The organism is Burkholderia arboris (assembly GCF_038723655.1).
Classification (GTDB): domain Bacteria; phylum Pseudomonadota; class Gammaproteobacteria; order Burkholderiales; family Burkholderiaceae; genus Burkholderia; species Burkholderia arboris.
In genome coordinates, this window is record NZ_CP109823.1 from 976,234 (window position 1) to 1,090,839 (window position 114,606).

Below are 114,606 nucleotides of genomic sequence, written 5' to 3' on the forward strand. Positions count from 1 at the left end.
TCCGGACCGTCGAGGTGCCAGCGATCGCGCGGGAACACCGGCGTGACCATCTGCAGGCACGCATGTCCTTCGAGTTCGCGCACCGTGCGCGGCGTACCGTGCGCCTTCAGATAGTCAGGCGCTGCGCACAGCACGCTGTGCACTTCGCCGAGCCGCTGCGACACCAGCCCGGAATCGGGCAGCTCCGTCGTACTCAACTGCAGCGACACGTCATAGCCTTCGTCGATGATGTCAGGCACGTGCTGCGACAGCGTCAGCTCGACTGCAACCGACGGATAACGCTCGCGATAGCGCACGACGGCGGGCACCACATAGGCCTGGCCGAAACTCGTCGTCGCGTGGACATGCAGCCGCCCGGACGGCTTCGCCTGTGCGTCGGCCGCCTCGGCTTCCGCTTCGTCGATATAGCCGAGGATGCGCTGGCAGCGGTCGAGATAGCGCTGCCCGGCGTCGGTCAGCGCAATGCGGCGCGTGCTGCGGTTGAGCAGACGCGTGCGCAGATGCGTTTCGAGCTGCGCGACCGAGCGCGACGCGTAGGCCGTCGTGATGTCCAGGCGCTGGGCCGCGCTCGTGAAGCTGCCCTCCTCCGCGACCCGGACGAAAATGCGCATCATCTGTAACGTGTCCATCGACCTGTCCCCGGGATTGAGATCACGTCGCGCCGCCGTGCGGCCAGGGTGCCGGCGGCGCCGGCACGGGCCGGTCTGGCGCGAATTGTGCGGAACAGTACCGCAGCGTTGCAGGCGTGTCCAGTTCGCCGTACACGATGTGATCCGGATGCCGAAACGTGCCGTGAAACCGCGCGGCGCGCGGCGTCGCGGCAGGCATGGATGCGGCCGGACGGGCCGACCGGCAAACGGCATCGGGTCGGCAAAAACTACCCGCCGGCCACGATGCCGCGCCGTCATTTACGTCCGTCCTGACTCGCGCGTCATGCAGTGACCGCCGCATCGAACGGATTGCGCAGCACGATCGTGTCGTCGCGTTCCGCGCCGGTCGTGATCATCGACACCGGTGTGCCCGCGACGGCTTCGATGCGCGCGATGAAATCCTGCGCGGCGCGCGGCAGTGCCGCACGCTCGCGCACGCCCTTCACGGTGCCTTGCCAGCCGTCGAACCGTTCGTAAACCGGCGTCGCACGCGACTGAGCCTCGAGGCTCGCGGGCAGATGGTCGACCCGAGCACCGTCGAGTTCGTAGCCGACGCACAGCGCGATCGACTCGAAACCGTCGAGCACGTCGAGCTTGGTAAGCGCCAGTGAATCGATGCCCGAGATCCTGACGGCCTGGCGCAGTTGCGCGGCATCGAGCCAGCCGCAGCGGCGCGGCCGGCCCGTGTTGACACCGAACTCCTGTCCGCGCGCACGCAGCGTTTCGCCGGTGGCGTCGGTCAGCTCGGTAAGGAACGGGCCGCCGCCGACACGCGTCGCATAGGCTTTGGTCACACCCAGCACGTGGCCGAGCTTCGACGCACCGAGGCCCGTGCCGGCCGCCGCGGCCGATGCCACGGTGCCCGACGACGTCACGAACGGATACGTGCCCCAGTCGATATCCAGCATCACGGCCTGCGAGCCCTCGAACAGGATGCGCTCGCCGCGATCGGTTGCATCGTTGAGGTCGGCCCAGACGGGGCGCACGAACGGCAGGATCTTCGGTGCAAGCGCGACCAGCGTCGCCAGCATCGCGTCGCGGTCTTGCTCGTCGAGACCCAGGCCGCGGAACCACGCGTTGTGGTGATCGACGAGCCCGTCGAGCTTCGCGGCCAGCCGGCCCGGCTCCGCGAGATCGCCGACGCGCAGCCCGCGACGCCCGACCTTGTCTTCGTAGGCCGGCCCGATCCCGCGCAGCGTGGTGCCGATGGGCTCGCGGCGCAAGCGCTCCTGCGCCTGGTCGATCGCACGGTGAATCGGCAGTACCAGCGTCGCGTTCTCGGCGATCGACAGGTTGTCCGGCGTCACCGACAGCCCGAGCTCGGCCATCCGCGCGATTTCCGCGAGCAGCGCTTCCGGATCGAGCGCGACGCCGTTGCCGATCACGCCGCGCTTGCCGCGCACGACGCCGCTCGGCAGCAGCGCGAGCTTGTACGTCTTGCCACCGACGACCAGCGTGTGGCCCGCGTTGTGGCCGCCGTTGTATCGTGCGACGAGATCGGCCTGGGCCGCCAGCCAGTCCACGACGCGCCCCTTGCCTTCGTCGCCCCATTGGGCACCCACTACCACCACGTTCGGCATGCTCCGCACTCCATGTGAGAAATTCAGACACTTGTTCGGCCGATCCGGCCGTTTGTGTGCCATATTGGCGGAGCTGGATCGCCCGATCAAACGATTAAACCTGAACCTTCGTGTGAATAAAAATCACACGAAACGATGCAATGGCCCGACGACTTCCTCCGTTGAATTCGCTGCGCGCGTTCGAAGCCGCCGCGCGGCTCGGCAGCTTCACGCTGGCCGCCGACGAGCTGTGCGTCACGCACGGCGCGATCAGCCGGCACGTGCAGCAACTGGAAGCGTGGCTCGGGCGGTCGCTGTTCGAACGCCACAACCGGCGCGTCGAGCTGACCGACAGCGGCCGTGCGTACCTCGCCGAAGTCGGCGCATCGTTCGACCGGATCGCGCTCGCCACCGCGCAGCACTTCGGCCACGCGCAGCAGCGCGTGCTGCGCGTCAGCGCGCCCGCGACGTTCTCGCTGCGCTGGCTCGTGCCGAAGCTGTCGTCGTTCCAGGTCGCCCATCCGGCGATCGAGGTGCGATTGTCGACGTCGAACGAACCGATCGATAAATTGCGCGACAAGGTCGACCTGATCGTTCGCGGCGGCCCTCAGGCCATCGACGGGTACGTCGCGGAGGAATTCCTGTCCGAAGTGCGGCTGCCGGTGTGTGCACCGAAATTGCTGGAGAGCCGCCGGCTGGATACGCCCACCGATCTCGCCGGCTTCACGCTGCTGCACGCGGCAACCTATCCCGGCATGTGGCCGGAGTGGCTCGCGGCAGCCGGGCATCCGAATCTCGTGCCGCGCCACTCGCTCACGCTCGAGCATTTCTACCTGACGCTGCAAGGTGCGCTCGACGGGCTGGGTGTCGCGATGGGGCCGATCGCGCTCGTCGCGGACGACATCGCCGAAGGCCGGCTCGTGCAGCCGTTCAGCGAACCGGCGCTGCCGCCGTGGCGCTACTTCACGTATGTGGCCTCCGCACGCGCGGATGACGACACCGTGCGTGCCTTCAAGGACTGGCTGAAAGTAGCGGGAAATTCAACTGCGCCGGGCGGACGGCACTGACCGCATCTGGATGCCGGCTTTACACGCCCACAATATGCAGGATACCGAATCAAATGAGGCGGATGTACGACACGTGTCTGGCTTCGTGCCTCGCGTGATCGCGACACACGCGGCAAGCCGCGGATCGAACCGTGGCTTGCCGCCGGACGACGCTTACTGGCTTGCTGCAGCGCCGGCTTTCTTCTCTGCGTTCTGCAGGTTCTGCGGGTAGTTCGGATCGTTGGCGGCCGGCTTGTAACCGGCGTCTTCGAGTTTCTTCAATTCGGCAGTGTTCTTCGCACGCGCGGCCTTGTGCTCGGCCTTGCGTTTGGCCCTGGCCGCCTTGCGCGCTTCGCTCTTCGCTGCCTTGGCGTCCTGCGCAGCAGGTGCGCTGGCGGCGTCGGTCTGTGCAAACGCAGGAACGGCCGAGCCGAACAGGAAAGCGACTGCGGTAGCAGCCAGCGCGAGTTTTCTGATCTGAATTTGCATCGCTGAACTCTCTTTTTTGATGACTATCACGGATTGAAAAACCATCGAGATACCGCCCCTGTCCCGATCGGCCGTCGTGTCGCGATCAGGACCTGTGCATCATAACCGTGTCTCAAAAAATATGGCGCCAACGTGATGACGGAATTGGGGATACACGTATGGGAGGCAAAGCGGCTTCTACGCCGCCGGCGCGTCACACAGACCGCAACCATGCATCGCACGCGTTGGCGACGAGAACCGTCACGCGCAGGGCGATGTAACGCGTCGATGGCTGTTTCACAGGTGGCGATGTCAACGCGCACATGGGTGACGTGAGCGTTACCGCGCATACGCGATCACCGCTGCAGCAATCAACCTGTGCGCAACGCTATCGATCGATGTGGCTCGAGCGACCGTTTCTCCCATAAACGGTCACGATTCGGTTCGTCAGGTTACCGCGACAGTGACGTCGTGTTGCAGCGGCGTGCCGGAATTCATCGTCAACCGATTGCAGCGCTGCGATACGGATGGCTACCTGTGGAGGAACGGCTCGCCGTGGGCAGGTATGTCTGATGAAAATGAACGCGCTGCCCGTGAGGTGAAGATCCCGACCGTCAACTCTTCACGAAGGCGTCAATGCCTTGCACGAACGCGCGATGCTCTTGACGGTGACCTCCGCACGGCAGTGAAGCCACGACAAGACTCGCCCGTCCGTGCGGCCGTGCTTGCCATCCGCATCGCATGCGACACGCCCATGCCACAGGCTTTTCATTTGATCCCGTCGACGATCACGTATCCGGACGCCGCCGCGCTCGTCACAGCTTGCCGATTCCTTGGGCTTCGACTGATCGGTGAGATCTTACGGGATCCGGCTTCTTCGGAAGGTGAGCATGTTCGGGATCGTCGCCGGATTCGATCATGGTGAGCTTCGTCACCCACGGCATCTTCACGTCTGCGCGCAACGACCTCGAGATCGGCCAGGGAGCCTCGCGATCTGTGCGGCGGCATCTCGACACCCGATTCGTTTCCGGACGGTCTCGTGAGTCTCTCGTGGCGCCTCAGCGTCACAGCTTCGCTCCTCGATTGATCCAAAGGTAGAAAACCTGACGGCCGTGGGGTGGCAAAGCAGGTCGAGGCGATTTCCTTTGTGCACAGTCCACAGGCTAAATTTGGCGAGAAGCGTCGACGGGTGATCGACAAAAAACTTGTCTACAGATGCGGCAGCGCGAGTACAAAAATCCATTCGCGGGCAGTCCGGGATGATTTCGAACTGCCGTGGGGGAGCCTGACGTGATCCGCTCGTCCGGTTGCAGATCTGTTCCTGCGGTCGATCACAGCATCCGGGGTACGTGCGGCGCCCGTTTTTCGGTCCCATAAACGGGAACCTGTACGTCGAATTGGGGGATTTCCTCCCATAAGTTTCTACGTTTGGCTGTTTGTGAGTGGGTACTCACCTCCTCTGAGCACCCTGTCGGGCCTGATTCCTTGATGGATCAAGGCGCCAAGCCGGTGTTCACCAGGCCTGAATCGCAGGATCGGGGGGCTTGCCGGACCACAAACGTCCCACATGGGTAGCGGTTTATGGGGTTCGTCTTTCTGTGGAAGCACACGTGTGTTTACATCTTTGGTAAACCACGTTTACTTCTTTAACTACTTTTAGACGGCTCACAGCCTTGCCTGACAAGGCTTTGAGGGGTGTTCGGTACCCATTTATGGGAGCACAGGTGGAAGGGTTTGGGGTTTCAGGTCTGTGGATTTGGGGATTCGGGTACCGCGTTGTGGGGAATCAGGGTTGTGGATATGGGGTGAGCGTAGCCGGTTATGGGAAATCAGCCGTGAATCGCATTGGGTAGTCATCTATGGGAGCGCATGAAGGTAGCCTTTTATGGGGGGCTTTTCTTGATCCGTAAGTGCCTGCCCGCACAGGGATTTTTTTCAGGGAGCCGTGTATGGGGAATATCAAAGGTACCAGTTTATGGGTGGCGATTCGGGGCCTACTATGGTGTTTCGGTGGAATGTCCGAAGGACGGTTCCCCATGGACAGGATCGATGCCACAGAAAGGTAGCCTGTTGTGGGGACACGGAATGGTTGTCGCTTATGGGAGTGATTTCTACCTCCCAGGTGGAAAATCACACCGCTGACGAAGCCGAAACGTGTCGACAGGTACCCTCTTATGGGAATCGTTGAAGGTAGCAAGTTATGGGAGCGAAATGGGGCTGTGCTGCAAGGCACCATAAATCCTGCCGACGATCGCAATTTCACTCGTTTGCTTCCCATGGATGGTTACCTTCGCGGGGCAATTCCCGTGCCGGGTTTCCAAGGCCCGGCTTGAAAGGTAGCGGCTTGTGGGAGGTATTTTTGGCAAAAGGTAGACGGATATGGGGTTCCGCACCGGTCGATCAATTGTCAATTTCCTTTTTACATCTGATAGTTAGCGTCGATAGTGCAAGTAATGCTGGAGCAGGGGCGTTGCTCCGTAGCGCGAAAAGGTATAAAGTCCGCTATCAATAAGGCAACCTTACCCGGACACCACGATGCCGCGCAAGCCAGCAAGCAAAGGCTCAGACAAGCAGGTTTCGCTGTTTCAGACACCCGAGCCTCCCGACTTGCTGCGCAAGGCGGTCCAGGCGATTCATATCGCGCCCAAGTCGGGAAAGATCGGCCTGCAGCAGCGCAAGATGTTCAGTTCGCTGATCAAGAATGCGCTTCGGCAGGAGGCGTTCGAGCCGGGCCGGACGAGCTTCTCGATCTCGATTGCGTCGCTGTCGCACGAGAGCGGGTTGAACAGCAACAACACGAAGTACGTGAAGGACACGGTCAACTCGCTGATCAGTACCGTCGTCAACTGGGACTACCTGGCCGCGGACCGCTCGACGGTCTGGAAGGCGTCAGGCCTGCTCGCCGGCGCGGAGCTCGAGCAATCGGTGCTGAAGTACAGCTTCTCCGACCAGATTCGCAGCGAACTGCTCAATCCCGAAATCTACGCGCTGATCGATATGCGGATCGCCCGCGAGTTCCGGCGGTCGCACTCGCTCGCGCTGTGGGAAAACACGGTGCGCTACGAAGGGATCGGCATCACCGCGAAGATTCCGCTGCCGAAATTCCGTGACCTCATCCTCGGCCAGGACAAGGCGTCGCAGTCGTACAAGGAATACAAGCTGTTCAAGAGCAAGGTCCTGGTGCCGTGTATCCAGGAGGTGAACGAAGTATCGGACCACACGCTCGAGTTGATCGAACACAAATCCGGCCGCAGCGTGGAAGCCGTTCAGTTCAAGGTGACGCGCAAGCAGAGCGCCGATACGGTCGAAGACGGCGACGTCAAGAATGAAGCGCTGGTCGAGGAAGTCGCCAAGTTCGGCATTCCGCGTTCGGAAGCGCGCCGGCTGATCACGCAATACGGCGTGCAGCGGATCAAGGCGGCGATCGCCTACACGCTCAATCGGACTACGAAGAAGAATGCGGCGCCGGTCGACAATGTAGCCGCGTATTTCCGCAAGGCGCTGACGCACGGCTACACGCTGGCCGACGGACAGGGTACCGAAGCGGCCGCACCGGCGAAGGAATCCGCGCAAAGCAAGCAGGAGCAGATTCGCGACAAGTATCTGGCGGCGAAGGTCGAGGAAGCCGGCGCGTATTTCCGCGAGTTGGAGATCGACGACCAGACCAAGCTGATCGAGCGTTACAACGAGACGGTCGCGGGTTCGAAGGACCTGACGCTGTCGCCGAAGAAGAAGGCAAGCAAGCTTGCGCAGACCAGCTTCTTCCGATGGCTCGCGCTCGATACCTGGGGCGAACCGACCTCGGACGACCTGCTGGAATTCCTGCTCAAGAGCAGTCTCGCAGGCAACTGAACAAGGCCTCGCAGCCGGGGGCGTCGTTTGCCGGACTTGATGGTGGTCCGGCTTCGCGGCGCAACACGGAGGCGAGGCCTTTTGTTTGCGGTGCTTACTTGGGCGTGGCCGCCGCGAGATCCGCGACGTACGCATCGATGACGGTCTTGAGCTTGTCGGCGAGCGCTTCCTGGTGGGAGGCGTCGACGCCCTTGAGCTGCAGATCCAGACGTCCGTCCGGATAAGTCTTCAACTGACCGATCGCCCGCGATTCGAGCGCAAAGTCGTGACGAACGCTGTAGCGCGTGCGTCCCGCCTTCTTGTTGCCGTCGCTCTGCGCACGCAGGAAATTCTCAAGGTCGCGGACCGATTTTTTCCGGTCGATCACGGCCGTCAACAGCCGGTCGGCCGTCGGCTCGCCCAGGCGCTCGAAGATCAGCTTCAGGAAGTACGCTGCCTGCAGGCCAACCACGTCGTTCGCGCTGGCCATCCGCTCCAGCAGCGTGTTCGGCAGCGCGTTGAGCGACAGCGTCTTGCTGATCGATGCCTTGTCCTTGCCGATTTTTTCCGCCAGCGTGTTCTGGTCGGAAAAGACCTTCTCGTCGAGGAGGCGCTTCCACGCTACCGCATCGTCGAAGATCGTCTGGCGTTCGTGGTCGTGGTTCGCCCGATACGCGATCGTGTAGAGCTGCTCGGGGGTGTGGTCCGTACGGAACGTGGCGTTGATCGTCTCGTCGCCGTTGATGCTCGTTGCGCGCAGCCGGCGTTGCCCGTCGATCACGACGAGCTTGCCGGGAAACTCCGGGAGCCGCGTGACCTTGATCGGCTCGATCTGCCCTTCCCGTTTCAACGTCAGTGCGAGCTCGTGCAGGCTCGACTCCGAGTAGAACACGCGCGGGTTGAACGGGTTCGGGATGCAGTCCTTGACCAGAACCTTCTGCGGCGCGCCAAGATCGGCCGCACCGGCGGGCGCGGCTGCAGCAGTCGTGCCGGCGGGCGCCGCTTCGACGGCGGCAGCCGGTGCGACCGCCGGCTCGGGCAGCCGCGTTTCGAGTGCTGCATTTTCCTGCGCAAGTCCGCGCAACAGGCCGGCCGCGAGATGCAGGTTGCCCGTCGGCTTCTTGTCTTTCGATGTGTCCTTAGCCATGGGCGGCTCCGGTAGCGCGCGTCGACGCGATGTATTGGGCCATTTCCGTGACCAGCTTCTCGATTTCTGCACGGGCTTCCTTCAAGCCCTTCAGGTATCGATTGTGGTGGTGGATCGTGGTGCCGAGCGCGAACGTCTGACGGTAGACCTCGCGTTGCGCGATCTGGCTGTCGAGCAGATGCTCCCCTATTTCTTCAGCTCTTAGAATTTTTAAAATTTCTTCACGCATTTTAGTTTTTCCATTAACACTATTCAGCATCAATGCGGAAGAAAGATTTGGGTTTCGAACGGTGCGCATCGACTCGATCATGCGGATCATCGCGACGGTGCTGTACAGGTCGGCCGGCGAAGGCGACAGCGGCACCAGGCAGAAGTCCGCCACTTCGAGGACGGATGCGATACGCGGATCTTCGAGGTTGCCGGGACAGTCCACGACGATCACGTCGAAGTTCGCGTCCTGCTTCTTGATCTCGCCGCCGATGCCGCGGCCGGCGGGCGCCAGCGAAAGGACCGTCATCGGCAGCGTATTTTCACCGCTCGTGACCCAACGAACGGACGTGCCTTGAGGGTCGGCATCGATCAGCGCGACCTTGTTGCCGCCGGCTTCGAACGCAGCAGCGATGTTGACGGAGATGGTTGTCTTTCCAGTCCCACCTTTTTGATTACTGACGGCGATCTTGAAAGCCATTAAATTCCTCCACGGAGTTTTGCGTAATATATGCAGTTATTGGCGAAATGTCCAGAAAGGTCTTCGACATGATGGAAGTTTTGATGATCGGCGTGGTTGTCACGTGACAAGTAAGCCGAATGGCTAACGCGCTAGTCGAAATTAACGGTCTAGAAAAATAAAATTCCATCTGTGTCTCTGGGAAAAATAGACCGTCAGCTAAAGAAAAGTCGACTGACTTAAACGTCAATGACGAATCTGCCTCATTGAGGCTGATGAACTCATCATGTCTTTGTCTCCCTGATCCTTGCCTTAACCCGATTCGCTGATGTTGTAGGCGTCCTCGAAGCGAGCGGTTGTTACGTGACAATCGCTAGAAAGCGATTCCGGCTTGTGATTTCCGTTGAGGGAAAAGTTTTTAATCGGGGCGAGAGCTGAGTTGCGGGCGCATTACTTCGACGGCGGATATATGGTCGACGACCAAACGCGTACCGAGAAGAGTTGTCACGTGACAAACGGCTCGGAACACGGCTCGACGGTAACAACGCTATGGGTCTCAAGATCTGTCGCGGTTGAGCAATCCTGAGTGCGCTTCGGTTGATATGTTCGGATGCAAGTTGGCGTAGACGATTTGCTGTTCAACGCCGTTTGTTGTGCGAGTCGTTCAGTCAGTTGTCACGTGACAACAGGAGTGTGGGATCTCTGAAGGTCAAGCCATGAGGCGATATGAAACATCCGCTCTGCCAATGTAGAAGTGCGCCTGGACGGAGATGACGCGGGATGGTTGTTCTGTTTGTCTGGGCCTCTGCCGCTGCGCGCTCACGCTTTTGTGCCGGGACGCGGCTGCAAGTCGCTTGGCGCCATCCAGAAAGGACAAGCCACGATCTGACATGATGTGACCCCATTTAAAGAGATGTCAAGAACCTGCATTGCCAATCGTGGCGGCCCGTAGGGGAGGGGGCGATTGAGCGTATCGGGACGGGTAGATGGACAACCCGGCAACCGCCAGCGCTGCCAAGGCGTACATGAGCCACGATGGAGGCAAATTCACGCGTCGAGTGTCGTGTGACAACTCAAACGGGTCAGGTCGTGAAACATTTGCGAGAAATGGCGCATTCTCGGAAATCCTTGTCCGGCAATGGCTTGCGCCATATTCTTCAAGTTGTTTCACGCAAAATGGGCAAGATCGCTCGCGGAATTGGGGGCGCATGATTTTTCGTGTGTCGCCAGCTGCAATTGAGTCACGAATAGTGAGATTTGTCGTGTTTGATACGTAATTCGTGGTTTTCGAAACGATTTGAGGCCGGTGGTAAGACGGAGGTGCCGATCAGTTTGCTAATCAGTACATCGTCGGTTCTGATCTAGCCTCATATCCGGCACCTAAAGTATCGATATTCAGCGCCAGTTGTCACGTGACAACGCACGTGCGAGTCGCCTGATTCGTTGAACTGCGGAGTGTCGAGGGAACCTGACCGTCTGGGGGATCTGCGCCAGGGAAGCAGCAGGGCAACTGGATCGGTGTGATCTTTGGAGAGGTGTGACGCCGCTGGCTACTCCGAGAGCATCGGGATCAGGCGATCTATCTGTAGCAGCTCGAGGCACACAAGCTCGAGTGCTCGCCTCGAACTCGACGCGCATCCGGCGCCATTCAACATTCAACCGGGATAGCCCCGGCAGACGCGGCCCCATCCCTCCCGGGCCGGCAACAAGTATGCATCTGATGGCGTCAATTAGACCGGATCGGACCGATCACGCATGTGACAAGGCCAACTTCGCCTCGCTGCGGATCCCGGCAAAGCCGGCATTTCACCCCTCCACTGCCGTTCCGCGATCAATAGCTGGCTGCGATCGACAGAACGACGTCCGTTCCCCCTCGCAGGCTATCGATATCCCTCCGAGGTGAATTGCCGAACAACCGACTGTATTCGCGGTTGAACTGGGTCGGGCTTGCATACCCGACCCGGAACGACGCCGACGCGGCATCGAGCCGTTCGGACAGCATCAGTCGACGCGCCTCGTTGAGCCGTATCCATTTCTGATACTGCAGCGGACTCATGCCGGTGAGCTGGCGGAAGTGGTGATGGAAGGTCGAACTGCTCATCTGAACCTGCGCCGCGAGATCATCGACCCGCAAGGACTCGTCATAGTGAGCACGCAACCACTGGATCGCGCGTGACACGCGGTTGCACTGGCTGCCGGTGGATGCGATCTGACGCAGGCGGGCGCCCTGGTCGCTTGTCAGCAGGCGATAGTAGATTTCGCGCTCGACATACGGTGCGAGAACGGCAATGGCATTCGGGTCGTCGAGCAATGCCAGCAACCGGTTCAGCGCGTCGTACAGCGGTTCGGTCATGTCGCCGACGACGAGGCCGCGGCCGACCGGTGCATCGTCGTGATCCGGCGCGACCTGCATCATCAGTTCGGCCATGACACGAAAATCGAGCTTGAGGCCGAGCCCGAGGAACGGTTTTTCGCGGCTGGCTTCGATGACCTGCGTCGAACCCGGCAGATCGAGTGACGTGATCAGAAAGCGGTTGGTGTCGTAGATATAGGCATCGCCGCTCTGGATGACGCGCTTCGTGCCCTGTACGACGAGGCCGAAGCTCGGCTCGACCATGCAGTCCATCGGTTGCGTCGGTGCTTCCCGTCGATGAAAGCTCAGATTGGGAATGGCCGTGACGAGGTGGTCGACACCCTCCGTCCATTTTGCGACGCGCTCGGCGAGTGTCTGCCGCAGCTCGCCTTCGCGACTGACGCGGGGCGGCCGGTAGCCTGCCTGGTTGATTGCAGCGATGGCGACGTCGTCGTCTCGTTGCCCGGGGGTGTATCGGACGTGTGCCGGATGCATGACTTTTCTACTCGGGTAATCGGGTCGACGGGCTGGCCGTCGACGTGTTGGGGCTCAGGCAACGAAAACGCCTTCCGGAACCGCGGCATCGCCACACTTCCGGAAGGCGCGTGCAGCGGTTGGCGAATCTACTTCGTTGCCTGCGACGCGCAAAGCTGCCAGCGGCGCGATTTCGCTGCCGGGGTTGCCGCGCGCTCGTCGACCGTGCGCCACCACCGCTCGCCGCGATGCGGTTCGTCGAGATCGACGCGTTCGCCTATCCTGGGTGTCGACAATTCGACGCCGCGCACGATCGCCAGCGCCGTGACGCGCTCGAACGGCTCCTGCCAGCGATGCATCGCGAGATCGAACGTGCCGTTGTGAATCGGGATCAGCCAGCGTCCGCGCAAATCGATGTGTGCCTGTACGGTTTCTTCCGGCTGCATGTGCACATACGGCCATTGCGCATCATAGGCGCCTGATTCGATCAGCGTGATGTCGAACGGCCCCAGGCGCTCGCCGATCTCCCGGAATCCGTCGAAGTAACCCGTGTCGCCGCTGAAGAATATGCGCCGGTCGTCGTCGACGATCACCCACGACGCCCACAGCGTGCTGTTACCGTCGAACAGGCTGCGCCCGGAGAAGTGCTGGGCGGGCGTCGCGGTCAGCGTCAGGCCGGCGACGTCAATGCTCTGCCACCAGTCGAGCTGGCGAATTTTGCTTGCGTCGATACCCCATTCGATCAGTCGATCGCCGACGCCGAGCGTGGTCACGAATACGTCGGTGGTGGCGGCAAGCGCGAGCACCGTGTCGCGGTCGAGGTGATCGTAGTGATCGTGCGACAGGATCACGCCGCGCAGCGGCGGAAGATCCTCCAGCGCGATCGGCGGCGCATGGAAGCGCTTGGGGCCGACTCGCCGAAACGGCGATGCACGCTCGGCAAACACGGGATCCGTCAGCCAGAATCCGCCGCGCAGCTTGAGCAGCAGCGTCGAATGGCCGAGCCGGTACAGGCTGCGGTCGGGGGCCGCGTCGAGTTCCGCGCGAGTCAGCGAATCGACGGGCAGCGCCCCGGTGGGCACGGTATTGCGCGGCTTGTTAACCAGCATGTTCCAGGCGATCCCCAGCGTCTTGCCGAATCCTTCGGCGGGACGCGGTGCGACATTGGCGAAGCGCTCGCCATTGTGCTGTGGCGAACTGCCGGACAGCGTGCGGCCGCGCCGGGCGGCCGCAAAACCCAGAATGCGGTGAATCAAAACGAGAGGCGATGCCATGTCGGTTCATCCGGAGAATAAAGTACACTAAACAGTGTAGTTTATTTTTTGGATAAGTAAACTGCCCGGTGTAATATTTCCATATGGATACCAGCACTCCCCCTCAGCGTCTGACCGATCGAAAGCGCGCGGCCATCGTCGACGCGGCGATCGAGGAATTTCTCGCAGCGGGCTACGATGCGACCAGCATGGATCGTATCGCGGCGCGCGCGGACGTGTCGAAGCGCACGGTCTATAACCACTTTCCGGGCAAGGAGACGCTGTTCGCCGCGATCCTGAACAAGCTGTGGGATGCGACCCGGACCGGCAGTTCGCCGAGCTTTCGCGCCGACGTGTCGCTGCGCGAACAGCTGCTCGGGCTGCTGGACCGGAAATTGCGATTGCTGAACGACGAGGCATTTCTAGCGCTCGCGCGCGTCGCGATCGGCGCAGCCATTCATTCCCCGGAACGGGCGCGCGACATGGTCGAGCGTCTCGGCGAGCGCGAGGAAGACGTCACGGTCTGGGTACGTACGGCCGCGGCGGCCGGCCGTCTGTCGGTCACCGATCCGGTGTTCGCCGCGCATCAGTTGCATGGCGTCGTGAAGGCATTCGCGTTCTGGCCGCAAATCACGATGGGCCAACCGCCGCTCACCGCGCAGGAGCAGCAGAAAATTGCGGAATCGGCTGCGGACATGTTCCTCGCGTACTACGCGCGACCGGGCGACGACCGCGACGCATCGCATTGCACGCAGGATTAACCGCGTACCCGGACACATCCGGACGCATGCGCCAATCGACGTCGCTGCGATGCGCGCGCAGCATCGACAGACGGGCAACCGAGCGCCAAATGACCCTCACACGTGACGACCGGCCATCGGGTGGAAACCGGCGATGCCGCCGGCGCACCTGAAGCCGAACGCGAGCGACTACCGATGAAAACGTTGTTGATCGTCTATCACACGATGACCGGCGGCACGCAACAGATGGCCGAAGCGGCTGCCGGCGCGGCTCGCGAGCAGCCTGGCGTCGACGTCAGGCTGCAGCGTGCGGACGCGACGAGCGCAGACGACGTGCTGACCGCCGATGCCTACCTGTTTGCGACGCCGGAAAATCTCGCGGCAATGTCCGGGTTGATGAAGGACTTCTTCGATCGCTGCTACTACGCGGCGCTCGATCGCGTGAGCGGCCGCCCGTATGCGGCGATGATCTGTGCGGGAAGCGACGGGCAGAACGCGTTGCGCCAGATCGACCGGATCGCGACGGGATGGCGGCTGAAGAACGTGGCACCTGGCCTGATCGTCTGCACGCATGCGCAGACGCCCGAGCGGATCCTCGCGGCCAAGACGATCGACAGCGACGCGCTTGCGCGCTGCGCCGAACTGGGTGCCGGCCTGGCAGCGGGCCTCGCGCTGGGCGTTTTCTGACGGCCGGCGCGGCGGCCAGTCGAAGCGATGCAGGTGGATCTGCGGTTGTTCGCGCCGTACCGGTCTGCGAGCGCGGAACCGGCCGGACGCCGGAGCCCTAGCTGCCTTTCGCCGTTGCCGACGGTCGGTGGTATTCGGGCCAAAGGCGTTTCACGAGATCGCGCGACGCGCCGTATGCGTAGCAGCTGTCGATCTTGAGCGGTTTTCCTTCGCTGTCGCGGTAGTCGAGCGACGATCGCCGCATGCCGACCATCGTCTGATAGGCGGTGGTGGCGATCGGGCCGAGCAATTCCTTCAGGTGCGTGCACGTATCGCAGGACGGCAGGCGCTTGCGAACCTCGCTGTTCCAGCCGGCGCCGATGCTCAGCCCGACGAGCGCCTGCAGCGAATCGCCGCCGCCCGGGCACTGAGCATACGGATGCGAGCGGATGAACGTGGAGACGGTGCGGACGACCATGTCGGCGTCGAAGACCAGTGTCACGCCGAGATCGTGGATTGGCGACAGCGCCACGACCGTCCGCGTGCCACCCGGGGGGGTGAAATCGCTGGTCTTGCGGTCCGCGAGGCAGGCAGTCACTTCGAACAGGCCGTCGCTGCGGCGATAGCCGCGCATGTCGATCTGCCGATGGTGAATTTCCTCGCGCGTGATGCCGCCGTGCGGGGTGTTGTCGTGGGAATCCATGCATCCGCTCCGTTTCGTGTAACCGGTTCTTTTCGCTGGCAAACGTGAAATCGCGGGCTGACCGGGCGTGCAGTAAAACAGGCGAGATACGCTGCCGACGATGTCGATCCGGCCATACTACGCACTTTCCGGTATCTTCGTCCGCCACGCGATCGATGCGAACGCAACGAGTCGTGCAGCGGCGCCGGTGCAATTGAAGGGCGGGCAGGCTTGTCGCGCGACGTTGCGTCGATTCGGCGCGATGCGCGTGCTGCGACGGTGCCCGACGTCCGTCGCGCCGAAGATCCCCCGTCGGGCGTCGGGCGGACCGGCGCCGGGCCTGGCCCGATTTCCGGCGGCAGCAGCGAACGGCGTGACATCCGGAAGCGGATCCCTATAATGCGCAACACGACCGCACGGACGCATTTCCGGCATGCAGAATCCGGCCAATGCAGACCGGCGAGTCAACCGGCCGTCGCGCGTACCGGTATACTTCCACTCCTGCCTTGTCCGGCATCGTGGCCGGGTGCCTGAAAACAGAGTGGCGTACGCGATGCGGCCCCGTAGCGCGCCGCATCGGCGGCAGACGGGCCGCATGCATGGCGGCGAAGCTTTTTTGCCGCGCGGCATGGCCGCACGAACCACACCTTATATTCCTGGTGGATTGAATTTATGGGTTTTGAACAACTTGCCGAATTGCGGGCGCAGCTCGCAGCGAAGGCCAAACAGGAGCGCAACGCGAAGCGGCCGGCAGCACCGACGGATGTCGGCACGAAGCCGAAGTCCGGCGACCAGCCGCTTCGCGGCGCCAAGCCGGGTGCTGGCGCCAAAGCGGGCGCCGGTGCCAAGGCACCGCATCGCGCGAAGCCCGCTTCGGCGAAGCCGTCGGCGCCGGTCGATCCGGTTATCGTCGCGATCGGCAAACTGCAGCGGAAGTTTCCGCGCGCATTCCCGAAGAATCCGGCCCCGAAAGTGCCGCTCAAGGTCGGCATCTGGGACGATCTCGCACGCGAAGCGCAGGCTGTCGGCCTTAACGAAGCCGAACTGCGCGAAGCGATGTCGACGTGGTGCCGCGGTAACCGCTACTGGTCGTGCCTCGTCGAAGACGCGGTGCGTGTCGACCTGCAGGGCAACGAAGCAGGGCGCGTGACGCATGACGATGCAGCGCGCGCGCGCCGCCTGAAGGCTCGCCGTCCGGGCAAGGGCGCGGCACAGGCAGCCAAGGGTGCGCCGCAGCAGCCGAAGGCCGAGCAGCAGGCCGAGCAGCAGGCCGAGCAGCAGGCCGAGCAGCAGGCCGAGCAGCAGGCCGAGCAGCAGGCCGAGCAGCAGGCCGAGCAGCAGGCCGAGCAGCAGGCCGAGCAGCAGGCCGAGCAGCAGGCCGAGCAGCAGGCCGAGGCCGCGCCGCAACCGGCGGAAGCCGAAGCGAAAGCGAAGGTGCAAACCGACATCGCACCGCAGGTCGAACAGCAGACGGCCGGCAACGAGTAATCCGTACCGCGCTGCGGTCAACCGCGCGGCACGTACATGCAGCGCATGGCACGACAAACCGACCTGCCTCGACAGAGGCGGGTCGGGACCGCCTCCACCGGCGCCTGACTTGCCGGTACCCCCTTCCCACGTCAAACAGACCACGCGACCGGACAACGAACGTTCGTCGAACGTCGCTGCACGCACGATGTTTCGATTCTTCCGCGTCCGCATGAACGATTCGCATACCTGAATACAGCGTGGCTTCAGCAATATGTTTCGGTTTCCGAAATTATTGAGCGGAAATCATCGATTGCCGTGCGAGCGATCCCGCCCGACCATCGTGACATGATGGCGCGCGATAATCTCGACTGGGTCGTCCGGCCACCAGCAGGTCGGCATGACGCATGCAGCTTGCATTCCGAAAGGTAAGGGCGGCCGGCCCCGGCACACCCCGAAGCCCCGCCCAGTTCTTCAACGTCAATTCAAACCGGATCATGAATTCGAGACATTCCGCGATTCTCGTCGCGCTCGCCGCCGCCGCGCTGTTCGGTGCCGCGACTCCGCTCGCCAAGGCGCTGATCGGCGCGATGTCACCGTTCATGGTCGCAGGCCTCTTCTATCTCGGCAGCGGCGTCGGGCTCGGCATCGGGATCCTGCTTCGCGGATGGCGTAACCGTCGCGCACCGGCCGCGGATGCCGCGCCGCTGCAGCGCGCCGATCTGCCGTGGCTGGCCGGCGCGATCGCGGCGGGGGGCGTGGCCGGCCCTGCCTTGCTGATGCTCGGGCTGTCGAGCACGCCGGCGGCGACGAGTGCGTTGCTGCTCAATCTCGAAGGCGTGCTGACGGCGGTGATCGCATGGGTCGTGTTTCGCGAAAACGTGGATACGCAGATATTCCTCGGCATGGTTGCGATCGTCGCCGGCGGCACGCTGTTGTCGCGGACACCGGGCGGGGCCGGCGTGCCGGCCGGTGCGCTGCTGATCGTCGGTGCATGCCTGTGCTGGGCGATCGACAACAACCTGACCCGCAAGGTTGCCGCGAACGACGCGATGGTCATCGCTTGCCTGAAAGGGCTGATCGCGGGGCCCGTGAATATCGGCATCGCGCTGGCGACCGGTGCAACGCTGCCCGCGATACCGGTCACCGCAGCGGCGATGCTGACGGGGCTCGGCGGCTACGGGATCAGCCTCGTGCTGTTCGTCGTCGCGCTGCGTCATCTCGGCAGCGCACGCACCGGCGCGTATTTCTCGATCGCGCCGCTGTTCGGCGTCGTGTTGTCGCTGCTGATCTGGCCTGCAGTGCCGCCCGCGACGTTCTGGATCGCCGCCGCGCTGATGGCGCTCGGCATCTGGCTGCACGTGCGCGAACGGCACGAACACACGCATGCGCACGAGCAGCTAGAGCATACGCATCGGCATCGGCACGACGAACATCACCAGCACGCGCACGACTTCCCGTATGACGGCGACGAACCGCACACGCATCCGCACGTGCATCTGCCGATCACGCACAGCCATGCGCATTTCCCGGACATCCATCACCGGCATCGGCACTGACGGCGCCATGCGGAGCGGATGATGCGCATCGCAGGGTAGCCGTTTATGGGGTGTGCGGCCGGCCCCTGAATGCCGTTCAAGGTCAGGTGTCTGGCTGGCGATGCGATGAAACAGGCGTGCCGCACGGGCCGCCGCCGTGGCTATCGCGCTTGAGGAAAGCAGAAGCCGAAATCCTCGCAGCCCGGACATCCGGGTGCGGGCCCGGGTGGCACGCCGAGCGATGCCGCCACTTCCTGTGCGAGGAATTTCTTCCAGCGCAAGTGGGTGACGTTGCGCGCGGCGAGCGCAGGGAAAAAGCGGTCGAGCATCGCCGATACCGCATCGCGCCCGTCGAGCCCGAGATCGCGCCACAGATGGTCGGGGCGCAGGCACGCATGCGCGATGATCGAGGCGAGGCAGTCGGCATCGTCGCCGGCGACGGCGGGATTCGCGTCGTTCATCAGCCGCGCATGCAGCGTCGCGACGAATGCCGAGTGGCTGGCGGGCAACAGCGCCAGCGCGACCGTCGGCATGAATGCGGCGGAGTCGGTGGAGGGCAGGTGTGGAAATTGCCGGGCGAGCAGGCCGGCGAATCGGGCGGGAGACAGGCCCAGCAGCGAGAGTTCGTTGCGGCACGCGCGTGCCGCAACGAGTGCGCCGAACAGGCGTGCATCGGCGGTGCCGGCGCCAGCCGCTGCCGCCAGCAGCGACTGCAACGCCTGTTCATGCGCGCGACCGGACGGGGCCGTCATCGCGCGCATCCGGACGACGACCCGGCCGCATGCCTGCGCGGCGCACGACGGTCCGCCATCGCGATCGTCACGCGATCACTCGACGCCGACGATCACGCTCGACGCCTTGAAGATTGCGGATGCCGCCGTGCCGCTCGCGAGGCCGAGACGATCGACGCTGTCGTTGGTGACGATCGCGACGATCTCGGCGCCGCCTGCCGCCTTGATCACGACCTCCGCATTGATCGCGCCCTTCGTGACCGACGCGACGGTGCCTGCGACGCAGTTGCGCGCCGATACCTTGCTACTGTCGACGTCGACCATCACGATGACCGACGACGCCTTGACGAGCGCGAACGCCTTCGTGCCGGCCGCGAGGCCCAGCGACGCTGCGCTGCCGTGGGTGATCACGGCGACGATGTCGAGGCCGTCCTGCGTGCGGAGCGTGATTTCGTCGTTGACGGCACCGGGCTTGACGGCGCCGACCTGGCCGGCGAAATGGTTGCGGGCGCTGGTTCGCATGATGACTCTCCGAGTGGATGCGGCTGCCGGATCGGCAACTGCAGATGAATGGAAATGCATCGGTCAGTTTACCGTCAACGCAGGTGTTCGTCGCCTTCCGGATGCTATGGTGCGAATCAGGAAACCCTGCCGCTGCAGGGCATTTTGCCGCACATGCGCTATGTACTTAAGGTGATAACGCTATCGTGACGACTCGCTGCCGTTGGGCGTCGCGGCGGCACGCGCTGTGGCGGGGGCGCGATCCTGTGCGGCCGTTGTGCCGTCGCCATCCCACCCGCCACCGAGTGCGAGGAAGAGCCGCACCTGATCGGCCGCGACCTGGCCTTCGGCAGCCGCGACCTGCGAACGCACGCCCGTGAGGGTGCGCGTCGCGTCGAGATCGGAGATGAACGATTCGCGGCCCGCCGCATAGAGACGATGCGTTTCGTCGGCGGAATTGCGTGCCGATTCATACGCCGTGCGCAACGCATCCGTGCGCTGCACGTCTGCCGCGTAGGTCGCGAGGCTCGACTGCGTTTCGCGCAGCGCAGTCAGCACGACGCCGTCGAAGTGCGCGAGCGCGCCGCCCGTCGCGGCCTCGGCCTCGCGTACGCGCGCACGCTGGCCGTTCACGGGGAACGACCAGCTGATCAGCGGGCCGAACGACCAGCGGTTCGTGTTGGACGAGAACAGGTCGGCGGCGACGCCGACCGAGCCGGCCGACGCACCGATGCTGATCGACGGGTACAGCGCGGCGGTCGCCACGCCGATGCGCGCGGTCGAGGCGGCAAGCTGCCGCTCGGCTTCGCGCACGTCGGGTCGGCGGCGCAGCAGCGCCGCGCCGTCGCCGATCGGAATCGGCTGGCGCAGCGTCGGCAGCCGTTCGCATTCGGCGACGGCCTTCGGCAAATCAGCCGGCGCGCGCGCGAGCAGCGCGGCGAGCTGGTATTGCGCGACCTTGCGGCGGCCTTCGAAGCGCGGGATGTCGGCGGCGAGCGTGCGGACCTGCGTCACGCCGCGCGTCACGTCGGTCTGGTTGCCGCGCCCGGCGTCGCGCAACCGCTGCGACAGCGCGACGCGCTGCTTCTGCAGCGCGAGCGACTGCTTCGCGATGGCGAGTTCATCGCCGGCCGAGCACGATTCGACGTACGCGCGCACGACGTCGGCGACAACCGTGATGCGCGCGAGGTCGCCGGCCGCCTTTACGGCGTCGCTGTCGGCGCGTGCGGCTTCGACGCCGCGCCGCAGCTTGCCGAACAGGTCGATTTCGTACGACACGTTGATGCCGACCGAGCCTTCGTTGACGACGGGCAGCTTGTTTTCGAGCAGGTATTGCTCGGCCGATTCCTGCGCGCGCTGCACGGCGGCTTCGGCGCCCCCCGAGAACCCGCCCTGCTGGCTCGCGACGTCCAGCGCCGCGCGCGAGCGGGCGAGGTTGGCCGCGGCGACGCGCAGGTCGGTGTTCGACTTCAGCGCATCGCGCACGAGCGCGTCGAGCACGGGGTCGTCATACAGTTGCCACCAGTTGCCGGGCACCGCGTCGCGCGACACCAGCGTACCGTTCGCGTCGTCGAGCGCATGGTTCGCGAGCGGCGCATTCACGTACGCCTGCTGTGGCAGCGTGTAGTCGGGGCCGACGGATTTGCACGCGCCGAGTGCGAGCGCAAGCGGCGCGAACGCTGCCGCGAGGCGCAGACCGTGCTTGTTCATTGCGACGCTCCCGCCGCGCCGGCGGCCGCACCGGAGGCCGCCGATGCCGAACCGGCAGCAGCCGGCTTCGCGTTGTCGTTCTGGCGCGTGTCGGCGCCGCGCATCGACACGGTTGCGGTGCGGCCCGCGATCATCCGGAAATCGTCGGGTACTTCATCGAGCACGACGCGCACCGGCACGCGCTGCGCGAGACGCACCCAGCTGAACGCCGGGTTCACGTTCGGCAGCAGGTTCGCGCCCTGCGTGCGGTCGCGATCCTCGATCGCGGCGACGATGCTCTGCACGTGGCCGCGCAGCGTATGCGGCTCGCCCATCACGATGATGTCCACCGGCTGCCCGATATGGATGCCGCGCAGCTTGGTTTCCTCGAAGTAGCCGTCGACGCGGAACGAGTTGCGGTCGACCACCGACAGCACTGCGCGGCCGGCCGGCACGTATTCGCCGACGCGTGGCGCGCGGTCGTTCAGGTAGCCGTCTACGGGACTCACGATCGTCGTGCGCTGCAGGTTCAGCTTCGCGGTGTCGAGCGACACCTGCGCATCGGCGACACTGGCCTCGCCCTGTTCGACGCGCGTGCGGCTTTCCTCGACCTGTTCGCTCGCGACCAGGTTGCCGAGCTGCAGGTTGCGCGCGTATTCGCGCTTCGCCTGGGCCAGCGTCGCGCGGCGCTGCGCGAGCGTCGCTTCGGCGAGGCGTTCCGCGAGCGCGTAGCGCGCCTGGTCGATCACGAACAGCACCTGGCCGCGCTTGACCTCCTGGTTGTCGGCGATCTGTACCGACGTGATGAGGCCCGACACGTCCGGTGCGACCTGGATCACGTCGGCGCGCACGTGTCCGTCGCGCGTCCACGGCGAGAACATGTAGTAATTGATGATCCGCCACAGCACGAGGCCGGCTACGACGACGACGATCAGGGTGAGCAGGATTTGCCCTGCCGAGAGCCAGTTTTTTTTCACGTTAGGTAGCCACGAGATGGTGGGAAGCGATCACGACGGCGGCAAGTACGAACACGTAGATGCCGAGGTCGAAGATCGAACGGTGCCAGACGAGGCGGTAGAAGCCGACGCGTTCGAGCACCGCGCGCACGACGATGTTGATCAGGTAGGCGATCAGCATCAGCACGAGCGGAGCCGGCACGAACACGCCGAAGATGTCGATTTCGCCGATCATGGTCGCGTTGGGAAGGACAGGGTGGAAAGCGGGATCATGCGTGCGCTCCGTCCGGCGCCTGCGGCGCTTGCCCGGCTGCAGCCGGATACAGCGACAGGCGCAGGCCGACGAGCGCGTGCAGCGTGTCGCGCAGCCGGCGGTGCGTCGCGGGCGTGGCCGGTGCAGCGGGCGTGGCAGGCGCGGCCGCGCCGTCGGCCGGCGCGGCGCCCGGCAGATTGCGGCCGGCCACGCGGTGCAGCGCGTCGTCGATCGTCGCGAGCAGCGCGGGCGGCGCCGGCTGGCGCGCGTTCGCGGCCGCGCAGCGCGTGTAGTGATCGGTGACGCCGGCCAGCACGCGGTCGATCGCGTCGGGCACGTCGCCCGACAGCCGGCGGCGCGAGCGGCGCAGGTCGAGCGCATTCAGCGCGATGCGCAGGTCACGGAAGCTTTCGATCGACGGGTGGCGGTGGTCGTCGGACGCGCCGAGGCGTGGCAGCAGCTGGGTGACGCGGTCGAGCATCCGCGATGCGTGGTTGCGCTGGTCGTCGAGCGGCTGCGTCGACGCGGAGCGTGCGACGTCCTCCCAGCCCGAGCGCAGCAGGCGCCGCACGGCGAGCTCCGCGCCGAACGGCCGGGTCGCCCGGGTCCAGACGTATGCGAACAGCAGTCCGGCGACACCCGCGAGATTGCTGTTCAGGAACACGAAGAAATCTGCCTCGTACGCGCTCTGGATGCTGATGAAGGTCGCCGTGTTCACCGCGACGAGCATCGTCACCATGTTGAACTGCGGGCGCGGCAGCAGCGTGCCGATCAGGATGAACGGACCGGCGAATATCAGCACGAGCATCGCGAAATCGTGCACGTGCGGCAGCACGACGAACAGGTAGAGCCCGGCGAACACGACGCTCGCGGCGGTCGACAGGAAAAACTTGAACACCAGCGGCGCGGGCTCGTCGAGCGCGGCGAAGAAGCTGCACGACACGGCGACGAGCGTGACGGCCGCCGCGCCGTCGTGCCAGCCGGACGAGATCCACAGCCAGCACGCGAACACGATCGCGAGCACGACGGTCAGCGTCGAGAACAGCATCATCCCGCGATCGAAGAAGCGCTCGGTGCCGCCGAGCCGCCAGTGCCGGTAGCGCGGCTGCCACACGCCCGCTTCGTTCGCGATCAGTGCGCGCAACGAGCGGCAGTCCTGCCAGATGTCGATGACCTGGCGCAGTCGCCACAGCGCGTTCGACATCAGCGCGCCATCCCAGCTCGCGAGCGCACTGTCGGGCGGCTGCAGCGCGGCGATGCGTGCGCGCAGGTTGTCCGCGACCGGATCGTGGGCCATGTCGCCGTCGGTGCCGGCTTTCACGGCCGGCAGCGGCGCGTCGAACCACTTCGCGGCGTCGGCCAGCAGGGCGTCGAGCGCGGGTGGGCGCACGTGCAGGTCGCGCATCAGCGCGATCAGCGGATCGGCGAGCGACGACATCAGCGGCAGGAACAGCTGCATCCGGCCCGCGAGCGCCTGTGCGCGTGCGAGGATGCGCGGGTGCGCATGGTCGTAGCTCAACTGGCTCAGCAGGAACTCGAGGCCGGTGATCGTCGCCGCGAGCCGCTGCCGGCACGCGGACAGCGCCTTGCCGGCGAGGTGCCCGGACAGCGTCTCGCGGCCGTAGAACGCGGCGTCCTTGAACCATGCATCGGTGCGCTCGATCAGCGTCGGCGCAAGCCGGTTCGGGAATACCGCGCTGCCGACCACGCTCGCGCACACGATGCCGAGCACGATTTCCTCGGTCCGCGCGATCGCGACGTCGAACACGGTGGATGGATCGGTCACGGTCGGCAGCGCGATCAGGGGCATCGTGTAGCCGGCGAGCATGAACACGTAGCTGCGCGCGGTGCGGTCGGAGATCGCGAGGTAGAGCAGCGTGCCGCACCAGGTCGCGACGATGATGCTGAACAGGAGCGGTGTCTCGACGAACGGCGGCACGAAGAAGATCGCGGCGGCCGCGCCGAGCGCGGTGCCGAGCGCGCGGTACAGCGCCTTCGAACGCGTCGCGCCGACGAACGGGTTCGACACGATGTAGACGCTCGCCATCGCCCAGTACGGGCGCGGCAGCTGGAAATACAGGCCGAGGTACAGCGCCAGCATCGACGCGGCGAACGTCTTGCCGGAGAACAGCCAGTCGCGAAGGCTCGGATAAGTCATGACGCGGTGTCGTCGGCGTGGGAGGGACGCGCGGCGGGCGAGTGCGACTCGGATGCATTGAACGCATCGAGCACGCGCAGCGTCGTTTCGAGATCGGCGCGCGAGACGCCCTTGAGGACCTGGGCGCGCAGCGCGCGCAGGTCTTCCTCCATCTTCGCGGTGACCGCGCGGCCGGCGGCCGTCAGCGAGATCGTCTTCGCGCGGCGGTCGTGCGGATCCTCGTCGCGGCGCGCGAGGCCGGCCGCGCACAGCTGGTCGAGCAGGCGCACGAGCGACGGCCCTTCGATGCCGACGTGTTCGGCGAGCGTGCCTTGCCGCACGCCTTCGCCGAGACGCCCGGCGATCAGGAGCGGCGTCGCGCAGGCTTCGGACACGTTGTACGCGTTCAGCACGCCGTCACTGGTGCGGCGCCACTTGCGCGCGGACATCACGAGCAGGCTGCTGACGGCGAGGCGGAGATCGTGCAGATTGGTCATGGGCGAGATGATAGGGGCAAAAATATTCGATAGCAAACTATCGTTTTTTGTCACCCGGATGACATGTCGCTCGGGGCGCGGCCGGTCCGTCTGAAGCAATTTAGGCGGCGTGCCGGCGGTGGTCAAGCTGTAAGGTTGGCGGCCCGGAGCAGCGCGCAGCGGCCGCGGCGATTAGACTGAATAGTCAGACGAGAACCGTCCCGCAGGACGGAGCAGGGCCGCGCGTTAACCAAATCAGAAGCCCCGGTTCGCGAAAGCCGACTTTTCGAACCGGCGCGCGGCGTGCATATTAGGGTCATTGCAAGCGCACCGGAGACGCCGCCCATGTCGACCTCATCCCCGCAGCCTGCCGCCCCCGCGTCGCTCGACGCGTGGCTCGGCAAGACCGAAACGCTCGGCGACGACATCACTGCGTTCCCGCTGAACGCGCTGGCCGCTACGCTCGACCGCCCGCCACCCGGCGACGTCGTGCCGCCGATGTGGCACTGGCTCTACTTCCTGCCGGTCGCGCCGCTGGCCGAAGTCGGCCCCGACGGCCACCCGAAGCGCGGCGGCTTCCTGCCGCCCGTGCCGTTGCCGCGCCGCATGTGGGCCGGCGGGCGCCTGACGTTCCATGCGCCGTTGCGCGCGGGGCAGCGCGCAACGCGCGAATCGACGATCGCGAACCTCGAGGACAAGACGGGCCGCAGCGGCCGGCTCGTGTTCGTGACGGTGCAGCACCGGATCGAATCCGGCGGTGCGCTGTGCGTCGAGGAAGAGCACGACATCGTCTATCGCGACGCGCCGCAGCCGGGCGTGCCCGCACCGAAGCCGGTCGCGGCGCCCACGGGCGAGACGTGGGCGCGCACCGTCACGGCCGACGCCGTGATGCTGTTCCGCTATTCGGCGCTGACCTTCAACGGCCACCGCATCCACTACGACCGCAGCTACGTGACGCAGGAAGAAGGCTATCCGGGGCTCGTCGTGCACGGCCCGCTGATCGCGACGCTGCTGGCCGATCTCGTGCACCGCGAACGGCCCGACGCGACGCTCGCGAGCTTCGCGTTCCGCGCGGTGCGTCCGACCTTCGACTCGGAGCCGTTCACGCTGTGCGGCAAGCCGTCGGACGACGGTTGCACGATCGAGCTGTGGGCGAAGGATCGCGACGGCTGGCTGACGATGCAGGCCACCGCAACCCTCGCGTAACGCGCTTCCGTTCACTCATCGACGACGACGGACAGGCAGACGACGTGGCACGACCCGTATCAGGGCGTTCGCAAAGCGGTGCGTGACCTGTGCTGCCATTGTTCCGGCGAGTATTTCCGCAAGATCGACGGCGCGCGCAGTTATCCCGATGCGTTCGTCGATGGCACTGACGAACGCCGGCTGGCTGGCCGCGCTGATTCCGCAGGAATACGGCGGTTTGGGCATCCGGCTCACCGAGGCTTCGATCATCATGGAGGAGATCAATCGCTCGGGCGGTAATTCCGGCGCGTGCCATGCGTGGATGCCCACGTGCTCGTGCAGAACCTCGCGCCGGTGCGGCCGAGCGTCTCGGGCTCGGCGACGACGCGCTGAAGGACACGCATCCGCACCTGATCGCCTGCGATCTCTCAGGCTATGGCGACGAAGGTCCGTATCGCGACCGCAAGGCCTACGACCTGCTGATCCAGAGCGAGGCCGGCTGCCTGTCGATCACGGGTTCGCCGGGACAACCGGCGAAGGCCGGCTGCTCGATCGCGGACATCGCGGCCGGCATGTACGTGCATACGAACATCCCGAGCGCGCTGCCGATGCGCGGCCGCACCGGTACAGGATGCCGGATCGACATGTCGATGCCGGAGAGCATGGTCGCGTGGATGGGTTATCGGCTCTACTACGCGATCGACGGGCAAAGCGCGCCTGCGCCGTCGGGCGCATCGCACGCGACGATCTGCCCGTACGGACCGTTCCCGGCCGGCGGCGGCAAGACCGTGATGCTCGGGCTGCAGAACGAGCGTGAACGGAAGTTGTTCTGCGAACAGGTGTTGCGGCAACCCGCGCTCGCCGACGATCCGTGCTTCGACGCGAATTCGAAACGCCACGCGGCGCACGCGCGCGCCGGCGTGCCTGTTTGCCGTGGGGGCAGTCCGTTGCCGGCGTTCAGCCCGGCAACGACGCCACGGCGAGCACGGCCTTCACGGCTTCGTCTTCCATGCCCTTGATATCGGACGGGAAGCGGTTGCGCTGCGGGATCAAGACACTCAGCCCTTCGATCTGCGCGGTGATCAGCGCCGACCGGCGCGCGAGTTGCTGCGGCGTCAAAGCGGGGTTCACCGCCGTCACGAAGCCGGCAATCATCTGGCGCTGGAACAGGTACGCGTCTTCCATGGCCTGCCGCGCGAACTCGTGCGCATGTGCAAGCGCCCAGATGTTCACGAACAGGCTTTGCGTGCGCGGCAGCTTCGCATCCTCGATCAGCATCCGGACCACCTTCTCCAGCCGTGCGGCGGGCGACAGCGTTTCGTCGGTCCGTACGCTGTCGTAGTTCCGCGAATACTCGGAGATGGTTTCGCTGATGATCGCCGCGTAGAGATCCTCGCGCGAAGGAAAGTAATGCTGCAGGTTCGACAGCGCGAGCCCCGCACCGGTCGCGACCTTGCGCATCGTCAGGCCGCCGTAGCCGTCGACGACGAAGATCTCGATTGCGCTCTCGAGAATGCGGCCGACCGTATGGCGGCCGCGCTGGGTCAACGCACGTGGGCTGTCGCTTGCCCTGGCGTCCGACGCGGGTTCCGATCGACGGGGCGACGCAGGTTCTGCGCGAATGTCGTCAGGGCTCGTCGCTTTCGGTTCCATCGAAGTTTCTCCTCCTGCGGGCAACACATGCCCGGGCTTGCAGATGTGTAAGGTGGATTGTAGGTTATTCGACCTAGTGTCTCAAGCCGGGCAAGCTTTTCCCGTCTGCCGGCCGACGTGACGAACGCCGGCTGCGGCCCCTTGTGCCGGTCCGGTCCAGATACCGGTGTGCGAGATTCTACGCGTGTTCGCGGCCTTATCAGGTTGGCGCGCCACGCGTTGCTTCCCCCGCTGCGGCACCGTCGCCGCAACTTGACTTTACGCGACGTCCAAAAACAGGTCGATCAACCTATCTTCCGATGCCTGGCGGGTAACGACCCGAACCCTTCGCGCGTGCCGAAGGCGAGTGCCGACTTGTCGAGGCGCGACACATGACCGCAAAAATACTTGATAAGTACGCAGAAAGCGCATGAATCGTCTTGCCTGAACAACGCGATACAGTCCCGTCGCATGCGAGGGTTTCACCCGACTTGTGACCGAAAATTGCCATGCGTATAACGCTAACTAGGTCATATGACATAGTTACGGGGTGGCGAAGATGCCGAGATCGCAAACCCCGGACGTGACCCGTTGCACCTTCCGGCGCGGGGCCGGCGCATCGATCGCGCGCCGACGATCTGCCGCCTGAACGTGTGCGCCGACATTCGACACGCGGGCCGCCGCCGGCCCTCACAGGACGCGCCATCGAGCCGATGGTGGAGACAGCTTCGCGTTGCCCGGCGGCTGCCGGCAAACGGAGCGGGATTTGGAGCGAGAACCATGAACAGGAAGCATGCAATCGGAACGTTGAGCGCCGTCGCGGCGGCGCTGTTGCTGGCCACCGGCAGTGCGGCGGCCGAGGACCTCACGGCGACCGGCGCGGAGCGCGGGCCGAGCAAGGACGGACTCGTGCCGGCGTTTGCCGGCCGGCAGGCGCCGCAAGCGGGCTGGGAGTACGGGAAAGTCCGCGGCGATTTCTGGAAGCACCGCAACGAGCAGCCGCTGTACTCGATCGACGCAGCGAACCTCGACAAATACGCGGACAAGCTGTCGCCCGGCCAGATACAGCTGATCAGGCAACTGAAGGGCTATCGGATGGACGTCTATCCGTCGCACCGCGAATGCCAGTTGCCCGACGTGGCCGAGCAGAACTCGAAAGCGAACCTGACGGCAGCGAAGCCGGCCGCGAACGGCCAGTCGCTGCAGTCGGCCGCGCTGCCCGGCGTACCGTTCCCGCAGCCGAAGAATGGCGCCGAGGCGATGCTGAACTACGAGACGCGGTATCGCGGCGAAGGGATCGAATGGTCGCCGATCGCGACCGTCATCTCGCCGCGCCCGGGCAGCAGCGACTGGATCGACGGGATCGGCCCGCAGGCCGAGTACCTGCCGGCCGGCCGGCTCGGCAAGACATCGCCGCAGGACGTCGACCAGATGAACATGGCCGTCTACTTCTCGATCAATTCGCCGGCCGCGCTCGCCGGACAGTCGTTCGTGCAGCGCCAGTACTACGACAAGGATTCGGAGACGTACTACTACTTCCCGGGCCAGCGCCGCGTGCGACGCATGCCGGCCTATACGCACGATGCGCCGCTGATCGGCTTCGAGAATCAGTATCTGATCGACGACTCGAACATGTTCAACGGGTCGCTCGACCGCTTCGACTGGAAGCTGGTCGGCAAGAAGGAAATGATCGTGCCGTACAACGCGTTCGGCCTGTACACGTACAAGAGCAAGCTGCATGACGTCGCGACCCCGAACGGCATTTCCGCCGACCACCGCCGCTATGAAGTGCACCGCGTGTGGGTCGTCGAGGCGACGCTCAAGCCGAGCGCGCGGCACGTCGCGTCGAAGAAGACCTTCTATCTCGACGAGGACAGCTGGCTTGCGCTGACTGCCGAGGACTACGACGCACAGGGCAAGCTCTGGAAAGTGCGCGAGAGCTATCCGATCCCGGTGTTCGAACTGGGCGGCGCGTGCGACAACCAGCCGTTCGTCCAGTACGACCTGAACAACGGCCGCTACGTGTTCGACGGCTCGTCGATCGGGCAGGGCAAGGACATCCGCTACTACGAACGCGCGAACGATCCGCGTTTCAAGCCGGACTTCTACACGGCGGAATCGCTGCGCTCGGTCAGCGAACGGTGACGCGCACCGCGTAGCGTGAAGAACCGGCGCGCGTGCGACGCGCGCCGGCGTCGACAAGGGGAGGAGGCAGGTCATGAAACCAAGAATAATGATTAGGCGTACTGCAATTTCGCTCGCCGTGATGAGCGCGACGGCCACGAGTGCATTCGGCTACCAGTTCACGTCCGCGGGTGGCGACCTGCAAGGTTCGTGGGTCACGAACCTGACGGCCGGCGCCGGTATCCGGACCAAGAACCCGAGCTGTTCGCTCACCGGTGATCCGAACGCGTTCGGCTGCGGCGCGGGCGCGAATACGAATCAATGGGGCTTTGGCGACAACGGTGACCTGAACTACCGCAAGGGCCAGCCGTTCAGCACCTATGTCAGCGCGACCAGCGAGCTGCTGCTGAAGATGCCGAGTGAAGGGCTGAAGTTCATGGTGCGCGGCACTGGCATGTACGATTTCCTTGCCGGCAATACGAACCGCACACCGTTGTCGAGCACGGCGGCCGCACAGGTCGTGTACAACGCGCAACTGCTCGATCTGTGGGGCGAGAAGGATTTCACGATCGGCGGGCGCAATGCGCACGTGCGGGTCGGCAATCAGGTGATCAACTGGGGCGAGAGCATGTTCGCGCAGAGCGGCATCAACGCGACCAACTCGATCGACGTGCAGAAGCTGCTGATCCCCGGCTCGCAACTCAAGCAGGCGCTGTTGCCCGCGCCGATGGCAAGCTTCGCGGCCGACCTGTCGCACGGGTTCAGCACCGAGGCGTACTACCAGTTCCAGTGGAACGGCAACCGCTACCCGCCGGTCGGCTCGTACTGGTCGACGTCGAATATCGTCGGGCGCGGCGCCGAACCGTACACGGTCAACACGACCAACCCGAACGTCGCGGGCCCGAGCGCGGGCACGATCGCGAATGCGATCGGCGGCGCGAACGCCGCGGGCAATCAGGACACGCTGAACGCGATCAAGAACGGGCTCGTGAACGGCACGTACGCGGGGCCACCGTTCAACGACGTCGGCTTGCCGCTCACGACCACGCTGCCGGCGAAGTACCGGCCGCAGTTCGGCGTGAAGTTCAACTTCTCGCCGCGCTCGTTCGATGCGAACTTCGCGCTCTACTACGAAAACTATACGGACAAGTCGCCGGTGCTGACCGCGCTCGCGAACGGCGGCATTCAGGCGTCCTATCTCGGCAGCCGGCAGCTGTTCGGCGCGAGCGCGAACTTCGGCGTCGGCCCGTGGGCGATCGGCACCGAGCTGTCGTACCGGCCGCGCGATGCGGTCGCGCTGTCGGGCTGCTACGGGCCCGGCGGCCCGCTCGATGCGATCACGAACGGCGTGGCGGGCATCGACTGCCAGCAATGGGTCGACAAGAAGAAATTCCAGTACGACCTCAACGGGCTGCTGGCGCTCACGCGCAGCGAATACCCGTTCCTGAAGCTGCTCGGCGCCGATTCCGCCGCGCTGACCTGGGAACTCACGTGGATCTACTACCCGGGGCTGAGTTCCAGCGGCGTCACGCGGACCGTCGGCGGGCAGACCGTCACGCAGGCGCCGCAGGCCGGCTATGCGCCGTGGCTGAACAACGGCTCGGGGCTCGGCTATCCGATCGCGATGGCGCAGGGCACCGCGAGCTCGGTGGGCGCGACGATCGATTTCAACTGGACCTACGACGGCTCGCTGATCCACGGCTGGCAGGTCACGCCCGGCGTGACGTTCTCCGATGGCCTGTACGGCTACACGCCGACCTTCACCGCGAATTACCTGCAGGGCGCGAAGTCGGTGAACGTCTACGTGCTGTTCAACCAGAATCCGCCGACCTGGCAGGCCGGCATCAACTTCACCGCGTTCTGGGGCGGCCACAACACGGTGGGTCAGCCGTACGCGGACCGCAATTTCGTCGGGATGTTCGTCACGCGGAATTTCTGACGGTGACGGGTGGCAGGCGGCGCGCATCGTGCGCCGTCGCAATACATGAAGGGGTAAGGTCGTGCTCAATCGTCTGGTCAGTCGCCTGGAAAGGCTTTTCTTCGGTCATCGCGCGCTCGTGCTCGCGGCGATCGCGTTGTTCACCGTTGCGATGGCCGTGTTCGCCGTGCAGTTGCGCATGGATGCCGGCTTCGAAAAGCAGATGCCGATCGGGCATGAATACATCCGCACGTTCCAGCAGTACCGCAACGACCTGCTCGGCGCGAACCGCATCACCGTGGTCGTGCGCGCGAAGCACGGCTCGATCTGGTCGAAGGAAGGTTTGACGCGGCTGTACGACGTCACGCAGGCCGTTACGTATCTGCCGAACGTCGACCGGATCGGCGTGCGCTCGTTGTGGACGCCGAACGCGTTCGTGAATGAAGTGACCGACGAAGGGTTTCGCGCGGAGCCGATCATTCCCGGCACGGTCACGCCCGGCCAGTTGACGCCGGAGCGCGTGCAGGGCATTCGCCGCGCGACGACGCTCGGCGGCTACGTCGGCACGCTCGTGTCGCACGGCGAGGACAGCGCAATGATCACGGCCGAGCTGAACGAGCGCGACAGCGCCGGCAAGGTGCTCGACTACGTCGCATTCAATCACCTGCTCGAAAGCAGGATCCGCAAGCCGTTCGAGGACGCCGGCTACGACATCCAGATCATCGGCTTCGCGAAGCAGATCGGCGATATCGCCGACGGCGCGACGGCCGTGCTCGGCTTCTGCGCGGTCGCGCTGCTGCTGACCACGCTCGCGGTGTACTGGTACTGCCATTCGGTGCGCTTCACGGTGCTGCTGATCGCGTGCTCGCTGACGTCGCTCGTGTGGCAGTTCGGCACGCTGAAGCTGCTCGGCTTCGGGCTCGATCCGCTGGCGGTGCTGGTGCCGTTCCTCGTGTTCGCGATCGGCGTGTCGCACGGCGTGCAGCAGGTGAACTTCATCGTGCGCGAAATCGCGCACGGGCAGAGTTCGTTCGATGCGGCGCGCCACAGCTTCAGCGGCCTGCTGATCCCGGGTGTGCTCGCGCTCATTACCGCGTTCGTATCGTTCATCACGCTGCTGCTGATCCCGATCCCGATGGTGCGCGAGCTGGCGATCACCGCGTCGCTCGGCGTCGCGTACAAGATCGTCACGAACCTGATCCTGCTGCCGGTCGCGGCGTCCTGCTTCAACTTCACGAAAGCCTACGCGGACAACTCGCTGAAGCGCGCGCAGCAGCGTGCGAAGCCGCTGCGCGTGCTGGCCCGCGTGGCCGAGCCGAAGTATGCGAGCGTCACGGTCGCGCTGACGGTGGCGATCTTCGCGCTCGCCGCGTGGCAAAGCCGCGACCGCGTGATCGGCACACTGCAGCCGGGCGCGCCGGAATTGCGCGCGGATGCGCGTTTCAACCGTGACGCGACGTCGATCGCCGGCAACTACGACATGGGGCTCGACTGGCTGACGGTTGCAATCGAGTCGAACGGCAAGGCTTGCGACAACGCGGCGGCCGGCCTGTACGAAGACGACTTCTCGGCCGCAATGCGCACCGAACCGGGCGTCGTATCGGTGCAGTCGTACTCGTCGATGCTGCGCGCGTACAACCAGGGCTACAACGAGGATTTCCCGAAGATGAAGGTCGTGCCGATCGATGCCGAGAACTACGGCGCGGTGTCGGTCGACGTCGGGCGCGCGAAGGGGTTCATGAAGGCCGATTGCAGCATGACGGCCGTTCACCTGTTCCTGACCGATCACAAGGCGACGACGATCAACCGGATTCTCGACGACGTGAAGCAATACCGCGCGTCGCATCCGTTCCCGGGCATGACGGTGCGGCTGGCCGCGGGTAACGCGGGCGTGCTCGCCGCGACCAACGACGAAGTCGAGAAGAGCGAACTGCCGATGATGCTCTACGTGTACGCGGCGATCCTGATCCTCGTGTTCCTCGCATACCGCGACTGGCGCGCGATGCTCGCGTGCTGCGTGCCGCTGTCGGTCGCGACCTTCATCGGCTACTGGTTCATGAAGGCGCTGCAGATCGGGCTGACGGTTGCGACGTTGCCGGTGATGGTGCTGGCCGTGGGTATCGGCGTCGACTACGCGTTCTACATCTACAACCGGCTGCAGGTGCATCTGGCGGGCGGGCAGGACATCGTGAAGGCCGTGCAGCACGCGATGCTCGAAGTGGGCGTGGCGACGATCTTTACGGCCATCACGCTGGCGATCGGTGTCGCGACATGGAGCTTCTCGGCGCTCAAGTTCCAGGCCGACATGGGCAAGCTGCTCGCGTTCATGTTCGTGGTGAACCTCGTGATGGCGATGACGGCGTTGCCTGCGCTCGCGTCGCTGCTGGAACGCGGGTTCCCGCGCCGCAAGCCGGCCCGCGCGCCGGGCCTGTTCAGCCACTGATGCCCGCGCATACCACTACAGAGGTCAATCGATGATCAAGACGCTCGTTGCCTGTACCGCGCTCTGCGCTGCCGCGACGGCCTTCGCGCAACCGCCGGACGGAACGGTTGCGGCCTGGGCCGCGAAGCCCGCACACGCGTGGACCGCGCCGACGCACATGATGCTGATGGACGCCACCCGCGCCGGCTCGCGGATCGTCGCGGTCGGCGAGCACGGCATCGTGCTGCTGTCCGACGACGACGGCAAGACCTGGCGGCAGGCGCGGCGCGTGCCGGTGTCGGCGACGCTGTCGGCCGTGTCGTTCGCGGACGCGCAGCACGGCTGGGCCGTCGGCCAGTGGGGCGCAATTCTCGCGACCGACGACGGCGGCGATACATGGGTCACGCAGCGGCTCGATACGTCGGTCGACCAGCCGCTGTTCTCGGTGCTGTTCACGAATGCGCAGGACGGCATTGCGGTCGGCCTGTGGTCGCTGATGCTGCAGACGCACGACGGCGGCAAGACGTGGGCGCGTACGACGCTGCCGAAGCCGCCGGGCGGCGGCAAGGCCGACCGCAATCTCTATCACGTGTTCGCAGACTCTACGCACGCGCTCTACATCGTGTCCGAACAGGGGATGGTGCTCAAGTCGGCCGACGGCGGCGCGAACTGGACCTATCTGCCGACGGGCGGCAAGGGCACGTTGTGGTCGGGCGTCGCAATGCCCGATGGCCGGATCGTGGTCGGCGGGCTGCTCGGCAGCCTGTTCGAAAGCCGCGACGGCGGCACGACGTGGGCCGCGCTGAACACCGGCACGCGCAGCTCGATCACCGATCTCGTCGCCACCGGCGGCGGGCTGGTCGGCGTCGGCCTCGATGGGCTGACGTTCGCGCAGCGCGTGGCAGGCGGCACGCTCGGCGTCGCGCAGCGCGCGGATCGCGCGACGCTTACCGCTGCGCTGATCGATGCGCGTGGCAAGCCGGTGTTGTTTTCGCAGGCAGGCGTGCTCGACACGCCGTGACACGCGTTTCGCCAACGCGTGACTGCACGCCGGGATTCCAAGAGGATGCCCGGCGCCGCGTGCTGCTGGCGCACGCGCGTCCGGCGTCTCGATCGTTCCCGTTGCTCGACGACGTCGACACAAGTCTGCATTCGCACTGCACAGCCGGTGCGATGCGGCGCTGAACCGCGCCGGACTCGCTGGGGCTGCGGTTGCGGGCCGCAAGGCAACCGTTGCCGGGTTGGCGCGGGGCAACGGCCATACCCGGCAGGTACGCCGCGCGCACGCGATCGCGCCGGCCGGCGGTGTGTTCAGGCGCGCGGATCGGCCGACGGCAGCAGCGCGGCGAAGCGGTCCGCGAGCGTGGGGCGCGACCGTGCGGGCCAGATCGCGCTCAGTTCGAAATTCGGCAGCGCGGCGCCGTCGCGGATCGGGCTGTAGGCAACCCCGTCGAACGCGAACGCGTGGATCGAGCGCGGCAGCAGCGACACGCCGCACCCGGCGGCGACGCATGCGACGACGGTCAGCGTGCGGTTCACGTCGAGCACGATGTCCACCGGATGCCCGGCCTGGCGGAACGCGCTGAGGATACCGGCGCGGATCAGCGGCAGCTGATCGTGCGGAAACCACACGAGGCCGGCCGCGGCGAGATCGGCCAGCGTGACCGTGCCGTCGGGCAGGCGCGGGAACTCCTTCGGCAGCACCGCGACGAGCGGGTCGCGCCGGATCAGCTTTTCGCGCATCCGGCCGTTGACCGCGACCGGCGTATGCAGCAGCCCGATGTCGATCTCGCCGCGTTCGAGTGCGATCGCCTGCTCGGCATTGCTCATCTCGCTCATCACGAGCTCGACGTCGGGCGCACTCTCGCGCAGCGCACGGATCGCGCGCGGCAGCGTGTCGAACAGCGCCGCGCTGACGAAGCCGATGGTCAGGCGCCCGGCGCGCTGCGCACCGATCTCGCCCGCCCGGTGCGCGGCCGCATCGAGCCGCGCGACGCTCAGGCGCAGGTCGTCGACCATCGCGAGCCCGGCCGGCGTGAGCGTCGCGCCGCGCCGCGACCGGTCGAACAGCCGGACTCCCAGCTCCTTTTCCATCCGGTTCAGCGCCTGGCTGAGCGCCGGCTGCGCAATACCCAGTTCGCTGGCGGCGCGCGTGAAGCTGCCGGAATCCGCGATCGCGAGAAAGTAGCGGACGTGCCTGATTTCCATAAGCGTGTGTTATGAATAATTATTCGAAGCATAGTAGCGAATTATCCAAATGATTCATAGGATGCACTTCGGGCGTCGTCGATACCGGCTGCGCCTCCGATAGCGGCGCGATCAGGCGGCGCACGGCGACGACACGAGGAGACCTCCGTTGACCTGGATGCGCGAACTCTCGACGACCGAACGGCGCACGTTGCGCGGCTGCTTTGCCGGCTGGGCGCTCGACGGCCTCGACACCCAGATGTTCAGCCTCGTGATCCCGGCATTGCTCGCGACCTGGAGCATCGGCAAGGGGCAGGCCGGCCTGATCGGCGGCGCGACGCTCGTGTCGGGCGCCCTCGGCGGCCTGCTGGCCGGCGTGATCGCCGATCGTTACGGGCGCGTGCGGGCCCTGCAGATCACCGTGTGCTGGTTCTCCGCATTCACGTTCCTGAGCGCGTTCGCGCAGAACTTCGAACAGCTGCTGGTGCTGAAGGCGCTGCAGGGGCTCGGCTTCGGCGGCGAATGGACGGCGGGCGCGGTGCTGCTCGCGGAAACGGTCGGCGCGCGCCATCGCGGCAAGGCGATGGGCGTCGTGCAGAGCGCGTGGGGGTTCGGCTGGGGCGCGGCGGTGCTGCTGTACATGATCGTGTTCGCGTGGCTGCCGGCCGAATGGGCGTGGCGCGTGCTGTTCGCGATCGGCGCGTTGCCCGCGCTGCTGGTGCTGTATATCCGTCGCGCGATTGTCGAGCCGCCGCGCGCGCAGCCAGCGTCTGTGCGGGCGGACGATACGCCGACGGTCGGCATCTTCGACCGGTCGGTGCTGCGCACGACGGTGGTCGGCGGCCTGATCGGCGTCGGCGCGCATGGCGGCTATCACGCGATCACGATCTGGCTGCCGACCTACCTGAAGACCGAGCGGCACCTGTCGGTGCTCGGCACCGGCGCGTATCTCGCGGTCGTGATCGTCGCGTTCATCTGCGGCTGTTTCCTGAGTGCGTACCTGCAGGACCGGATCGGCCGGCGCCGCAACGTGATGCTGTTCGCCGCGTGCTGCGCGGTGATGGTGAACCTGTACGTGTTCCTGCCGCTGAACGACGTCGCGATGCTGTTGCTCGGGTTTCCGCTCGGGCTGTGTTCGGCCGGCATTCCGGCGACGCTCGGCACGCTGTTCAACGAGCTGTATCCGCAGAACGTGCGCGGACGCGGCGTCGGCTTCTGCTACAACTTCGGCCGCATCGTGTCGGCGGCCTTTCCGGTGCTGGTCGGGCGCATGGGTGAATCGTTGCCGCTCGGCACGGCGCTCGGCATCGATGCCGGCATCGCGTACGGGCTGGTCGTGATCGCGGTGTGGTTCCTGCCGGAAACGCGCGGTCGCCGCCTGCCCGACGCGGCCGCCGGGCCGGGCGCCGACGGCGACGCGCGCGCCGGTGCCTCGCTGTAGGTTTCGTCTTTCGTTCATTCCGTCGCCTGTCGCCCGTTGCCGGGCCGGGCATCTCTTGCAGGCAAGTCGTCATGGATCGAGCAGTGAATCCGCCGGTCGAACCGGTTTCAGCGGCGCCGGACACGGCCGCGTGGTACGCATCGCCGGCGGCCGTCGCGGCCGTCGACGCACATGCGCACGTGTTTGCGCGCGGCCTGCCGCTCGCGCCGGTCGTGCGCCACGCGCCCGATTACGATGCGTCGCTCGACGCGTACGTCGCGCATCTCGCCGCGCACGGCATCACGCACGCGGTGCTGGTGCAGCCGAGCTTTCTCGGCACCGACAACGCGTTCTTCGTCGACGTGCTGCGGCGCTACCCGCACCGCTTTCGCGGCGTCGCGGTGGTCGATCCGGTGATCGACGACGATGCGCTCGCCGCGCTGGATCGCGCGGGCGTCGTGGGCATGCGGCTCAACCTGGTCGGCCTGCCGATTCCGGATTTCGGCACGCGGGTGTGGCGCGCACTGTTCGCACGCATCAACGCGCTCGGCTGGCATGTCGAGATTCATCGCGATGCAGCCGACCTGCATGCGATCGCCGCGAGCCTGCTCGCGCAATCGTGCACGCTCGTGATCGACCATTTCGGCCGCCCGTCGCCGACGCTCGGCGAGCGCGATCCCGGCTTCCGTCACCTGCTGTCGCTCGCCGATACAGGCCGCGTGTGGGTCAAGCTGTCGGCCGCATACCGCAACAGCCTGGCCGGCGACGGCACCGATACCGCGCTCGGCGCCGCGCAGGCGCTGCGCGCCGCGTTCACGGCCGAGCGGCTCGTGTGGGGCAGCGACTGGCCGCATACGCAGCATCGCGAGCGGGTCGATTTCGGCGCGACCTGTGCGGCGCTCGAACGCTGGCTGCCCGACCCCGGCGAGCGCACGCGCGTGCTGCGCGACTCGCCGCGAACCCTGTTCCGTTTCGACCAATGAGGCCCTGCATGACCGATCAAACCGCCCTTCGTCGCGCCGCGTTCCGGCGCAGCATCGCCGCCCGCCAGGGGCTGCTCGTCGCCGGCACGTTCAATGCGCTGAGCGCGCGGATCGCCGCCGATCTCGGCTTCGGCGCGCTGTACCTGAGCGGCGCCGGCGTCACCAACATGTCGCTCGGCCTGCCGGATCTCGGCTTCGTCGGGCTCGGCGAGCTGGCCGAGCACACCGCGCGCGTGCGCGGCGCCGTCGACCTGCCGCTGATGGTCGATGCCGATACCGGTTTCGGCAATGCGCTGAACGTGCTGCATACGGTTCGCACGCTCGAGCGCAGCGGCGCCGATGCGATCCAGCTCGAGGACCAGGTGCTGCCGAAGAAGTGCGGTCACTTCGCGGGCAAGGAAGTGATTCCGGCCGCGGAAATGGTCGGCAAGCTGAAGGCGGCCGTCGACGCGCGCGTCGATCCGAACCTGCTGATCGTCGCACGCACCGATGCGGCCGCCGTGCACGGCATCGACGACGCGATCGAGCGCGCGCACCGCTATGCGGCGGCCGGCGCCGACGTGCTGTTCATCGAGGCGATGGACACGCCGGAGGACGTCGAACGGCTGCCCGCGCTGTTCGACACGCCGCAGCTCATCAACATCGTGATCGGCGGCAAGACGCCGACGCGCTCGCGCGACGAACTGGCGCGCCTCGGCTACGGCGTCGTGCTGTACGCGAATGCGGCGCTGCAGGGGGCCGTGCACGGGATGCAGGCCGCGCTGACCGAATTGCGCGACACGGGCCGGCTCGATGAAAACCCCGCGCTCGTCGCGCCGTTCGCCGAACGGCAGCGGCTCGTCGACAAGGCGCGCTTCGACGCGCTCGACGCGCGCTACGCGGCCGGGCAGCCGTAAGGCCGGCACGCAGCACGGGCGGCGCATGCCGGCCGCCCGCTACCGAACAGACAGGAGACACCCGTGGCAACTTCCCCAACCGGGGCGGCCGACGCGCCGCCACGCATCGGCTCGATCGTCGGCGGGCTGGCCGGCAACCTGATCGAGTGGTACGACTTCCTCGCGTACAGCATCTTCTCGATCTACTTCGCGCCGTCGTTCTTTCCCGCCGACCGGCCGACCGTGCAACTGATGAACACCGCGGCGATCGCGGCGGTCGGCTACGTCGCGCGACCGGCGGGCAGCTGGCTCGTCGGCTTGTACGCGGACCGGCACGGGCGCAAGGCCGCGCTGACGAAGTCGGTGCTCGCGATGTGCGCGGGCTCGATGCTGATCGCCGTCACGCCCGGCTACGCGACGATCGGCATGCTCGCGCCGGCACTGCTCGTGGCCGCGCGCCTGCTGCAGGGCCTCAGCATGGGCGGCGAATACGGCACCAGCGCGACCTACCTGAGCGAGATCGCGCCGCCGAACCGGCGCGGCTTCTACGTCGGCTTCCTGCAGGTGAGCGTGGTGGCTGGCCAGCTCGTCGCGCTCGGTCTGATGCTGGCGATGCAGCGGATCTTCGCCGGCACGCACGACATCGAGCGCTGGGGCTGGCGGATTCCGTTCTTCGTCGGCGGCGTGCTCGCGCTGTTCGCGCTGTACATGCGCCGCAACGTCGTCGAGAGCGACGCGTTCGTCGCGAGCCGCGCACGTGCGGCGAAGACGCGCGTGACGGCCGATCTCGCGGCCCACTGGCGCGAACTGCTGCTCGCGATCGGCATCACGATCGGCGGCACCGTCGCGTTCTATACGTACACCGTCTACATGCAGAAATACCTGGTCAATTCCGTCGGCCTGCACAAGGAAACGGCGACCTGGATCTGCACGCTCGCGCTGCTGCTGTACATGCCGCTGCAGCCGCTGTTCGGCCTCGTGTCGGATCGCGTCGGGCGCCGGCCGGTGCTGCTGTGGTTCGGGCTCGGCGGCACGCTGCTGTCGGTGCCGATCTTCACGGCGCTCGCGCACGTGCACGAGCCGCTCGCCGCGTTCGCGCTGGTGTTCGCCGGGCTCGTGGTGCTGAGCGGATTCACGTCGGTGCACATGCTGGTCAAGGCCGAGCTGTTCCCGCCGCAGATCCGCGCGCTGGCGGTCGGGCTGCCTTATGCGCTGACGACGGCGATCCTCGGCGGCACGACCGAATTCGTCGCGCTGCGGCTGAAGGCGGTTGGCAACGAATCGATGTTCTTCTGGTACGTGGCGGCGTGCGCAGCGATTTCGCTGGTCGTGTACTGGCGGATGCCGGAAACCAATCCGGCCAGGCGCGCGCGGCCGGCTCGGCCGGCGGTGGGCGCCGCCGCACCCCGCTGAATTGGTGCGAAGCCGCATGCGAAACGCTTATGGATAAATAACACGGACGTAATGCTTCGCCGCGGCGATTGCTTCTAGTATCTGCAGAACGCCGACGGGCTGCCTGGCCGTCGGCGGCGAGCAGACGAGACACACGACATACATTAGTACATCTAAAAAAATGGAGTCGAGTCAATGATCGAACTATCCGAGGGCCAACGGATATCCACGCGCGATGGCGCGCCGGGCGGTGCGCCGCCACGGCCGTCGATCGCGGTCCATCCCGTGTTCAAGGCGTACAACCGGTCGAAGCTGGACGACATCCCGCAGCTCGCGGTATTGCCGCCGTCGATGCGCGAGCAGATCGGGCTGGTCGCACGCGTGCTGCCGTTCAAGGTCAACCGTTATGTCGTCGAGCAACTGATCGACTGGACGAACGTACCGGACGATCCGCTGTTCCGGCTGACGTTTCCGCAGCCCGACATGCTTGCGCCCGACGAGCTCGGGGAGCTGGCCGAGCTGTCGCGCGACGCGGCGCGCCAGGCGGACCTGGACGCGCTGGTCGGACGCCTGCGCGCCCGGATGAACCCGCATCCGGCGGACCAGCGGCTCAACGAGCCGGAGCTGGACGGCGAGCCCTGCCCGGGCATCCAGCACAAGTATGCGCAGACGGTGCTGTACTTCCCGAGCCACGGGCAGACCTGCCATGCGTACTGCACGTTCTGCTTCCGCTGGCCGCAGTTCGTCGGCGACGCGTCGCTGAAATTCGCGTCGAGCGAAGCCGGGCGGCTGCACGCGTACCTGCGTGCGCACGGCGAAGTGACCGATCTGCTGATGACGGGCGGCGATCCGATGGTGATGAGCGCGGCGCGCCTGCGCGAATACCTGATGCCGCTGCTGGAGCCGGGGCTCGAGCATGTCGGCAACATCCGGATCGGCACGAAGGCGCTGACCTACTGGCCGTACCGTTTCGTCAGCGATCCGGATACGCCCGAGCTGCTCGCGCTGCTGCGCACGCTGATCGATGCCGGGCGCAACGTGACGGTCATGGCGCACCTGAACCACTGGCGCGAACTGTCGACGGAGATCGCCGAGCAGGCCGTGACGAACCTGCGCCGCATCGGCGTCGTGATTCGCTCGCAGGGGCCGGTGCTGCGCCATATCAACGACGACGCTGAAGTCTGGCGGCGCAACTGGGTCGGGCAGGTGCGGCTCGGCATCGTGCCGTACTACATGTTCGTCGAGCGCGATACGGGGCCGCGCGGTTATTTCGAGCTGCCGCTCGCGCGGGCGCTCGACATCTACAACACCGCGATCGCGTCGGTGTCGGGGCTCGCGCGCAGCGCACGCGGCCCGTCGATGAGCGCAGGCCCGGGCAAGGTCGAAGTCGCGGGCACGCTCGAGTTGCAAGGACAGCGCTACTTTCTGCTGAATTTCCTGCAGGCGCGCGATCCGCGCTGGCTGCGCCGGCCGTTTCTCGCGAAGTATTCGGCGACGGCCTGCTGGCTCGACCAGCTCGAACCGCCGGACGGCGAACCCGCGTTCTTCTTCGATGCGGCGTATCGCGCATTCGTCGACGCGCATCAACACCAGCCGGAGCATGCATGAGAACGCCCGGCACACGAACCGCCGACGTCGCGATCGTCGGCGGCGGCTACACGGGGCTGTCCGCCGCGATCCACCTGGCGGAGCAGGGCGCGACGGTTGAGGTCTGCGACGCCGATCCGCCCGGCGACGTGCCGAGCGCATTCAACTTCGGTTCGGTCGCGAGCGCCGCGCCGGCGCTGCCGCGCGGCCCGGTTTCGGCCGCGCAGGCGCAGGCCGCCGAGCGCACGGCCGCGCAGGCCATCGCGTACCTGAAGCGCTTCGTCGACAGCCGCAACCTCGCGTGCGGCTGGGCGCATCCCGGCCACATCACGCTCGCGTGCGACGACGCGTCGGCGGTGCAGCTGGCGCACCGCTTCGAGTACTACGCGGCGCAGCAGGATGCGTGCGTCGCGTGGCTCGACGCGCAGGCGGTCACGCAGGAAACCGGCGCGGCGCATGCGATCGCGGGGCTGCTGAACCTGAGGTTCGCGCTGATCCGGCCGCGCGCGCTCCGCGATGCGATGCGGATGCGGGCGGTCACGCTCGGCGTGCGGATCCGGCGCGGCGCGCGCGTGAACGCCGTGCGGCTCGTGCCCGATGCGGCCGTGCTCGACCTCGGCGACGCGACGCTCGACGCGGGCACCGCGCTGGTGTGCGCGGAGGACGCGTGGCCGCTGCTGCCGGCCGACCTGCGCCCGCCGCTCGAACGCTACGGCACGCACCTGCTGGCTACCCGCATCCTCGACGACGCGACGCAGCGCCGCATTTCGCGGCAGCCGCGCGTGTACGGCACGTTGTCCGCCGACAAGGATTATTTCCGGCTCGACGACAGCGGGCGGCTGTTGTTCGGCAGCCGGCTCGGCCTCGCGGCCGACGGGCCGCCCGCGGGTGTCGAGGCCGCGTTGCGTGCGCGGCTGGGCGCGTATTTCCCGGCGCTCGAGCACGTGGGCGTCGAGCACGTGTGGTCCGCGCCGCTCGGCTTCACCGCGCTCGGCGTGCCGCATGTCGGCACGGCCGGGCGGCTGGGCTGGTGCGGCGGCTATTGCGGCAGCGGGATCGCCACGGCCGTTCACGGCGGCGCGGCGCTGGCCGCGCGCGTGCTCGGCCAGGCCGACGACGGTGCCTTTCACGATTCGATCACCGGTGCCGGGGAGGCGCGATGAACACTTTCGAATTCCAGACGCTCGACGGCGCGAAGCCGCGGGCCTTTGCCGGAGAAGAAGTCGACGTGCTCGGTATCGGCGTCGGTCCGTTCAACCTGAGCCTGGCGGCGCTGCTGGCGCCGCTGGACGGGCTGCGTTCGCTGTTCGTCGAGCGCCGGCCCGGGTTCCGCTGGCATCCGGGGCTGATGCTTGCCGATTCGTCGTTGACGACCAGCTTCCTGAAGGACCTCGTGACGCTGGCCGATCCGTGCAGCCGCTACTCGTTCATTGCGTTCCTGCAACGCACCGAACGGCTGTACGCGTTCGCGAACGCACGCTTTCCGACCGTGCGCCGCCGCGAGTTCGAACAGTACATGCAGTGGGTGTGCGCGTCGCTCGACAACCTGCGGTTCGACTGCGAAGTCGAAAGCGTCGTGCGCGACGGGCGCGCACTGCGCGTCACGACCTCGCACGGCGTCGTGCGCACCCGGAACCTCGTGGTCGGCGTCGGCCTGCGCCCGAGCGTGCCCGCGTGCGCGCGGCCGCACCTCGGGGCCGACGTACTGCATTCGTCGCAGTTCTGCACCGTGCGGCCGGCGCTTGCCGGCCGGCGCGTCGCGATCGTCGGTGGCGGCCAGAGCGGCGCCGAGCTGGCGCTGCATCTGCTCGGGTTGACGGGCGATGCGGCGCCCGCGCACATCGCCTGGCTGACGCGGCGCGAGAACTTCCTGCCGATGGACGACTCGCCGTTCGTCAACGAATGGTTCGTGCCGCAATACAACGCGCATTTCTCGCGGCTGTCGCCGGAGCGCAAGCGCGACGCGCTGGAGACGCAGCGCCTCGCGAGCGACGGCGTCACGTTGCCGCTGCTGACGGCGATCTACCAGCGGCTCTACGAGATCACGCACATCGAGGGGCGCACCGGCCATTGCGCGCTGATGCCCGGCCGCAGCATGGCGAACCTGCACCGCGCGGACGGCGGCTACGTGCTGAGCGTCGACGACGGCACCGGCGTGCATGCGCCGCTGCATGCGGACGTCGTGCTGCTCGCGACGGGCAGCGAATTCCAGATGCCCGGCGCGCTCGAATCGCTGCGCTTCGAGATGCACACGCGCAACGGCGTACCGGAGCTCGACGACGACTATGCGGTGCGCTGGAACCGGCCGAGCGCCGCGCGGATTTTCTTCCAGAACGCCGCGCGCACGACGCGCGGCATCGCCGACCCGAACCTGAGCCTGGCCGCGTGGCGCAGCGGCCGGATCGCGAACGCGATCGCGGGCGCGTCCATCTACGAGGTCGGCACGCCGCCGGGATTCGTCGACTGGCCGCACGGCGACGCGCCGCAGGCCGCCACCCAACAACTCGTGAACTGACAGGAGCACCCCGCCATGACCCATGCACCGGCCATGCTGTATCTCGACACGCGCGCGCTTCCGGGCGAGCGGATCGCCGAAATCGACGCGGCGCGCAGCCTCGGGCTCGATCTTTATGTGGCGACGCCGACGCCGGACGCGTTCCGCTCGTTCGGCTGCGCCGGCATCATTCCGACCCGGCTCGGCGATTACGACGCAGCCGAGCGGACGATTCTCGACTACCTGCGCGAACATCGCGTCGAGCTGTCCGGCGTCGTCGCGTGGAAGGATCTCGAAGTGGTGCTCGCGAGCCGGCTGTCGCATCGTCTCGGCCTGCGCGGCACGGCGCCGGACGCCGCGCTCAACGTGCGCGACAAGGCCGCGACCCGCCGCGTGCTCGACGCGGTGCCGAACGCGAACCCGCGCTATGCGGTCGTCAGCAGCGAAGCCGAATTCACCGCCGCGCTGCAACGGATCGGCGCACCCGCGCTGCTCAAGCCGGCCGGCAACTCCGGCAGCCGCGGCATCTTTCCGGTCGATGCGCACGCCGACCCCGTCGACGTCTATCGCGCGTTTCGTGCGTACAACTCGCCGGAGAAGGGCGAGATGTTCAGCCTGTACGGCGATCACGCGCTGCTCGAGGAACAACTGACGGGCAGCGAGCATTCGGTGTCCGGCGTCGTCGCGCACGGGCGCGTCGCGATCAACGCGATCATCGACAAGACCTTCGACCGGTCGATCCCGATCCAGTACGAGAACGTGACGCCGTCGCTGCTGCCGGCCGACACGCAGGCGGCGATCCGCGACATGGTGCGCGCGGGCGTCGCGGCGACCGGCATCGACTGGTGCGGCTTCCACGCGGACGTGATGGTGACGCGCGACGGCCCGAAGATTCTCGAGATCGGCGGGCGGCTCGGCGGCGAGTTCATCAACTCGCATCTGATCCCGTACAGCGTCGCGGGCTTCTCGCCGTACCGCACCGTGCTCGATCTCGCGCGCGGCGCGATCGACGGCCCGCTCGACGACCGGCTCGGCACCGCGTCGACGCGCGCCGGACAGCGCATCGTGATGCCGCCGGGGCTCGGCCGCATCGCCCGTGTCGAGGGCTTCGAGCGGCTGTGGCGGCGGCCGGAGCTGCGGTTCCTGCAGGTCGTCGCCGGCAAGGGCGCGCAGATGGCGCTGCCGAAGGACGTGTTCAAGGCGTACGAGATCGCGTACCTGATCGCGCAGTGCGAACTCGACCGCGACATCGTGGCGCTGCTGCGCGAACTCGCGGCCGACGTGACCGTCACGCTGGACTGACCCGGAGGCCATCATGCCGATCGACACGATCCGCGACCCGCGCCACTACCTGCTCGTGCCCGCGATGCCGGCGCCGAACGGGCGCCTGCACCTCGGTCATATCGCCGGCCCGTACCTGCGGCTCGACATGCTTGCGCGCCACCTGCGCAGCCGCGGCGAGGTCGCGCGCATCGCATGCGCGAGCGACCCGTACGATTCCTACATCCCGCTGCGCGCCGGGCAGGCCGGCATCGACGCGGCGGCGCTCGCGCGGCAGAGCTGCGCGGGCATCGTCGACGATCTCGCCGCGATGAACATCGACGTCGACCTGTTCGTCGATCCGCTCGGCGATGCGCATCACGACGCGTACCTCGCCGCGCACGACGGACTCGTCGCGCGGCTGGCCGCGCAGCGGCGCGTGTCGACGGTGCGCGAGCGCCTGCCGTATTCGGCCACGCGCGATGCTTACGTGACCGGCAGTTTCCTGCTCGGCCGCTGCCCGCAGTGCGCGCGCGACGTGTCGGGATTCTTCTGCGAGGACTGCGGCGCGCATTTCCAGCCGGAGGACGTGCGCGAACCGTCGGCGCGTTGGGGCGAGACGCTCGCGATGCGCGAGCAGGACAACCTGTTCTTCGACATCGCGGATCCCGCCGCGCTGGTCGCGCAGCTGGCCGGCACCGAGACCGCACCCGAGTTCGTCGATATCGCGCGCCGCCATCTCGCGCGCGACGGCGCGCGTTTCCGCCTGACGAGCCATGCCGGCTGGGGGCTGCCGTATGCGCTCGACGGCGCGCCGCGCACGCTGTTCGGGCACGGGCTGCTGTTCGGCGCGATCCGCTTCGTCGGCGATCTCTATGCCCGCCAGCACGGGCTGCGCGCGAACCCGTTCGATCGCGAGTCGGACGTGATCACCGTCAACGGATTCGGGATCGACAACTGCGTGTCGCATCTGGTCGGCATTCAGGCGATGGCAATGGCCGACGGCGTGTCGAAACCGTTCGACCGCTTCGTGATCAATCACTTCTACACGCTGGAAGGGCGCAAGTTCTCGACGAGCCTGCGCTGGGCGATCTGGGTCGAGGATCTCGCGGCGCGCACGCGCGTGCCGGCCGACGCGGTGCGCTTCTTCGTCGCGTCGACCAATCCGGTCGACGCACGCACCGACTTCGATCGCGATGCATTCTGCCGCTTCGTGAACGGGCCGTACGCGACAGTGCGGCGGCACGTGGCCGAGTCGATCGGCGGGCCGCTTGCGGCGCGCGTGCCGGCCGACAAGACGGCGCGGGCAGCCGAGGCGGCGTGGCGCGACGCGCAGCGCGCGATGGATTTCGCGACCTTCGACCCGACGGCGCTGGCCGGCATCGTCGAGCGCTGGAGCGCGCACTTCGACGGCGCGCGCGCGGCCGGCGACCTGTACGGCTGGACCAAGGGCTTCGCGCTGCTCGCATGGCCGTTGATGCCGGCGCTCGCGCAGACCGCGTGGCGCGCGCTCGGGTTGCGCGGCGAGCCGAACGCGGGCGACTTCGCGCGGCTGTCGGTGCCGGTCGTCACGCCGCTGGCGAACTTCGACCCGGTCACGCCGGGAGACCTGGCGGCGGTCCTGCCGCCCGGCATGCGGGAGGTTGCATGATGGAAGGCGCACTCGAAGGGCTCGTGATCGTCGACCTGACGCGCGTGCTGGCCGGGCCGTTCTGCACGATGCTGCTGGCCGATCACGGCGCGCGCGTGATCAAGGTCGAGCGGCCGTCGACCGGCGACGACGCACGCGCGTACGGCCCGTGGTACGGCGGCAAGTCCGCGTATTTCGCGTCGCTCAACCGCGGCAAGGAGAGCATCGCGCTCGACCTGAAGGACCCGTCCGACCGCCGCGTGCTCGACGCGCTGCTCGAGAAGGCCGACGTCGTCACCGAGAACTTCCGGCCCGGCACGATGGCGCGCATCGGCTACGACTGGGACACGCTGCATGCGCGTTTCCCGCGCCTGATCTACGGCAGCGCATCGGGGTTCGGCCACACCGGGCCGTATCGCGACCACCGCGCATACGACATGATCGTCCAGGGGCTCGGCGGGATCATGAGCGTGACGGGCGAGCCCGGGCGCATGCCCGTGCGGGTCGGGCCGTCGATCGGCGATCTCGCGGCCGGCCTGTTCCTGACGACCGGGCTGCTGATGGCGCTCGTGCGGCGCGGCCGCACCGGGCAGGGTTCGAAGGTCGATATCGGCATGTTCGACTGCCAGCTTGCGCTGATGGAGTATTTCATCGGCCGTTACTTCGCGACCGGCGAAGTCACGGGGCCGGTCGGCAGTTATCGGCCGGCGATCGCGCCGCCGTTCGGTGTCTACCGCGCGGCGGACGGCCCGCTCATCATCGCGGCCGGCAACGACAAGCTGTTCCGGCTGCTGTGCGACGCGCTCGGCGTGCCGGCGCTCGCGGCCGATCCGCGTTTCGCGGGCGGCGAGGCGCGCAAGGATCACGAGGCCGAACTCGAACGCACGCTCAACGCGCTGCTGGCGGCGCACGGCGTCGAAGCCTGGTGCGAGCGGTTCGCGCGCGCGGGGCTGCCGGCCGGCCCGATCAACCGGGTCGACCAGGCCGTCGTTCATCCGCAGACGGTCGCGCGCAACATGCTGATCGACGTCGACGATCCGGACGTCGGCCCGTACCGGCTCGTCGGGACGCCGATCAAGATCTCGGGCTGCCCCGATCCGGCCACGCGCCGGGCCGCACCGGCGCTCGATCGCGACCGCGACGCGATTCTCGCGGAACTGGGCCTGGTCGGGGAGGAGGTGCACGATGAACGCGCGTAAGTTTCCGCATGTCGGCGCGTTGCCGCCGGAGTCGCATGTGCCGGGCGTCGTGTTGCGCCAGGCCGATTTCGCCGGGCTCGGCGACGGCGAGATTCCGTTTCGCGGCGGCCTGTTTACGGTCGAGCCGAACTGCACGTCGCGGCTGGACGTCCACGCGGTACGCGAATGCTGGATGATCGCGCAGGGCAGCGGCCGGCTGACCTACGACGGCGAGCCCGTGCGCGTGCGGGCCGGCGACGTGCTGTATTTCGAATCGCACCGCTCGCACCAGGTGCAGAACGACGGCGCGACGCCGCTCGTGATCAGCACCGTCTGGTGGCAGGCCGATGCGGGTTGATCTCGCGATCGTCGGTGCGGGCGTGACGGGGGCGACGATCGCGCACGTGGCGGCGCGGCATGCGGGCGGGCTGCGCATCGCGGTGTTCGATGCGCGGCCGGCCGTGCAGACGGCCACGGCGCTGTCGGCCGGCGTGATCACGCCGTTCTGCGGCAGCGGCGAGCGCCGCGCGCGCTCGCTGGTCGCGAACGCGTACTACGGTGCGTGGGCACGGGCCGGATGCTGCGTGCGCGACGCGCCGTTCGCATTCGTTGCGGACGCACCGGACGCGGGCGGCCCGTTGCTCGCGCCGCCGGTGGCCGACGATCCGCCGGAGACCGGCGCCACACCGCTCGGCGCGCTGCCGGCCGGCGCGCGTCTGTGGCGCAGCGGCCGCGCGTGGCTGGTCGACGTGCCGCGGCTGGTCGCGCACTACCTGACGGGCGCGCACACCGTCCAGCGCTTCGATGCGCCGGTCACGCACGTGACGCACGATGCCGGCGGCTGGACCGTCGTCGCCCACGGCGTGACGCTGCGCGCCGACCGGCTCATCCGCGCCAGCGGCCCGTGGCCGGCCGTCGACGGCGAAGCCGGCGGTGGCGCGCGGACGGACATCGTCACGAAGAAGATCGTCGCGTTCGATGTCGACGGCCGCGCATTGCCGCCCGCGCCGGATGCACCGGTCGTCTACCTGCCCGACGCGCAGGCGTTTCTCGCGCCGGTGCACGCGCGGCGCGGCTGGCTGCTGAGCATCACGTCGCACGTGTGGGGCTGCGACGCCGGCGCACGTGTCGCGCCGAGCGCCGACGAGCGGACCCTCGCGCACACGCTGCTTGAACGTCATTTCCCGGGCCTGCGCGATGCCCATCTCGCCGCGCGCACGGCGGTCGACGGTTACACGGCCGACCGCAATCCGCGGGTCGCACCGATCGGCCGCCACGGCTGCGCGGTGGCGGGCGCGTCGGGTTCCGGCGTGCGTTTTGCGCCGGCCCTCGCCTACGAGGCGCTCGCCGCCGTCGGCCTGCCGTTCGAACCCGATCCCGCGACGACCGCACCCGAGCCACCACTTCGCCCGCGGGCTGACCTGCCCGCTGCTTCCCTCTCCGAATCCGTCCAACCATGCATACCGAACTCGCCTGGATCGCCGTCGCACCCGCCTTCGCCCTGATCTGCATCGGCATCGCCGTGCGTCGCATCGCGCTGGTCGATGCGGCATTCTGGCCGTCCGCCGAAAAGCTCACCCACTACGTGCTGTTTCCCGCCTTCCTCGTGCATTCGATCGGGCTGGCGGGGCCGCTCGACGCATCGTCGAAATCGACGATCGTGCTGTTGACGGGGCTCACGCTCGCCGTGCTGGCCGCCGTCGTGCTCGGCTGCCGATGGTGCGCGGTGCCGCACGCGTCGTTCACGTCGATCGTGCAGGGCTCGATCCGCTTCAACAGCTACATCTTCCTGTCGGTCGCGTCGGGGTTGCTGAGCCGCGCGGACTACGGGATCGCGGCGGTCGTGGTCGCGTACATGGTCGCGATCTCGAACACGCTCGTGCTGCTGTCGTTCGAGCATGGCCAGGCCGGCGGCCGCGGGCTCGTGCGGATCGTCGGCAAGGTGGCGGCGAATCCGCTGATCGTCGCCAGCGCGTTCGGGATCGTGCTGAACCTGACCGGCTGGCGCCTGCCCGCCGCCGTGGACCAGACCGTCGACGTGCTCGGCGGCGCCGCGCTGCCGCTGAGCCTGATCTGCGTGGGCGCCGCGCTGCGGCTGCCGCTGCCGCGCAAGGAAGCGGCGCTCGTGCGCGCGGGGCTCGTGACCACCGCGATCCGGCTGGTCGGCTTTCCGCTGCTCGCGCTGACCGCGACGAAGGCGTTCGCGGTGACGCCGCTGTCGGGGAACCTGATCCTGCTCTATTCGGTGCTGCCGTGCGCGAGCAACTCGTACGTGCTGTCCACGCAGTACGGCGGCAACCATCGGCTGATGGCATTCGTCGTCGCGCTGTCGACGGTGCTGTCGTTCGTCCCGATATTCCTCGTCGCGCGCACGATGTAGGCTGATGCGCCGCTGCGCGGCCGGCGGGGCCGCGCCGTTCACCCTAATCGAATAAATACAGGAGACACCCATGATTTCGAGGCGCTCGTTCAACCGCGCACTCGCCGGACTCGCGATGGCCGAAGTGCTGGGCGGATGCGCCGGCGCGAGCCCGGGCCGACGCACGATCACCGGCGTCGACGCGCACGCGCACGTGTTCCTGAAATCGCTGCCGCTCGTGCCGGGCCATCGCTACACGATCGCGTACGACGCGTCGCTCGACCAGTACCTCGCGATGCTCGACCGGCACGGCATGTCGAACGGCGTGCTGATCCAGCCGAGCTTTCTCGGCACCGACAACCGCTATCTGCTGGCCGCGCTGCGCGCGCAGCCCGAGCGCCTGCGCGGCATCGTCGTGATCGATCCCGCCCGCGATGCGGAGCAGGTGGCCGCCTGGACGCCGCTCGGCGTGCGCGGCATCCGGCTGAACCTGATCGGCGAACGCGATCCGGATTTCGCCGGCGCGGCGTGGCGCGCGCTGTTTCCGCTGCTGCGTGCGCATCGCTGGCAGGTCGAGCTGCATGCGGAGGCCGCACGGTTGCCGGCGCTGATGCCGCCGCTGCTCGACGCGGGCGTCGACATCTCACTCGACCATTTCGGCCGGCCCGACCCGCGGCTCGGGATCGACGATCCCGGCTTCCGCTATCTGCTGACGACGGCGGCGAGCAAGCGCGTGTGGGTCAAGGTGTCGGGCGCCTACCGGAACGACCGCGCCGACCGCTGGCAAGCGTCCGGGCTGACGGCGATGCGCGCGCTGCGCGAAGCGCTCGGCACGCAGCGGCTCGTGTGGGGCAGCGACTGGCCGCATGTCGGGTACGAGGCGGCCGTGAACGATGCGCTCGCGTACCAGTACATGGCGACGCTGTTGCCGGACGAGGCCGGACGCCGGCAGGTACGGGTCGATACGCCGGCGGCGCTGTACCGGTTCGACGGAAACGGTTGAGCGGGCGGGCGGCCCGGCGCGTATGGCAGAATCGCGGCGATCCCCCGTCCGCGACGCCACCATGAACCCGACGACGCCTTCCTCCGCGCCCATCCGTCCGCCGATGGGTCGCACGGCCACCGTGCTGCTTGCCGCCAGCATGCTGTTCTATCTCGTTGCGATGTTCAGCGCACCGTTCCGCACCGGCGCGCCGGACCCGCATCCGTGGGCGGACGGCTGGCAGGTGCTGCTGACCGGCTGGATGGGCGTGCTCGCCGGGATCCCCGCGTGGCTTGCGAATCCGCTCGTGTTCGGTGCGTGGCTACTGACCGTGAAGCGCCTGCGCGTGCAGGCGGCCGTGCTGGCCGCGCTAGCGCTGCTGTTCGGGCTGAGTTTCCTGTCGCAGCACCAGATCGTCGTCAACGAGGCGGGTAGCCTCGAGCCGGTTCATCTCGATGCGATCGGCTACTGGTGCTGGCTCGCGAGTTTCGGCGCCGTGCTGGTCGGCGCGGTGTTCTTGCCCGGGCGGACGAAGGGCGGCGCGGCCGGCTGACGCGCGCGGCACGGCGGGTCCGCGTCGCGCGCGCCGCTTTTCAGCCGCTCAGCGTACGTGCGGCTGCAACGCGCGCAGCCAGTACGAGACGGCCACGGCGCCGCCATCCGGCGTACCGATCGCACGCTCGCCGAGATAGCTCGCGCGTCCCGCGCGCGGCGTCATGCGCGCCGTGTCCTCCGCACCCTGTTCGGCCGCTTCGACGGCCGCCGCCCATGCGCTCGCGGGATCGCGATCGCCGTCGAGCGCGCGGTCGAACGCATCGGCGGCCGGCACCAGCGCATCGAGCATCGTCCGGTCGCCGGCATGCGCACCCCCCAGTTCGCCGATCGAATCCACGGCTGCGCGGAACGCCGCGGCCCAGTCGCGCGCCGACGGCTCGGCGATCTCGGCCAGCCGGCGCGACGCGCGCAGCAGCGCGGTCGCGTAGAACGGCCCCGAGCTGCCGGCGATCGCGCGGCGCAACGCGGCGCCGAGCGCCGCGAGCGCGCCGGCCGGCGTGCCGTAAGCGGTGTCGGGCAATGCGAGGATCGCCTGCGCGGCGCGCAGCATGCTCGCGCCGAGATCGCCGTCGCCGGCTGCCGCATCGAGGTCGGTCAGCGTTTGCTCGTGGTCGATCAGCGTCTGCGCAACCGCGTGCAGCGCGGGCTGCAGGCGCGCGGCCCATGCGCTGCCGGCCGCATCGAGCGGCGCCGGCGGCGCGTCGTGCGACGCGGCCGCGGCTACGCGGATCCGGGTGTTCACGGCGCCGCCGCCCGGCCACGCACGCGCCTGCGTCGGTGCGTCGAGCAGCGCCGCGCGTTCGTCGTTCAGCCGCAGCACCGAGATCGAGCAGCCGGGCATGTTCAGCGCGGACAGGAACGTGCCGGCCCATGCGCGTGCAACGACGATGCCGCGCCGGCTCAGGTTGTCGTACGCGGCGCGCAGCACGATCGCGAGTTCCATGTCCGGCGTCGCGCCGAGGCCGTTGACGAACAGCGCGACGCGTTCGTCGCGGTCGAGCACGAGATCGGCGACGATGCTCGACAGCAGCGTGTCGGCCAGTGCGTCGGCCGCCAGCGGCGCGCGGCGCTCGACGCCTTTCTCGCCGTGGATGCCGAGACCGAGTTCGATCTCGTCGTCGCCGAGGCTGAAGCCCGATTTGTCGGCGCCCGGGATCGTGCAGCCGTCGAGCGCGACGCCCATCGTGCCGAGTTCGGCCGCCGCGTCGCGTGCGATTCCCGCGACGCGGGACAGCGGCAGCCCGCGCGCGGCGGCCGCGCCGGCGAGCTTGTGGATCAGCACGGTGCCGGCGATCCCGCGCCGCTGGCCGCGTTCGACGCGGCCGCGCAGCGATACGTCGTCGGCGACGATCACCGTTTCGACCGGAATGCCTTCCGCGCGCGCGAGCTCGGCCGCCAGCCCGAAATTGAGCCGGTCGCCCGTGTAGTTCTTCACGATCAGCAGCGCGCCGTTCGGGCCGGCGCTCGCGCGGATCGCGGCGAGCACGGCGTCGGTGGACGGCGACGTGAACACTTCGCCGCACACGGCCGCGCTCAGCATCCCTTCGCCGACATAGCCGCCGTGCGCAGGCTCGTGGCCGCTGCCGCCGCCGGACAGGATCGCGACCGGACGCTGCGACGGTTCGGGCAGCGGCTGGCGGACGAGCACGTGCTCGTCGCCGAGGATCGCGAGATGCGGCGATTGCCGCGCGATGCCTTCCAGCATTTCTCGCACGACATCGGACGGGCGGTTCACAAGCTTTTTCATGGCGACGGATTCCGGACGGGTGAAAAGGGCACGGCCGGGCCCGCGCGGGCGCCGGACGGCTTTCGTGTTGCGGAGAATCGTGCGGATGCCCGGTCGCCGGGCGCGGGCGGCCGCATGGCGGGCGGCCGGTGTGCAGGAGCGGCGACGAAGCATGCGCTTCGCGCCACGATACCTCAGGTTCGGACGTTGCGGCACGGATCGCGGCGCGCTTGCGCCGGGGGGCGGCTACTTCGCTGCCGCAATCTCCTTCGCCCGGATCAGCCGCGCCCGCAGCACGTTGCGGCTGATGCCGAGCAACTGCGCAGCCCGGATCTGGTTGCGGTGGCTGAACTCGAACGCGACGCGCATCACCGTGTCCTCGATGTGTTCGAACAGGCCGCCGTGGGCGTCGTCGAACAGGTCGCGCAACGCGCTTTCAAGCGACGCCTGCGCGTCGCCGGACGAACCGGTCACGCGCGCGGCAACGGCCGGGATGCACGGCGGCGCGATGTGCAGGTCGGTGTCCTGCAGCGCGTCGTGACGGCACACGAGCAGCGCGTGATGGATCACGTTCTCCAGTTCGCGGATATTGCCGGGCCAGCCGTGTGCCGCGAGCCGGCGCTCGGCGCGCGGATCGATGCAGCGCGGCCCGTCGCCGAGGCGGTTGCGGTACACGTCGAAGAAGTGACGCGCGAGCGGCAGGATGTCGCCCGGCCGCTCGCGCAGCGGCGGGACCGCGAGCTGCACGACATTGAGCCGGTAGAACAGGTCGCCGCGAAAATGCCCGGCCGCGACGGCCTGCTGCAGGTCGACGTTGGTTGCGGCCACCACGCGCACGTCAACCGGAATCCCCGTGCGCGAACCGAGCCGCACGACCTCGCGCTCCTGCAGCACGCGCAGCAGCTTGACCTGCATCGACAGCGGCAGGTCGCCGATCTCGTCGAGAAACAGCGTGCCGCCGTGCGCGGCTTCGAACCAGCCGGGCTTCGCGCTGAAGGCGCCCGTAAACGCGCCTTTCTCGTGACCGAACAGTTCGCTGTCGACCAGCGTCTCGGAGAACGCGCCGCAGTTCACCGCGACGAACGGCCCGTCGCGGCGCTTGCCGAGATCGTGCACGTGGCGCGCGATCAGCTCCTTGCCGGTGCCCGTTTCGCCGGCGATCAGCACGTTCGCGTCGCTCGGCGCAACGCGGCGAACCTGTTCGAGCAGCGCGAGCGAACGCGGATCGGCGAACACATGCGCGCGCGCCGGGGCCGGTGCGTGGCGTTCGGGCAGCGCGAGCACGGGCGCTCCGCGTCCCGCCGCGTGCAGTGCAACCGGGTCGCGGGGTGCGGCAACGACGCGAAGGGTGAGCGGGCGCGGCGATGCGGAAATGGAAGTCATGGCGGTGAACCGTAGGAAGGCCGGACGAAGCGGACCCGTGCCGACGGGCGGCGGGGTCCGGCTGCTGCGTGGTCGGCAAAGTGTTCAATGTTTTGCCGCACGCGGAAAGCATCGATTTCTGATAACCAAAGCGCGATTGCTGCGGAACCTGCAACGGTGCGGACGAGCGGGCATGTGTGGTGCCGGAGCGCCTGATTCGATGTCGTTGCGTGCAACACGCTGCTGCCTGAGCAGCAGCTCGCCAGCATTACCGCTTCGCTCCGTTCATCACGCGCTGGAATATCGATGTGACGCGCTCGCCGGAACGCTTGCCACGATCGCGCATTTGAGCGAACGCCGTGCCGGGCGGGTGTTCGATAAAAATTTCGCGATGCAGACGATCGCGCCGCGAAACGGCCGCACGAATGGCACGTTCCTTGCTGACCCGGAACGGTATCGCCGCATCGACACGCGGCTCCACAACGGGAACGCATCGCATGAGCAACACCCTCAACGTGGTCGCGATATCGGGCAGCCTGCAACGGCCATCGCGCACGCTGGCGCTGACCAACGAGATCGTCGCGGCATTCGGCGCCGCACTGCCGATCGACACGCGGCTGATCGAACTCGGCGAGATCGGCAGCCGGCTGGCCGGCGCGCTGACGCGCGCGCAGGTGCCGGCCGACCTCGAAGCGCTAATCCGTGCGATCGAGACGGCCGATGCGCTCGTCGTCGCGAGTCCGGTGTATCGCGCGTCGTACACGGGCCTTTTCAAGCACCTGTTCGACCTCGTGCGCCACGACGCGCTCGTCGACGTGCCCGTGCTGCTCGCGGCCACCGGCGGCAGCGAGCGTCATGCGCTCGTGATCGACCATCAGTTGCGACCGCTGTTCAGCTTCTTCCAGGCGCGCACGCTGCCGATCGGCGTATACGCATCCGAAAGCGATTTCGACCAGTACCGGATCGCCAGCCCGGCACTGCGCGAGCGCATCGCGCTCGCCGTGGATCGCGCCGTGCCGCAACTGCGTCCGCACGCCCGTTCCGCCGCGGCCGCGTAAGCCGCTTCCGTTTCCCCTTCGACCAGGACACCTTCATGAGCCTCACCGACCTTTCCGCCGACGGCGTCAAATTCGCGTACTGGGTGCCGAACGTCAGCGGCGGCCTCGTCGTCAGCACGATCGAGCAGCGCACCGACTGGAGCCTCGAATACAACCAGCAGCTCGCGCGTACGGCCGAGGCGGCCGGCTTCGACTATGCGTTGAGCCAGATCCGCTTCACGGCCGGCTACGGCGCCGAATACCAGCACGAGTCGGTGTCGTTCAGCCAGGCGCTGCTGCATGCGACGACGAAGCTCAAGGTGCTCGCCGCGATCCTGCCGGGGCCGTGGCATCCGGCCGTGGTCGCGAAGCAGCTCGCGACGATCGACCACATCTCGAACGGACGCATCGCGATCAACGTGGTCAGCGGCTGGTTCAAGGGCGAATTCACCGCGATCGGCGAGCCGTGGCTCGAGCACGACGAGCGCTATCGGCGTTCGAAGGAATTCATCCAGGCGCTGAAGGGCATCTGGACACAGGACAACTTCACGTTCAAGGGCGATTTCTACCGCTTCAACGACTACACGCTGAGCCCGAAGCCGGTGCAGAAGCCGCATCCGGAGATCTTCCAGGGCGGCAGCTCGCGCGCGGCGCGCGACAACGCGGCGAGCGTGTCGGACTGGTATTTCACGAACGGCAATACGCCCGAGAACCTGAAAGCGCAGATCGACGACATCCGCGCGAAGGCGGCCGCGAACAACCATCGCGTGCGCATCGGCGTCAACGCGTTCGTGATCGCGCGCGACACCGAGGAAGAGGCGCAGGCCGTGCTCGACGACATCATCCGGCACGCGCATGTCGAAGCCGTGCACGCGTTCGGCGCTGCGGTGAAGGAGGCCGGCAAGGCGTCGCCCGAAGGCGAGGGCAACTGGGCGAAATCGACGTTCGAGGATCTCGTGCAATACAACGACGGCTTCCGCACGAACCTGATCGGCACGCCGCAGCAGATCGCCGAGCGGATCGTCGCGCTGAAGGCGATCGGCGTCGATCTCGTGCTGGCCGGGTTCCTGCACTTCATCGAGGAAGTCGAGTACTTCGGCCAGCGCGTGCTGCCGCTCGTGCGCGAACTCGAGGCGCGGCGGCAGGCGATCGCCGCGTGACGATGGCCTGACGAACGCGCACGGCCCGCGATTGCGCGGGCCTGCGCGGCGGCGTGTCGCTTATGCGACGCCCGCCATCTTCGACGCCTCGACCACCATCTGCACACCGAGACCGCCGAGGATGAGGCCCATCGCCCAGCGCTGCGCGAGCAGCAGCATCGGGCGCCCGTGCAGGAATTTCGCGATGCTGCTCGAACAGATCGCCACCAGCCCGTTGGCCGACGCGAACGCGGCGATCAGCAGCGACCCGAGAAACAGCGACTGGCCGAACACGCTGCCTTGCCCGTAGTCGATGAACTGCGGCAGCAGCGACACGAACAGCATCGCGAGCTTCGGGTTCAGCACGCTGGTCGTCGCACCCATCGCGAGCAGCCGCAGCGGCTGCTCGTTCGGCAGCGCCTTCACCTCGAACGGCGAGCGGCCGCCGGGCCGCACCGCCTGCCATGCCAGGTACAGCAGGTAGGTTGCCCCGACCGCGCCCAGCACGCTGCCCGCATAGGGCACGCTCATGAACAGCGTCGTGATGCCGAAGGCCGCGCCGAACATGTAGAACAGGTAGCCGATCATCACGCCGGCGAGCGAAATGAGCCCGGCCGCCCGCCCTTGCGCGATCGAGCGCGACATCACGTAGACCATGTTCGGCCCCGGCGTGACCGCGAGCATGCCGCCGACGACGAGAAACCCGTAGAGCGATCCGGACGTGTGCATTTTTTCGCTTCCTGCATCGAGTGAGTGCTGACGGGACTCATTGTCCGGCCGTGGAGGCGAACAGTAAAACGGGATAAACTGAACGGATTGATCAGTTTTTCTGAAGAGAAATGAAGAAGCTCGACCTCGATGTGCTCGCGATGGTGGTGGCCGTCGCCGAAACCGGATCGTTCGCGCAGGGCGCGCAGGCCGTGCACCGGTCGCCGTCGGCGGTGAGCATGCAGATCAAGGCGCTGGAAGACGCGCTCGGCAAGCCGCTGTTCATTCGCGACACGCGCAACGTGACGGCGACCGGCGACGGCATCGTGCTTGCCGATTACGGCCGCCGGATGCTCGCGATGCGCGACGAGGCGTGGGCGTCGGTGGTACGCCCGGAGATCCGCGGCCGCGTGACGATCGGCGTGCCCGACGATTACATTTCGTCGCTGCTGCCGCAGGTGCTCGGCAAGTTCGCCGCGATGCATCCGCGCGTGGAAGTGCGCGTGATCGGCCAGCCGAGCAGCGCGCTCGTGCCGATGCTGAAGGACAACACGGTCGACCTCGCGTGCCTCACGCGGATCAAGGGCGTGACCGGCGAGCTGATCCGGATGGAGCCGCTCGTCTGGGTCGGCTCGCCGAAGCGCAACGTGTGGGAAGAGCGGCCGCTGCCGGTGGCGTTTTTCACGCACGGCGGCAGCATGGCGCGCGATCAGGCGGTCAAGGCGCTGAACCGGCAGAAGATCCCGTACCGGATGTCGTACGAAAGCCCGAGCCACCTCGGGCTGCTGAGCATGGTGGAGGCCGGGCTCGCGGTCGCGCCGCTGGCGCGCTGCTGCATTCCGGATCACCTCGTGCAGCTTTCGGAAAGCCACGGGCTGCCGCCGCTGGGCGAGCTCGAAGTCGTGCTCGCGCGCAGCGCGCAGTCCGCGCGCCCGCCGTGCGATTACCTGGCCGAGCAGATTCTCGGCGAATGGCGCACCTGACCGGCACGCCGCCAGTGGCGCATCAGCACGACGTCAGCAGCCATTCGCGGAACGCGACCAGCGACGGCAGCGTCTCGTTGCCGGGCGGGTAGACGAGGTAGTAGCTGCGCTGGCTCGTGATCGCGTCGCCGATCGACACGAGCTCGCCGCGGCCCAGTTCGTCCTCCACCAGCACCTTCGGCACCAGCCCGATCCCCATCCCGGCCCGCACGGCCTGGATCAGGTGCGACGTCAGCTCGAAGCTCGGGCCGATGCGCATCTGCCGGTGATCGAGCCGGCAGTGCGAGAACCATTCGGCCCACGCCTGCTGATTGCTCGTCACACCCAGCAGCGTCTGCTTCGCGGCCCACGCCGGCGTGCGCGCGTCGGCCTTGCGGCCGCGGCCCGCCTCCGGCGGCGCGATCGCGATCAGGAACTCGTTGTACAGCCGGTGCGCGTGCAGGCCCGGCCAATCGCCCGCGCCGACGGTGATCGCCGCGTCGAGATCGTCGTTGAGGAAATCGATCGCGCCGATCCGCGAATGCAGGTGCACGGTCATGCCCGGATGCGCGGCGTAGAAATCGTGCAGGTGCGGCAGCAGCCATTTCGAGCCGAAGGTCGGCAGCGTCGCGAGCCGCAGCGTGCCGGCGCCCGCCTGGTGCGACATCGCCTGCAGCGTCGCGCCGCGGATGCGCCCGAGCGCGCCGCTCAGCTCGGCGAAGTAGCGGCGGCCGACTTCGGTCAGCTTGACCGAGCGGCCCTCGCGCCGGAACAGCGGTACGCCGAGCTGATCCTCGAGCGTCTGGACCTGCCGGCTGATCGCGCTCTGGCTCAGCGACAGTTCCTCGGCCGCGCGGGTATAGCTTTCATGCCGCGCGGCGGCCTCGAACACGAGCAGCAGCGACATCGACGGGGTGAGGCGACGGTAATTCATGAGTTTTATGCAACTTTTGCCGGACGAGAATTCGTTTGTTTCTCAAGGAATATCCAAAGATACTGGAATTCCCGGTCGCGCGGAAACTTGCCAAAAAATCATGTTTCGGCGCACATGAACCGGCCGGCTCCACCCACACTGCGTTTTTGCCCCATGTCGATCGCCCCGTTGCCCCGTCCCGTCAGCCCGCCCGCGAACGTTTACCGGGATTTCCTCGCCGCGCTGCAGGCCGCCGGCTTCGCCGGGGAGATTCGCGCGGATCACGCGAACCGGACGGTGCAGGCCACCGACAACTCGATCTACCAGCGCCTGCCGCAGGCGGTGATCTGTCCCGCGCATGCCGACGACGTCCGGCTGCTGGCCCGGCTGCTGGCCGAGCCCGCGCACCGCGACGTCGCGGTGGCCGCGCGCGGCGGCGGCACCGGCACCAACGGGCAGTCGCTGACCGACGGCATCGTCGTCGACCTGTCGCGGAACATGAACCGGATCCTCGAAATCGACGTCGCGCAGCGCTGGGTGCGCGTGGAGGCGGGTGTCGTCAAGGATCAGCTCAATGCGGCGCTGAAGCCGCACGGGCTGTTCTTCGCGCCGGAGCTGTCGACGTCGAACCGCGCGACCGTCGGCGGGATGATCAATACCGACGCGAGCGGGCAGGGCAGTTGCACGTACGGCAAGACGCGCGACCACGTGCTCGAACTCGATTTCGTGCTGATGGGCGGCGAACGGCTGCACAGCGCCGCGCTCGATGACGACGCGCTGGAACGCCGCTGTGCGCAACAGGACCGCATCGGCAAGGTGTATCGCACCGCGCGCCGCATCAGCGACGACAAGGCGGCGCTGATCGACGCGAAGTTTCCGAAGCTCAACCGCTGCCTGACCGGCTATGACCTCGCGCACCTGCGCGAACCCGACCGCCGTTTCAACCTGAACAGCGTACTGTGCGGCGCGGAAGGTTCGCTCGGCTTCGTCGTCGAGGCGAAGCTCAACGTGCTGCCGATCCCCAGGTATTCGGTGCTGGTCAACGTGCGTTACGCGGGCTTCATGGACGCGCTGCGCGACGCGCGCGCGTTGCTCGAGCACCAGCCGCTGTCGGTCGAGACGGTCGACTCGAAAGTGCTGATGCTCGCGATGAAGGACTTCGTGTGGAGCAGCGTCGCCGAGTATTTTCCGCAGGACGACGCGCGCCCGACGCTCGGCATCAACCTGATCGAATTCAGCGGCGACGACGAACACGACGTCGATGCGCGCGTGCGTGCATTCGTCGAGCATCTGCGCACCGATACGAGCGTGGAGCGGCTCGGCCATACGCTCGCGGCCGGCGACGATGCGGTGAAGCGCGTGTATGCGATGCGCAAGCGCGCGGTCGGCCTGCTCGGCAACGTGCCGGGCGAGGCGCGTCCGCAGCCGTTCGTCGAGGACACCGCCGTACCGCCCGAGAATCTCGCCGCGTACATCGCCGAATTCCGTGCGCTGCTCGACGGGCATGGGCTGCAGTACGGGATGTTCGGCCACGTCGACGCGGGCGTGCTGCACGTGCGCCCGGCGCTCGACATGAAGGACCCGAGGCAGGCCGCGCTGGTGCGGCCCGTGTCGGACGCGGTGGCCGAGCTGACGCAGCGGCATGGTGGCCTGTTATGGGGCGAGCACGGCAAGGGCGTGCGCTCCGAATACGCGCCGGCGTTTTTCGGCGAGCTGTATCCGTCGCTGCAGCAGCTGAAGGCCGCGTTCGATCCGCACAACCAGTTCAACCCGGGCAAGATCGCGACGCCGCCGGACCACACGATGCGGCTGCTGAAGATCGACGAAGTGCCGACACGCGGCGAACACGACCGGCAGATCGACGAGCGCGTGTGGCAGAGCTACGGCACCGCGATGCACTGCAACGGCAACGGCGCGTGCTACAACTTCGATCCGGACGACGCGATGTGCCCGTCGTGGAAGGCGACGCGCGAACGCGTGCAGTCGCCGAAGGGGCGTGCGTCGCTGATGCGCGAATGGTTGCGCCTGCAGGGGCAGGCGGGCATCGACGTCGTCGCGGCGGCGCGCGCGCGGCAGCCGTTCCTGCGCGGCCTCGCGACCCGCTGGCGCAACAGCCGCGCGGCGCGCAACGGCGACGCCGATTTCTCGCACGAGGTGTACGACGCGATGGCCGGTTGCCTTGCGTGCAAGTCGTGCGCCGGGCAGTGCCCGGTCAAGGTCAACGTGCCCGAGTTCCGCTCGCGCTTTCTCGAGCTGTATCACCAGCGCTACCTGCGGCCGCTGCGCGACTACCTGATCGGGTCGCTCGAATTCACGATGCCGTGGATGGCGCGCGTGCCCGCGCTGTACAACGGGCTGATGGGCACCGGCTGGGTGCGCACGCTGCTCGAGCGGCAGGTCGGCATGGTCGACAGTCCGCTGCTCAGCCGCTTCGATCTCGCGGCCGCGATCCGGCAATGGAGCGTGAAGCCGGCCGATCCGCGTGCGCTCGCCGCGTTGAGCGATGCGCAGCGCGCGCGCAGCGTCGTCATCGTGCAGGACACGTTCACGCGCTATTTCGATACCGAGCAGCTGGCAACGCTGATCGAGCTGGCGGCGCGCATGGGCTTCCAGGTGTGGCTCGCGCCGCTCGCACCGAACGGCAAGGCGCTGCACGTGCAGGGTTTTCTGCAGGCGTTCGAGAAAGCCGCGATCCGCAACGCGACGCAACTGGCCGCGCTTGCGCGCTCAGGCGTCGCGCTGGTCGGCCTCGATCCGGCGATGACGCTCACGTACCGGCAGGAATACCTGAAGGTGACGGGGCTTGCCGACGTACCGAAGGTTGCGTTGCCGCAGGAGTGGCTGCTGCAGGCGCTGCCGGAGGCCGGCACGGGCGGGCCGGCCGGTGCGTACCGGCTGCTGCCGCACTGTACCGAAAAGACCAATGCGCCGGACAGCGGCAAGCAGTGGGCGCAGGTATTCGCGCGCCGCGGGCTGCGTTTGCAGGTTCAGGCGGCCGGGTGCTGCGGGATGTCGGGCACTTACGGGCACGAGGCGCGCAATCTCGCGACGTCGAAGACGATCTATGCGCAGTCGTGGGCGGCGCACGTCGACGGGCCTGAGGCGGAAGGCGAGGCGCTGGCGACCGGGTATTCATGTCGCAGCCAGGTCAAGCGGATGTCGTCGAAGCAGCTGCGCCATCCGTTGCAGGCGCTGCTCGATCACGTCCGTACGGCGGGGTGACGATCGGGCGGTGCGTGCCGCGTGGCCCGTGACGGCGATTTCGATCGCGCGTCGCGCGGCCATCGCCGTGCCGCCGTCGACGCATGCCGGGGCTCAGGCGTCGGCTTTCGCCGCTTTCCGCGTGCGCGGTTTTTCCGCCGCGGGAAACACGCCGACGCCGCGCGGCCGTTTCGGCTCGATCCGCATTTGCCGGATCACGCGCCGGAAGTCGATCTCGTGCGCGGCCAGCGTGCCGATCAGTTTCGCGATGACCGCGAGGTGGGACGGGACGGTGCCCTTGCTCGAATAGTTCGTGATCGAACTTTCGTTCATCCGGATCAGGCGGGCGAACTCGCGCGCCGTCAACTGCGCTTTCTTCAGCTCCTGTTGGAATTCCGCATACGCCATTGCGCACATGATGCTTCGTCTCCGTGAATCAGAAATCGGCCCGCGCGGCGCCGGCGCGGACGGGTGGCGTTCCCGTCGTGCCGGCGCCGCGGCGGGTTACATCTTCACCTGGTCGAGGAACGTCTTCTTGCCGCTCTTGTAGCCGTAGATCGAGATGATCCCGTGCGTCAGGTCGCCCTTCGCGTCGAACGTCGTCGTGCCGATCACGCCGTCGTACTTCGTCGCCGGCATCGCCGCGAGGATCTTCGCCGGGTCGGTCGAGTTCGCGCGCTTCATCGCGTCGACCGCGATGTAGACCGCGTCGTACGCGAACGGCGCATCGAACTTGATGCCCTGGTTGAAGCGCTTCTCGTACTTCGCGACGAACGCCGCGCCGCCCGGCATCTTCTCGAGCGCCGCGCCGGCCTGCGAGCACAGCACGTTGTCGGCCGCCGGGCCGGCCAGCTCGGCCAGCGAATCGGTACACACGCCGTCGCCGGACAGGATCTTCGCGCGCAGGCCGAGCTGCTTCGCCTGCTTCGCGAGCGGGCCGCCGGTGGCGTCCATGCCGCCGTACATGATCGCGTCGGGGTTCTCGCCCTTGACCTTCGTCAGAATCGCGCGGAAGTCGACGGCCTTGTCGTTGGTCGCGTCGTGCGACAGCACCTTCAGGCCGAGCGCCTTCGCCTTCTTCTCGAACTCGTTCGCGAGGCCCTGGCCGTACGCCGTCGAATCGTCGATCACCGCGACGCTCTTCACGCCCTTCGACTGCGCGTAGCTCGCGAGCGCCGGGCCTTGCTGCGCGTCGGTCGCGACGACGCGGTAGGTCGTCTTGAAGCCTTGCTGCGTGTAGGTCGGGTTCGTGGCCGACGGCGAGATCTGCACGATGCCCGCGTCGCTGTAGATCTTCGAGGCCGGGATCGACGTGCCCGAGTTCAGGTGGCCGATGACGGCGACGACCTTGTCGTCGACGAGCTTCTGCGCAACCTGCGTGGCCTGGCGCGGGTCGGCCGCGTCATCCTGCGCGTCGAGTTGCAGCGTGATCTTCTTGCCGCCGATCGTCAGGCCCTTGGCGTTGATTTCCTCGACCGCGAGGCGCGCGCCGTTCTCGTTGTCCTTGCCGAGGTGCGAGATGCCGCCCGTCGTCGGTTCGACGCTGCCGATCTTCACGACCTGGTCGGCCATCGCGCTCGACGCGGCCGCGAACGCGGCGGCAGCCAGTGCAACGGTGATCAGGGGCTTGCAGCGCATGCCGACAGTGCTTCGTTCCATCTGCCATCTCCGAATTGAATGTCTTTCTATTGACGTCGCGACCGGCCGGCTGGGGCGCCGGGGCGATCGGACGAGTCTCCATACCCATCACGGGCGTCACTTGCATGGCGTCCGGCCGTACGACCTGCCGCCCGGGCGAGCGGGCGGACCGGCGCCCGACACCGTGCAATTCATATGAATATATATGAACCCGATTTTGCGCGCTGCGGCGAATCGCGTAGCAGGCCGGTGCGACGCGGGCCGGCGCCCGGATATCGACGGTTCCGGAGGCCGGAAATCGTGCGCTGCGGCGGGCCAGAAGGCTGCGATTCGCTGTCGCCGGCCTTACGGCCGCATCCATTATTCGGCCGGTCGCCGGGGCGAAGCCATGGACACTGACGCACGGTCAATCGGGAACTGTTCGGTCGATTTGTCTGCACAGTTTGGACACCTGCGATCGCTGCTCCGGGTTCGTCGTCATGCTTCATCAACGACGGCGCTCGTCTTAATGCAACTAACGGTCAAGCTCGGCAGCATCGCCGGGTGGGTGCCGGTTGCACGGCCCCGATCATCCATGCGGTTTTGCAGATACCGGGGTGCTGTTCGTCCCGGCCGCGTCCCGATCGTCGCGCCGGCACGGCGATTCCCGCGGCCGTCGCGAGCTTACGAACGCCCGCGCAGGGCGACGAAGATCACGCCGGCAATGGCCAGCAGGCCGCCGCAAGCCGTTGCGATGCCGGGCCGCTCGCCTGTCAGCACCATCGACAGCAGCGTCGCGACCGCCGGCGTCAGGTAGAGGAAATTGGCCGCGCGCGCCGCGCCGAAATAGCCGAGTGCGAAGGTCCAGGTCGCGTAGCCCAGCGCGGCGGGAAAGACGCCGAGCACCACGACGGCGAGCGCCGTGTCGCGCGACCCGCTGCCGAGCGACACGAGTGCGCCGGGCAGCCAGGGCGCGAGCAGCACGGCGCCGGCCAGCAGGGTGTACGCTGTGCAGGGTAGTGCGCCGTACACGGGAATCAGTCGCCGCTGCAACACGAAATAGCTGGCGGAGCACCACGCGGCGCCGAGGATCAGCGTGCTTCCCGAGCCGAGCACGAGGCCGCCCGGTTGTCCGTGCGCGATTACCGCGATGCCCGCGAGGCTGACCAGCGAACCGAGCCATCCCCAGCGATTGAAGCGCTCGCGCAGGAACACGGCGGCCAGCAGTGCGGTGAAGATCGGCAGCGTATTCACGATGAAACTCGCCGCGCCGGCCGACACGGTCTGCTCGCCGGTATTGAGCAGCGCGTTGTACAGCGCGATGCCGAGAAAACCGCACGCGACGAAGCGCAACGCGTCGCCCTTCGCCGGCAGCGGCGGCCTTCGCCATGCGAGCCACGCGATCACGAGCAGCGCCGCGGTTGCAAAGCGCGCCGCCGCGAGCTGCAGCGGTGCGAGGCCGTGCAGGCCGATCCGGATGAACGGGAAGGCGGACGCCCACGAGACGATCGTGAACGCGATCGCGCCTGCGGCGACGAGCGGTTGTCGCGCGTTGCGCGACGCCGGTGACGAAAGGGTATTCATGCGGGCATGGTGCGGTGTGGCGAGATGCTAAGCTAGCGCACAGATCAACACCCGGATATGAATATGGCTCACAGCTCGGGTTCGCGGCGGGCCGGCGGTCCGGCGCGTGCGCGCCAGCTGGCGGACGCGCTGTCGGCCGCCGCGCCGGCGCCCGGCCCGCGGCCGCCGCTCGCGAGCCTGGAGACTGTCTGCGCGGTGGCGCGCGAGGGTTCGTTTCTCGCGGCCGCAGAAGTTTCCGGCGTCACGCATGGCGCGATCAGCCGGCGGGTGGCCGCGGTGGAAAACTGGCTGGGGATGGCGCTGTTCGAACGGCATGCGCGCGGCGTGCGCCTGACGCCGGACGGGCAGCGTTTCGTCGGCCGGATCGAGCAGGCGTTCGCGATCATCGACAGCGCGGCCGATCAGTGGCGCTCGCCGCGTACGCCGCGGCTGGTCCGGATGAGCGTGGTGCCCGCGTTCGCGCAGCTCTGGCTGTTCGAGCGGCAGCATGTGCTCGAGGGCGAAGCGCCTGCGCTGCGCATCGAGCTCGGCATCGAATTGCGCAACGTGGATATCGCCGGCGGCGAAGCCGATCTGTCGATCCGGTACGGGCGCGGCAACTGGCGTCAGCTCGAAACCCGTGCGTTCATGCCGGAGCGGCTGTATCCGGTTGCGCATCCGCGGCTGGCCGAGCCACTGGCAAAGGCGCGCCGCCGGGCGGGCGATGCCGCGCTGCTCGACCTGCCGTTGCTGCACGATTCCGACGTGACGGGCTGGCGCACCTGGTTCGACGGGCTCGGCATTCCGTTCAAGCCGCGTGCGCAGGATCGCCGGTTCGAGGATTACAACCTCGTCCTCGCGGCGGCCGAAGCAGGGCTGGGCGTGGCGCTCGCGCGGACGCCGCTCGCCGATGCGTACCTGAAGCGCAGCGCGCTCGTGCGCGTCAGCCGTCATGAGGTCGATTCGCTGCTCAGGTATCACTTCGTGCATGCGAAGGGCGAGAATCGGCCGGAGGTGCTCGCGCTGATGGAGCGGATGGTGAAGGCGTTGGGGTAGGCGCGCAGCCCGCCGTGGATGCGACCGACCGTGCCGCGCCCATGCTGTTTGCTCGACCGGCGGCGCCAGATCGCTACAATGCAGCCGCGGAATATGGCGAGATCGCCGCAATGAGGCAAAATCGCGCCTTTGGCCGGCGGCGAGCCAATCACCAACAATGGCAGTACGGGTTCAAATTTGCAGAAAAGGGAACCGATGAATAGACCAGACAAGTCGTCGAAAGCGCGTGCCGCGCTGGATCAACTGTTTTCGGGCATGGCGCCTGCGGACGCGACGCGCTCATCGCCGCGTGCCGGCAATCCGTTCGAAGCGGCGGACGACGAGGTGTCCAGTGCATCCGGCGGCCGCGGCCGTGTCGAAGTCACGCTGTCGACCCGCATCCAGCTGCGCGGCTATCCGAGCGCCGATGCGTTCATGAAGCGCATGGCCGAAGCGTGGGGGCTGGAATGGGGGACGTACGACAGCATCCGGGCCGTGGCGACGCTGCCGGCCGGCTGGCGCTCGCGCCGGCTTCCGGAAGTCACGCAGATCGTCGACGAACACGACGTGCTGCGCGCCGAGAGCAGCCTGCAGGGCGGCGAGATGTCGTATCTGAAGGTGCACCCGCGCTACTTCATCGATGCACGCAAGCGCTTCGGCTGGAGCAAGTCGTCGAAGGCATCCGACGATCCGGATCTCGACGGTCCCGACTGGAACTGCTTCGTGATCGATCGCGAAAAGTCCATCGAAGTGCACGAACTCACGACGTCGTCGCTGAAAGCCGACATGGACAATGCCCGTGCGACGCTGCTGAAATGGCTCGACGAGCGCTATCCGAAACACCGCGATCCGTTTGCGTACTGGACGGACTGCGAAGGGGCGTCGTAAGTCGGTTGGTGCGGCGGGTCGATGCGTCGGCCGGTTGCCTTGAGGACGACACTTGAAGCCAGCAAGTCCGATCCCGATTCTCTGGGCCGCGTTCGGCGCGGCGGTCGGATCGACCGTCATCGAGCTGCTGCTCTGGCCGCTCGTCGGCGACGACGCGCTCCGGAACCTGCTGCGCGACGCGCGCCTCACGGCGGCCATCGTGATGGGGCGCCGCGTGCTCGGTTCGGCCGGCGGCTTCGATCCGCTGATCATGGGCGTGGCGACGCTCGTGCATGCCGCGCTTTCGCTGGTCTATGCGGCCGCGCTGGCGCGGCTGGTTCACGGATTGTCGCTCCGCGCCGCGCTGCTCGCCGGCGGCGCGTTCGGCCTCGTCCTCTACGGCGTCAACCTGTACGCCTTCACGGCACGCTTCCCGTGGTTCATCCCGGTTCGCGGCGCGATCACGCTGGTGGCCCATCTGGTATTCGGGATCACGGCAGCGGCTGTCTACTGCGTCGCCCGGCGCCCGCTCGAACGCTGACCCCGGCAACGCGTGCCGGGCGCTCCGGCTGCGGTCATTCGTATCCAGACCCCTGGAATAACCCGCCGCGCCGCACCGTTTAGCCGTCAGGAGACCCTGTACGAAGCGGCGGCGCGTCGCGACCGCCGTGCGATGAATCGTGCGCAAGCAATCCGGTGTGCCCGGTGTCGTCAGCGACGCCGGGGATCGAATGGTCGGGGGCAACACGCGGGAGCCGATCATGAGCAACCTGTTTCGAGCCGCGGCAGGCATCGTCTGTCTCGGTCTTTCCACGTCCGTCGTCGCGCAAATGGCGGACGATCCGTCGGGCGACGGCACGAACTGCCGTGCTGTCGTCGCGCAGGCGGACATCGACGGCACGGCGCAGCAGATCGTCGGGCGCGCGTGCCTGCAAAGCGACGGCACCTGGCAGATCGTGCAAAGTGCCGACGGTAGCGTGGTGTGGTATCCGGTGGCAGCCTATCCGTATGACGACCCGTGGTACTGGGGGCCGCCGCTGTTCATCGGCGCGGGCGTGAGCTTCATCTTCGTCGATCGATTCCATCGCTTCCATCACTTCGATCACGTCGACCATTTCAACCCGATCGATCATCGCCGCTTCGGCGTCCCGGTGGGTGCGGGCTTTCGCCATGGCACGTTCCCGGTCGGTGCGAGTCACGAATTCGGCGGCATGCACCGGTTCGGCGGCATGGGCGGGGCCGGTGGCATGCGGCGACACTAGGTCGAGGCGTCCAGCCTGAACGTACGCGCTCGCGCGCATGTATCGGGAATGCCACGTCCGCGGGAACGACGAGCGGCCTGGCGCGCGAAGCGGGAGGCGGCGTCGCGACGGCGGCTCCCCGACACGCGTCGACCCTCTCGGGCACACGGCCACGCCGTTCGGGCGTGTGTGGTGCGAAAGCCGTTCCGCTGCCGGGGCGGCACCCGGTCAGTCGAGCTTGCCGCGCAGGTCGTCGAACGGAATCATCACGTGCGTGCGATACGCGGGCCGCGCCTTCAGCCGTTCGTACCACGCCTCCACGTTCGGCACGTCGGGCCGTGCGATATCGAGTTCGAAATACCGGTAGAGATGCGTGCCGGCCGCGATGTCGGCGAGCGTGATCGCGTCGCCTGCGAGAAACGGGTGTCCGGCGAGCGCCGCATCGAGCAGCCGGAAATACTGCGCGCATTGCGCGATGCTCTGCTCGACGCGCGCGGTGTCGCGCTGCCCGGGCGGCGTCCGGTAGTAGCCGCGGAACACGCCGTTGAGGAACGCCGGTTGCAGTGTCGTCTGCGCCCAGTCCATCCAGCGGTCGGCGCGTGACTGCTCGGCGGGGTCGTCGTGCCAGAAGCCGGGCCGCCCGTAGCGCGCGGCGAGGTAGCGCAGGATGCTGTGCGACTCCCATACGACGGTACCGTTGTCGTCGATCACGGGCACGCGACCGTGCGGGTTCATCGCGAGAAAGTCGGGCGTATCGAGCACGCCGAACCGGCCGCCGGCCGGCACGTGCCGATGCGCGAGCGCGAGTTCGTCGACGAGCCACATCACCTTCTGGACATTGAACGCGTTGCGTCGTCCCCATACCGTCAGCATGCCGGTCTCCTTGCGTTGTACGGAACCTGAAGCCGGACAGTGTAAACGCCGCAGGCGCGCACCGCGGTGCGCGCCTGCCCGGCAGTCGTCGAGCGACGACGCGATCAGAACTTGTGGCGGATGCCGACGATCGCGAGTTCCTGCGTATCGGTGCCGGAGTTCACGCCGTACGAGCCGACCGACGCGGCCGCTTTCACGGTCGCACCGCTCGCATTGAGCGTGTTGCCGCTCGCCTTCTGGTAGCCGAACAGCGCATACAGGTCGGTACGCTTCGACAGCGCGTAGTCCGCGCCGAGGTTGACCTGGTTGTAGTGCGCGGATGCCGGGCCCGTCAGCGACGTGTAGTTGTAGCCGACGCCCGCGCGCAGCGCCGGCGAGAACTGCCAGTTGAAGAACGCCGAGCCGTTGTTGAACTTCGCGTTCTGGCTGAACGCCGACAGCGTGTCCGCGCCGTACTGCGTATTCGAATACGCGAGGCCGAAGGTTGCCGGCCCGGCCACGTACTGGCCGGCTACGCGCACGATCTGGATCGACTTCGCGCTCGAAAAGCCCTGGTTGATCACGGTGTTGAACAGCGTGTCCGAGCTGCTCGACCACGTGCGCACGCCATTCGCGACCGTCGTGCCGCCGTTCGCATAGAAGAAGCCGGCGCCGAGCGACAGCGGGCCGTTCGCGTAGCTCGCGCCGAAGCTGTACGTGCGGCCGTTGCCGGTCGAGCCTGCGACGCCGCCGAAGCCGTACAGGGCCGCGAACTGGAAGCCCGAGATCAGCTGGCTCGTGTACTTCACCGAGTTGCTGACGCGCAGGCTGTTGTCGTAGTTGTCGAGGTCGCCCGGCGTCGCGAACACGCCGCCGAAATAGTTGTCCTGCGTGAGGCCCTGCACGAGATCGACGACCGGATCGTACTGGCGGCCGAGCGTGACGGTGCCGTACGTGCTGCTCGCGAGGCCGACGACGGCCTTGCGGCCGAATTCGCGCTGACCCTGGCCGAGCGCGCCGGTGCCGATGTTGAAGCCGTTCTCGAGCTGGAACAGCGCGGACAGGCCGCTGCCGAGATCCTCGATGCCGCGCAGCCCCCAGCGGCTGCCCGACAGGTTGCCGCTGCTGAACTTGACGAGGCTCGATGCGTTGCCGCCGCTCGCATTCTGCGCGTTGTGCACGTAGGCGATGCCCGCGTCGGCGATGCCGTACAGCGTGACGCTGCTTTGCGCGTGCGTGCCGGCGGCGTAGAGCGCTGCCGGCAGCGCGAGCAGTGCGAATGACCGGATCTGTTTCATTGTTGGATTCCCCCGTTGGTCGATTGGTCTGACGAGTCGGTGAACGATACGGACGGCGCATCGTCAAGGGAACCAATAAATTGTCGGATCGTTATGAGGCGGCGCGGCGATGGATGCGCGCGCAACGGCAGGGGCGCGGCACGCGGGGCCTATGCGTCGTGCCGCCGCGACGCGTTCCGCAGCACGAGCGTCATCAGTTGCCGGCGCGATTCGACGCCGAGCTTCGCGAATGCGCGCTTCGCGTACGTGTCGATGGTCGACGTCTTGAGCCCCATCGACTGCGCGATCGCGGCCGACGTCATGCCCTGGATGAACGACGCGCACACGTGCATCTCGCGTGCGGTCAGCCGTTCCTGCCATTCCGGCAGCCATTGCGCGACGAGGTCGAGATCGAGTTCGTCGCGCGGCGTGTCGTCGGCACACGCGCCGAGCAGGCGCTTGTGCGCGGACGCCATCGGCAGCACGACCTGCGACAGCTGTTTCAGCAGGCTCAGCTCCTTCAGCGAGAACGGCGGCAGCCGCCGCGAGCGCGCGATCGAGATCGAGTAGCGCGTGCCCCCCGTCACGCCGGTGATCACGCATTCGTCGTGAATGTCGCCGGCGTCGAAGAACAGGTGCCGGAGCTCGCTCGCGACGCGCTGCGCGGACACCTGCACCAGCTGCACGTCGCTTTCGGATTCGATCGCCGCATAGGTCGCGTCGTCGCTCGCATAGCTGCGGTAGTAGTGACGCATCACCTGCGCGATCAGCTCGGGCTCGCGGCCGAAGCTGCCGATCCAGCCGACGTTGCGCCTGCCCGGCTCCGCGGCGCGTTCGTAGTCGAGATGCACGGCGTCGAAGTCGACGTAGCGCACGAGCGTGTCGTAGACGGCGCGCATGAACTGCGGCGTCCCGACAGCTTGTGCGATGTCGCCCAGCGTTTCGGTCACGAACGCGACGTGGCTCAGCGGGAGATCGGGGGCGGGCAGCGCAGCGCTCATGACGTCGGGTGTCGAAGGATTTTTCAGGTGGCGCTACAGGTATCACGAATATTTTCGACTGCCTACGCGGGAATCTACCCAAACGGCCCGAAACGACGGCGCCGTTTGTCCCGGTTTTCGGGACTGACGCTGCGGGCCGCGATCTCTACATTGCCCCTTGTGCTGAACACCGCCCGACGGCGTTGACGCGAGTCCGGATCCGGACCCGGGCGCAACGGCCGATCCCCATCACAAGGAGAATCCCCATGCGTATCCGTATCCGTCGTCAACCGGCCCTGCGTGCCACGCTCGTCGCGTCCGCGGCGCTGGCCTTTGCGGCGAGCCTGTCCGCCCGCGCCGGCGACACCAACCTGAACGTGTACAACTGGTCGGAGTACGTCGCGAAGGACACGGTGCCCAATTTCGAGAAGCAGTCGGGCATCAAGGTGCGCTACGACAGCTACGACAGCGACGATACGCTGCAGACCAAGCTGCTCGCGGGCAGCTCGGGCTACGACATCGTCGTGCCGACGTCCAACTATCTCGCACAGCAGATCCAGGCCGGCGTGTACCAGAAGCTCGACAAATCGAAGCTGCTGAACCTTGCGAATCTCGATCCGGTGCTGATGAAGATGATCGCGAAGGCCGACCCGGGCAACCAGTACGGCGTGCCGTGGGCGTGGGGCACGACGGGGATCGGCTACAACGTCGAGGCCGTGCGTAAGCGGCTCGGCGACAGCGCGCCGACCGACAGCTGGGCGCTGCTGTTCGACCCGGCGAACGCGGCGAAGCTGAAAGGCTGCGGGATCTCGCTGCTCGACGCGCCGGACGCCGCGTTCGCGGCGGCGCTGCAATACATGGGCAAGGATCCGGAGAGCAAGAACCCGGCCGACTACCAGGCCGCCTACGAGGTGCTGAAGAAGATCCGTCCGTACGTGACGCAGTTCAGCTCGGCCGGCTATGCGGACGATCTCGCGAACAACGACGTGTGCGTCGTGCTCGGCTGGTCGGGCGACGTCAGCATCGCGCGGCGGCGCACGCTGGACGCGAAGCGCTCGTACGAGATCCGCTACATGAATCCGAAGGAAGGCGGCCTGCTGTGGTTCGACGTGATGGCGATTCCGAAGGACGCGCCGCATCCGGAAGCCGCGTTGAAGTGGATCAACTACATCGAAGACCCGAAGACCAACGCGGCGATCACGAACGAGATCTTCTATCCGAGCGCGAACAAGGCTGCGCGCGCGTTCGTGACGCCGGCGATCGTGCAGGACCCGAGCGTCTACCTGTCCGACGCGACGATCGCGAAGACGTCGCTCGCGATGCCGAGAAGCGCCGACATCGCACGGATGCAGAACCGTCTGTGGCTGCAGTTGAAGTCCGGCGGTTGAGGGCGACCGCGATGATCCATACGCTCCCTGCCGCACCGGCCACGGCCGGTGCACGCCACGACGCGGGCGCCTTCGTGCGCATCGAAAACGTCGTGAAGAAGTTCGGCGACAGCACGGCCGTCGACAACGTGAACCTGACGATCGCGAAGAACGAACTGTTCGCGCTGCTCGGCAGCTCCGGCTGCGGCAAGTCCACGCTGCTGCGCATGCTCGCCGGGCTCGAAACGGCCACCTCCGGCAAGATCTTCGTCGACGGCGAGGACCTCGCGTCGCTGCCGCCGTACCGCCGCCCGGTGAACATGATGTTCCAGTCGTACGCGCTGTTCCCGCACATGACGGTCGAATCGAACGTCGCGTTCGGCCTGAAGCAGGAAGGCACGCCGAAGCATGAAATCAAGGAGCGCGTGGCCGATGCGCTCGCGCTCGTGCAGATGAGCAAGTACGCGCAGCGCAAGCCGCATCAGCTGTCCGGCGGCCAGCAGCAGCGCGTCGCGCTGGCCCGCTCGCTGGTCAAGCGCCCGAAGCTGCTGCTGCTCGACGAGCCGATGTCCGCGCTCGACAAGAAGATCCGCCAGAAGACCCAGCTCGAACTCGTGAACATCATCGAGAAAGTCGACGTGACCTGCGTGATGGTCACGCACGACCAGGAAGAGGCGATGACGATGGCCAGCCGCCTCGCGGTGATGAGCGAAGGCAAGATCGTGCAGATCGGCGCGCCGGGCGAGGTGTACGAGTTTCCGAACAGCCGCTTCTCCGCCGAATTCATCGGCTCGACCAACCTGTTCGAGGGCCGCGTCGTCGAGGACGAGCCCGACCACATCTTCGTCGAGAGCGACGACCTCGAAGCGCGCATGGTCGTGAGCCACGGCGTCACCGGCCCGCTCGGGATGCCGGTCGGCATCTCGGTGCGCCCGGAACGCGTGCACGTGTCGCGCGAGAAGCCGGGTTCGAAGCACAACTGGGCGCGCGGCGTCGTGACCGACATCGCGTACATGGGCAGCTACTCGCTGTACCACGTGCGGCTGCCGAGCGGCAAGACGGTCGTGTCGAACCTGTCGAGCTCGCACCTGATGAGCGACAACGCGCCGGCGTGGAACGACGACGTGTTCGTGTCGTGGTCGCCGGCCAGCGGCGTCGTGCTGACGCAGTGAGGACGACACGATGAGAACCTCTGCTTCCACGCCTTCCGCGCCGGTGTCGTCCGGCGCCGCGAGTACGGGCGCCGGCCGCGCCCGCCCGGGCCGCTTCGCCGCGCTGTCGCGCTTCCTGCCGTCGGGCCGCAGCGTCGCGATCGGCGTGCCGTTCCTGTGGCTTGCCGTGTTCTTCGCGCTGCCGTTCGTGCTGGTGCTGAAGATCAGCTTCGCCGACCCGATGCTCGGCATCCCGCCGTACACCGCGCTCGCCAGGCTGGAGGCCGGCACGGTGCAGTTGGTGCTGTCGCTGAAGCATTACGCGCTGCTGCTGCAGGACGACCTGTACCTGAACACGTACGTCAGCTCGCTGAAGATGGCCGCCGCATCGACGCTGATGTGCCTGCTGGCCGGCTACCCGATCGCGTACTGCATCGCGCGTGCGGCACCGGCGCGCCGCAACCTGCTGATGATGGCCGTGATGCTGCCGTTCTGGACGTCGTTCCTGATCCGCGTCTATGCGTGGGTCGGGATCATGAAGGACGACGGGTTGCTGAATCACGCACTGGCGGCGCTCGGCGTGATCGCGATGCCGCTGCGCCTGTATCACACCGACGCGGGCGTCTACATCGGGATGGTCTATTCGTACCTGCCGTTCATGGTGATGCCGCTGTACGCGCACCTCGTGAAGATGGACGTCACGCTGCTCGAGGCCGCGCACGATCTCGGCGCGACACCGTGGTCCGCGTTCTGGCGCATCACGTTGCCGCTGTCGAAGAACGGCATCGTCGCGGGCAGCCTGCTCGTGTTCATCCCGGCCGTCGGCGAATACGTGATCCCCGAGCTGCTCGGCGGTGCGAACACGCTGATGCTCGGCCGCGTGATGTGGGACGAGTTCTTCAACAACATGGACTGGCCGATGGCGTCCGCCGTCACGGTGACGATGGTGCTGGTGCTGCTCGTGCCGATGGCGCTGCTCCATTACAGCCAGACCGAAGCGGAGGCACAACCATGACCCGCACGAATCGCATCCTGTCCGCGTGCGTGCTGGGCGCGGGCTTCCTGTTCCTGTACGTGCCGATCGCCAGTCTCGTCGTCTATTCGTTCAACGCGTCGAAGCTCGTGACGGTGTGGACGGGATTCTCGCTGAAATGGTACGGCGCGCTGTTGCACGACGACGAGCTGCTGGCGGCTGCGTGGCTGTCGCTGAAGATCGCGCTGCTGACGGCCACCGCGTCGGTCGCGATCGGCACGTGGGCCGGCTTCGTGCTGGCCCGCATGGGGCGCTTTCGCGGCTTCACGCTGTATGCCGCGATGATCAACGCGCCGCTGGTGATTCCCGAAGTGATCCAGGGCATCTCGCTGCTGCTGCTGTTCGTCGCGATGCAGCAGACCTTCGGCTGGCCGGCCGGGCGCGGCTGGCTGACGATCTGGATCGGTCACGTGATGCTGTGCCTGTCGTTCGTCGCAGTGATCGTGCAGTCGCGCGTGAAGGAACTCGACCGCTCGATCGAGGAAGCCGCGCTCGATCTCGGCGCGCGTCCGGTGAAGGTGTTCTTCGTGATCACGCTGCCGCTGATCGCACAGGCGCTGGTGTCCGGCTGGTTGCTCGCGTTCACGGTGTCGATCGACGACGTGATCCTGTCCGCGTTCCTGTCGGGCCCCGGCTCGACGACCTTGCCGCTCGTCGTGTTCTCGCGCGTGCGGATGGGGCTGAATCCCGAGATGAATGCGCTCGCGACGGTGTTCATCACGGCCGTGACGATCGGCGTCGTCGTCGTGAACCGCGCGATGCAGGCCCGCGAACGGAAGCAGGCACGCGACGCGCGTGCGTGGCATGCGGTGTCCACGCTCGAAGCCATGCTCGATGCACCGGCGCCGTCTCCCGCGATGCCGCCCGCGCGCCCGCCGGCTGCGCAGCTTCGGCCCGCGCCCGCACCGCATCCCGTGAAGTGAACAACGACAAGGAGACTTTCCGTGAAAAAGAAACTGCTTTGCGCGCTGATCGCCGGCGCGCTGCCGGGGCTCGCCGCCGCGAATTCGAGCGCCGACCAGATCAGGGCGCTGCAACAGCAGCTCGCCGTGTTGCAGCGGCAGATGAGCGCGCTGCAGTCGCAACTCGCCGCGAAGCCGGTGGCGGTACCGGCCGCGTCGAATGCGACATCCGCCGCAGCGGCAGCCGACCCGTCGGCGCCCGGCTACGGGCAGGCGCCGGCCGCGCTGACCCGCGACGACGTGGCGGAAATCCGCCAGCAGGTCGCGAACCAGCAGCTGAAGGTCGATTCGCTGACCGATGCCGCGCGCACGGGCCCGATCGCGGGGCTGTCGGTGACCGGCTATCTCGACCCGACCTACGTGTACAACCGGGGCGGCGGCACGTCGTCGTTCCAGTTCGCCAATCATGAGAACGCGTACGCCTATTACAACAGTACGTTCGGCGACGTGTTCCTCGACATCAAGAAGACCTTCGGGGTCGGCCCGACCGCACCATCCGCTGAAATCACGCTGATGCCGAACCGCGGCGCAGGCCTGTCGATGATGACGGGCAGCGGTGCGAGCGGGCTCGACATCGTGAACACGGCGGTCGTCACGGTGCCGCTGTCGGGCACGACGTCGTTCGTCGGCGGGCTCGTGCTCGGCTTCGGCGGCTACGAGTACCAGCAGTCGAGCCAGATGCTCACGCTCACGCACAACCTGCTGTACGACTTCTCCGATCCGGGCTCGTCGATCGGCGCCGGCATCAACTACCAGAGCGCGGACGGCCACTGGGCGTGGAAATTCTTCGTCGGCAACGAGCAGTTCCGCAGCGCGGGCGCGGTCACGCAGACGGGCGTCAACGCGCTCGGCGACCCGATTACGACGAGCAACAAGGTGCCGACCTTCACCGCGCGGGTCGACTACATGCACGGCAGCGCACTCGATCTCGGCGGTTCGATCAACATCGGCCGGCAGACGCTGGTGAGCGCGGTCGATCCGGCGACCGGCAACGTGCGCTACGGCGTGGGCGGCAACGCGCCGAGCGCGTACGGCGCGTTCTTCTTCGGGGAGGCTGACGCGACCTATACGGTGGCCGATGCGCAGTACAACGCGGAACTCGACTACGGCCAGCAGCAGCACGGTGCGTTCAACGGCGGGCTCGCGCAGTGGTTCGGATTGTCGCTGCTCGCGCACCGCAAGTTCAACATGCCGGTGGTCGGGCGCATGGGCGCGACGCTGCGCTACGACCTGCTCGTGAACCGGAAGAACGGCGGGGGCGGCTCGTCGATCGGCCTGAACGGCAACGGGATGGACCCGAACAACGGCTTCGGCATCGACGCGGATTGCCTCGCGCAGTCGAAGGCGAACGGCGGCGTCGGCTTCGAGTGCAAGGGCGCGACGCGGCAGGCTGCCGCGTTCGACCTGCTGTTCTATCCGACCCAGCAGGTGACGGTGAAGGTCGAATACCGGCACGACTGGGCGAGCAACCGGGTCTTCCTGCGTCACGACGGGTCGTATGCGAAGTCGAACGACCTGCTCGCAACCCAACTCATCTACGCGTTCTGACGCGACGCCGTTCGCGAGTCTTACCTATGCTCAAGTTCGAAAAGCAGCAGCATGTTCAGTCCTACTACGCAGCGACGGCCAACAACCGTATCCGCCATCCGTCGCTCGATGGCGCCGTGACCGCCGACGTGTGCGTGATCGGCGGCGGGCTCACGGGCCTGTCCACGGCGCTCGATCTCGCGGAGCGCGGCCATTCGGTCGTGGTCGTCGAGGCGTCGAGGATCGGCTGGGGCGCGAGCGGCCGCAACGGCGGCCAGCTGATCGCCGGGTACTCGTGCGACATCGATACGTTTTCCGCCTTTCTGCCGGAAGACGACGTGCGGCGCGTATGGGCGATGGGGCTGGAATCGGTCGACATCGTCAGGCAGCGGGTCGAGCGGCACGGCATCGATTGCGACCTGAGCGGCGGCTACCTGACCGCCGCGAACAAGCCGCGCCATCTCGATGCGCTGCGCCGATGGCGCGATGCCGCGGCGGCCCGGTTCGGTTATCGCGGCTATGACATCGTCGAACGTGCCGACATGCCGCGCTTCGTCGCATCTGGCCGTTATGTCGGCGGCCTGCGTGACGAAGGCAGCGGCCACCTGCATCCGCTGAACTACACGCTCGGTCTCGCGCGAGCGGCGCGCGCGGCCGGCGTGACGATCCACGAGGACTCGCCCGCGCTCGCGCTCGATCGTGCGGCGCCGTACCACCGTGTCCGGTGCGCGCGCGGACACGTGGATGCCCGTTACGTGGTGCTGGCCTGCAATGCGTATCTCGGGCAGCTGGCGCCGTCGCTTGCACGCAAGATCATTCCGGTGGCGACCTACCTGATCGCGACGGAGCCGCTCGGCGACTCACGCGCAGCGCAGACGCTGCCGGCGAATGCCGCGATCAGCGACTGCAATGCGGAGCTCGACTATTTCCGGCTCACGCGCGACGGCCGGCTGTTGTGGGGCGGCAAGGCGAGCAGCTCGACGAAGGCGCCGCGCGACCTGGCAGCCGCAATGCGGCGCGACATGCTGAAGACGTTCCCGCAGCTGGCCGACGTGCGGATCGATTACGCGTGGGGCGGCCTGATCGACGCGACGATGAATCGTGCGCCGCATTTCGGCCGGCTGGAGCAGACCGTGTATTTCGCGCAGGGCTTTTCCGGGCACGGCGTCAACGTGACGGGCCTCGCGGGGCGGCTGATCGCGGAAGCGATCGATGCGCAGGCCGCGCGCTTCGACCTGTTCGGCCGGATTCGCCATCGCGACTTTCCGGGCGGGCGGCTGTTGCGCACGCCGATGCTGGCGCTCGCGATGGCGTGGCACCGGACGATGGACCTGCTTTGACCCGCGCCGGCCGACCTCCCCCGGCCGGGCGGCACCGCAACGTTTCGAAACACTCAGCCCAGGAGGCACACATGACCAACATCACGAATCTCGTCGACCTGATGCGGGCGCCCGCGAAGCTCACGCAAAGCCGCGTGCCGAGCGGTCTGCTGCTCGACGGCAACCCGATGCAGACGCTGTCGCATCACTACATCAGCCCGTGCGGCCAGTTCAGTTGCGGGATCTGGGCATGCACGCCCGGCCGCTGGACGATCGAGTACGACGAGTCGGAGTATTGCGAGATGCTGAGCGGCGTCGCGATCGTACGCGATGCGGAAGGCCGCGAACGCGTGCTGCACGCGGGCGACCGCTTCGTGATTCCGCCGGGTTTTCGCGGCACGTGGGAAGTCGTCGAGGCATGCCGCAAGATCTATGCGTCGCACGCGCCGCAAGCCGGGCAGCCGGGCGCTTGACGCGGCCGGGTCCATCCAATCATCGAGATCAACGAGGAGCAACTCATGACCCAGGAATTGTGGCGTCTCAGCGCGGCGGAGATGGCTGCGCATGTCGCACGGCGCGACGTGTCGGCAACCGAACTCACGCGCAGCTGCCTGCAGCGGCTCGAGCAGGTGAACCCCGTCATCAACGCGATCGTCGACGTGATGGCCGACAGCGCGATGCAGGCCGCGTCCGATGCCGACGCCGCAATCGCGCGCGGCGCGCCGGTCGGCCCGCTGCACGGCGTGCCGGTGACCGTGAAGATCAACGTCGACACGGCCGGACACGCGACGACCAACGGCGTGCGCGCGTTCTCCGACCTGATCGCGCACGAAGACAGCCCGGTGACCGCGAACCTGCGCAAGGCCGGCGCGATCGTGATCGGGCGCAGCAATGCGCCGGCGTTTTCGTACCGCTGGTTCACCGACAACGAACTGCACGGCCGCACGTCGAATCCGTGGGATGCGTCGCTGACGCCGGGCGGCTCCAGCGGCGGTGCGGCCGCGGCGGTGGCCGCCGGCATCGGTGCGATCGCGCACGGCAACGACCTCGGCGGGTCGATCCGCTATCCGGCCTACGCATGCGGTGTCGCGGGGCTGCGGCCGAGTACCGGGCGTGTGCCTGCCTACAACCCGACGCAGCCGAAGGATCGCACGCTCGCGGTGCAGCTCGCGTCCGTGCAGGGGCCGCTCGCGCGCACGGTCGGCGACTTGCGTCTTGCGCTCGACGCGATGTCGGCCGGCGACGCGCGCGACGCATGGTGGATGCCGGTGGCACCGGGCGCGCGCGAGGCCGCGTTCCCGGCGCGCGTCGCCGTGTGCGCCGAATTGCCGGGCGTGCCGACCGATCCTGCCGTGGCCGACGCGATCCGGCAGGCGGCGCGCTGGCTCGAAGAGGCCGGCTGCATCGTCGAGGAAGCGGCGCCGCCGCGGTTCGCCGAAGCGTGCGAACTGTGGCTCGACCTTGTGACCAACGAGGCGCGCAGCGGGCTCGGCGACGTGATCATGCAGCACGGCGATGCGGCGATCCGCACCGCGTTCGCGAGCCAGCGCAACCTGGCCGCGCCGCTGGATCTCGCCGGTTACATGAACGGCCTCGCGCGGCGCACCGCGCTGCTGCGCGACTGGCAGCAGTTCTTCGCACGCCATCCGCTGCTGCTGATGCCCGTGTCGTGCGCGCGGCCGTTCGCGATCGACGCCGACCTGCAGGGCGACGCCGCGATGCGCGAGATCGTCGACCGTCAGGGGCCGCTGCTTGCGACCGCGCTGCTCGGGCTGCCGGGGCTGTCGGTGCCGACCGGTATTCGCGACGGCGTGCCGACCGGCGTGCAGCTCGTCGCCGGACGCTTCCAGGAAGCGCTGTGTCTCGCCGCGGGCGAAGCGATCGAGGCGCGCGCGGGGATCTTTACGCCGATCGATCCGGTTCGCGGATCGTGATATGCGACACGTCACGAGGAAACCCATGAATCAAACGACATTCGAAGACTGGCAGGCCCGTGCGGCCGTGCTGCGGATCGACGGACGCGCGTTCATCGACGGCGAAGCGCGCCACGCGCAGGCCGGTGCGACCTTCGCGTGCGCGAGCCCGATCGACGGTTGCGTGCTCGCGCACGTGGCCGATTGCGCGGCCGACGACGTCGACCACGCGGTCGCGGCGGCGCGCCGCGCATTCGATGCGCAAACCTGGGCCGGCACGAATCCGCGCGGCCGCAAGGCCGTGCTGCAACGCTGGGCCGCGCTGATGCGCGTGCACGCGGACGAACTCGCGCTGCTCGAGACGCTCGACACCGGCAAGCCGATCGCCGATACCACGGCGATCGACATCCCGGCCGCCGCGCATTGCGTCGACTGGTATGCGGAAGCGATCGACAAGGTCGGCGGCGAAGTCGCGCCGGCCGACCACCACCTGATCGGGCTCGTCACGCGCGAGCCGATTGGCGTCGTCGCAGCGGTCGTGCCGTGGAATTTCCCGCTGCTGATGGCCGCGTGGAAGTTCGCACCGGCGCTCGCGGCCGGCAACAGCGTGGTGCTCAAACCGTCGGAGAAATCGCCGCTGACCGCGATCCGCGTCGCGCAGCTCGCATTCGACGCCGGTATCCCGGCCGGGGTATTCAACGTCGTGCCGGGCGGCGCGGAGCCGGGCAGGGCGCTGGCGCTGCATCGCGATGTCGACTGCATCGCGTTTACGGGGTCGACCCGCACCGGGCAGCAGATCATGGCGTGCGCCGCGCAATCGAACCTGAAGCGCGTCTGGCTCGAACTCGGCGGCAAGTCGCCGAACCTCGTGCTGCCCGACTGCCCCGATCTCGACCGCGCCGCGCAGGCGGCCGCCGATGCGATCTTCTTCAACATGGGGGAAGTGTGCACGGCCGGCTCGCGCCTGCTCGTGCATCGCGACATCAAGGACGCATTCGTCGCGAAGCTGGTCGACGCATCGCGCCGCTTCGCGCCCGGGCATCCGCTCGATCCGGCGGTGACGATGGGTGCGATCGTCGATCGTGCGCAACTCGATCGCGTGATGGGGTATATCGGTCTCGGGCGTGACGAAGGCCGTCTGGTGACGGGCGGCAGGCGGGTGCGCGAAGAGACGGGCGGGTTCTATGTCGAGCCGACGGTATTCGAGGTGAAGCCCGATGCGGCAATTGCGCGGGAGGAGATCTTCGGGCCGGTGCTGTCGGTGATCGTGTTCGACGACGTGGACGAAGCCGTACGCATCGCCAACGACACCGAGTACGGGCTCGCGGCGGCGGTATGGTCGGCGAACCTCTCGACCGCGCATGCGGTTGCGCGGCGCTTGCGGGCGGGCACCGTGTGGGTCAACTGCTACGGCGACGGCAGCGACGACCTGAACTTCCCGTTCGGCGGTTACAAGCTGTCGGGCAACGGCCGCGACAAGTCGCTGCATGCGCTCGACAAGTACACCGAGCTGAAATCGACGATCGTGCGGTTGTAGGCCGGGCGGCGCGGCACGCTCGCGGCGTGCCGCGCGACACCGCTGCGCCGGTCAGCGGCGATCGTCGCCCGGGACGAACAGGCGCGGCTGCGCGGCATTCAACGCGCCGTCCGCTTCCGGCCGCCACGGAAAAACCCCGTTGCGGTCGGGCCACAGCAGCTGGACGCACGGAAAGTCGTCGTTGCCGTAGAACCAGCGGTTCCAGCCGAGATGGGCTTCGTAGTGGGCTTGCTCGACCGGCATCAGCAGCGCGTTCGCGTTGCCGAAGACCGCGCCCGTGACTTCGCCGACCGGAGGCGGCGTGCCGGCCGCGACCATCCGGTAGACGTCCCACAGCACGTCATGGACGATGCGCGCCGGCATCGAGAACACGATGATTTCCGGAAAGCCGTGGTTGACCCACAGCCCGGTCGTGAACGAAAAGCCCGGGGCGTCTCCTTCCGAGAACACCTCCGTGCGGAACCACCCGTGCTGGCGAATCTGATGCACGAATCGCTGCTCGTCGTCCTCGAGCACCGAATCGGGCGCGTCGAGCGCGGTGGCGATATCCGGTCGTGTGGTCATGGGGGCTCCTGGATCGGCGTCGGACAACGGTGAGCCGGACGATCGCGCCCGGCCGGCGGGCCGGCGATCGCGGTCGAATCCGCCGGGCGAGCGCCGTGCCGCCATGGTGCCACAGCGGTCGCGCTTACTGTTCCGCGCCTTCCGCGTCCGCCGTTTCGCCGAGGAACCCGCCGCTCTGGTGCGCCCACAGCGCCGCATAAATGCCGCCTGCCTGCAGCAACTGCTGGTGCGTGCCTTCCTCGACGATGCGCCCTTCGTCGAGCACGATCAGCCGGTCCATCGCGGCGATCGTCGACAGCCGGTGTGCGATCGCGATCACCGTCTTGCCGCTCATCAGCGTGTCGAGGCTGCGCTGGATCGCGACTTCGACTTCGGAATCGAGTGCGCTGGTCGCTTCGTCGAGCACGAGGATCGGCGCGTCCTTGAGCATCACGCGTGCGATCGCGACGCGCTGCCGCTGGCCGCCCGACAGCTTCACGCCGCGCTCGCCGACCTCGACGTCGTAGCCGCTGCGCCCGTGACGGTCGCGCAGCCGGTCGATGAACTCGGACGCTTCGGCGCGCACGGCCGCGTCCTGCATCTCGTGCTCGGTCGCATCGGGCCGCCCGTACAGCAGGTTCTCGCGCATCGTGCGGTGCAGCAGCGACGTGTCCTGCGTGACCATCCCGATCGCGCTGCGCAGGCTGTCCTGCGTCACGTGCGCGATGTCCTGCCCGTCGATCCGGATCGTGCCGCCGCCGACGTCGTAAAAACGCAGCAGCAGGTTCACGAGCGTCGACTTACCGGCGCCCGAGCGGCCGATCAGGCCGATCCGCTCGCCCGGCCGGATCGCCAGGTTCAGCCCGTCGAACACCGCGCGGTCGTTGTCCTCGTGCGCGAACTGCACGTTGTCGAACACGATCCCGCCGCGCTGCACCGCGAGCGCCTTCGCGTCGGGCGCGTCGACCACGCTGCGCACCTTCGTCAGCGTGTTGATGCCGTCCTGGATCGTGCCGACGTTCTCGAACAGCTCGGTCATCTCCCACATGATCCAGTGCGAGTAGCTCGACAGGCGCAGCGCCATGGCGATCACGGCCGCGACGACGCCCGCGCTCGCCTCGCCGTGCATCCACAAATACAGCGCGAGCCCGGCAGAGCCGATCAGCAGCAGCGTCGACAGCAGGTGATTGACGATCTCGAACGCGCTGACGAGGCGCATCTGCGCGTCGCCGGTGGCCTTGAACGCTTCCATCGCGCGCCGTGCATGGTCGGCTTCCCGCCGCGTGTGCGAGAACAGCTTCACGGTCGTGATGTTCGAATACGCATCGGTGATGCGGCCCGTCATCATCGCGCGTGCGTCGGCCTGCCGGCTGCCGACTGCGCCCAGGCGCGGCACGAAGTACGCGCACGCCGCGCCGTAGCCGAGCGCCCACAGCACGAGCGGAATCATCAGCCGCCAGTCGAAGCTGGCCGCCAGCACGAGAATGCCGATCAGGTAGGCGGTGACGCCGATCACGACGTCGACCGACATGAACAGCGCGTCGCGGACCGCGAGCGCGGTCTGCATGATCTTGGTCGTCACGCGGCCCGCGAACTCGTTCGCATAGAACGACAGGCTCTGGTCGAGCATCAGCCGGTGAAACAGCCAGCGCAGCCGCATCGGGAAGTTGATCGCGAGCACCTGGTGCTTGACCATCGTGTGCAGCGCGATCAGCAGTGCGCTGCCCGCGAGAATCGCCGCGAAGCCGGCGAGCGTGCCGAAGTGGCGGCCGCCGAATTCCGCCGGTGTCGACGTCGACAGCCAGTCGACCACGTGCCCCATCATCGCGAACAGCGCGGCTTCGTAGGCGGCCAGCGCGGCCGACGTCAGCGCGATCAGCAGGATCCAGCTGCGCGCGCCTCTCGTGCACGCCCAGACGAACGAGAAGAATCCCCTCGGCGGCGTGACGGGATCTTCGAGCGGGAAAGTCGGCAGGCGCCGTTCAAACCACGAATACATTGAGACCTCTCCTTGATGCGGCCACGCGGGTTGGCGCGACCGGTATTGCCTGATGCCTGTTTCATGCGCGGCGCCAGCCGAGGCGGCGCCGGGTTGCACACGCGTTCACTGCGACCGGATCCACGCTTCGATCGGGCCGAGCGTACCCGGTGCATACGCGTGGCGCCCGAGCGCCATGTACAGCCAGGTCTTCCACTTCGGCCAGTCGGACTCGAGCTGGTAGTCGAACCAGCCGGCGCGCAGCAACGCATGCGTCGCCGCAGGCACCACGACGACGCGCCGGTCGGGCCGGTTCGCGAATGCGTGCGCATAGGTGTTCGCTTCGTCGACCGGGTCGACGTTGCGGTCCAGCGCACCCCACACGGCCAGCACGGGCCCCTGCATGGTTGCAAGCGCCTGTGACGCGTCTTCCGGGTAGTTGCGCGCGATGAAGCCGAAGCGGCGCGGCTCGATGTCCGGGCGCCGGGCCGGATCGGCCGGCACGTCCGCCCGGTCGAAGATTGCGTCGTTCTCGCGCCGCTCGGCGGCCAGTGTCGCATCGATTCGATCCGGCTGCAGGCCGGTTGCCAGGAGTCGCTGCCGGGTCAGGTAGGTGCCTTGCCGGCGCCAGCTGGCGGCGCCGCCGACGATCACCGAGAACGCCGGCCGGACTGCGTTCGCCACGCGCGGGACGACCCAGCCGCCCTGCGAGAAGCCGAGCAGGCCGATCTTGTGTGCGGGGCCGGCGACGGCGCGCACGCGCGCCATCGCGGCGATCGTTTCGTTCGCGCGGTCCTGCATCGATTGCGCAAGCCAGTCGCCGCCGCTGCGGCCGGTGCCCTGCTTGTCCCACGCGAATACACCGATGCCGGCGTCGAGCAGGCTGTTGACGAGCGGCAGCATCGCGTCGTCCGAGAAGCGCGTGCGCGGCCCGTCGCCATGCACGAGCAGCACGATCGGCGCATCGGGCGCGTGCGCCGGCAGCGCGAGCGTGCCGACGAGGTCGGCGCCGCCCGCGTGGAATGCGAGCGTCGACACGTTCGCACCCCTCAGTTCGAAATCGGACAGGCCGCGCAGCACGAGCGCGCCGGCCGCGACGCATGCGAACAGGACGAGTGCGATGCCGGCAACGGCGATGCGTTTCATTGGCCCTCTCTCTGGTGGTGTAAGCGCATGCCGCAGGCGGCCCATGCATGAGCACGATGCCTTGACGCCTGTGGTGCATCGCAATGATAATAGATCGACTAATCAGTCTAATAAATATTTGAGCCTTCGTCGAGCCCGGAGTTCCCGTTGAGAAAGATCGATCCTGAAAGAGTGGAAGCGAAGCGGCGCCAGATCCTGGACGCCGCGATCGACTGTTTTGCGCGCGACGGCTTCCATGCGACGTCCACGGCCGCGATCTGCAAGGCGGCCGGCATGAGCCCCGGCAACCTGTTTCACTACTTCCCGACCAAGGCGGCGATCATCGAGGCGATCGCGCAGGACGACCAGCGCGAGATGGCCGAGTTGTTCGCGCGGCATGCGGACGCCGACGACGCGCTGGCGGCAATCGAGGAGATTGCGCTGGCGTTGATGGAACTGTCGAGCGATCCCGTCTATGCGCGCATCAGCATCGAGACTGCGGCCGAGGCGACGCGCAATCCGGACGTTGCCGCGCTGTTCGCGGCCAACGAGGCGCAGGTGAAGGGGCGGATGGCCGCGCTGATCAAGCGCGGCGTGGCGCAGGGGAAGATCGACGGAAGCCTGAAGCCGGATCTCGTCGCGACGTGGGTGCTCGCGCTGGCGGAAGGGGCGGTCTGTCGCGTCGTGTTCGAGCCGGGATTCAAGCCGCGCACGCATCGCGCGATGCTGCGGACGATCATTCAGCGGATGTTGCGGCCCCAGTGAGGGTGGCTGCCGGGGATTCGCTTACGGATTCGCTTACGCCGACTGATGAGGGGGAGTCCCTGGTTCCCGCTTCAACGCCGCAGCAATTTCCATCGCCGTTTTCTGTAACTCGGGCACGTAGCGGCGCGTGGCGTCCGCGAGACTGACCGCGCGCGACAGGAAGACGATATTGAGACTCGCGATCACGCGTTCGTCTGCACTGATCGCGACAGCCACCGCACCGATTTTCGCCTGGGCGGCCCAGTCGCCGTGATTCGATCCGAAACCATCCTCGTGCACACGCCGGATCAGCTTGCGCACGAGCGCATCGTTTCTCGCGAACGCCTGTTGTTCTTCGCCGCCCGCGCCGGAGCGCAACAGTTCCAGAATGTCCTCGCGCTCCTCGTCGGGGCACATCGCGAAGTAGGCGCGGCCCGCCGCCGTCAGCAAGATCGGCAAACGCCGCCCGACCATCGCGCGATGAAACGACAGCCGGCTGAAGCGATGCGTCGTCTCGCGGATGATCATCGCGTCGCCATCGGGCGTGGTCAGATCGGATGGCCACGCAACGCGCTGCAGTAGCTGCCCCATGATCGGCGGCGCCACGGTCGCGATGCGCTCGGTATCGGTGAATCCCTCGCTCAACGAACGCACGGCGAGCGTCAGGCGGAAGCTGTCGTCCGATGTGCTGCGGCGCACGAACCCTTCCTCCATCAACGTTTCGAGCAGACGGCGCACCGTGGTGCGATGCAGGCCGGTCAGATCGGCGATCTGTTGACTCGTTGCGCGTCCGTCTTCCATCGCGTTGAGCGCGCGCAGCACCTGAAGGCCGCGCGCCAGTCCGCGCACGTTGGTGTAGGTTGTCACGTCAAAAATCCCATTGAAATCAATCATGTGCATTCTATGCACATTCTGGAGATTTTGTTGAGGGTGTTTTCGGCGGTCCATAAACTGCATTCATAAGCTGAACGACCGGGAGCCAGGCGCTTCGCCGGTTCAGCACATCGGACAAGCCCAGTCAGGAGACAAGCATGCGCCCCGCCTTTGAACCGGCGGCCGGCAACGGCCGCGCTCATCCTCGCGAAACGACACACCGTTCGATCGACGCCGATGTCGCCATCATTGGCGCAGGCCCGGTCGGCCTGATGATCGCGAACATTCTCGGCCTGCAGGGCGTGCGCGTCGCCGTGATCGAGAAGCTCGCGCAGATCATCGACTATCCGCGCGCCATCGGCCTCGACGACGAAGCACTGCGTGTATTCCAGTCGGTCGGCCTTGTCGACGCGCTGCTTCCGCACACCACGCCGAATCACTGGATGCGCTTCACGCTGAAAGGAAAGTGCTTCGCGTCGATCGAGCCGCGCACCGACGAGTTCGGCTGGCCGCGCCGCAATGCCTTCATCCAGCCGCTCGCCGATCGGATTCTGTATCGCGGTCTCGAGCGTTTCGACAATGTGTCGACGCTGCTTGGCCACAGCGTCGACAGCTTCGCGCAGGACGCGTGCGGGGTGACCATCGACGCGACCGACGCGCACGGCGTGAAGACGACGATCCGCGCCGCGTACATGGTCGGCGCGGACGGTGGCAACAGCCTGGTGCGCCGCACGCTCGACGTGCCGTTCGAAGGCCGCACGAAGCCGAATCAATGGATCGTGATCGACGTGCGCAACGATCCGATCGGCTCTCCGCATGTCTATCTGCATTGCGACGCGCGGCGCCCCTACGTGTCGGCGGCGCTGCCGCACGGCATCCGGCGCTTCGAATTCATGGTGATGCCCGGGGAGACGGAGGCGGAGCTGTCGAGGCCGGAGAACATGGCGGCGTTGGTGCGCGGGGTTGTCGACGATCCTGACAAGGTCGACTACATTCGTCAGCGGGTCTATACGCACAACGCGCGGCTCGCGAGCACGTTCCGCGTGAAGCGCATCCTGCTCGCGGGGGACGCCGCGCACATCATGCCGGTGTGGCAGGGGCAGGGTTACAACAGCGGCATTCGCGACGCGAGCAATCTCGGCTGGAAGCTCGCGATGGTCGTGAAAGGCACGGCGCACGACGCGCTGCTCGATACCTACACGATGGAGCGGCGCGCCCACGCGCGCTCGATGATCCACCTCTCGGAAGTCGCGGGCGACATCTTCGCGCCGACGAGCTTCTTCGGATCGAAAGTGCGCGACGCGTTCGTGCGCTGTTTCGACATGCTGCCTTCCCTGAAACGCTACTTCGTCGAAATGCGCTTCAAGCCGATGCCGCGCTATGAAGAGGGCGTCGTGCTTCTGGCGCGACGCGAGCGGTCCGACGGCCTGCTCGCGCGCCTGATCGCGAAGCGGGGGCACGGCGCGTTCGGGCGGCTGGTCGGCCTGATGAGCGAGAAGCGCGAATCGCTGATCGGGCGGATGGTGCATGGCCGTGATGCGCAGGCGGGCACCCCCGTAGGCCGCATGTTCATCCAGCCGCGCGTGCGTCTCGCTGATGGCAGCATCGTCCGGCTCGACGATGCGATCGGCAATCGCTTCGCGATCGTGGGCTGGGGCACGGACCCGACCTTCGGCCTGACGCCCGAGGCGCGCCGCATCTGGAGCGCGCTTGGGGGATGCTTCGTGCTCGCGAAGCCCGACCCGCAGCTCGCCTTCCACGATGACGTGCCCGAAGACGTGATCGCCATAGGCGATGTCGACTCGCGCCTGCGCGACTGGTTCGCGCGCGTGCCGGAATCGGTCGTGCTGTTGCGGCCGGACCGCTTCGTGGCGGGCATGTGCTCGCCGCAATGCGTATCGGATTGCGTGTCGCAGCTCGCACAAAGGCTGTCGCTTCCGACGACAACGGGCGCGACGGCCAGCGACGCGACGTTCGCGCACGCCGCCGACCTGGCAGGAGCCTGAGATGCCGATCCATCTCGAATGCATGTCGCACACGCCGCTGCACGGTTATTTCGATCCCGCGCCGGCAGTTGTCGCGGAAGTCGAGCGGGTGCAGCGCGCGGCGCGCGAGCGGGTCGACGCGTTCGATCCGGAGTTGGTGATCGTGTTCGCGCCGGATCACTACAACGGATTTTTCTACGACGTGATGCCGCAGTTCTGCATTGGCGTAGGGGCGACGGCTGTCGGCGATTTCGGCAGCGCGGCCGGCCCGTTGCCCGTCGCGCGCGATGTGGCGCTCGCGCTCGCCGATGCCACGCTCGCCAGCGATATCGACGTCGCCGTGTCGTATCGCATGCAGGTCGATCACGGCTGCGCGCAGGCGCTCGAGGTGCTCACGGGCGGCATCGACCGCTATCCGGTGGTACCCGTCTTCATCAACTCGGTTGCGCCGCCGATGGCGTCGTGCCGCCGCGCACGACTGCTCGGCGATGCGATTGGCCGTGCCGTCGCGCGCACGAACCGGCGCGTGTTGCTGATCGGCTCGGGCGGTATCTCGCATGAGCCGCCGGTGCCGGAAATCGCGGGCGCGGACGATGTCGTCGCGGAGCGGTTGATTGCGGGCCGCAACCCGTCGCCGGAATCGCGCGATGCGCGGCAATCCCGCACCGTCGCGGCGGCCAAGGCATTCGCGGCGGGTGACAGCCGCCTGCATCCGCTCAATCCCGCATGGGACCGCATGTTTCTCGGGCTGCTCGAACGCGGTGACATCACCGCCGCCGATGGCCTCACGAACGAAGCGATCACGCGTGATGCGGGCAAGTCCGCGCACGAGATCCGCACGTGGGTCGCCGCATTCGGTGCGCTTGCGGCGAGCGGCCCATACGCGGCATCGATCGATTACTACCGCGCGATTCCAGAATGGATCGCGGGCTTTGGCGCGATGCATGCGCGAGAACGGGCCCTTTCCAGGAGATAGAGCCATGTCGGATGACAACAGCATTGTTTCGATGGCCGCGCGCCTGCGTGAAGCGCAGGCCTCGCGCCGGCCGATCGCGCCGTTGCGCGATACGTGTCCAGAAGGCGACGCGACGCGCGCCTACGCGATCCAGCAGATCAACAACGACTTGCGCAAGGCGAACGGCGAGCGGATCGTCGGCAGGAAGATCGGCCTGACTTCGCCCGCGGTGCAGAAGCAACTCGGCGTCGATCAGCCGGACTTCGGCGCGTTGTTCGCGTCGATGGCTTACGGCGACAGCCAGCCGATGCCGCTTGCCTCGTTGATCCAGCCGAAGGTCGAAGCGGAGATCGCGCTCGTGCTCGAACGCGACCTGACCGCCGAAAAACACACGTTCCCGGATCTGATCTCCGCGACCGCGTATGCGGTGGCCGCGATCGAGGTCGTCGACAGTCGCATCCGCGACTGGGACATCCGGTTTTTCGACACCGTGGCGGACAACGCGTCGAGCGCGCTGTTCGTGCTTGGTAGCCGGCCGGTCCTGCTGCGCGATATCGAGCTGACCGCGTGCGCGATGACGCTCACGCAGGACGGCGAAGTGCTTTCACGTGGCAATGGCGGCGCGTGCCTCGGCAATCCACTGAATGCGGCTGCTTGGCTCGCGGACCGGATGGTTCGCCTCGGCACGCCGCTGCGCGCGGGCGACATCGTGCTGACGGGCGCGCTTGGCCCGATGGTCGCGGTGAAGGCGGCCGGCACTTATACCGCGCATATCGAAGGGCTCGGCAGTGTGCGCGCCAGTTTCAGCGAATGACGGACGGAGACATTCCCATGGCAACAGACAACACCCGGTGCAAAGCGGCGATCATCGGATCCGGCAACATCGGCACCGACCTGATGATCAAGATCATGCGTCGCAGCAAGCATCTCGACGTCGCGGCGATGGTCGGCATCGATCCGGCCTCGGACGGCCTCGCGCGCGCCGCGAGGCTCGGCGTGGCGACGACGCATGAAGGCGTGGAAGGACTGGCGCGCCTGCCCGTATTCGACGAGATCGACTTCGTGTTCGATGCGACGTCCGCCGGCGCGCATATGAAGAACGACGCGTTCCTGCGCACGCTCAAGCCCGGCATTCGCGTGATCGACCTGACGCCTGCTGCCATCGGCCCGTATTGTGTGCCGGTGGTGAACCTCGACGCGCATCTCGATGCGCCGAACGTGAACATGGTCACGTGCGGCGGACAGGCGACGATCCCGATGGTCGCCGCCGTGTCGCGGGTCGCAAAGGTGCATTACGCGGAGATCGTTGCATCGATCAGCAGCAAGTCGGCAGGGCCCGGCACGCGCGCCAACATCGACGAGTTCACGGAGACGACGTCGAAGGCGATTGAAGCGGTCGGCGGCGCCGGCAAGGGCAAGGCGATCATCGTGCTCAATCCGGCCGAGCCGCCGCTCATGATGCGCGACACGGTCTATGTGCTGTCCGAAGCGGCAGACCGGGCGCTGATCGAAACGTCGGTCAGCCAGATGGCCGCGGCGGTCCAGGCCTATGTGCCCGGCTATCGCCTGAAGCAATCCGTGCAGTTCGACGACATCCCCGCCGCTGCGCCGTTGCATATCCCCGGACTCGGCCATTTCAGCGGACTCAAGACCTCGATCTTCATCGAGGTGGAGGGCGCGGCCCATTATCTGCCGGCCTACGCGGGCAATCTCGACATCATGACTTCCGCCGCGCTGGCAACGGCCGAGCGCATGGCCGCGTCGCTTGTGAACGCCTGAAGCAAGGAGCACTCGATCATGGACAAGAAACTCTATATTTCCGACGTGACGCTGCGCGACGGCATGCACGCGATCCGTCATCAGTATTCGATTCAGAACGTGCAGGACATCGCCCGTGCGCTGGACGACGCGAAGGTCGACAGCATCGAGGTCGCGCATGGCGATGGCCTGCAGGGTTCGAGCTTCAACTATGGCTTCGGCGCGCACAGCGACCTGGAGTGGATCGAGGCAGTCGCCGACGTGGTGAAGCACGCGACGATCGCGACGCTGCTGCTGCCCGGCATCGGCACGATTCACGATCTGAAGGCCGCGTACGACGCGGGCGCGCGTGTCGTCCGTGTCGCGACCCATTGCACGGAAGCGGACATTTCGAAGCAGCACATCGAGTATGCGCGCAGCCTCGGCATGGACACCGTCGGCTTTCTGATGATGAGCCACATGACCACGCCCGACAACCTCGCGGCCGAAGCGAAGAAGATGGAAAGCTACGGCGCGACCTGCGTATACGTGGTCGATTCCGGCGGCGCGATGAACATGAACGACATCCGGGCGCGCTTCAGGGCGCTCAAGGCGGTGCTTCGTCCGGAGACCCGGACGGGCATGCATGCCCATCACAACCTGAGCCTCGGCGTCGCCAACTCGATCGTTGCGGTCGAGGAGGGGTGCGACCGCATCGATGCGAGTCTGGCGGGCATGGGGGCGGGAGCGGGCAATGCCCCTCTCGAAGTGTTCGTCGCGGCGGCCGAGCGCCTTGGCTGGCATCACGGCACCGATCTCCATCGCCTGCTCGATGCGGCCGACGATATCGTGCGCCCGTTGCAGGACCGGCCGGTGCGCGTGGACCGCGAAACGCTCGCGCTGGGCTATGCGGGCGTGTATTCGAGCTTCCTGCGGCATTCCGAAGTCGCGGCGAAGAAGTACGGCCTGAAAGCTGTCGACATTCTCGTCGAACTGGGCAAGCGACGCATGGTGGGCGGTCAGGAAGACATGATCGTCGACGTTGCGCTCGATCTGAAGAAGCGCGAAGCACGCGCCTGAACCATCCGTCATGCCACGCGCCATGAAGAGCGCTGCACCGTTCAACCTGGAGACATCATTGAAAACGTCAACGGCTTTCCCGCCGCGCGCCGGCGGCGCCATCACCATCGGCCTGTGCCTCGCGGTCGCGCTCCTCGAGGGGCTCGACCTGCAATCCACCGGCATCGCCGCGCCGCGCATGGCACGCGAGTTTCATCTCGCGGTCGCGCAGCTCGGCTGGGCATTCGGCATCGGCGCGCTCGGCCTGCTGCCGGGCGCGGCGATTGGCGGCAGGCTCGCGGATCGCATCGGCCGCAAGCGCGTGCTGATGATGTCGGTCGCGCTGTTCGGGATATTTTCGATTGCAACGACCCAGGTGTGGGATCTGCAGAGCCTGCTCGTCGCGCGCTTTCTCACGGGCCTCGGTCTCGGTGCTGCGATGCCGAACCTGATCGCGCTGTGCGCGGAAGCGGCGGCGCCCGGACAACGCAGCACGGCAGTCGGCGCGATGTACTGCGGCATGCCGTTCGGCGCGGCGCTCGCGGCCGTGATCGGCATCGTCAGCCCGGGCGCCGAGGGCTGGCGGCACATTTTCTATGTCGGCGGGATCGGGCCGCTGCTGACCTTGCCGCTGCTGGCGCTCTTCCTGAAGGAGTCGACGCACTTCGTCGCGGCGAGCCAGGCTGCGACCCGCGAGTCGAAGGACGGCATCGTGCGCGCGCTCTTCAGCGACGGGCGCGCGGTGACGACCATCGCGCTGTGGATCAGCTACCTGGGAACGCTGATCGTGCTGTATTTCCTGATGAACTGGTTGCCGTCGATGGTGCTCTCGCGCGGCCTCACACCGGTACAGGCAAGCATCGTGCAGATGATGTTCAACATCGGCGGCGGCGTCGGCGCGATCGTGATCGCAGGGCTGATGGATCGCATGGGCAAGCGGCCGGTCGTGGTCGGCATGTATGCGGGCATCGCGATTGCGTTGCTGGCGCTCGCCAGCGCGACGGGCAGCGTGTCGATGGCATGGGGCGGCCTGCTGGCGGGGCTGTTTCTCGTTGGCACGCAATCGGTGCTGTATGCGCTTGCCGGTGCAACGTATCCGACGCGGGTGCGCGGCACGGGCGTCGGCGCAGCGGTGGCCGTCGGCCGTGTGGGTTCGATGGTCGGCCCGCTGATCGCCGGGCAACTGCTGGCGTTGGGCCAGAGCGCGTCGATGCTCGTGATCTCGAGCATTCCGCTCATCGTGATCGCGGCGCTCGGTGCGCTCGCCGTGGTCGCGAAATCTCCGCGCGAGTCGGCCAACGGCTCGCACACACTTGGAACCGAATCGATCTGACGAAGGACATCGACATGACTGACACCGTGATTCATACAGAGGCCGCGACCAGCAGGTTCGTGAACGTGATGGAAGGCGGCACGGAACTGCGCGTGCACTACAACGACACCGGCGCAGGGGCGGAAACGCTGGTGCTGCTGCACGGTTCCGGCCCGGGTGCGAGCGGCTGGGCCAACTTTTATCGCAACGTCGACGTATTCGCTCGCGCGGGCTACCGTGTGATCCTCGTCGACTGTCCCGGTTGGGGCAAGAGCGATTCGATCGTCTGCACCGGCTCGCGCTCCGACCTCAACGCGCGTGTGCTGAAGGGCGTACTGGATACGCTCGGCATCGAACGCGCACATCTCGTCGGCAACTCGATGGGCGGGCATAGCGCGGTGGCATTCGCGCTGTCGTATCCGGAGCGCGTCGGCAAGCTGGTGCTGATGGGCGGCGGCACGGGCGGCCCGAGCCAGTTCGTGCCGATGCCGACCGAAGGGATCAAGCTGCTGCAGGGACTGTATCGCGAGCCGACGCTCGAGAATCTGGAGAAGATGCTCAACGTCTTCGTCTACGACGCGAGCACGATGACGGAAGAGCTGATGCAGACGCGGCTCGAGAACATGCTTGCGCGGCGCGATCATCTCGAGAACTTCGTGAAAAGTCTGGCGGCCAATCCGAAGCAGTTTCCGGACTATGGTTACCGGTTGAACGAGATCAAGTCGCCCGCGCTCGTGATCTGGGGGCGCGACGATCGTTTCGTGCCGATGGATGTGGGCTTGCGGCTCGTGTGGGGCATGCCGAATGCTCAACTGCATGTATTCGGGCGATGCGGGCACTGGGCGCAGTGGGAGCATGCGGACGCATTCAATCGCATGGTGCTCGACTTTCTGCAAAACTAGGCGGGCCGGCACTCGCGATTGTCGCGGGTGCCGCGCCTCTTTCTTGCGGGCCGGAGATGGCCGCGGCACGTTCCGGGAAGCCGGGTTCATCGAGTTGCCCGGGTCGCGGAGTGCGTGCGTTTCGTTCGGTCTCTGACGGCTTTCGCTCAATGGAACCGGCAGGGCACGGACGTCCAGTCCGGTGCGTATGAGCACACGTCGAGAGATCGCGCGGTCTTGTGGCTGACGATTGCTCATGGTGTTGCCGCGATCGTTTGCGCAATCGAACGCCCGCTGTTTGCCTTCGCATTCGCCTGTTATCCGGCGCATCCGGCCAAATGGCCGCGCGCCGGCAACCCCATCGAGCATCACAAGGAGTCGGACATGAGCGCAGCACCCAGAGAGGGCGCAGGTGCCAGTGGGCCCAGCAAGCTGCAACTCGCCACCATCGTCGCAGGGGCAGCAATCGGCATGGCTTTGGGTTATGCCCCGGTATTCAATGCGACAGCCGGCGTATTCGCGCCCGTCGTGCTGCGTGAATTTCATTGGACGCGGGAACAGGCGGCCATGTCCTACGCGGCGTCAATGGGCGGGCTCGCTGCGGCGAGTCCGTTCATCGGCATGCTGATGGATCGTTTTGGCGTGCGCCGCGTGATTCTCGTCTCGGCAATCGCGTTCAGTCTTGCGGTGGCATGCATGGGGCTGCAGAGCGGCGCCATCGGCGCCTGGATTGCGCTGTCGCTGGTGATCGGTGTGTCGGGCGCCGCAACGTCGGTGCTCGGCTACCTTGCGATCCTGCCGCAGTGGTTCGACCGGCGCCTCGGGCTCGCGACGGGTTGCGCGATGGTCGGACTCGGTGTGGGCACGGCAGCCGCGCCAACGGTCACCCAGCACCTCATCGCGGCGTTCCACTGGCGCCACGCCTACCAGATCAGCGCGTGCGTGTCGCTCGCGGGCTCGCTCCTTGCCTATGCGCTGATCCGGGAACGAAAGGTGGCGCCGCGGCCACGAAGGGACGATCGCCCTGCCGACCTCGCCGGCGCGGAGCCGCCATTCTCGGCGGTCAAGCTCGGCACGATCGTCGTGGTCGCTTTTCTCGCTTCGAGTGCGACGCTGTCGCTCAATCCGCATTTGCCGGTGCTGTTGGCGGATCGCGGGTTGTCGCCCGGGGCGGCGGCGAACTGCGCGTCGCTGATCGGCGTCGGAATACTCATCGGGCGCCTGATTTCCGGTGCGCTGATCGATTACCTTCATGCGCCGCTGGTCGGCGCGGGTTTCCTGCTCGCCGGCGCGTTGGGGTACCTGCTGCTCATGAACGCAGCGTCCCTGCCATCCGTGCTGCTCGCGTGCGCCTGCATCGGCCTCGCGATAGGGGCAGAGGGGGACTTGCTGTCCTATCTGGTCCGCGCCTATCTGGGGCTGAGACGTTTCGGCCTTCACTATGGCATCGCGTTCGCGGGCTACGGTTTCGGCGCAGTCGTCGGCCCGCTCGTGGCTGGCCGCTACTTCGACCTGTATCGCAACTACGCGTTACCGCTCCGGCTCGCCCCGATCGTGCTGGTGATCGCAAGCGCGCTGCTCATCTCGCTCGGCAAATATCGCACGTTGCGATCAGGTCAACCGAAGGGCAGGTTCGCGAGCGCCGACACCTGAATGGAAGCGGCGGCAGCGGATAAGAATCCGTTGCCGACCGAGAGTCGACGCACACGAGAAAGCGGGGGGCCCGGCATCCGGCGCCCCCAGCATTTTTCTTACGCCACCGCCAGTCGCGGGAACAGATGTTCCGCGTTACCGCGATAAATCGCGTGTCGCTGCGCTTCCGTCAGCGGAAACGCTTCGAGCATCCGGGTGAAATCGACCGACCGGTCCTTGTTGGCATACGGCCAGTCGCTCCCGAACGTAATCCGGGATGGATCGGCGAATGCAAGCAACGCCGGTAGCGCGTAGGGGCTGCTCGAGAGCGCTGTGTCGAAGTAGTAGCGCCTGAGTCGCGCCAGGCCACCCTCGGTGCTGTTGTCGGGCGACACAACACGCGCAATTCGCTGTGCTGCGAAGGGGACAAACCCGCCTGCGTGCGACAGGATGAATTTCACGTCAGGAAAGCGTTCGAGCCAACCGGCTTTCGCAATGTTGATCGCCGCCCGAGTCGTGTCGAGAAGAAAGTCTGCCGCATACGGGGGAATCCCGGGCACCGGCTCGCAGGGTAGATCGCCAGGGTGGATGAAGACAACTGCCTGACGCCGGTTCAGCTCTTCGAACAGCGGCGCCCAGGATTCATCACCGAGGTACGTGCCTCGTACGCTGCTGATCAGCACCACGCCGTCCGCACGGAGCGTATCCATCGCATAGGCTGCCTCCGCGATCGCGCCTTCGACATCCGGTAGCGTCAGGGTCGCGAAGAACCCGAAGCGGCGGGGGTGTCGCGAGACAACGGAGGCGGTGAATTCGTTGACCTCACGTGCTTTCTCGCGCGCCTCGATGTCATCGCCAAGATGAACCCCCGGCGTCGATACCGAGAAAATGCCCGTCGCCGTACCTTCCGCTTCCATCAGATCGAGCGCCCCTTCTTCGCTCCAGTGCGGGATCGGAAGACCTCCCGCCGTGATGCCGCGACTTTCCAGCCATGCTGCGTAGGCGGGCGGCACGATGTGATGGTGTGTATCGATTTTCGTGAGCATGTCGCATCTCCTGCTTGTGTGGCGCGACGCGAGGTCGTCGCGCGCTCTGTGGATCCTCCGCACCAGTCTAAGGACGCCACCGGGACCGTCAAATTATTCTCCGGCGTGTGCAAGGAATGCACCGACAAACCGCTTTCGGTGTCGGTCGGCGACCGCGACGGAGGGTGACGATGGGGGGCGATGCGGGGAAAATCGACGTGACGACGGCATGGGAGCGGTGGAGCGATGCCGATCGCTTGCCCGTTCTTGCTGTCCGATGTTTTGCCGGTGTACGCGATGGCAGGCCGTTCCGGTTCGCGGGCCCACGCTGCGATCGATGATTGCGGCAGTTCATCGGGGTGGCCTGCCGTCGTTTGCGTCAGGTCCAGCCGCTCTCGGTTCGATTCAGGCTGCGTACGACGGGCTGGTGGATCCGTCAGTACGAACGGGGAATGCCACGGATGCGCGAAGCAATGGGCGCCCGCGAATGGTGGCGCATGGATGGCAGGGTTGGTGACGCTGTCTGGTGCGAACACTCCATCTGCACGAAACGTTCGCGTCGAATTCGGGCAACGCGTTCATTCTCACCGGCCTGTGTCGCCCCGATCGGCTGCTCCGCCCGATGGCGTGCCGTGAGGCGGTCGATCACGGCCGGGCGTCGGGCTGCTTCGCCGCACGCACACGCCCTCGCTCCAGCAGGGACGTTTCAGGCGGCATGACCAGCGTCAGTTCGTCAAGCACGAGCCGCCGCGCTTCCTCTCCATCGACACCCAGGCCGCGCAGAATCGCGGCAACGATCTGTTCGGGCGATTCGGCCACCTCACCGTTTTCGGTGAATCGATGAATCGTCGTGAGCGCGGTTCCGGCAATCATGTCGAGCGCCAGCTCGACCGTCACGCCCTGAAATCGGCCGGTCGCCAGGCCTTGCTGGATGTGGACCGGCAGGTACACGTAGATCAGGCTGCTCGGGCCGACGGCATGGACGCCAGCTGCCGAAATGAAGCGTGCAAGCAGCGGATAGGCACGTGCGGCATACAGAAACATCCGGACGCCGCACGCAATTCTTCGGGCCGGATCTTCGTAGGCGCCCACGACCGTTTCGATCAGGCGGAGCAACTCATCGTTGAGCTCCTGCGTCACCGCTTCGAGCAGTTCCTCATTGGTACGGAAGTAGTTGTAGAAGGTGCCTTGCGACACATCGGCGGCCGCAATGACGTCCTGGATGACACTGGCGCCAATCCCTTTCTCGGCAAAAACGAGCATCGCGCTTTCGATCAGCCGCGCGCGCATCCGTTCGCGGCGCTGCGCAGCAACACGGGTCCGATGATCAATGGTCGTGGATTCACTCATGTGCCGATTATACGGTGCGGCTTACGGACGCCCGACCGGGAGCTAGGTGAAAACGAGAATATTGTCATAATGACATTAATCTCATTACAATGAATCACACCTAGCGAAATCAGGAGCAGTCGACGCCATGGACACCCCCTCCATCACGCACGCAATGCGCCAACGCACCGTCAAGGTCGGCGCACGGCACGTTTTTCTATCGGAAGCTGGCGAAGGGCCCGCCGTACTGATGCTGCATGGCGGTGGCCCGGGCGCATCGGGCCTCTCGAACTACGCGCGGAACATCGACGCGCTCGCGCGCCATTTTCGGGTGCTGGTGCCCGACATGCCGGGGTTCGGCCAGTCCACGAAAGGCGTCGACCGCAACGATCCATTCGGAGATCTCGCGGAAGGCATGCTCGGCATGCTGGACGCGCTCGGGATCCCGAATGCGCACGCCATCGGGAATTCGCTCGGCGGAGCCTGTGCGCTTCGCATGGCGCTGGAGCGCCCTCAAGCGGTGGGCCGGCTCGTGTTGATGGGCCCCGGCGGCGTCAATACGACGCGTCAGGTTCCCACGCCCGGCCTCAAACGGTTGCTGAACTATTACAAGGACGATGGCCCGAGCCTCGAGAAGCTCACGACGTTCATTCGCGGCGATCTCGTGTTCGACGGCAGTCTCGTGCCGCAGTCGATGATCGAAGAACGCTTTCGGGCCAGCATCGACCCGGCCGTCGTCGCGAGCCCGCCTTTGCTGGGCCCCAAGGGCATCCCGAAGTTCAGCAATCTCGACTTCACGCGGGATGCGCGACTGGCATCCGTGCGCAACCCGACGCTCGTTTTGTGGGGCGTGGATGACAAGGTCAACCGGGCCAGCGGCGCGTACGCGCTCCAGAAGCGCATGCCGAATTGCGATGTCTACCTGTTCAGCAATACCGGACACTGGGTGCAATGGGAGCGGTCGAACGAATTCAACGCCGCCGTGCTGGCATTCCTTGCGCAGGGCGATGCGACCGCACGCGTCGTCGCTGCCCGCTGATCGAGGGTGATGTCATGCCGACAATCGTTAGTGCGCGGTCACCCACGAGCAGCTTGTTCGGTCGTGTTCGGATGGGCTATCTGCTGGCCGAATCGGCCCGGCTTCGCGAATGGACGAAATTCGCGTCGGAAGGCCTGGGGCTGCACGTCGATACGCCCGATCCACGCGTGGTCGCATGCCGCATCGACTCGCACGACCGGCGTTTGATCATCCGTGCCGGCACGGCCGAAGATGTCATTGCCATCGGATGGCACCTCGACGACCGCGAGGCGCTTGAGCTTGCCGTCGCACGAATCTCCGCTCGCGGGGTGCGTGTAGAGGAAGGGAGCAAGGAAGAAGCGGCCTTGCGCGGCGTGAAGCGATTCTGGTTCTTCGCCGGGCCGAAGAAACTGCGCACGGAACTGTTCACGGAACCGGTCATCAGCGAACTTCCGCTGCGCATGAGTGCGACGGGCTTTGTGACGGGCGCGTCGGGGATGGGGCATGTCGCCGTCACGACCCGACAACCGGAGGTGATGCAGCAGTTCTGGAAAGACGTGTTCGATGCGCGCCTTTCCGACGAAATCGAAGACAGGATGCAAGGCCTGAATCTTGACTTCGCGTTTCTCCGATTCAACGAACGACATCATTCGTTCGCGACTGCATCGACACGTGGGATCCGCCTGAATCCGCTGCGCACGCAGATTCACCACATGAATCTTCAATGCGCATCCCTCGACGATGTGACGCAAGCCTACCTCAGGTGTCGTGCGATGGGCTATCCGATCGCGAATGCAATCGGCCAGCATCCCAATGACCGTGAACTCTCGTTCTACGTTCAGACGCCATCGGGCTTCGAGATCGAGCTCGGCTGGAACCCGATCGTGGTCGATGAGCAAACGTGGCGCCCGGCGATTTATCAAGGCATCAGTCTATGGGGCCATCGTCCGGAAAACCTGAGCCTTGGCGTGCGGTTGGGGCGCGTGCGTCGCGCGCTTGCATCGCTGACGCGTCCGGAATTTTCTGTACAAGGAGAACGTTCATGAACGGAGCGCATCCGAATGATGCGTGCGATGTCGCGATCGTCGGATTGGGGCCGACCGGCCTCGTTCTCGCGCACATGCTCGGCCAGGCCGGCCACCACGTCGTCGTGCTGGAGCGCGAACCCGTGTTCTACGGTAACGCGCGAGCGGTATACACCGACGACGAGTGCATGCGGATTTTCCAGCATCTCGACGTGGCCGACGAGATCCAGTCGCGGATGATGATGGAGACGCCCGTCCAGCTCGTGCGGCGCGATGGCACGCCGATCACACAATACATGCCGCGCAAGCGTCCGTTCGGCTGGCCCGTGATCAACTTCTTTTACCAGCCGTACCTGGAAACGACGCTGGCCGAGACGCTCGCACGTTATCCGAACGTCGACGTGCGACGGGGCCGCGAAGTCGTTGACTTCGCTCAGGATGCCGACGGCGTGAGCGTCACGCATCAGGCGACGCGCGAAGCGCGGTTCAGCGACAGTCACGATGCGCGCGCGCGCGTGGCAGGCGATCCCGATATCGGAACCCTGCGGGCGCGCTATCTGGTCGGCGCCGACGGCGGCCGGAGCGTCGTTCGCACGAAGCTCGGGATCGAGATGTCGGGCAAGAGCTTCCCCGAGCCGTGGCTCGTCGTGGACCTCGAACGCAAGCCCGGAACGGACGCGTTGCGTCATCTGCCGTACTTCAACTTCGTCGTCGACCCGAAGCTGCCGGTCGTGAGCTGCGTTCAACCCGGAAAATTCCACCGGTTCGAATTCATGTTGATGCCGGGCGAAACGAAGGAAAACATGGAGCGGCCGGAGACGGTCCGGAAGTATCTGTCGCTGTTCGTCGACCCCGATCAGTTCGTGATCAAGCGCAAGCTCGTCTATACGTTCAACGCGCTGATTGCGTCGAAGTGGCGGGTCGGACGCGTGCTGCTCGGCGGCGATGCCGCTCACATGACGCCGCAGTTCATGGGGCAGGGTGCGAGTTCCGGCGTGCGCGACGCGTACAACCTCGGCTGGAAGCTCGATCTCGTCTTGCGCGGCCTCGCGGCCGACACGCTGCTGGACACGTACCAGTCGGAACGGCATGCGCACGCGAAGGCGATGATCGACACGTCCGTCCTGCTCAAGAACGTCGTATCGGCACGCAGTCTGTCCGCCACGCTGGTGCGGGACACGTCCCTCGGCATCATCCGGGCCATACCGCCGCTCAGGCGCTGGCTCGAGGGGGGCGGCTTCAAGCCGATGCCCGTCTATCGAAAGAACGCATACCTGGGTTTGCCGCGCCGTCGCCGACGTGGCCCGGAGGGCGCGTTGATTCCGCAACCCGAGGTGCGTCTTTTCAACGGTGACCGGAAGAAACTGGACGACCTGCTCGGACACGGCTTTTCGCTGATCGGATTGAACGTCGATCCCTCCCGCTGCATGGACGATGTGTCGCGGGCAACGCTCGGCGCACTGTCGGTACGCAGCGTGACGATGTACGCGTACGGCGGCCGCCCGCAAGGGCTCGAAGGCGTCAATCGGGACAACGTGATCGAGGTTGCCGAAGTCGAGGATATCGGTGGCGAGATGATCGCGTGGTTCAACAAGGCGGGGTTCAAGACGCAGGCGGTTGCGGTACTGAGACCCGACCGCTTCGCCTTCGCCGTCGTTCCCGTCGGCGAGCTCGACAGGACCATTCGCCAACTGCGGGAGCGGCTCGGATTCGGAGCCGGCGCAGGCGATGGATTCACCCGCATGTCAAAGACGGCACCGGCCGTCGCGCAAGCGGCCTGACCCACGATTTCACATTCTTCCGCCATGTCTCATTCATTCGACCCGGCAGCCGTTCAGGCGGCTGCGAAAGCATTACGCGATGCACGTGAATCACGCACGCCGATCGACCCGATTGCCACGCGGTTCGGCATTGCAGGTCTCGACGCGGCATATGCCGTCTCGGAACTCAACACCGCGGCCCGGATCGCGGACGGCCGACGCATCGTCGGCAAGAAGATCGGCCTGACGTCGGTTGCCGTCCAGCAGCAGTTGCGCGTCGACCAGCCCGATTTCGGCGTGCTGTTCGACGACATGGAATATCTCGATGGCGACGAGGTGCCCCTGAGCCGCCTGATGCAGCCGAAGATCGAGGCGGAAGTGGCGTTCGTCGTCGGACGCGACATGGCCGATGAAGCGCCGAGCTATGGACAGGTCCTGTCGGCGCTGGCCTGTGCGCTGCCGGCGCTCGAGATCGTCGACAGCGCGATCTCGGACTGGCGCATCGCGCTCGAGGATACGGTGGCCGACAACGCATCCTGCGGCCTCTACGTTCTCGGCAATCAACCGGTGTCGCTCGGTGGCATTTCCATCGGGGAACTGGGCATGTCGATGACGCGCGACGGCAAGACCGTATCGACCGGAACGGGTGCCGCGTGCCTCGGCCATCCGTTGCGGGCCGTGTACTGGCTGGCCCGCATGATGGCGCGGCGCGGACAGATGTTGCGTGAGGGCGACGTGATCCTGTCGGGTGCGCTGGGTCCGATGGTGCCGGTTGGCGCCGGAGACACGATTCACGCGCAGATCGGTGCGCTCGGCAGCGTCAGTTGCCGTATCGGATGAGGGCGAGCCCGATGAGCACCAAACGGAAAGTCGCCATTATCGGCAGCGGGAATATCGGTACCGACCTGATGATCAAGATCCTGCGCCACGGCGAACATCTCGAGATGGGCGCCATGGTGGGAATCGATGCGGCGTCGGACGGGTTGCAGCGCGCGGCGCGCCTGGGCGTCGCGACGACCCATGAAGGCGTCGAGGGGCTGGCCCGCATGCCCGTGTTCGACGAGATCGACATCGTGTTCGATGCGACGTCTGCCGCGGCGCATACGCAGAACGATGCGTTCCTGCGCACCGTCAAGCCCGGTATTCGCGTCGTGGACCTGACGCCGGCCGCGATCGGACCGTATTGCATTCCGGTGGTGAACGGGGAGCGTCATCTCGACGCGTTGAATGTCAACATGGTGACGTGCGGCGGCCAGGCAACGATTCCGATGATCGCGGCGGTATCGCGGGTCGCGAAAGTGCACTACGGGGAGATCGTCGCGTCCATCGCGAGCAGGAGTGCCGGACCCGGCACCCGCGCCAGCATCGACGAATTCACCGAGACGACATCACGGGCGATCGAAGCGGTCGGCGGTGCAGCGAAGGGGAAGGCGATCATTGTGCTCAATCCCGCCGAGCCACCGCTGATGATGCGCGATACGGTGTACACGCTGAGCGACTTCGCCGATGAACGCGAGATCGAGGCATCGGTCGCCGGGATGGTCGAAGCCGTCCAGTCGTATGTGCCCGGGTATCGACTGAAACAACGTGTCCAGTTCGATCGTATCGAGGCCGAGCGACCGATCCGGATCCCCGGCGTCGGCGAGCGGATGGCCGGCCTCAAGACCTCGATCCTGCTCGTAGTCGAAGGCGCCGCGCACTACCTGCCGTCTTATGCGGGCAATCTCGACATCATGACGAGTGCTGCCAAGGCCGCGGCAGAACGGATCGCGGCCCGTCTCGGTGCCAATCAACAATGAGTGCCTGCCCGATGGACAAGAAGCTCTATATCTCCGACGTGACGTTGCGCGACGGCAGTCATGCCATCCGTCACCAGTACAGCCTCGCGCACGTGACAGAGATCGCCGCCGCACTCGACGCAGCCGGGGTCGATTCGATCGAGGTCGCGCATGGCGACGGACTGCAAGGCAGCAGCTTCAACTACGGATTCGGCGCGCATACGGACGTCGAGTGGATCGAGGCCGTGGCGAGTGTCGTCACGCGCGCGAAGGTCGCGACGCTGCTGCTGCCCGGGATCGGCACCATCCATGATCTGAGGGCCGCATACGACGCGGGTGCGCGGATCGTACGCGTCGCGACCCACTGTAGCGAAGCCGATATTGCCCGCCAGCACATCGAGTACGCACGGGAACTCGGGATGGACGCAGTGGGCTTCCTGATGATGAGCCACATGCAGACGCCTCGAGGATTGGCGGAGCAGGCAAGGTTGATGGAGGGTTACGGCGCCACCTGCTGCTACGTGGTGGATTCGGGCGGCGCGATGAACATGAACGACGTCCGCGACCGGATGCGGGCATTCAAGGACACGCTGAAGCCGGAAACACAGACGGGGATCCATGCGCATCACAACCTGAGCCTGGGTGTTGCGAATTCGATCGTCGCGGTTGAAGAGGGCTGCGACCGGATCGACGCCAGTCTTGCCGGCATGGGAGCAGGCGCCGGCAACGCGCCGCTCGAAGTGTTCGTCGCGGCGGCCGATCGCCTCGGCTGGCGGCATGGTACCGATCTCTACCGCCTGATGGACGCCGCCGACGACATCGTGCGCCCGCTCCAGGATCGCCCGGTGCGGGTCGACCGCGAGACACTCGCGTTGGGTTACGCCGGCGTGTATTCGAGCTTCCTGCGTCACGCGGAACAGGCCGCAGCGAAGTATGGGCTCAAGACCATGGACATTCTCGTGGAGCTGGGACGGCGCGGCATGGTTGGCGGACAGGAGGACATGATCGTCGACGTCGCCCTCGACCTCCTGAGCGCACCTGGAACGGTACACCGCGCGTCAGCGGCCTCGATCTAGGGACGCGGTGTTCATTCGGCCTGACGAAGCGATCTGGATACTCAAATTTAGTTCGGACTATATATTATTTTCAATTCAAACTGGAGAATAGGGTGAGCCGTATCGACGTTCATCATCACTTTGTTCCACCCGTATATCGAGCCGCCATGTCCCGGCGTGGCCTGACAAAGGTTGCGGGTGCCGATCTTCCCGTCTGGACCGAAAATGAATCGCTCGCGGTGATGGATGCTCATGCCATTCGAGTCGCGTTGCTGTCAATCTCGGCGCCAGGCGTGTATTTCGGCAATCTCGATGAAGCGTGTGCGCTGGCGCGAGGATGCAACGAGTACGCCGCTGAACTGCGTCAGCGATACCCCGATCGTTTCGGATCGTTCGCGGTATTGCCCATGCCGTTTACCGATCACGCGTGCAAGGAGGCGATTCATGCACTGGATGTGCTTGGCGCAGACGGTATCGTCCTGTTAGGAAGTACCGAGGGGCGCTTTCTGGGCTCGCCGGAATTCGACGAACTGATGGCCGAGCTGAACAGGCGCCAGGCGGTTGTATTCGTGCATCCGAACCTGCATCGGTCAAGCGAGGAGCTCGGGTTGATCGCACCGGGCTTTCTGATCGAGTTCCTGTGCGACACGACGCGTGCCGCGCTGAACCTCGTCCTGACCGGCACGATGGAGCGCTACCCCAATATCCGCTGGATTCTGGCGCATGCGGGCGGCTTCGTTCCGTATGTCGCGTGGCGCCTGTCGCTCGCCAATCTTCTTCCCGAGTTCGTATCCAGCATGCCGGCCGGCATGCTGACCTATATCCGGAGATTCCACTTTGACACTGCGCTCTCTCCGGCCGACTTTCCTCAAGCGGCGCTGCGCGAATTGGTCGATCCGTCCCAGGTGCTGTTCGGCAGCGATTTCCCGTTCGCGCCTGCACCGGTGACGGCGATGCAATGCAACACGCTGGAGCATTCGAATGTTTGGGATGCCAACGCGCGCGCGGCGATCGAATCCGGTAATGCTCAGCGGCTGTTTCCCCGCCTGGGGGGCTTACCCGTGGGCGCGCCCTCGAATCGTGCCGATCCGCTGACGTCCCTGAAGCGGGCTGCCGCTGTCACGAGCGTGCGCTTGATCAACAAACTCAGAAATCGTTGACCGACGTTCCGATTTGTTGCGCGGTGGAATGTTCGGGAACGGGCGGGCTCCCCGCCGGTTCCCGAATGACGAATCCTGCACCGCTGGAAAACCCTTTATAACAACCTCTGGAGGCCATATGAAGCATACGAGCGCGGCAATTCTGTTGTCGATATCCGTCATTTCTTCCGTGCACGCGCAATCTGCAGGACAACTCATGATCAATGCGGGCTGGTTGCACATGGCGCCTCAGGATTCCAGCGAGCCGCTGACGGTCAATGCCCTCGGCCGATCGAACACGATGGCCGGAAGCGGAGCGACCATCTCGGATGCCGATACGGTTGCGCTCACGGCGACCTACTTCGTGACCGACCATATTGCCGTGGAGACGATCGCGGGCGTGCCACCGAAACTCCATCTCACCGGCACGGGGACGCTTGCGGGACTCGGGGAGTTGGGAACGGCGCGAGCCTGGAGCCCCGCGATAATCGCGCAGTACCATTTCGGCGCGCCGTCGGCACGTTTGCGGCCGTATGTCGGTGCGGGGATCTCGTATGTCTGGTTCAACAGCATTGACCTGAGCAATCCGGTTGCGTCCGGCAAGTTCCTCTACTCGCCATCCGTTGGCGCGCGCCTCGAAGGGCCTACTTCGGTCTCGCTGAGCAAGTCCTTTGCCCCGATTCTCAACGCAGGCCTCACCTACAATATGGATACTCACTGGTCCATCGGCGCTTCGTTTGCGTACGCGTGGTTGTCCACGAAGGCGACCCTCACGACGCGCGCGCCGGTCGGGACCGTCACGAGCACGACACGGCTGAAGATCAATCCGATCATGACCTTTGTGTCGCTGGGCTATCGCTTCTGATCGGACGCGGCACAAGCGCCGGGTATCCGCGTCCCGTTCATTTCGTCGCCGGAAGCGCATTACCCGGTCGCGATCAACCAGGCCTATGCGGCGACGAAATGGGTGGCTGCGCACGGCGCCGAGATCGGTGTCGACGGCAGCCGCCTCGCGGTGGTCGGCAACAGTGTCGGCGGGAACATGACGGCCGTGGTCGCGCTGATGGCGAAGGACAAGGGCGGCCCCGCGATCCGCTTCCAGGGCCTGATGTGGCCGGTCACGGACCACGACTTCAACACGGGCTCGTACAACGCGTACCCGCAGGGCCACTTCCTGACGCGGCCGATGATGAAGTGGTTCTGGGACGCCTATACGAAGAACGAAGCGCAACGCAACGAGATCTACGCGTCGCCGCTACGCGCGAGCATCGCGCAGTTGAAGGGCCTGCCGCCCGCGCTGATCCAGGTCGCGCAGTTCGATGTGTTGCGTGACGAAGGCGAAGCGTACGGCCGCAAGCTCGACGCGGCCGGCGTGGACGCGACGACCACGCGCTACGACGGCACGATCCACGATTTCGGCTTGCTGAACGCGCTGGCCGACGATGCGCCGACGATGCGCCGACGAAGGCCGCGACGAAGGCGATGGCGAATGAAATCGCGACGCGGCTGAAGTAACGCGACGGGTTCGCATGCGTGCCGCAAGTGTGGCGGTGCGCGCGCGAACGATGCGGAGGCGGGCGTGCGCCCGCCTTTTTTCACATGCAGCCGGCACGCGGGATCGAACGTGTCGACCCGCGCGTCGCATGCTTGCGGTCGTCCGCTACTTCCCGTCCCGGTTCAGCGACATGATCCACGTCGCGAACCGCGCGGCATCGTCGGCCGAGATCGCGTTGGGCGGCATCGTCGCGCTGCCCCATTTGCCGGTACTGCCTTCGAGCATGCTTTTGCGAAGTTTCGCGAGCGCATCGGAGTCGTTGCGGTAGTGCGCGGCGATCGCGCGGAACGGCGGCCCGACTTTCGTCGTATCGAGCGTGTGGCATGCGCGGCAGGTCTGCTCGCTGGCCGATGTCGCGGCGCGGCCGGGCGGTGCCGCCGTGGCGAGCAGGAGCGCACACGACAGCGGCGCGGCGAGGGATCTGAACATCATCGGGAAAGCGTCCTTGAACTTGATGAACCCGCCGGTCGCCGGCGGGGATCGAAACGAAGCGATGCAACGCGCGCCGCACCGCATATGGCCGCGGCCGTGGCACACGAAGCGGCCGGACGGTCACCCGCCCGGCGGCGTCACGGCGCAACTCAACGCGGCGGCCACGGCTTCGCCGGCTTGCCGAGCACGGGCTCGCCGAGCAGCGGCGTCGACAGCGCATACGCACCGTTCTCCGTGAAGGCCCAGATGATGTTGCGGTCGTATTCGGTGTAGATCGCGAACACCCCCTTGCCGAGCGTATAGGACGGCAGTTCCTTCTCGTCCGCGAGCGCCGGGACAAAGTAGCCGGCAATCGTCGGCTTCGCCGGGTTCTTCACGTCGTAGATCTGCACGCCCGCGTTGTAGAACGAATACGGGACGATGCCTTGCCGCCAGGTGCCGGGCTGGCCGATCGCGTTGGCACGCTTCGGCCCGAAGTTGCCGCCGCGCTGGCAGAAGCTCGTGAACGGCGCGCCGGCCGGCACTTCCGGCACCGGCAGCTTGGCCGCGACCTTCAGGTGCGACGGGTCGCGCGCATCGACGACGAAGATGTCCTTGTACGGCTCGTAGCAGTCGCGGTTCATCGGATAGCCGTTCGTGAGCACGTAGCCGGTACGTGCGTACTGGCTCACGTCCGCGTTGTCGAATTCGGTGCCCGCAAAGCTCGGCGGCGTGTTCACGTTGCCGAGGATCGTCGGCTTCGCCGGGTTGCTCAGGTCGAACGCGTAGAAACCGAGGCCGCCCATCGCGCCGAAGCCGATCTTGCCGCCGTTCTCCAGCGGCTTCGGCAGGAAGATCGGGTTGCGCGAGCCCATCCACGACGTCCGGTTGCCGGCGCGCGGATTCATCAGGTACGCCTGCTCGTGTTCGTCGTTGCCGAGGATCTGGCCGGGCACCGCGATCTGCGACACGAACACGGGGTTCGCCGGATCCGACATGTCCCATACCTGGTAACCCGGCGAGTACAGATAGTTCGGATACTCGGTCAGCGCATAGCTGTCGTCCGGCGCGGCCGCCACGATCATGTACTTGCCGCCGTAGTACTCGGGTGCGTCGAGCGAGCCGGAACCCTGTTGCTGGCCGATCGGCGCGTCGGGGTGGCGGTAGTCGGTCGTGCGCGTCGCGATCAGCTTCCACTGGCTCGGCAGCGGGCCATCCATCTCGTACACGCGGAAGCCCTTCAGCGAGTTGTAGCGGCGCTGCGCGGCGACCTTGTCGGGCTGGTCGATCTTCTCGGTCATCAGCCCGTAGCGGCCGATCTCGAACGACGCGACGAGCACCGGCTTGCCGAGCTTGCGGCTCCACGCGACCGTCGCGCCGCCGAGGTAGTCGTGCACGTTGTTCGGATCGAAATGCTCGCTCGAGCCCTTCGGCCCCCACACGCCGCCCTTCGAGAACACGACCTTGCCGTGCGCGGGATCGGTCACGTCCATGATGCGCAGGTAGTCGCGGTCGTGGATGTACAGGTAGCGTTTGCCGTCGAAGTCGACGATGTTGTTCCATGCGTGAAAGGGCGAATCGACGCCCGGGTAGAACGCGAGCACCTTCACGTTCTTCGCATAGTGCTTGTTGTCCCACGTCGAAAGCTCGCCGGGGAAGCGCTGCCCCTGGTGGACTTCGGGCGCCGCCTTCGGCCACACGAACTGGCCGGTGGCCGGGTCCATCCCGTAGTCGACGCCGGGCTTCAGCGGCACCGGCCGGCGCTCGGGCGTGAGGCGCAGCCAGCCGGCGAGATACGGATCGGCGACGGCCGGCGTGCCGGGCGTACCGGGCGCAGCAACGCTCGCGCTCGCGGTGGCCGGTGCGTCCGCCGCGGGCTGCGCGGCGCTGGCGAGTGCCGATGCCGCGATCAGGATCGATGCGGCCGCCGGGCCGATGAGCCGGGCCTGAGGAATACGTCTGTTGCGTGGTCGAAGCATGAATGTCTCCTGGTCATGATTGTTGCGTGGCGTCGCGAACAGCAGGCAGGCCGGTCGCGACGCGCGGATCCGGAAAATCAGAACGCGTGACGGATCCCGATCTGGAACCCGGACGGGTTCTGGCCGCCGTCCGGATATACCTGGAACGTGACCGGATACGCGACGGGCACGCGATGCTGGCTCTTCACGTGCGCGGCGGTCACGTACAGGTCGGTGCGCTTCGACAGCCCGTAGATGTAGCCGATCACGCCGCCGGTCGCGCTCGAGATGCTCGTGTTGTTGTCGTCGTGGCGATGGACGACGCTCAGGTACACGCGGTTGATGCCGTCGATGTTCCAGCGCGCGCCGATCTGCGCGTCCCAGCCCTGCGAGTTGAATGCGACATACGGCGGATACGCGTAATAGCCGTTGTACGTGTGGTAGATCACGGTCGGCTCGAACCCGCCGAAGCGGTACACGGCCGAGAAGTAGTTGTCGCGCGACGAATGGATCTGCGACGAACGGAAGATGTCGCGCGTGTATTGCAGCTCGCTGACCGCACCGAGGAACAGCGGCCCGTTGCGATACTCGATGCCGGTACTGAAGAAGCGCCCGGCGCGCGTGCCGTCGCCGAGCCCGGTCGTGATCATCACGCGCCCGGTGAAGCCGTGGAAGGCCGGCGTCTTGTACTGCAGAGAATTGTCGACGCGATAGGTCGCGTAGAAGAACTGCATGTCGTTGACCATGCTGAAGTCGGCCGCCCACGTCGGGTCCGCATAGCCGGCCAGCCAGTACGACGGCGTGAACTGGCGACCCATCGTCAGCTCGCCCCAGTTGCCCTTGAGGCCGACGAACGACTGCCGGAACTGCGTCGACTGCACGCCCGTGTTCGCTGAAAACATCGGCTCGATCGTGAAGACGGCCTTGTTGCCGCCGCCGAGCTCCTCGACGCCGCTCAGGTTGAAGCGCGAAT

General features: G+C 66.7%; 99 protein-coding genes and 4 pseudogenes (2 of these 103 cut by a window edge). 65 read left to right on the plus strand and 38 right to left on the minus strand.

The window, feature by feature from the left end; all coding sequences use genetic code 11:
• Positions 1 to 629 carry the 5' portion of a LysR family transcriptional regulator gene (locus OHZ10_RS36905; protein ID WP_059241080.1) on the minus strand. 322 nt of this gene lie to the left of the window's left edge, so the window shows 629 of its 951 coding nt (coding positions 1-629); the start codon lies at positions 627 to 629; the stop codon falls past the left edge of the window.
• Positions 630 to 931: 302 nt separating this feature from the next.
• Positions 932 to 2,230, minus strand: a complete 1,299-nt coding sequence (locus OHZ10_RS36910; protein WP_059241081.1) for an adenylosuccinate synthase — start codon at positions 2,228 to 2,230, stop codon at positions 932 to 934.
• 140 nt (positions 2,231 to 2,370) lie between these two features.
• On the opposite strand from OHZ10_RS36910, the gene gcvA reads away from it, so the two are divergent.
• Positions 2,371 to 3,276: a transcriptional regulator GcvA gene (gene gcvA / locus OHZ10_RS36915; protein WP_342706161.1), complete on the plus strand. Its 906-nt coding sequence runs from the start codon at positions 2,371 to 2,373 to the stop codon at positions 3,274 to 3,276.
• Positions 3,277 to 3,429: 153 nt separating this feature from the next.
• Here gcvA and OHZ10_RS36920 read toward each other — a convergent pair whose 3' ends face one another.
• On the minus strand, positions 3,430 to 3,744 hold the full coding sequence (locus tag OHZ10_RS36920) for a DUF4148 domain-containing protein (RefSeq protein WP_155627314.1): 315 nt from the start codon (positions 3,742 to 3,744) through the stop codon (positions 3,430 to 3,432).
• A 2,514-nt stretch (positions 3,745 to 6,258) separates the two neighbouring features.
• Here OHZ10_RS36920 and OHZ10_RS36925 point away from each other — a divergent pair.
• Positions 6,259 to 7,575 (plus strand): replication initiation protein, encoded by a 1,317-nt coding sequence (locus OHZ10_RS36925; RefSeq protein WP_021163671.1) that lies wholly within the window; start codon positions 6,259 to 6,261, stop codon positions 7,573 to 7,575.
• A 94-nt stretch (positions 7,576 to 7,669) separates the two neighbouring features.
• On the opposite strand, the gene OHZ10_RS36930 is transcribed toward OHZ10_RS36925, so the two are convergent.
• From OHZ10_RS36930 to OHZ10_RS36945, 4 genes are all read right to left on the minus strand, one after another.
• Positions 7,670 to 8,701, minus strand: coding sequence for a ParB/RepB/Spo0J family partition protein (locus OHZ10_RS36930; protein ID WP_174994658.1), 1,032 nt, complete (start codon positions 8,699 to 8,701; stop codon positions 7,670 to 7,672).
• Positions 8,694 to 9,389 (minus strand): ParA family protein, encoded by a 696-nt coding sequence (locus OHZ10_RS36935; protein ID WP_059241085.1) that lies wholly within the window; start codon positions 9,387 to 9,389, stop codon positions 8,694 to 8,696. Before OHZ10_RS36935 ends, OHZ10_RS36930 begins: the two co-directional genes overlap by 8 nt.
• A 1,810-nt stretch (positions 9,390 to 11,199) precedes the next feature.
• Entirely contained in the window at positions 11,200 to 12,216 is a 1,017-nt protein-coding gene (locus OHZ10_RS36940; protein ID WP_340625774.1) for an AraC family transcriptional regulator, read from the minus strand.
• Positions 12,217 to 12,344: 128 nt separating this feature from the next.
• Entirely contained in the window at positions 12,345 to 13,469 is a 1,125-nt protein-coding gene (locus tag OHZ10_RS36945; protein ID WP_342706162.1) for an MBL fold metallo-hydrolase, read from the minus strand.
• 83 nt (positions 13,470 to 13,552) lie between these two features.
• Between OHZ10_RS36945 and OHZ10_RS36950 the strand changes: the two genes are divergently transcribed.
• Complete coding sequence (locus tag OHZ10_RS36950) at positions 13,553 to 14,209, plus strand: TetR/AcrR family transcriptional regulator (RefSeq protein ID WP_342706163.1); 657 nt, start codon at positions 13,553 to 13,555, stop codon at positions 14,207 to 14,209.
• A gap of 174 nt (positions 14,210 to 14,383) precedes the next feature.
• The gene (locus OHZ10_RS36955; RefSeq protein ID WP_342706164.1) at positions 14,384 to 14,875 is read left to right on the plus strand and encodes a flavodoxin family protein; all 492 of its coding nucleotides are present in this window, start codon (positions 14,384 to 14,386) and stop codon (positions 14,873 to 14,875) included.
• Between the two features lie 97 nt (positions 14,876 to 14,972).
• Here the strand turns inward: OHZ10_RS36955 and OHZ10_RS36960 are convergent, their stop codons facing one another.
• Entirely contained in the window at positions 14,973 to 15,557 is a 585-nt protein-coding gene (locus OHZ10_RS36960) for a DUF2889 domain-containing protein (protein ID WP_342706165.1), read from the minus strand.
• A gap of 651 nt (positions 15,558 to 16,208) precedes the next feature.
• On the opposite strand from OHZ10_RS36960, the gene OHZ10_RS36965 reads away from it, so the two are divergent.
• Together OHZ10_RS36965 and OHZ10_RS36970 are read left to right on the plus strand one after the other, a co-directional pair.
• Positions 16,209 to 17,024 (plus strand): ProQ/FinO family protein, encoded by an 816-nt coding sequence (locus tag OHZ10_RS36965; protein WP_425394803.1) that lies wholly within the window; start codon positions 16,209 to 16,211, stop codon positions 17,022 to 17,024.
• 476 nt (positions 17,025 to 17,500) lie between these two features.
• Positions 17,501 to 18,562, plus strand: coding sequence for a DMT family transporter (locus tag OHZ10_RS36970; protein ID WP_340625778.1), 1,062 nt, complete (start codon positions 17,501 to 17,503; stop codon positions 18,560 to 18,562).
• 140 nt (positions 18,563 to 18,702) lie between these two features.
• Here OHZ10_RS36970 and OHZ10_RS36975 read toward each other — a convergent pair whose 3' ends face one another.
• The 7 genes from OHZ10_RS36975 to OHZ10_RS37005 form a co-directional block, all read right to left on the minus strand.
• Positions 18,703 to 19,293: a nitrogen fixation protein NifQ gene (locus tag OHZ10_RS36975; RefSeq protein WP_340625779.1), complete on the minus strand. Its 591-nt coding sequence runs from the start codon at positions 19,291 to 19,293 to the stop codon at positions 18,703 to 18,705.
• Positions 19,294 to 19,368: 75 nt separating this feature from the next.
• Positions 19,369 to 19,794 (minus strand): TOBE domain-containing protein, encoded by a 426-nt coding sequence (locus OHZ10_RS36980; RefSeq protein ID WP_059241092.1) that lies wholly within the window; start codon positions 19,792 to 19,794, stop codon positions 19,369 to 19,371.
• A gap of 180 nt (positions 19,795 to 19,974) precedes the next feature.
• Positions 19,975 to 21,483 (minus strand): efflux transporter outer membrane subunit, encoded by a 1,509-nt coding sequence (locus tag OHZ10_RS36985; RefSeq protein ID WP_342706166.1) that lies wholly within the window; start codon positions 21,481 to 21,483, stop codon positions 19,975 to 19,977.
• A complete protein-coding gene (locus tag OHZ10_RS36990) occupies positions 21,480 to 22,439 on the minus strand; it encodes an HlyD family secretion protein (protein WP_342706167.1) in 960 nt (319 codons plus the stop codon). Before OHZ10_RS36990 ends, OHZ10_RS36985 begins: the two co-directional genes overlap by 4 nt.
• Before the next feature lies 1 nt (position 22,440).
• Positions 22,441 to 22,653, minus strand: a complete 213-nt coding sequence (locus tag OHZ10_RS36995) for a DUF1656 domain-containing protein (protein WP_059241095.1) — start codon at positions 22,651 to 22,653, stop codon at positions 22,441 to 22,443.
• Between the two features lie 34 nt (positions 22,654 to 22,687).
• Positions 22,688 to 24,829 carry an FUSC family protein gene (locus OHZ10_RS37000; RefSeq protein WP_342706168.1) on the minus strand — a complete coding sequence of 714 codons (2,142 nt, stop codon included), beginning with the start codon at positions 24,827 to 24,829 and terminating at the stop codon, positions 22,688 to 22,690.
• Positions 24,826 to 25,305 (minus strand): MarR family winged helix-turn-helix transcriptional regulator, encoded by a 480-nt coding sequence (locus OHZ10_RS37005; protein ID WP_059241097.1) that lies wholly within the window; start codon positions 25,303 to 25,305, stop codon positions 24,826 to 24,828. Before OHZ10_RS37005 ends, OHZ10_RS37000 begins: the two co-directional genes overlap by 4 nt.
• 324 nt (positions 25,306 to 25,629) lie before the next feature.
• On the opposite strand from OHZ10_RS37005, the gene OHZ10_RS37010 reads away from it, so the two are divergent.
• The 3 genes and pseudogenes from OHZ10_RS37010 to OHZ10_RS37020 all read left to right on the plus strand — a co-directional run.
• A complete protein-coding gene (locus OHZ10_RS37010; protein ID WP_342706169.1) occupies positions 25,630 to 26,490 on the plus strand; it encodes an FAS1-like dehydratase domain-containing protein in 861 nt (286 codons plus the stop codon).
• Positions 26,491 to 26,568: 78 nt separating this feature from the next.
• Positions 26,569 to 26,794 (plus strand): annotated as a pseudogene (locus tag OHZ10_RS37015) (acyl-CoA dehydrogenase family protein); the annotation flags it as partial.
• Positions 26,791 to 27,425 (plus strand): annotated as a pseudogene (locus OHZ10_RS37020) (CoA transferase); the annotation flags it as partial. The pseudogenes OHZ10_RS37015 and OHZ10_RS37020, both read left to right, overlap by 4 nt.
• A 1-nt stretch (position 27,426) precedes the next feature.
• On the opposite strand, the gene OHZ10_RS37025 reads toward OHZ10_RS37020, so the two are convergent.
• Complete coding sequence (locus OHZ10_RS37025; RefSeq protein ID WP_081052078.1) at positions 27,427 to 28,122, minus strand: TetR/AcrR family transcriptional regulator; 696 nt, start codon at positions 28,120 to 28,122, stop codon at positions 27,427 to 27,429.
• 759 nt (positions 28,123 to 28,881) lie between these two features.
• Here OHZ10_RS37025 and OHZ10_RS37030 point away from each other — a divergent pair.
• Together OHZ10_RS37030 and OHZ10_RS37035 are read left to right on the plus strand one after the other, a co-directional pair.
• On the plus strand, positions 28,882 to 30,246 hold the full coding sequence (locus tag OHZ10_RS37030; RefSeq protein ID WP_174994753.1) for a DUF1329 domain-containing protein: 1,365 nt from the start codon (positions 28,882 to 28,884) through the stop codon (positions 30,244 to 30,246).
• Positions 30,247 to 30,334: 88 nt separating this feature from the next.
• Positions 30,335 to 32,164, plus strand: coding sequence for a DUF1302 domain-containing protein (locus OHZ10_RS37035; protein ID WP_425394804.1), 1,830 nt, complete (start codon positions 30,335 to 30,337; stop codon positions 32,162 to 32,164).
• Here OHZ10_RS37035 and OHZ10_RS37040 read toward each other — a convergent pair.
• A complete protein-coding gene (locus OHZ10_RS37040; protein ID WP_342706520.1) occupies positions 32,148 to 32,381 on the minus strand; it encodes a hypothetical protein in 234 nt (77 codons plus the stop codon). The two genes, OHZ10_RS37035 and OHZ10_RS37040, sit on opposite strands and share 17 nt — an antisense overlap.
• Between OHZ10_RS37040 and OHZ10_RS37045 the strand changes: the two genes are divergently transcribed.
• Both OHZ10_RS37045 and OHZ10_RS37050 read left to right on the plus strand, forming a co-directional pair.
• On the plus strand, positions 32,316 to 34,586 hold the full coding sequence (locus OHZ10_RS37045) for an efflux RND transporter permease subunit (RefSeq protein WP_342706504.1): 2,271 nt from the start codon (positions 32,316 to 32,318) through the stop codon (positions 34,584 to 34,586). The genes OHZ10_RS37040 and OHZ10_RS37045 overlap by 66 nt on opposite strands.
• Positions 34,587 to 34,617: 31 nt before the next feature.
• Positions 34,618 to 35,586: a WD40/YVTN/BNR-like repeat-containing protein gene (locus tag OHZ10_RS37050; protein ID WP_342706171.1), complete on the plus strand. Its 969-nt coding sequence runs from the start codon at positions 34,618 to 34,620 to the stop codon at positions 35,584 to 35,586.
• A gap of 290 nt (positions 35,587 to 35,876) precedes the next feature.
• Here the strand turns inward: OHZ10_RS37050 and OHZ10_RS37055 are convergent, their stop codons facing one another.
• A complete protein-coding gene (locus tag OHZ10_RS37055; protein ID WP_059241104.1) occupies positions 35,877 to 36,773 on the minus strand; it encodes a LysR family transcriptional regulator in 897 nt (298 codons plus the stop codon).
• 157 nt (positions 36,774 to 36,930) lie between these two features.
• Between OHZ10_RS37055 and OHZ10_RS37060 the strand changes: the two genes are divergently transcribed.
• The 16 genes and pseudogenes from OHZ10_RS37060 (at position 36,931) to OHZ10_RS37130 (ending at position 53,465) form a co-directional block, all read left to right on the plus strand.
• The gene (locus OHZ10_RS37060) at positions 36,931 to 38,193 is read left to right on the plus strand and encodes an MFS transporter (RefSeq protein ID WP_404823528.1); all 1,263 of its coding nucleotides are present in this window, start codon (positions 36,931 to 36,933) and stop codon (positions 38,191 to 38,193) included.
• A 71-nt stretch (positions 38,194 to 38,264) separates the two neighbouring features.
• Complete coding sequence (locus OHZ10_RS37065) at positions 38,265 to 39,155, plus strand: amidohydrolase family protein (RefSeq protein WP_059241106.1); 891 nt, start codon at positions 38,265 to 38,267, stop codon at positions 39,153 to 39,155.
• 8 nt (positions 39,156 to 39,163) lie between these two features.
• The gene (locus OHZ10_RS37070; RefSeq protein ID WP_059241107.1) at positions 39,164 to 40,051 is read left to right on the plus strand and encodes an isocitrate lyase/PEP mutase family protein; all 888 of its coding nucleotides are present in this window, start codon (positions 39,164 to 39,166) and stop codon (positions 40,049 to 40,051) included.
• 63 nt (positions 40,052 to 40,114) lie between these two features.
• Positions 40,115 to 40,864: pseudogene (locus OHZ10_RS38670) on the plus strand (MFS transporter); the annotation flags it as partial.
• Positions 40,862 to 41,443 (plus strand): MFS transporter, encoded by a 582-nt coding sequence (locus OHZ10_RS38675; RefSeq protein WP_420874435.1) that lies wholly within the window; start codon positions 40,862 to 40,864, stop codon positions 41,441 to 41,443. The pseudogene OHZ10_RS38670 and the gene OHZ10_RS38675, both read left to right, overlap by 3 nt.
• Before the next feature lie 174 nt (positions 41,444 to 41,617).
• Positions 41,618 to 43,030, plus strand: a complete 1,413-nt coding sequence (locus OHZ10_RS37080; RefSeq protein ID WP_081052079.1) for a KamA family radical SAM protein — start codon at positions 41,618 to 41,620, stop codon at positions 43,028 to 43,030.
• Entirely contained in the window at positions 43,027 to 44,172 is a 1,146-nt protein-coding gene (locus OHZ10_RS37085) for an FAD-dependent oxidoreductase (protein WP_342706172.1), read from the plus strand. The genes OHZ10_RS37080 and OHZ10_RS37085 overlap by 4 nt, the downstream gene beginning before the upstream one ends.
• The gene (locus OHZ10_RS37090) at positions 44,169 to 45,524 is read left to right on the plus strand and encodes a lysine N(6)-hydroxylase/L-ornithine N(5)-oxygenase family protein (protein ID WP_174994578.1); all 1,356 of its coding nucleotides are present in this window, start codon (positions 44,169 to 44,171) and stop codon (positions 45,522 to 45,524) included. Before OHZ10_RS37085 ends, OHZ10_RS37090 begins: the two co-directional genes overlap by 4 nt.
• Before the next feature lie 15 nt (positions 45,525 to 45,539).
• On the plus strand, positions 45,540 to 46,805 hold the full coding sequence (locus OHZ10_RS37095) for an ATP-grasp domain-containing protein (RefSeq protein ID WP_256087630.1): 1,266 nt from the start codon (positions 45,540 to 45,542) through the stop codon (positions 46,803 to 46,805).
• 13 nt (positions 46,806 to 46,818) lie between these two features.
• Positions 46,819 to 48,414: a methionine--tRNA ligase gene (locus OHZ10_RS37100; protein ID WP_342706173.1), complete on the plus strand. Its 1,596-nt coding sequence runs from the start codon at positions 46,819 to 46,821 to the stop codon at positions 48,412 to 48,414.
• Entirely contained in the window at positions 48,411 to 49,592 is a 1,182-nt protein-coding gene (locus tag OHZ10_RS37105; protein ID WP_059241113.1) for a CaiB/BaiF CoA transferase family protein, read from the plus strand. The genes OHZ10_RS37100 and OHZ10_RS37105 overlap by 4 nt, the downstream gene beginning before the upstream one ends.
• Complete coding sequence (locus OHZ10_RS37110) at positions 49,579 to 49,929, plus strand: cupin domain-containing protein (protein ID WP_059241114.1); 351 nt, start codon at positions 49,579 to 49,581, stop codon at positions 49,927 to 49,929. Before OHZ10_RS37105 ends, OHZ10_RS37110 begins: the two co-directional genes overlap by 14 nt.
• On the plus strand, positions 49,919 to 51,076 hold the full coding sequence (locus OHZ10_RS37115) for an FAD-binding oxidoreductase (protein WP_342706174.1): 1,158 nt from the start codon (positions 49,919 to 49,921) through the stop codon (positions 51,074 to 51,076). Before OHZ10_RS37110 ends, OHZ10_RS37115 begins: the two co-directional genes overlap by 11 nt.
• Positions 51,028 to 51,951, plus strand: coding sequence for an AEC family transporter (locus OHZ10_RS37120; RefSeq protein ID WP_059241116.1), 924 nt, complete (start codon positions 51,028 to 51,030; stop codon positions 51,949 to 51,951). The genes OHZ10_RS37115 and OHZ10_RS37120 overlap by 49 nt, the downstream gene beginning before the upstream one ends.
• Before the next feature lie 70 nt (positions 51,952 to 52,021).
• Positions 52,022 to 52,933, plus strand: coding sequence for an amidohydrolase family protein (locus OHZ10_RS37125; protein WP_342706175.1), 912 nt, complete (start codon positions 52,022 to 52,024; stop codon positions 52,931 to 52,933).
• Between the two features lie 61 nt (positions 52,934 to 52,994).
• Complete coding sequence (locus OHZ10_RS37130) at positions 52,995 to 53,465, plus strand: hypothetical protein (protein ID WP_342706176.1); 471 nt, start codon at positions 52,995 to 52,997, stop codon at positions 53,463 to 53,465.
• Between the two features lie 48 nt (positions 53,466 to 53,513).
• Here OHZ10_RS37130 and OHZ10_RS37135 read toward each other — a convergent pair whose 3' ends face one another.
• From OHZ10_RS37135 to OHZ10_RS37145, 3 genes are all read right to left on the minus strand, one after another.
• Positions 53,514 to 55,214 (minus strand): dihydroxyacetone kinase family protein, encoded by a 1,701-nt coding sequence (locus OHZ10_RS37135; protein WP_342706177.1) that lies wholly within the window; start codon positions 55,212 to 55,214, stop codon positions 53,514 to 53,516.
• Between the two features lie 225 nt (positions 55,215 to 55,439).
• Positions 55,440 to 56,576: a sigma-54 interaction domain-containing protein gene (locus OHZ10_RS37140; protein WP_342706178.1), complete on the minus strand. Its 1,137-nt coding sequence runs from the start codon at positions 56,574 to 56,576 to the stop codon at positions 55,440 to 55,442.
• Positions 56,577 to 56,823: 247 nt separating this feature from the next.
• A complete protein-coding gene (locus OHZ10_RS37145; RefSeq protein ID WP_342706179.1) occupies positions 56,824 to 57,054 on the minus strand; it encodes a hypothetical protein in 231 nt (76 codons plus the stop codon).
• Between OHZ10_RS37145 and msuE the strand changes: the two genes are divergently transcribed.
• The gene (gene msuE / locus OHZ10_RS37150) at positions 57,053 to 57,613 is read left to right on the plus strand and encodes an FMN reductase (protein ID WP_059241121.1); all 561 of its coding nucleotides are present in this window, start codon (positions 57,053 to 57,055) and stop codon (positions 57,611 to 57,613) included. The two genes, OHZ10_RS37145 and msuE, sit on opposite strands and share 2 nt — an antisense overlap.
• A 35-nt stretch (positions 57,614 to 57,648) precedes the next feature.
• On the plus strand, positions 57,649 to 58,752 hold the full coding sequence (gene sfnG, locus OHZ10_RS37155; protein ID WP_059241122.1) for a dimethylsulfone monooxygenase SfnG: 1,104 nt from the start codon (positions 57,649 to 57,651) through the stop codon (positions 58,750 to 58,752).
• Between the two features lie 60 nt (positions 58,753 to 58,812).
• Here sfnG and OHZ10_RS37160 read toward each other — a convergent pair whose 3' ends face one another.
• Entirely contained in the window at positions 58,813 to 59,460 is a 648-nt protein-coding gene (locus OHZ10_RS37160) for a LysE family translocator (RefSeq protein WP_059241123.1), read from the minus strand.
• 110 nt (positions 59,461 to 59,570) lie between these two features.
• Between OHZ10_RS37160 and OHZ10_RS37165 the strand changes: the two genes are divergently transcribed.
• Positions 59,571 to 60,422 carry a LysR substrate-binding domain-containing protein gene (locus OHZ10_RS37165; RefSeq protein ID WP_059241124.1) on the plus strand — a complete coding sequence of 284 codons (852 nt, stop codon included), beginning with the start codon at positions 59,571 to 59,573 and terminating at the stop codon, positions 60,420 to 60,422.
• A gap of 22 nt (positions 60,423 to 60,444) precedes the next feature.
• On the opposite strand, the gene OHZ10_RS37170 is transcribed toward OHZ10_RS37165, so the two are convergent.
• Positions 60,445 to 61,335, minus strand: coding sequence for a LysR substrate-binding domain-containing protein (locus OHZ10_RS37170; RefSeq protein ID WP_342706180.1), 891 nt, complete (start codon positions 61,333 to 61,335; stop codon positions 60,445 to 60,447).
• A gap of 153 nt (positions 61,336 to 61,488) precedes the next feature.
• Between OHZ10_RS37170 and ydiJ the strand changes: the two genes are divergently transcribed.
• Positions 61,489 to 64,536 (plus strand): D-2-hydroxyglutarate dehydrogenase YdiJ, encoded by a 3,048-nt coding sequence (gene ydiJ / locus OHZ10_RS37175; RefSeq protein ID WP_342706181.1) that lies wholly within the window; start codon positions 61,489 to 61,491, stop codon positions 64,534 to 64,536.
• Between the two features lie 93 nt (positions 64,537 to 64,629).
• Here the strand turns inward: ydiJ and OHZ10_RS37180 are convergent, their stop codons facing one another.
• The 3 genes from OHZ10_RS37180 to OHZ10_RS37190 form a co-directional block, all read right to left on the minus strand.
• Positions 64,630 to 64,932: an XRE family transcriptional regulator gene (locus OHZ10_RS37180; RefSeq protein WP_124456688.1), complete on the minus strand. Its 303-nt coding sequence runs from the start codon at positions 64,930 to 64,932 to the stop codon at positions 64,630 to 64,632.
• 87 nt (positions 64,933 to 65,019) lie between these two features.
• Positions 65,020 to 66,174, minus strand: a complete 1,155-nt coding sequence (locus OHZ10_RS37185; protein WP_059241128.1) for a branched-chain amino acid ABC transporter substrate-binding protein — start codon at positions 66,172 to 66,174, stop codon at positions 65,020 to 65,022.
• A 642-nt stretch (positions 66,175 to 66,816) separates the two neighbouring features.
• Entirely contained in the window at positions 66,817 to 67,716 is a 900-nt protein-coding gene (locus OHZ10_RS37190; protein ID WP_059241129.1) for a DMT family transporter, read from the minus strand.
• A gap of 57 nt (positions 67,717 to 67,773) precedes the next feature.
• On the opposite strand from OHZ10_RS37190, the gene OHZ10_RS37195 reads away from it, so the two are divergent.
• The 5 genes from OHZ10_RS37195 to OHZ10_RS37215 all read left to right on the plus strand — a co-directional run bounded on the left by OHZ10_RS37195 (position 67,774) and on the right by OHZ10_RS37215 (position 70,859).
• A complete protein-coding gene (locus OHZ10_RS37195; RefSeq protein ID WP_059241130.1) occupies positions 67,774 to 68,751 on the plus strand; it encodes a LysR substrate-binding domain-containing protein in 978 nt (325 codons plus the stop codon).
• A gap of 14 nt (positions 68,752 to 68,765) precedes the next feature.
• A complete protein-coding gene (locus OHZ10_RS37200; RefSeq protein WP_155627318.1) occupies positions 68,766 to 68,954 on the plus strand; it encodes a hypothetical protein in 189 nt (62 codons plus the stop codon).
• On the plus strand, positions 68,947 to 69,618 hold the full coding sequence (locus tag OHZ10_RS37205; RefSeq protein WP_059241131.1) for a hypothetical protein: 672 nt from the start codon (positions 68,947 to 68,949) through the stop codon (positions 69,616 to 69,618). Before OHZ10_RS37200 ends, OHZ10_RS37205 begins: the two co-directional genes overlap by 8 nt.
• Positions 69,619 to 69,670: 52 nt before the next feature.
• Positions 69,671 to 70,138: a sodium:proline symporter gene (locus tag OHZ10_RS37210; RefSeq protein ID WP_342706182.1), complete on the plus strand. Its 468-nt coding sequence runs from the start codon at positions 69,671 to 69,673 to the stop codon at positions 70,136 to 70,138.
• Between the two features lie 220 nt (positions 70,139 to 70,358).
• Positions 70,359 to 70,859 (plus strand): hypothetical protein, encoded by a 501-nt coding sequence (locus OHZ10_RS37215; RefSeq protein WP_059242386.1) that lies wholly within the window; start codon positions 70,359 to 70,361, stop codon positions 70,857 to 70,859.
• A gap of 207 nt (positions 70,860 to 71,066) precedes the next feature.
• On the opposite strand, the gene OHZ10_RS37220 is transcribed toward OHZ10_RS37215, so the two are convergent.
• The 3 genes from OHZ10_RS37220 to OHZ10_RS37230 form a co-directional block, all read right to left on the minus strand.
• A complete protein-coding gene (locus OHZ10_RS37220) occupies positions 71,067 to 71,711 on the minus strand; it encodes a glutathione S-transferase family protein (protein WP_256087641.1) in 645 nt (214 codons plus the stop codon).
• Positions 71,712 to 71,815: 104 nt separating this feature from the next.
• Positions 71,816 to 72,988, minus strand: a complete 1,173-nt coding sequence (locus OHZ10_RS37225) for a porin (RefSeq protein WP_342706183.1) — start codon at positions 72,986 to 72,988, stop codon at positions 71,816 to 71,818.
• 149 nt (positions 72,989 to 73,137) lie between these two features.
• Positions 73,138 to 73,968: a helix-turn-helix transcriptional regulator gene (locus OHZ10_RS37230; protein WP_059241135.1), complete on the minus strand. Its 831-nt coding sequence runs from the start codon at positions 73,966 to 73,968 to the stop codon at positions 73,138 to 73,140.
• Positions 73,969 to 74,213: 245 nt separating this feature from the next.
• On the opposite strand from OHZ10_RS37230, the gene OHZ10_RS37235 reads away from it, so the two are divergent.
• The 9 genes from OHZ10_RS37235 (at position 74,214) to OHZ10_RS37275 (ending at position 84,756) form a co-directional block, all read left to right on the plus strand.
• Complete coding sequence (locus OHZ10_RS37235; protein WP_342706184.1) at positions 74,214 to 75,335, plus strand: polyamine ABC transporter substrate-binding protein; 1,122 nt, start codon at positions 74,214 to 74,216, stop codon at positions 75,333 to 75,335.
• Between the two features lie 11 nt (positions 75,336 to 75,346).
• The gene (locus OHZ10_RS37240; protein ID WP_226196089.1) at positions 75,347 to 76,486 is read left to right on the plus strand and encodes an ABC transporter ATP-binding protein; all 1,140 of its coding nucleotides are present in this window, start codon (positions 75,347 to 75,349) and stop codon (positions 76,484 to 76,486) included.
• Positions 76,487 to 76,496: 10 nt separating this feature from the next.
• Positions 76,497 to 77,480, plus strand: a complete 984-nt coding sequence (locus tag OHZ10_RS37245) for an ABC transporter permease subunit (protein ID WP_059241138.1) — start codon at positions 76,497 to 76,499, stop codon at positions 77,478 to 77,480.
• On the plus strand, positions 77,477 to 78,421 hold the full coding sequence (locus OHZ10_RS37250; RefSeq protein ID WP_342706185.1) for an ABC transporter permease subunit: 945 nt from the start codon (positions 77,477 to 77,479) through the stop codon (positions 78,419 to 78,421). Before OHZ10_RS37245 ends, OHZ10_RS37250 begins: the two co-directional genes overlap by 4 nt.
• Positions 78,422 to 78,442: 21 nt before the next feature.
• Positions 78,443 to 80,008, plus strand: a complete 1,566-nt coding sequence (locus tag OHZ10_RS37255) for a DUF3138 family protein (RefSeq protein WP_342706186.1) — start codon at positions 78,443 to 78,445, stop codon at positions 80,006 to 80,008.
• A gap of 26 nt (positions 80,009 to 80,034) precedes the next feature.
• Positions 80,035 to 81,327 (plus strand): FAD-binding oxidoreductase, encoded by a 1,293-nt coding sequence (locus OHZ10_RS37260; protein ID WP_342706187.1) that lies wholly within the window; start codon positions 80,035 to 80,037, stop codon positions 81,325 to 81,327.
• 71 nt (positions 81,328 to 81,398) lie between these two features.
• Complete coding sequence (locus OHZ10_RS37265; RefSeq protein WP_342706188.1) at positions 81,399 to 81,779, plus strand: cupin domain-containing protein; 381 nt, start codon at positions 81,399 to 81,401, stop codon at positions 81,777 to 81,779.
• A gap of 45 nt (positions 81,780 to 81,824) precedes the next feature.
• Positions 81,825 to 83,240, plus strand: coding sequence for an amidase family protein (locus OHZ10_RS37270; RefSeq protein ID WP_342706189.1), 1,416 nt, complete (start codon positions 81,825 to 81,827; stop codon positions 83,238 to 83,240).
• Positions 83,241 to 83,265: 25 nt separating this feature from the next.
• Positions 83,266 to 84,756 carry an aldehyde dehydrogenase gene (locus tag OHZ10_RS37275; RefSeq protein ID WP_340625807.1) on the plus strand — a complete coding sequence of 497 codons (1,491 nt, stop codon included), beginning with the start codon at positions 83,266 to 83,268 and terminating at the stop codon, positions 84,754 to 84,756.
• Between the two features lie 51 nt (positions 84,757 to 84,807).
• Here OHZ10_RS37275 and OHZ10_RS37280 read toward each other — a convergent pair whose 3' ends face one another.
• From OHZ10_RS37280 to OHZ10_RS37290, 3 genes are all read right to left on the minus strand, one after another.
• Positions 84,808 to 85,320: a DUF4262 domain-containing protein gene (locus OHZ10_RS37280; RefSeq protein ID WP_059241145.1), complete on the minus strand. Its 513-nt coding sequence runs from the start codon at positions 85,318 to 85,320 to the stop codon at positions 84,808 to 84,810.
• A 124-nt stretch (positions 85,321 to 85,444) separates the two neighbouring features.
• Positions 85,445 to 87,298, minus strand: a complete 1,854-nt coding sequence (locus tag OHZ10_RS37285) for an ABC transporter ATP-binding protein (protein ID WP_342706190.1) — start codon at positions 87,296 to 87,298, stop codon at positions 85,445 to 85,447.
• Between the two features lie 105 nt (positions 87,299 to 87,403).
• A complete protein-coding gene (locus OHZ10_RS37290) occupies positions 87,404 to 88,423 on the minus strand; it encodes an alpha/beta hydrolase (protein ID WP_342706191.1) in 1,020 nt (339 codons plus the stop codon).
• A 147-nt stretch (positions 88,424 to 88,570) separates the two neighbouring features.
• Here OHZ10_RS37290 and OHZ10_RS37295 point away from each other — a divergent pair, with 147 nt between their 5' ends.
• A complete protein-coding gene (locus tag OHZ10_RS37295; protein WP_059241148.1) occupies positions 88,571 to 89,167 on the plus strand; it encodes a TetR/AcrR family transcriptional regulator in 597 nt (198 codons plus the stop codon).
• Between the two features lie 33 nt (positions 89,168 to 89,200).
• Here the strand turns inward: OHZ10_RS37295 and OHZ10_RS37300 are convergent, their stop codons facing one another.
• The gene (locus OHZ10_RS37300) at positions 89,201 to 90,013 is read right to left on the minus strand and encodes a DNA-binding transcriptional regulator (protein ID WP_174993613.1); all 813 of its coding nucleotides are present in this window, start codon (positions 90,011 to 90,013) and stop codon (positions 89,201 to 89,203) included.
• A 164-nt stretch (positions 90,014 to 90,177) separates the two neighbouring features.
• Here OHZ10_RS37300 and OHZ10_RS37305 point away from each other — a divergent pair, with 164 nt between their 5' ends.
• From OHZ10_RS37305 to OHZ10_RS37340, 8 genes are all read left to right on the plus strand, one after another.
• A complete protein-coding gene (locus tag OHZ10_RS37305; RefSeq protein WP_342706192.1) occupies positions 90,178 to 92,025 on the plus strand; it encodes a bifunctional 3-(3-hydroxy-phenyl)propionate/3-hydroxycinnamic acid hydroxylase in 1,848 nt (615 codons plus the stop codon).
• A 1-nt stretch (position 92,026) separates the two neighbouring features.
• On the plus strand, positions 92,027 to 92,980 hold the full coding sequence (locus OHZ10_RS37310) for a 3-carboxyethylcatechol 2,3-dioxygenase (protein ID WP_059241151.1): 954 nt from the start codon (positions 92,027 to 92,029) through the stop codon (positions 92,978 to 92,980).
• A gap of 4 nt (positions 92,981 to 92,984) precedes the next feature.
• Positions 92,985 to 93,773 carry a 2-keto-4-pentenoate hydratase gene (gene mhpD / locus OHZ10_RS37315; protein WP_059241152.1) on the plus strand — a complete coding sequence of 263 codons (789 nt, stop codon included), beginning with the start codon at positions 92,985 to 92,987 and terminating at the stop codon, positions 93,771 to 93,773.
• A gap of 17 nt (positions 93,774 to 93,790) precedes the next feature.
• Positions 93,791 to 94,738: an acetaldehyde dehydrogenase (acetylating) gene (locus OHZ10_RS37320; protein WP_342706505.1), complete on the plus strand. Its 948-nt coding sequence runs from the start codon at positions 93,791 to 93,793 to the stop codon at positions 94,736 to 94,738.
• Positions 94,739 to 94,753: 15 nt separating this feature from the next.
• Positions 94,754 to 95,776 carry a 4-hydroxy-2-oxovalerate aldolase gene (gene dmpG / locus OHZ10_RS37325; RefSeq protein WP_320205743.1) on the plus strand — a complete coding sequence of 341 codons (1,023 nt, stop codon included), beginning with the start codon at positions 94,754 to 94,756 and terminating at the stop codon, positions 95,774 to 95,776.
• 58 nt (positions 95,777 to 95,834) lie between these two features.
• Positions 95,835 to 97,088, plus strand: a complete 1,254-nt coding sequence (gene mhpT, locus OHZ10_RS37330; protein ID WP_256087652.1) for a 3-(3-hydroxy-phenyl)propionate transporter MhpT — start codon at positions 95,835 to 95,837, stop codon at positions 97,086 to 97,088.
• 14 nt (positions 97,089 to 97,102) lie between these two features.
• On the plus strand, positions 97,103 to 97,969 hold the full coding sequence (locus tag OHZ10_RS37335) for an alpha/beta fold hydrolase (RefSeq protein ID WP_059241156.1): 867 nt from the start codon (positions 97,103 to 97,105) through the stop codon (positions 97,967 to 97,969).
• 216 nt (positions 97,970 to 98,185) lie between these two features.
• Entirely contained in the window at positions 98,186 to 99,601 is a 1,416-nt protein-coding gene (locus OHZ10_RS37340; protein WP_226196087.1) for an MFS transporter, read from the plus strand.
• 98 nt (positions 99,602 to 99,699) lie between these two features.
• Here the strand turns inward: OHZ10_RS37340 and OHZ10_RS37345 are convergent, their stop codons facing one another.
• Together OHZ10_RS37345 and OHZ10_RS37350 are read right to left on the minus strand one after the other, a co-directional pair.
• Positions 99,700 to 100,626, minus strand: a complete 927-nt coding sequence (locus OHZ10_RS37345) for an amidohydrolase family protein (protein WP_342706193.1) — start codon at positions 100,624 to 100,626, stop codon at positions 99,700 to 99,702.
• Between the two features lie 624 nt (positions 100,627 to 101,250).
• Positions 101,251 to 101,955, minus strand: a complete 705-nt coding sequence (locus tag OHZ10_RS37350; RefSeq protein ID WP_059241158.1) for a TetR/AcrR family transcriptional regulator — start codon at positions 101,953 to 101,955, stop codon at positions 101,251 to 101,253.
• A 127-nt stretch (positions 101,956 to 102,082) separates the two neighbouring features.
• On the opposite strand from OHZ10_RS37350, the gene OHZ10_RS37355 reads away from it, so the two are divergent.
• The 9 genes and pseudogenes from OHZ10_RS37355 to OHZ10_RS37395 form a co-directional block, all read left to right on the plus strand.
• The gene (locus OHZ10_RS37355) at positions 102,083 to 102,973 is read left to right on the plus strand and encodes an alpha/beta fold hydrolase (protein ID WP_059241159.1); all 891 of its coding nucleotides are present in this window, start codon (positions 102,083 to 102,085) and stop codon (positions 102,971 to 102,973) included.
• Positions 102,974 to 103,044: 71 nt separating this feature from the next.
• Positions 103,045 to 103,998 (plus strand): VOC family protein, encoded by a 954-nt coding sequence (locus OHZ10_RS37360; RefSeq protein ID WP_226196085.1) that lies wholly within the window; start codon positions 103,045 to 103,047, stop codon positions 103,996 to 103,998.
• On the plus strand, positions 103,995 to 105,758 hold the full coding sequence (locus tag OHZ10_RS37365; protein WP_256087656.1) for a bifunctional 3-(3-hydroxy-phenyl)propionate/3-hydroxycinnamic acid hydroxylase: 1,764 nt from the start codon (positions 103,995 to 103,997) through the stop codon (positions 105,756 to 105,758). The genes OHZ10_RS37360 and OHZ10_RS37365 overlap by 4 nt, the downstream gene beginning before the upstream one ends.
• 24 nt (positions 105,759 to 105,782) lie before the next feature.
• A complete protein-coding gene (locus OHZ10_RS37370) occupies positions 105,783 to 106,577 on the plus strand; it encodes a 2-keto-4-pentenoate hydratase (RefSeq protein ID WP_340625812.1) in 795 nt (264 codons plus the stop codon).
• Positions 106,578 to 106,588: 11 nt separating this feature from the next.
• Positions 106,589 to 107,536, plus strand: a complete 948-nt coding sequence (locus tag OHZ10_RS37375) for an acetaldehyde dehydrogenase (acetylating) (protein WP_340625813.1) — start codon at positions 106,589 to 106,591, stop codon at positions 107,534 to 107,536.
• An 11-nt stretch (positions 107,537 to 107,547) separates the two neighbouring features.
• Positions 107,548 to 108,591, plus strand: a complete 1,044-nt coding sequence (gene dmpG, locus OHZ10_RS37380; protein WP_059241164.1) for a 4-hydroxy-2-oxovalerate aldolase — start codon at positions 107,548 to 107,550, stop codon at positions 108,589 to 108,591.
• Positions 108,592 to 108,683: 92 nt separating this feature from the next.
• Positions 108,684 to 109,730 carry an amidohydrolase family protein gene (locus tag OHZ10_RS37385; protein ID WP_059241165.1) on the plus strand — a complete coding sequence of 349 codons (1,047 nt, stop codon included), beginning with the start codon at positions 108,684 to 108,686 and terminating at the stop codon, positions 109,728 to 109,730.
• A 118-nt stretch (positions 109,731 to 109,848) separates the two neighbouring features.
• A complete protein-coding gene (locus tag OHZ10_RS37390; protein WP_059241166.1) occupies positions 109,849 to 110,574 on the plus strand; it encodes an OmpW/AlkL family protein in 726 nt (241 codons plus the stop codon).
• A 39-nt stretch (positions 110,575 to 110,613) separates the two neighbouring features.
• A pseudogene (locus OHZ10_RS37395) lies at positions 110,614 to 111,224 on the plus strand (alpha/beta hydrolase); the annotation flags it as partial.
• A 145-nt stretch (positions 111,225 to 111,369) separates the two neighbouring features.
• Here the strand turns inward: OHZ10_RS37395 and OHZ10_RS37400 are convergent.
• The 3 genes from OHZ10_RS37400 to OHZ10_RS37410 all read right to left on the minus strand — a co-directional run.
• Positions 111,370 to 111,696, minus strand: a complete 327-nt coding sequence (locus OHZ10_RS37400) for a c-type cytochrome (RefSeq protein WP_256087659.1) — start codon at positions 111,694 to 111,696, stop codon at positions 111,370 to 111,372.
• Positions 111,697 to 111,845: 149 nt separating this feature from the next.
• A complete protein-coding gene (locus tag OHZ10_RS37405) occupies positions 111,846 to 113,654 on the minus strand; it encodes a hypothetical protein (RefSeq protein ID WP_340625815.1) in 1,809 nt (602 codons plus the stop codon).
• Between the two features lie 77 nt (positions 113,655 to 113,731).
• Positions 113,732 to 114,606: the 3' portion of a porin gene (locus OHZ10_RS37410; RefSeq protein ID WP_059241169.1), read on the minus strand. It continues 166 nt past the right edge of the window; 875 of the gene's 1,041 nt are visible here — the last part of the coding sequence; its start codon lies beyond the right edge, outside the window; its stop codon occupies positions 113,732 to 113,734.

Excerpts from the sequence above, each read along its gene's own strand:
- OHZ10_RS37370 (WP_340625812.1), top strand. The coding sequence starts at position 105,783 with ATGTCTCATTCATTCGACCCGGCAGCCGTTCAGGCGGCTGCGAAAGCA.
- OHZ10_RS37185 (WP_059241128.1), bottom strand. The coding sequence starts at position 66,174 with ATGGAACGAAGCACTGTCGGCATGCGCTGCAAGCCCCTGATCACCGTT.
- OHZ10_RS37060 (WP_404823528.1), top strand. The coding sequence starts at position 36,931 with ATGCGCGAACTCTCGACGACCGAACGGCGCACGTTGCGCGGCTGCTTT.
- OHZ10_RS37215 (WP_059242386.1), top strand. The coding sequence starts at position 70,359 with ATGAGCAACCTGTTTCGAGCCGCGGCAGGCATCGTCTGTCTCGGTCTT.
- OHZ10_RS37365 (WP_256087656.1), top strand. The coding sequence starts at position 103,995 with ATGAACGGAGCGCATCCGAATGATGCGTGCGATGTCGCGATCGTCGGA.
- OHZ10_RS37100 (WP_342706173.1), top strand. The coding sequence starts at position 46,819 with ATGCCGATCGACACGATCCGCGACCCGCGCCACTACCTGCTCGTGCCC.
- gcvA (WP_342706161.1), top strand. The coding sequence starts at position 2,371 with ATGGCCCGACGACTTCCTCCGTTGAATTCGCTGCGCGCGTTCGAAGCC.
- OHZ10_RS37145 (WP_342706179.1), bottom strand. The coding sequence starts at position 57,054 with ATGCGATGCGTTCCCGTTGTGGAGCCGCGTGTCGATGCGGCGATACCG.
- OHZ10_RS37065 (WP_059241106.1), top strand. The coding sequence starts at position 38,265 with ATGGATCGAGCAGTGAATCCGCCGGTCGAACCGGTTTCAGCGGCGCCG.
- OHZ10_RS37010 (WP_342706169.1), top strand. The coding sequence starts at position 25,630 with ATGTCGACCTCATCCCCGCAGCCTGCCGCCCCCGCGTCGCTCGACGCG.
- OHZ10_RS37390 (WP_059241166.1), top strand. The coding sequence starts at position 109,849 with ATGAAGCATACGAGCGCGGCAATTCTGTTGTCGATATCCGTCATTTCT.
- OHZ10_RS37090 (WP_174994578.1), top strand. The coding sequence starts at position 44,169 with ATGAACACTTTCGAATTCCAGACGCTCGACGGCGCGAAGCCGCGGGCC.
- OHZ10_RS36955 (WP_342706164.1), top strand. The coding sequence starts at position 14,384 with ATGAAAACGTTGTTGATCGTCTATCACACGATGACCGGCGGCACGCAA.
- OHZ10_RS37035 (WP_425394804.1), top strand. The coding sequence starts at position 30,335 with ATGATTAGGCGTACTGCAATTTCGCTCGCCGTGATGAGCGCGACGGCC.
- OHZ10_RS37360 (WP_226196085.1), top strand. The coding sequence starts at position 103,045 with ATGGGCTATCTGCTGGCCGAATCGGCCCGGCTTCGCGAATGGACGAAA.
- OHZ10_RS37025 (WP_081052078.1), bottom strand. The coding sequence starts at position 28,122 with ATGGAACCGAAAGCGACGAGCCCTGACGACATTCGCGCAGAACCTGCG.
- OHZ10_RS37230 (WP_059241135.1), bottom strand. The coding sequence starts at position 73,968 with ATGAGCGCTGCGCTGCCCGCCCCCGATCTCCCGCTGAGCCACGTCGCG.
- mhpD (WP_059241152.1), top strand. The coding sequence starts at position 92,985 with ATGTCGGATGACAACAGCATTGTTTCGATGGCCGCGCGCCTGCGTGAA.
- OHZ10_RS37170 (WP_342706180.1), bottom strand. The coding sequence starts at position 61,335 with ATGAATTACCGTCGCCTCACCCCGTCGATGTCGCTGCTGCTCGTGTTC.
- OHZ10_RS37400 (WP_256087659.1), bottom strand. The coding sequence starts at position 111,696 with ATGATGTTCAGATCCCTCGCCGCGCCGCTGTCGTGTGCGCTCCTGCTC.
- dmpG (WP_059241164.1), top strand. The coding sequence starts at position 107,548 with ATGGACAAGAAGCTCTATATCTCCGACGTGACGTTGCGCGACGGCAGT.
- OHZ10_RS37225 (WP_342706183.1), bottom strand. The coding sequence starts at position 72,988 with ATGAAACAGATCCGGTCATTCGCACTGCTCGCGCTGCCGGCAGCGCTC.
- OHZ10_RS36960 (WP_342706165.1), bottom strand. The coding sequence starts at position 15,557 with ATGGATTCCCACGACAACACCCCGCACGGCGGCATCACGCGCGAGGAA.
- OHZ10_RS37335 (WP_059241156.1), top strand. The coding sequence starts at position 97,103 with ATGACTGACACCGTGATTCATACAGAGGCCGCGACCAGCAGGTTCGTG.
- OHZ10_RS37220 (WP_256087641.1), bottom strand. The coding sequence starts at position 71,711 with ATGCTGACGGTATGGGGACGACGCAACGCGTTCAATGTCCAGAAGGTG.
- OHZ10_RS37030 (WP_174994753.1), top strand. The coding sequence starts at position 28,882 with ATGAACAGGAAGCATGCAATCGGAACGTTGAGCGCCGTCGCGGCGGCG.
- OHZ10_RS36970 (WP_340625778.1), top strand. The coding sequence starts at position 17,501 with ATGAATTCGAGACATTCCGCGATTCTCGTCGCGCTCGCCGCCGCCGCG.
- ydiJ (WP_342706181.1), top strand. The coding sequence starts at position 61,489 with ATGTCGATCGCCCCGTTGCCCCGTCCCGTCAGCCCGCCCGCGAACGTT.
- OHZ10_RS36920 (WP_155627314.1), bottom strand. The coding sequence starts at position 3,744 with ATGCAAATTCAGATCAGAAAACTCGCGCTGGCTGCTACCGCAGTCGCT.
- OHZ10_RS37140 (WP_342706178.1), bottom strand. The coding sequence starts at position 56,576 with ATGACTTCCATTTCCGCATCGCCGCGCCCGCTCACCCTTCGCGTCGTT.
- OHZ10_RS37085 (WP_342706172.1), top strand. The coding sequence starts at position 43,027 with ATGAGAACGCCCGGCACACGAACCGCCGACGTCGCGATCGTCGGCGGC.
- OHZ10_RS36985 (WP_342706166.1), bottom strand. The coding sequence starts at position 21,483 with ATGAACAAGCACGGTCTGCGCCTCGCGGCAGCGTTCGCGCCGCTTGCG.
- OHZ10_RS37120 (WP_059241116.1), top strand. The coding sequence starts at position 51,028 with ATGCATACCGAACTCGCCTGGATCGCCGTCGCACCCGCCTTCGCCCTG.
- OHZ10_RS37125 (WP_342706175.1), top strand. The coding sequence starts at position 52,022 with ATGATTTCGAGGCGCTCGTTCAACCGCGCACTCGCCGGACTCGCGATG.
- OHZ10_RS36975 (WP_340625779.1), bottom strand. The coding sequence starts at position 19,293 with ATGACGGCCCCGTCCGGTCGCGCGCATGAACAGGCGTTGCAGTCGCTG.
- OHZ10_RS37165 (WP_059241124.1), top strand. The coding sequence starts at position 59,571 with ATGAAGAAGCTCGACCTCGATGTGCTCGCGATGGTGGTGGCCGTCGCC.
- msuE (WP_059241121.1), top strand. The coding sequence starts at position 57,053 with ATGAGCAACACCCTCAACGTGGTCGCGATATCGGGCAGCCTGCAACGG.
- OHZ10_RS37245 (WP_059241138.1), top strand. The coding sequence starts at position 76,497 with ATGAGAACCTCTGCTTCCACGCCTTCCGCGCCGGTGTCGTCCGGCGCC.
- OHZ10_RS37290 (WP_342706191.1), bottom strand. The coding sequence starts at position 88,423 with ATGAAACGCATCGCCGTTGCCGGCATCGCACTCGTCCTGTTCGCATGC.
- OHZ10_RS37235 (WP_342706184.1), top strand. The coding sequence starts at position 74,214 with ATGCGTATCCGTATCCGTCGTCAACCGGCCCTGCGTGCCACGCTCGTC.
- OHZ10_RS37240 (WP_226196089.1), top strand. The coding sequence starts at position 75,347 with ATGATCCATACGCTCCCTGCCGCACCGGCCACGGCCGGTGCACGCCAC.
- OHZ10_RS37055 (WP_059241104.1), bottom strand. The coding sequence starts at position 36,773 with ATGGAAATCAGGCACGTCCGCTACTTTCTCGCGATCGCGGATTCCGGC.
- OHZ10_RS36930 (WP_174994658.1), bottom strand. The coding sequence starts at position 8,701 with ATGGCTAAGGACACATCGAAAGACAAGAAGCCGACGGGCAACCTGCAT.
- OHZ10_RS36950 (WP_342706163.1), top strand. The coding sequence starts at position 13,553 with ATGGATACCAGCACTCCCCCTCAGCGTCTGACCGATCGAAAGCGCGCG.
- OHZ10_RS36940 (WP_340625774.1), bottom strand. The coding sequence starts at position 12,216 with ATGCATCCGGCACACGTCCGATACACCCCCGGGCAACGAGACGACGAC.
- OHZ10_RS37285 (WP_342706190.1), bottom strand. The coding sequence starts at position 87,298 with ATGTATTCGTGGTTTGAACGGCGCCTGCCGACTTTCCCGCTCGAAGAT.
- OHZ10_RS37095 (WP_256087630.1), top strand. The coding sequence starts at position 45,540 with ATGACCCATGCACCGGCCATGCTGTATCTCGACACGCGCGCGCTTCCG.
- OHZ10_RS37205 (WP_059241131.1), top strand. The coding sequence starts at position 68,947 with ATGAATAGACCAGACAAGTCGTCGAAAGCGCGTGCCGCGCTGGATCAA.
- OHZ10_RS36965 (WP_425394803.1), top strand. The coding sequence starts at position 16,209 with ATGGGTTTTGAACAACTTGCCGAATTGCGGGCGCAGCTCGCAGCGAAG.
- OHZ10_RS37375 (WP_340625813.1), top strand. The coding sequence starts at position 106,589 with ATGAGCACCAAACGGAAAGTCGCCATTATCGGCAGCGGGAATATCGGT.
- OHZ10_RS37260 (WP_342706187.1), top strand. The coding sequence starts at position 80,035 with ATGCTCAAGTTCGAAAAGCAGCAGCATGTTCAGTCCTACTACGCAGCG.
- OHZ10_RS37350 (WP_059241158.1), bottom strand. The coding sequence starts at position 101,955 with ATGAGTGAATCCACGACCATTGATCATCGGACCCGTGTTGCTGCGCAG.
- OHZ10_RS37080 (WP_081052079.1), top strand. The coding sequence starts at position 41,618 with ATGATCGAACTATCCGAGGGCCAACGGATATCCACGCGCGATGGCGCG.
- OHZ10_RS37110 (WP_059241114.1), top strand. The coding sequence starts at position 49,579 with ATGAACGCGCGTAAGTTTCCGCATGTCGGCGCGTTGCCGCCGGAGTCG.
- sfnG (WP_059241122.1), top strand. The coding sequence starts at position 57,649 with ATGAGCCTCACCGACCTTTCCGCCGACGGCGTCAAATTCGCGTACTGG.
- OHZ10_RS37275 (WP_340625807.1), top strand. The coding sequence starts at position 83,266 with ATGAATCAAACGACATTCGAAGACTGGCAGGCCCGTGCGGCCGTGCTG.
- OHZ10_RS37005 (WP_059241097.1), bottom strand. The coding sequence starts at position 25,305 with ATGACCAATCTGCACGATCTCCGCCTCGCCGTCAGCAGCCTGCTCGTG.
- OHZ10_RS37320 (WP_342706505.1), top strand. The coding sequence starts at position 93,791 with ATGGCAACAGACAACACCCGGTGCAAAGCGGCGATCATCGGATCCGGC.
- OHZ10_RS37345 (WP_342706193.1), bottom strand. The coding sequence starts at position 100,626 with ATGCTCACGAAAATCGATACACACCATCACATCGTGCCGCCCGCCTAC.
- OHZ10_RS37405 (WP_340625815.1), bottom strand. The coding sequence starts at position 113,654 with ATGCTTCGACCACGCAACAGACGTATTCCTCAGGCCCGGCTCATCGGC.
- OHZ10_RS37265 (WP_342706188.1), top strand. The coding sequence starts at position 81,399 with ATGACCAACATCACGAATCTCGTCGACCTGATGCGGGCGCCCGCGAAG.
- OHZ10_RS36945 (WP_342706162.1), bottom strand. The coding sequence starts at position 13,469 with ATGGCATCGCCTCTCGTTTTGATTCACCGCATTCTGGGTTTTGCGGCC.
- OHZ10_RS37280 (WP_059241145.1), bottom strand. The coding sequence starts at position 85,320 with ATGACCACACGACCGGATATCGCCACCGCGCTCGACGCGCCCGATTCG.
- OHZ10_RS36980 (WP_059241092.1), bottom strand. The coding sequence starts at position 19,794 with ATGCGAACCAGCGCCCGCAACCATTTCGCCGGCCAGGTCGGCGCCGTC.
- OHZ10_RS36935 (WP_059241085.1), bottom strand. The coding sequence starts at position 9,389 with ATGGCTTTCAAGATCGCCGTCAGTAATCAAAAAGGTGGGACTGGAAAG.
- OHZ10_RS37040 (WP_342706520.1), bottom strand. The coding sequence starts at position 32,381 with ATGCCCGATCGGCATCTGCTTTTCGAAGCCGGCATCCATGCGCAACTG.
- OHZ10_RS36910 (WP_059241081.1), bottom strand. The coding sequence starts at position 2,230 with ATGCCGAACGTGGTGGTAGTGGGTGCCCAATGGGGCGACGAAGGCAAG.
- OHZ10_RS37000 (WP_342706168.1), bottom strand. The coding sequence starts at position 24,829 with ATGACTTATCCGAGCCTTCGCGACTGGCTGTTCTCCGGCAAGACGTTC.
- OHZ10_RS37305 (WP_342706192.1), top strand. The coding sequence starts at position 90,178 with ATGCGCCCCGCCTTTGAACCGGCGGCCGGCAACGGCCGCGCTCATCCT.
- OHZ10_RS37180 (WP_124456688.1), bottom strand. The coding sequence starts at position 64,932 with ATGTGCGCAATGGCGTATGCGGAATTCCAACAGGAGCTGAAGAAAGCG.
- OHZ10_RS37115 (WP_342706174.1), top strand. The coding sequence starts at position 49,919 with ATGCGGGTTGATCTCGCGATCGTCGGTGCGGGCGTGACGGGGGCGACG.
- OHZ10_RS37195 (WP_059241130.1), top strand. The coding sequence starts at position 67,774 with ATGAATATGGCTCACAGCTCGGGTTCGCGGCGGGCCGGCGGTCCGGCG.
- OHZ10_RS37135 (WP_342706177.1), bottom strand. The coding sequence starts at position 55,214 with ATGAAAAAGCTTGTGAACCGCCCGTCCGATGTCGTGCGAGAAATGCTG.
- OHZ10_RS36925 (WP_021163671.1), top strand. The coding sequence starts at position 6,259 with ATGCCGCGCAAGCCAGCAAGCAAAGGCTCAGACAAGCAGGTTTCGCTG.
- OHZ10_RS37070 (WP_059241107.1), top strand. The coding sequence starts at position 39,164 with ATGACCGATCAAACCGCCCTTCGTCGCGCCGCGTTCCGGCGCAGCATC.
- OHZ10_RS37130 (WP_342706176.1), top strand. The coding sequence starts at position 52,995 with ATGAACCCGACGACGCCTTCCTCCGCGCCCATCCGTCCGCCGATGGGT.
- OHZ10_RS37270 (WP_342706189.1), top strand. The coding sequence starts at position 81,825 with ATGACCCAGGAATTGTGGCGTCTCAGCGCGGCGGAGATGGCTGCGCAT.
- OHZ10_RS37310 (WP_059241151.1), top strand. The coding sequence starts at position 92,027 with ATGCCGATCCATCTCGAATGCATGTCGCACACGCCGCTGCACGGTTAT.
- OHZ10_RS37160 (WP_059241123.1), bottom strand. The coding sequence starts at position 59,460 with ATGCACACGTCCGGATCGCTCTACGGGTTTCTCGTCGTCGGCGGCATG.
- OHZ10_RS37050 (WP_342706171.1), top strand. The coding sequence starts at position 34,618 with ATGATCAAGACGCTCGTTGCCTGTACCGCGCTCTGCGCTGCCGCGACG.
- OHZ10_RS37250 (WP_342706185.1), top strand. The coding sequence starts at position 77,477 with ATGACCCGCACGAATCGCATCCTGTCCGCGTGCGTGCTGGGCGCGGGC.
- OHZ10_RS37355 (WP_059241159.1), top strand. The coding sequence starts at position 102,083 with ATGGACACCCCCTCCATCACGCACGCAATGCGCCAACGCACCGTCAAG.
- OHZ10_RS37105 (WP_059241113.1), top strand. The coding sequence starts at position 48,411 with ATGATGGAAGGCGCACTCGAAGGGCTCGTGATCGTCGACCTGACGCGC.
- OHZ10_RS37045 (WP_342706504.1), top strand. The coding sequence starts at position 32,316 with ATGGCCGTGTTCGCCGTGCAGTTGCGCATGGATGCCGGCTTCGAAAAG.
- OHZ10_RS37190 (WP_059241129.1), bottom strand. The coding sequence starts at position 67,716 with ATGAATACCCTTTCGTCACCGGCGTCGCGCAACGCGCGACAACCGCTC.
- OHZ10_RS36995 (WP_059241095.1), bottom strand. The coding sequence starts at position 22,653 with ATGATCGGCGAAATCGACATCTTCGGCGTGTTCGTGCCGGCTCCGCTC.